The 113,867-nt window shown below is 71.6% G+C and carries 101 protein-coding genes, 2 pseudogenes and 1 riboswitch (2 of these 104 only partly in view); of the genes and pseudogenes, 57 read left to right on the forward strand and 46 right to left on the reverse strand.

The features are described 5' to 3' along the window. From ABZ851_RS10260 to def, 4 genes are all read left to right on the forward strand, one after another. Window positions 1-280 carry the end of an HD-GYP domain-containing protein gene (locus ABZ851_RS10260; RefSeq protein WP_361124578.1) on the forward strand. It extends 1,244 nt beyond the left edge of the window, so the window shows 280 of its 1,524 coding nt (coding positions 1,245-1,524); the start codon falls outside the window, past its left edge; the stop codon is at window positions 278-280. Further along, on the forward strand, window positions 277-1,653 hold the full coding sequence (locus tag ABZ851_RS10265) for an HD domain-containing protein (protein WP_361124580.1): 1,377 nt from the start codon (window positions 277-279) through the stop codon (window positions 1,651-1,653). The genes ABZ851_RS10260 and ABZ851_RS10265 overlap by 4 nt, the downstream gene beginning before the upstream one ends. Before the next feature lie 563 nt (window positions 1,654-2,216). Next, a complete protein-coding gene (locus tag ABZ851_RS10270) occupies window positions 2,217-3,218 on the forward strand; it encodes a hypothetical protein (protein ID WP_129294260.1) in 1,002 nt (333 codons plus the stop codon). Between the two features lie 68 nt (window positions 3,219-3,286). Then, complete coding sequence (gene def, locus ABZ851_RS10275; protein WP_336051161.1) at window positions 3,287-3,931, forward strand: peptide deformylase; 645 nt, start codon at window positions 3,287-3,289, stop codon at window positions 3,929-3,931. A gap of 58 nt (window positions 3,932-3,989) precedes the next feature. Here the strand turns inward: def and ABZ851_RS10280 are convergent, their stop codons facing one another. The 3 genes from ABZ851_RS10280 to ABZ851_RS10290 all read right to left on the reverse strand — a co-directional run bounded on the left by ABZ851_RS10280 (window position 3,990) and on the right by ABZ851_RS10290 (window position 9,517). Then, window positions 3,990-5,948: a transglycosylase domain-containing protein gene (locus ABZ851_RS10280; RefSeq protein ID WP_361124583.1), complete on the reverse strand. Its 1,959-nt coding sequence runs from the start codon at window positions 5,946-5,948 to the stop codon at window positions 3,990-3,992. A 98-nt stretch (window positions 5,949-6,046) separates the two neighbouring features. Further along, complete coding sequence (locus ABZ851_RS10285; RefSeq protein ID WP_336051159.1) at window positions 6,047-7,102, reverse strand: ribonucleotide-diphosphate reductase subunit beta; 1,056 nt, start codon at window positions 7,100-7,102, stop codon at window positions 6,047-6,049. Next, complete coding sequence (locus ABZ851_RS10290; protein ID WP_361124948.1) at window positions 7,103-9,517, reverse strand: ribonucleoside-diphosphate reductase subunit alpha; 2,415 nt, start codon at window positions 9,515-9,517, stop codon at window positions 7,103-7,105. Window positions 9,518-9,742: 225 nt separating this feature from the next. Further along, window positions 9,743-9,842: riboswitch (cobalamin riboswitch) on the reverse strand. 160 nt (window positions 9,843-10,002) lie between these two features. Between ABZ851_RS10290 and ABZ851_RS10295 the strand changes: the two genes are divergently transcribed. Continuing rightward, window positions 10,003-10,593, forward strand: coding sequence for a Uma2 family endonuclease (locus ABZ851_RS10295; protein WP_361124585.1), 591 nt, complete (start codon window positions 10,003-10,005; stop codon window positions 10,591-10,593). A 73-nt stretch (window positions 10,594-10,666) separates the two neighbouring features. Here the strand turns inward: ABZ851_RS10295 and mctP are convergent, their stop codons facing one another. The 3 genes from mctP to ABZ851_RS10310 all read right to left on the reverse strand — a co-directional run bounded on the left by mctP (window position 10,667) and on the right by ABZ851_RS10310 (window position 13,673). Continuing rightward, the gene (gene mctP, locus ABZ851_RS10300; protein WP_361124950.1) at window positions 10,667-12,292 is read right to left on the reverse strand and encodes a monocarboxylate uptake permease MctP; all 1,626 of its coding nucleotides are present in this window, start codon (window positions 12,290-12,292) and stop codon (window positions 10,667-10,669) included. 59 nt (window positions 12,293-12,351) lie between these two features. After that, window positions 12,352-12,612, reverse strand: coding sequence for a DUF3311 domain-containing protein (locus tag ABZ851_RS10305; RefSeq protein WP_336051156.1), 261 nt, complete (start codon window positions 12,610-12,612; stop codon window positions 12,352-12,354). Between the two features lie 299 nt (window positions 12,613-12,911). Continuing rightward, entirely contained in the window at window positions 12,912-13,673 is a 762-nt protein-coding gene (locus ABZ851_RS10310; RefSeq protein ID WP_088799881.1) for a GntR family transcriptional regulator, read from the reverse strand. Between the two features lie 240 nt (window positions 13,674-13,913). Here ABZ851_RS10310 and ABZ851_RS10315 point away from each other — a divergent pair, with 240 nt between their 5' ends. The 4 genes from ABZ851_RS10315 (at window position 13,914) to ABZ851_RS10330 (ending at window position 18,775) form a co-directional block, all read left to right on the forward strand. Beyond that, a complete protein-coding gene (locus ABZ851_RS10315) occupies window positions 13,914-15,182 on the forward strand; it encodes an extracellular solute-binding protein (protein ID WP_361124587.1) in 1,269 nt (422 codons plus the stop codon). A 97-nt stretch (window positions 15,183-15,279) separates the two neighbouring features. Continuing rightward, entirely contained in the window at window positions 15,280-16,368 is a 1,089-nt protein-coding gene (locus ABZ851_RS10320) for a sugar ABC transporter permease (protein ID WP_361124589.1), read from the forward strand. Then, on the forward strand, window positions 16,365-17,204 hold the full coding sequence (locus ABZ851_RS10325; protein ID WP_361124591.1) for a carbohydrate ABC transporter permease: 840 nt from the start codon (window positions 16,365-16,367) through the stop codon (window positions 17,202-17,204). The genes ABZ851_RS10320 and ABZ851_RS10325 overlap by 4 nt, the downstream gene beginning before the upstream one ends. 8 nt (window positions 17,205-17,212) lie before the next feature. Further along, window positions 17,213-18,775, forward strand: a complete 1,563-nt coding sequence (locus ABZ851_RS10330) for a glycoside hydrolase family 3 protein (RefSeq protein WP_361124593.1) — start codon at window positions 17,213-17,215, stop codon at window positions 18,773-18,775. A 27-nt stretch (window positions 18,776-18,802) separates the two neighbouring features. Here the strand turns inward: ABZ851_RS10330 and nagB are convergent, their stop codons facing one another. Further along, window positions 18,803-19,585, reverse strand: a complete 783-nt coding sequence (gene nagB / locus ABZ851_RS10335; RefSeq protein ID WP_361124595.1) for a glucosamine-6-phosphate deaminase — start codon at window positions 19,583-19,585, stop codon at window positions 18,803-18,805. Window positions 19,586-19,763: 178 nt separating this feature from the next. Continuing rightward, window positions 19,764-20,525 carry an SDR family oxidoreductase gene (locus tag ABZ851_RS10340; RefSeq protein WP_361124597.1) on the reverse strand — a complete coding sequence of 254 codons (762 nt, stop codon included), beginning with the start codon at window positions 20,523-20,525 and terminating at the stop codon, window positions 19,764-19,766. Window positions 20,526-20,686: 161 nt separating this feature from the next. Here ABZ851_RS10340 and ABZ851_RS10345 point away from each other — a divergent pair, with 161 nt between their 5' ends. Next, window positions 20,687-21,412, forward strand: a complete 726-nt coding sequence (locus ABZ851_RS10345) for a TetR/AcrR family transcriptional regulator (protein ID WP_361124599.1) — start codon at window positions 20,687-20,689, stop codon at window positions 21,410-21,412. Window positions 21,413-21,795: 383 nt separating this feature from the next. Further along, window positions 21,796-23,268 (forward strand): PAS domain-containing sensor histidine kinase, encoded by a 1,473-nt coding sequence (locus ABZ851_RS10350; protein WP_361124952.1) that lies wholly within the window; start codon window positions 21,796-21,798, stop codon window positions 23,266-23,268. 178 nt (window positions 23,269-23,446) lie between these two features. Here the strand turns inward: ABZ851_RS10350 and ABZ851_RS10355 are convergent, their stop codons facing one another. Further along, on the reverse strand, window positions 23,447-23,704 hold the full coding sequence (locus ABZ851_RS10355) for a WhiB family transcriptional regulator (protein ID WP_003983230.1): 258 nt from the start codon (window positions 23,702-23,704) through the stop codon (window positions 23,447-23,449). A 319-nt stretch (window positions 23,705-24,023) separates the two neighbouring features. Then, window positions 24,024-25,007, reverse strand: a complete 984-nt coding sequence (locus ABZ851_RS10360) for a diacylglycerol kinase family protein (RefSeq protein ID WP_361124601.1) — start codon at window positions 25,005-25,007, stop codon at window positions 24,024-24,026. Between the two features lie 95 nt (window positions 25,008-25,102). Here ABZ851_RS10360 and ABZ851_RS10365 point away from each other — a divergent pair, with 95 nt between their 5' ends. Continuing rightward, on the forward strand, window positions 25,103-25,564 hold the full coding sequence (locus ABZ851_RS10365; protein ID WP_361124603.1) for a hypothetical protein: 462 nt from the start codon (window positions 25,103-25,105) through the stop codon (window positions 25,562-25,564). A gap of 237 nt (window positions 25,565-25,801) precedes the next feature. Here ABZ851_RS10365 and ABZ851_RS10370 read toward each other — a convergent pair whose 3' ends face one another. The 4 genes from ABZ851_RS10370 to ABZ851_RS10385 all read right to left on the reverse strand — a co-directional run bounded on the left by ABZ851_RS10370 (window position 25,802) and on the right by ABZ851_RS10385 (window position 28,289). Beyond that, window positions 25,802-26,761, reverse strand: a complete 960-nt coding sequence (locus ABZ851_RS10370; RefSeq protein ID WP_336051211.1) for an RNA polymerase sigma factor SigF — start codon at window positions 26,759-26,761, stop codon at window positions 25,802-25,804. A 43-nt stretch (window positions 26,762-26,804) separates the two neighbouring features. Further along, window positions 26,805-27,218, reverse strand: a complete 414-nt coding sequence (locus ABZ851_RS10375) for an anti-sigma factor (RefSeq protein ID WP_003985353.1) — start codon at window positions 27,216-27,218, stop codon at window positions 26,805-26,807. Between the two features lie 292 nt (window positions 27,219-27,510). Next, entirely contained in the window at window positions 27,511-27,999 is a 489-nt protein-coding gene (locus ABZ851_RS10380) for a GNAT family N-acetyltransferase (protein WP_336051139.1), read from the reverse strand. A gap of 29 nt (window positions 28,000-28,028) precedes the next feature. Next, window positions 28,029-28,289, reverse strand: coding sequence for a UBP-type zinc finger domain-containing protein (locus ABZ851_RS10385; RefSeq protein WP_336051138.1), 261 nt, complete (start codon window positions 28,287-28,289; stop codon window positions 28,029-28,031). Between the two features lie 59 nt (window positions 28,290-28,348). Here ABZ851_RS10385 and ABZ851_RS10390 point away from each other — a divergent pair, with 59 nt between their 5' ends. After that, a complete protein-coding gene (locus tag ABZ851_RS10390; protein WP_361124606.1) occupies window positions 28,349-29,950 on the forward strand; it encodes a Na+/H+ antiporter in 1,602 nt (533 codons plus the stop codon). Window positions 29,951-30,058: 108 nt separating this feature from the next. Here the strand turns inward: ABZ851_RS10390 and ABZ851_RS10395 are convergent, their stop codons facing one another. Continuing rightward, window positions 30,059-30,991 (reverse strand): pyridoxal-phosphate dependent enzyme, encoded by a 933-nt coding sequence (locus ABZ851_RS10395; protein ID WP_361124608.1) that lies wholly within the window; start codon window positions 30,989-30,991, stop codon window positions 30,059-30,061. A 71-nt stretch (window positions 30,992-31,062) separates the two neighbouring features. Further along, the gene (locus tag ABZ851_RS10400) at window positions 31,063-31,302 is read right to left on the reverse strand and encodes a hypothetical protein (RefSeq protein ID WP_088799906.1); all 240 of its coding nucleotides are present in this window, start codon (window positions 31,300-31,302) and stop codon (window positions 31,063-31,065) included. A gap of 129 nt (window positions 31,303-31,431) precedes the next feature. Here ABZ851_RS10400 and ABZ851_RS10405 point away from each other — a divergent pair. The 3 genes and pseudogenes from ABZ851_RS10405 to ABZ851_RS10415 all read left to right on the forward strand — a co-directional run. Further along, window positions 31,432-31,620, forward strand: a pseudogene (locus tag ABZ851_RS10405) (helix-turn-helix domain-containing protein); the annotation flags it as partial. 10 nt (window positions 31,621-31,630) lie between these two features. Beyond that, a complete protein-coding gene (locus ABZ851_RS10410; protein ID WP_361124611.1) occupies window positions 31,631-32,551 on the forward strand; it encodes a glutaminase in 921 nt (306 codons plus the stop codon). A gap of 85 nt (window positions 32,552-32,636) precedes the next feature. Further along, complete coding sequence (locus ABZ851_RS10415; protein ID WP_088799910.1) at window positions 32,637-32,870, forward strand: hypothetical protein; 234 nt, start codon at window positions 32,637-32,639, stop codon at window positions 32,868-32,870. A 30-nt stretch (window positions 32,871-32,900) separates the two neighbouring features. Here ABZ851_RS10415 and ABZ851_RS10420 read toward each other — a convergent pair whose 3' ends face one another. From ABZ851_RS10420 to ABZ851_RS10430, 3 genes are all read right to left on the reverse strand, one after another. Further along, window positions 32,901-33,353: a VOC family protein gene (locus ABZ851_RS10420; RefSeq protein ID WP_361124613.1), complete on the reverse strand. Its 453-nt coding sequence runs from the start codon at window positions 33,351-33,353 to the stop codon at window positions 32,901-32,903. Window positions 33,354-33,417: 64 nt separating this feature from the next. After that, complete coding sequence (locus tag ABZ851_RS10425) at window positions 33,418-34,356, reverse strand: beta-ketoacyl-ACP synthase III (RefSeq protein WP_361124615.1); 939 nt, start codon at window positions 34,354-34,356, stop codon at window positions 33,418-33,420. 469 nt (window positions 34,357-34,825) lie between these two features. Further along, window positions 34,826-37,207, reverse strand: coding sequence for a heavy metal translocating P-type ATPase (locus tag ABZ851_RS10430; protein WP_361124617.1), 2,382 nt, complete (start codon window positions 37,205-37,207; stop codon window positions 34,826-34,828). 189 nt (window positions 37,208-37,396) lie between these two features. Here ABZ851_RS10430 and ABZ851_RS10435 point away from each other — a divergent pair, with 189 nt between their 5' ends. From ABZ851_RS10435 to crcB (ABZ851_RS10455), 5 genes are all read left to right on the forward strand, one after another. After that, a complete protein-coding gene (locus ABZ851_RS10435; RefSeq protein WP_361124955.1) occupies window positions 37,397-38,482 on the forward strand; it encodes a magnesium and cobalt transport protein CorA in 1,086 nt (361 codons plus the stop codon). Between the two features lie 244 nt (window positions 38,483-38,726). Continuing rightward, window positions 38,727-39,593 carry an isocitrate lyase/PEP mutase family protein gene (locus ABZ851_RS10440; RefSeq protein WP_361124619.1) on the forward strand — a complete coding sequence of 289 codons (867 nt, stop codon included), beginning with the start codon at window positions 38,727-38,729 and terminating at the stop codon, window positions 39,591-39,593. A 123-nt stretch (window positions 39,594-39,716) separates the two neighbouring features. Then, window positions 39,717-40,154, forward strand: coding sequence for a fluoride efflux transporter CrcB (gene crcB / locus ABZ851_RS10445; RefSeq protein WP_361124621.1), 438 nt, complete (start codon window positions 39,717-39,719; stop codon window positions 40,152-40,154). Further along, complete coding sequence (locus tag ABZ851_RS10450; protein ID WP_361124623.1) at window positions 40,151-40,546, forward strand: DUF190 domain-containing protein; 396 nt, start codon at window positions 40,151-40,153, stop codon at window positions 40,544-40,546. The genes crcB (ABZ851_RS10445) and ABZ851_RS10450 overlap by 4 nt, the downstream gene beginning before the upstream one ends. Then, window positions 40,543-40,917 carry a fluoride efflux transporter CrcB gene (crcB, locus tag ABZ851_RS10455; protein WP_361124625.1) on the forward strand — a complete coding sequence of 125 codons (375 nt, stop codon included), beginning with the start codon at window positions 40,543-40,545 and terminating at the stop codon, window positions 40,915-40,917. Before ABZ851_RS10450 ends, crcB (ABZ851_RS10455) begins: the two co-directional genes overlap by 4 nt. Before the next feature lie 221 nt (window positions 40,918-41,138). On the opposite strand, the gene snpA is transcribed toward crcB (ABZ851_RS10455), so the two are convergent. Beyond that, entirely contained in the window at window positions 41,139-41,804 is a 666-nt protein-coding gene (snpA, locus tag ABZ851_RS10460) for a snapalysin (protein WP_361124627.1), read from the reverse strand. A gap of 238 nt (window positions 41,805-42,042) precedes the next feature. On the opposite strand from snpA, the gene ABZ851_RS10465 reads away from it, so the two are divergent. The 5 genes from ABZ851_RS10465 (at window position 42,043) to ABZ851_RS10485 (ending at window position 48,071) form a co-directional block, all read left to right on the forward strand. Further along, window positions 42,043-43,002: a LysR family transcriptional regulator gene (locus ABZ851_RS10465; protein ID WP_361124629.1), complete on the forward strand. Its 960-nt coding sequence runs from the start codon at window positions 42,043-42,045 to the stop codon at window positions 43,000-43,002. Between the two features lie 221 nt (window positions 43,003-43,223). Then, window positions 43,224-44,522 (forward strand): cation:proton antiporter, encoded by a 1,299-nt coding sequence (locus tag ABZ851_RS10470; protein WP_361124631.1) that lies wholly within the window; start codon window positions 43,224-43,226, stop codon window positions 44,520-44,522. Window positions 44,523-44,833: 311 nt separating this feature from the next. Beyond that, entirely contained in the window at window positions 44,834-45,817 is a 984-nt protein-coding gene (locus ABZ851_RS10475) for a helix-turn-helix transcriptional regulator (protein ID WP_361124633.1), read from the forward strand. 256 nt (window positions 45,818-46,073) lie between these two features. Next, a complete protein-coding gene (locus tag ABZ851_RS10480; RefSeq protein WP_361124635.1) occupies window positions 46,074-46,655 on the forward strand; it encodes an HAD family acid phosphatase in 582 nt (193 codons plus the stop codon). Between the two features lie 210 nt (window positions 46,656-46,865). Beyond that, on the forward strand, window positions 46,866-48,071 hold the full coding sequence (locus ABZ851_RS10485; protein ID WP_361124637.1) for a S8 family peptidase: 1,206 nt from the start codon (window positions 46,866-46,868) through the stop codon (window positions 48,069-48,071). A 222-nt stretch (window positions 48,072-48,293) separates the two neighbouring features. On the opposite strand, the gene sodN is transcribed toward ABZ851_RS10485, so the two are convergent. Beyond that, entirely contained in the window at window positions 48,294-48,689 is a 396-nt protein-coding gene (gene sodN / locus ABZ851_RS10490) for a superoxide dismutase, Ni (RefSeq protein WP_030085982.1), read from the reverse strand. 207 nt (window positions 48,690-48,896) lie between these two features. Between sodN and sodX the strand changes: the two genes are divergently transcribed. Next, window positions 48,897-49,367 carry a nickel-type superoxide dismutase maturation protease gene (gene sodX, locus ABZ851_RS10495; RefSeq protein WP_361124640.1) on the forward strand — a complete coding sequence of 157 codons (471 nt, stop codon included), beginning with the start codon at window positions 48,897-48,899 and terminating at the stop codon, window positions 49,365-49,367. Here the strand turns inward: sodX and ABZ851_RS10500 are convergent. After that, a complete protein-coding gene (locus ABZ851_RS10500; protein WP_361124642.1) occupies window positions 49,271-49,900 on the reverse strand; it encodes a CGNR zinc finger domain-containing protein in 630 nt (209 codons plus the stop codon). The two genes, sodX and ABZ851_RS10500, sit on opposite strands and share 97 nt — an antisense overlap. Window positions 49,901-49,995: 95 nt before the next feature. Here ABZ851_RS10500 and ABZ851_RS10505 point away from each other — a divergent pair, with 95 nt between their 5' ends. Further along, window positions 49,996-50,757 carry a class I SAM-dependent methyltransferase gene (locus ABZ851_RS10505; protein WP_336051114.1) on the forward strand — a complete coding sequence of 254 codons (762 nt, stop codon included), beginning with the start codon at window positions 49,996-49,998 and terminating at the stop codon, window positions 50,755-50,757. A 194-nt stretch (window positions 50,758-50,951) separates the two neighbouring features. On the opposite strand, the gene ABZ851_RS10510 is transcribed toward ABZ851_RS10505, so the two are convergent. The 3 genes from ABZ851_RS10510 to ABZ851_RS10520 all read right to left on the reverse strand — a co-directional run bounded on the left by ABZ851_RS10510 (window position 50,952) and on the right by ABZ851_RS10520 (window position 53,733). Next, window positions 50,952-51,704 (reverse strand): amino acid ABC transporter ATP-binding protein, encoded by a 753-nt coding sequence (locus ABZ851_RS10510; RefSeq protein WP_336051209.1) that lies wholly within the window; start codon window positions 51,702-51,704, stop codon window positions 50,952-50,954. Between the two features lie 47 nt (window positions 51,705-51,751). Continuing rightward, window positions 51,752-52,696, reverse strand: coding sequence for an amino acid ABC transporter permease (locus tag ABZ851_RS10515; protein ID WP_336051112.1), 945 nt, complete (start codon window positions 52,694-52,696; stop codon window positions 51,752-51,754). 62 nt (window positions 52,697-52,758) lie between these two features. Next, window positions 52,759-53,733: an ABC transporter substrate-binding protein gene (locus ABZ851_RS10520; protein ID WP_361124645.1), complete on the reverse strand. Its 975-nt coding sequence runs from the start codon at window positions 53,731-53,733 to the stop codon at window positions 52,759-52,761. Window positions 53,734-54,272: 539 nt separating this feature from the next. On the opposite strand from ABZ851_RS10520, the gene ABZ851_RS10525 reads away from it, so the two are divergent. From ABZ851_RS10525 to ABZ851_RS10545, 5 genes are all read left to right on the forward strand, one after another. Then, entirely contained in the window at window positions 54,273-55,496 is a 1,224-nt protein-coding gene (locus ABZ851_RS10525) for an NADP-dependent malic enzyme (protein WP_361124647.1), read from the forward strand. Window positions 55,497-55,757: 261 nt separating this feature from the next. Continuing rightward, the gene (locus tag ABZ851_RS10530; protein ID WP_361124648.1) at window positions 55,758-56,720 is read left to right on the forward strand and encodes a zinc-binding dehydrogenase; all 963 of its coding nucleotides are present in this window, start codon (window positions 55,758-55,760) and stop codon (window positions 56,718-56,720) included. Between the two features lie 188 nt (window positions 56,721-56,908). Continuing rightward, window positions 56,909-57,556: a HutD family protein gene (locus ABZ851_RS10535; RefSeq protein WP_361124650.1), complete on the forward strand. Its 648-nt coding sequence runs from the start codon at window positions 56,909-56,911 to the stop codon at window positions 57,554-57,556. 112 nt (window positions 57,557-57,668) lie between these two features. Then, window positions 57,669-57,878 carry a helix-turn-helix domain-containing protein gene (locus tag ABZ851_RS10540; protein WP_361124652.1) on the forward strand — a complete coding sequence of 70 codons (210 nt, stop codon included), beginning with the start codon at window positions 57,669-57,671 and terminating at the stop codon, window positions 57,876-57,878. After that, window positions 57,878-58,441 carry a Clp protease N-terminal domain-containing protein gene (locus tag ABZ851_RS10545; RefSeq protein WP_361124654.1) on the forward strand — a complete coding sequence of 188 codons (564 nt, stop codon included), beginning with the start codon at window positions 57,878-57,880 and terminating at the stop codon, window positions 58,439-58,441. Before ABZ851_RS10540 ends, ABZ851_RS10545 begins: the two co-directional genes overlap by 1 nt. A 121-nt stretch (window positions 58,442-58,562) precedes the next feature. Here ABZ851_RS10545 and ABZ851_RS10550 read toward each other — a convergent pair whose 3' ends face one another. Next, on the reverse strand, window positions 58,563-59,444 hold the full coding sequence (locus ABZ851_RS10550; protein WP_361124656.1) for a hypothetical protein: 882 nt from the start codon (window positions 59,442-59,444) through the stop codon (window positions 58,563-58,565). 408 nt (window positions 59,445-59,852) lie between these two features. Here ABZ851_RS10550 and ABZ851_RS10555 point away from each other — a divergent pair, with 408 nt between their 5' ends. Next, complete coding sequence (locus ABZ851_RS10555; RefSeq protein ID WP_361124658.1) at window positions 59,853-60,998, forward strand: serine hydrolase domain-containing protein; 1,146 nt, start codon at window positions 59,853-59,855, stop codon at window positions 60,996-60,998. A gap of 226 nt (window positions 60,999-61,224) precedes the next feature. Here ABZ851_RS10555 and ABZ851_RS10560 read toward each other — a convergent pair whose 3' ends face one another. Both ABZ851_RS10560 and ABZ851_RS10565 read right to left on the reverse strand, forming a co-directional pair. Next, the gene (locus ABZ851_RS10560) at window positions 61,225-62,430 is read right to left on the reverse strand and encodes a helix-turn-helix transcriptional regulator (protein ID WP_361124660.1); all 1,206 of its coding nucleotides are present in this window, start codon (window positions 62,428-62,430) and stop codon (window positions 61,225-61,227) included. A gap of 2 nt (window positions 62,431-62,432) precedes the next feature. Beyond that, complete coding sequence (locus ABZ851_RS10565) at window positions 62,433-63,353, reverse strand: DUF4097 family beta strand repeat-containing protein (RefSeq protein ID WP_361124662.1); 921 nt, start codon at window positions 63,351-63,353, stop codon at window positions 62,433-62,435. Window positions 63,354-63,625: 272 nt separating this feature from the next. On the opposite strand from ABZ851_RS10565, the gene ABZ851_RS10570 reads away from it, so the two are divergent. Then, on the forward strand, window positions 63,626-64,057 hold the full coding sequence (locus tag ABZ851_RS10570) for a hypothetical protein (RefSeq protein ID WP_361124664.1): 432 nt from the start codon (window positions 63,626-63,628) through the stop codon (window positions 64,055-64,057). Between the two features lie 150 nt (window positions 64,058-64,207). Here the strand turns inward: ABZ851_RS10570 and ABZ851_RS10575 are convergent, their stop codons facing one another. Continuing rightward, window positions 64,208-64,390, reverse strand: coding sequence for a DUF6104 family protein (locus ABZ851_RS10575; protein ID WP_088799957.1), 183 nt, complete (start codon window positions 64,388-64,390; stop codon window positions 64,208-64,210). A gap of 154 nt (window positions 64,391-64,544) precedes the next feature. Between ABZ851_RS10575 and ABZ851_RS10580 the strand changes: the two genes are divergently transcribed. From ABZ851_RS10580 to fxsT, 7 genes are all read left to right on the forward strand, one after another. Then, complete coding sequence (locus ABZ851_RS10580; RefSeq protein WP_361124666.1) at window positions 64,545-64,973, forward strand: CU044_2847 family protein; 429 nt, start codon at window positions 64,545-64,547, stop codon at window positions 64,971-64,973. Next, window positions 64,973-67,348, forward strand: coding sequence for a trypsin-like peptidase domain-containing protein (locus ABZ851_RS10585; RefSeq protein ID WP_361124668.1), 2,376 nt, complete (start codon window positions 64,973-64,975; stop codon window positions 67,346-67,348). Before ABZ851_RS10580 ends, ABZ851_RS10585 begins: the two co-directional genes overlap by 1 nt. Window positions 67,349-67,718: 370 nt before the next feature. Continuing rightward, entirely contained in the window at window positions 67,719-68,774 is a 1,056-nt protein-coding gene (locus ABZ851_RS10590) for a MoxR family ATPase (protein WP_088799963.1), read from the forward strand. Between the two features lie 5 nt (window positions 68,775-68,779). Beyond that, window positions 68,780-72,190, forward strand: coding sequence for an SAV_2336 N-terminal domain-related protein (locus ABZ851_RS10595; RefSeq protein ID WP_361124670.1), 3,411 nt, complete (start codon window positions 68,780-68,782; stop codon window positions 72,188-72,190). 96 nt (window positions 72,191-72,286) lie between these two features. Next, complete coding sequence (locus tag ABZ851_RS10600) at window positions 72,287-72,505, forward strand: YxD-tail cyclophane-containing RiPP peptide (RefSeq protein WP_088799966.1); 219 nt, start codon at window positions 72,287-72,289, stop codon at window positions 72,503-72,505. A 160-nt stretch (window positions 72,506-72,665) separates the two neighbouring features. Further along, window positions 72,666-73,835 carry an FxsB family cyclophane-forming radical SAM/SPASM peptide maturase gene (locus ABZ851_RS10605; RefSeq protein WP_361124673.1) on the forward strand — a complete coding sequence of 390 codons (1,170 nt, stop codon included), beginning with the start codon at window positions 72,666-72,668 and terminating at the stop codon, window positions 73,833-73,835. 132 nt (window positions 73,836-73,967) lie between these two features. After that, a complete protein-coding gene (gene fxsT, locus ABZ851_RS10610; protein ID WP_361124675.1) occupies window positions 73,968-76,979 on the forward strand; it encodes an FxSxx-COOH system tetratricopeptide repeat protein in 3,012 nt (1,003 codons plus the stop codon). Between the two features lie 98 nt (window positions 76,980-77,077). On the opposite strand, the gene ABZ851_RS10615 is transcribed toward fxsT, so the two are convergent. From ABZ851_RS10615 to ABZ851_RS10630, 4 genes are all read right to left on the reverse strand, one after another. Then, the gene (locus tag ABZ851_RS10615) at window positions 77,078-80,869 is read right to left on the reverse strand and encodes a multifunctional oxoglutarate decarboxylase/oxoglutarate dehydrogenase thiamine pyrophosphate-binding subunit/dihydrolipoyllysine-residue succinyltransferase subunit (RefSeq protein WP_361124677.1); all 3,792 of its coding nucleotides are present in this window, start codon (window positions 80,867-80,869) and stop codon (window positions 77,078-77,080) included. Between the two features lie 237 nt (window positions 80,870-81,106). Then, window positions 81,107-82,243, reverse strand: a complete 1,137-nt coding sequence (locus tag ABZ851_RS10620) for an ATP-binding protein (RefSeq protein WP_361124679.1) — start codon at window positions 82,241-82,243, stop codon at window positions 81,107-81,109. Beyond that, on the reverse strand, window positions 82,240-82,977 hold the full coding sequence (locus ABZ851_RS10625; protein ID WP_336050154.1) for a response regulator transcription factor: 738 nt from the start codon (window positions 82,975-82,977) through the stop codon (window positions 82,240-82,242). The genes ABZ851_RS10620 and ABZ851_RS10625 overlap by 4 nt, the downstream gene beginning before the upstream one ends. Before the next feature lie 72 nt (window positions 82,978-83,049). After that, complete coding sequence (locus ABZ851_RS10630) at window positions 83,050-83,814, reverse strand: spermidine synthase (protein WP_361124681.1); 765 nt, start codon at window positions 83,812-83,814, stop codon at window positions 83,050-83,052. Window positions 83,815-84,073: 259 nt separating this feature from the next. Between ABZ851_RS10630 and ABZ851_RS10635 the strand changes: the two genes are divergently transcribed. Further along, a complete protein-coding gene (locus ABZ851_RS10635) occupies window positions 84,074-84,937 on the forward strand; it encodes a rhomboid-like protein (RefSeq protein ID WP_361124683.1) in 864 nt (287 codons plus the stop codon). Here ABZ851_RS10635 and ABZ851_RS10640 read toward each other — a convergent pair. Both ABZ851_RS10640 and ABZ851_RS10645 read right to left on the reverse strand, forming a co-directional pair. Next, a complete protein-coding gene (locus ABZ851_RS10640; RefSeq protein ID WP_361124685.1) occupies window positions 84,931-85,500 on the reverse strand; it encodes a hypothetical protein in 570 nt (189 codons plus the stop codon). The two genes, ABZ851_RS10635 and ABZ851_RS10640, sit on opposite strands and share 7 nt — an antisense overlap. Window positions 85,501-85,675: 175 nt before the next feature. Beyond that, a complete protein-coding gene (locus ABZ851_RS10645) occupies window positions 85,676-86,191 on the reverse strand; it encodes a YfbM family protein (RefSeq protein ID WP_361124687.1) in 516 nt (171 codons plus the stop codon). Window positions 86,192-86,405: 214 nt separating this feature from the next. Here ABZ851_RS10645 and ABZ851_RS10650 point away from each other — a divergent pair, with 214 nt between their 5' ends. After that, window positions 86,406-87,215: a pentapeptide repeat-containing protein gene (locus ABZ851_RS10650; RefSeq protein WP_361124957.1), complete on the forward strand. Its 810-nt coding sequence runs from the start codon at window positions 86,406-86,408 to the stop codon at window positions 87,213-87,215. Between the two features lie 103 nt (window positions 87,216-87,318). Continuing rightward, the gene (gene lon, locus ABZ851_RS10655; RefSeq protein ID WP_361124689.1) at window positions 87,319-89,778 is read left to right on the forward strand and encodes an endopeptidase La; all 2,460 of its coding nucleotides are present in this window, start codon (window positions 87,319-87,321) and stop codon (window positions 89,776-89,778) included. Window positions 89,779-89,926: 148 nt separating this feature from the next. On the opposite strand, the gene ABZ851_RS10660 is transcribed toward lon, so the two are convergent. After that, entirely contained in the window at window positions 89,927-90,784 is an 858-nt protein-coding gene (locus tag ABZ851_RS10660) for a lysozyme (RefSeq protein WP_361124691.1), read from the reverse strand. 301 nt (window positions 90,785-91,085) lie between these two features. Between ABZ851_RS10660 and ABZ851_RS10665 the strand changes: the two genes are divergently transcribed. Continuing rightward, the gene (locus tag ABZ851_RS10665; RefSeq protein ID WP_093491762.1) at window positions 91,086-91,577 is read left to right on the forward strand and encodes a MarR family transcriptional regulator; all 492 of its coding nucleotides are present in this window, start codon (window positions 91,086-91,088) and stop codon (window positions 91,575-91,577) included. A gap of 262 nt (window positions 91,578-91,839) precedes the next feature. On the opposite strand, the gene ABZ851_RS10670 is transcribed toward ABZ851_RS10665, so the two are convergent. Then, complete coding sequence (locus ABZ851_RS10670) at window positions 91,840-92,685, reverse strand: protein phosphatase 2C domain-containing protein (RefSeq protein ID WP_361124693.1); 846 nt, start codon at window positions 92,683-92,685, stop codon at window positions 91,840-91,842. Between the two features lie 574 nt (window positions 92,686-93,259). Between ABZ851_RS10670 and ABZ851_RS10675 the strand changes: the two genes are divergently transcribed. From ABZ851_RS10675 to ABZ851_RS10695, 5 genes are all read left to right on the forward strand, one after another. Continuing rightward, the gene (locus ABZ851_RS10675) at window positions 93,260-96,229 is read left to right on the forward strand and encodes a nitrate- and nitrite sensing domain-containing protein (protein ID WP_361124695.1); all 2,970 of its coding nucleotides are present in this window, start codon (window positions 93,260-93,262) and stop codon (window positions 96,227-96,229) included. Further along, entirely contained in the window at window positions 96,226-96,720 is a 495-nt protein-coding gene (locus ABZ851_RS10680; protein WP_361124697.1) for a roadblock/LC7 domain-containing protein, read from the forward strand. Before ABZ851_RS10675 ends, ABZ851_RS10680 begins: the two co-directional genes overlap by 4 nt. Window positions 96,721-96,793: 73 nt before the next feature. Then, window positions 96,794-97,195, forward strand: a complete 402-nt coding sequence (locus ABZ851_RS10685; protein ID WP_086720132.1) for a DUF742 domain-containing protein — start codon at window positions 96,794-96,796, stop codon at window positions 97,193-97,195. A gap of 37 nt (window positions 97,196-97,232) precedes the next feature. After that, window positions 97,233-97,850, forward strand: a complete 618-nt coding sequence (locus tag ABZ851_RS10690) for an ATP/GTP-binding protein (RefSeq protein WP_361124700.1) — start codon at window positions 97,233-97,235, stop codon at window positions 97,848-97,850. An 82-nt stretch (window positions 97,851-97,932) separates the two neighbouring features. Further along, window positions 97,933-99,186, forward strand: coding sequence for a styrene monooxygenase/indole monooxygenase family protein (locus tag ABZ851_RS10695; protein ID WP_361124702.1), 1,254 nt, complete (start codon window positions 97,933-97,935; stop codon window positions 99,184-99,186). A 289-nt stretch (window positions 99,187-99,475) separates the two neighbouring features. Here ABZ851_RS10695 and ABZ851_RS10700 read toward each other — a convergent pair whose 3' ends face one another. From ABZ851_RS10700 to ABZ851_RS10710, 3 genes are all read right to left on the reverse strand, one after another. Beyond that, the gene (locus ABZ851_RS10700) at window positions 99,476-99,742 is read right to left on the reverse strand and encodes a hypothetical protein (RefSeq protein WP_336050171.1); all 267 of its coding nucleotides are present in this window, start codon (window positions 99,740-99,742) and stop codon (window positions 99,476-99,478) included. A 36-nt stretch (window positions 99,743-99,778) separates the two neighbouring features. Next, window positions 99,779-100,519 carry a TetR/AcrR family transcriptional regulator gene (locus tag ABZ851_RS10705; protein WP_088802345.1) on the reverse strand — a complete coding sequence of 247 codons (741 nt, stop codon included), beginning with the start codon at window positions 100,517-100,519 and terminating at the stop codon, window positions 99,779-99,781. 74 nt (window positions 100,520-100,593) lie between these two features. Next, window positions 100,594-101,541: a diiron oxygenase gene (locus tag ABZ851_RS10710; protein WP_361124705.1), complete on the reverse strand. Its 948-nt coding sequence runs from the start codon at window positions 101,539-101,541 to the stop codon at window positions 100,594-100,596. A 175-nt stretch (window positions 101,542-101,716) separates the two neighbouring features. Between ABZ851_RS10710 and ABZ851_RS10715 the strand changes: the two genes are divergently transcribed. Beyond that, entirely contained in the window at window positions 101,717-102,826 is a 1,110-nt protein-coding gene (locus ABZ851_RS10715) for a ferritin-like domain-containing protein (RefSeq protein ID WP_361124707.1), read from the forward strand. 165 nt (window positions 102,827-102,991) lie between these two features. Then, complete coding sequence (locus ABZ851_RS10720) at window positions 102,992-103,567, forward strand: SMI1/KNR4 family protein (protein ID WP_361124709.1); 576 nt, start codon at window positions 102,992-102,994, stop codon at window positions 103,565-103,567. A 25-nt stretch (window positions 103,568-103,592) separates the two neighbouring features. On the opposite strand, the gene ABZ851_RS10725 is transcribed toward ABZ851_RS10720, so the two are convergent. Beyond that, the gene (locus ABZ851_RS10725; RefSeq protein ID WP_361124711.1) at window positions 103,593-104,525 is read right to left on the reverse strand and encodes an alpha/beta hydrolase; all 933 of its coding nucleotides are present in this window, start codon (window positions 104,523-104,525) and stop codon (window positions 103,593-103,595) included. A gap of 416 nt (window positions 104,526-104,941) precedes the next feature. Here ABZ851_RS10725 and ABZ851_RS10730 point away from each other — a divergent pair, with 416 nt between their 5' ends. Continuing rightward, window positions 104,942-105,367, forward strand: coding sequence for a helix-turn-helix domain-containing protein (locus ABZ851_RS10730; protein ID WP_361124713.1), 426 nt, complete (start codon window positions 104,942-104,944; stop codon window positions 105,365-105,367). 238 nt (window positions 105,368-105,605) lie between these two features. Continuing rightward, the gene (locus ABZ851_RS10735; RefSeq protein ID WP_361124959.1) at window positions 105,606-105,887 is read left to right on the forward strand and encodes a hypothetical protein; all 282 of its coding nucleotides are present in this window, start codon (window positions 105,606-105,608) and stop codon (window positions 105,885-105,887) included. A 96-nt stretch (window positions 105,888-105,983) separates the two neighbouring features. On the opposite strand, the gene ABZ851_RS10740 is transcribed toward ABZ851_RS10735, so the two are convergent. The 4 genes and pseudogenes from ABZ851_RS10740 to ABZ851_RS10755 form a co-directional block, all read right to left on the reverse strand. Beyond that, a complete protein-coding gene (locus ABZ851_RS10740; RefSeq protein ID WP_336050264.1) occupies window positions 105,984-106,766 on the reverse strand; it encodes an ATP-binding cassette domain-containing protein in 783 nt (260 codons plus the stop codon). Window positions 106,767-107,023: 257 nt separating this feature from the next. After that, complete coding sequence (locus ABZ851_RS10745) at window positions 107,024-107,509, reverse strand: HD domain-containing protein (RefSeq protein ID WP_361124715.1); 486 nt, start codon at window positions 107,507-107,509, stop codon at window positions 107,024-107,026. Window positions 107,510-107,557: 48 nt separating this feature from the next. Beyond that, a complete protein-coding gene (locus ABZ851_RS10750; protein ID WP_361124717.1) occupies window positions 107,558-109,012 on the reverse strand; it encodes a penicillin-binding transpeptidase domain-containing protein in 1,455 nt (484 codons plus the stop codon). A gap of 422 nt (window positions 109,013-109,434) precedes the next feature. Further along, window positions 109,435-110,766 (reverse strand): annotated as a pseudogene (locus tag ABZ851_RS10755) (FtsW/RodA/SpoVE family cell cycle protein); the annotation flags it as partial. A gap of 392 nt (window positions 110,767-111,158) precedes the next feature. Between ABZ851_RS10755 and ABZ851_RS10760 the strand changes: the two are divergent. Then, complete coding sequence (locus ABZ851_RS10760; RefSeq protein ID WP_361124719.1) at window positions 111,159-111,671, forward strand: DUF6624 domain-containing protein; 513 nt, start codon at window positions 111,159-111,161, stop codon at window positions 111,669-111,671. A gap of 33 nt (window positions 111,672-111,704) precedes the next feature. On the opposite strand, the gene ABZ851_RS10765 is transcribed toward ABZ851_RS10760, so the two are convergent. After that, the gene (locus ABZ851_RS10765; RefSeq protein ID WP_361124721.1) at window positions 111,705-112,076 is read right to left on the reverse strand and encodes a hypothetical protein; all 372 of its coding nucleotides are present in this window, start codon (window positions 112,074-112,076) and stop codon (window positions 111,705-111,707) included. A 739-nt stretch (window positions 112,077-112,815) separates the two neighbouring features. Here ABZ851_RS10765 and ABZ851_RS10770 point away from each other — a divergent pair. Further along, window positions 112,816-113,867, forward strand: partial view of a cytochrome P450 gene (locus ABZ851_RS10770; protein ID WP_361124723.1) — the 5' portion only. Its footprint extends 235 nt past the window's final position; 1,052 of the gene's 1,287 nt are visible here — the first part of the coding sequence; its start codon is at window positions 112,816-112,818; the stop codon falls past the right edge of the window.

The following is a 113,867-nucleotide window of genomic DNA, read 5'->3' on the forward strand; positions in this document are numbered from 1 at the left end:
GGTCCGGGCGCTGACGGCGTCGCTCGACCGGTACGGGTGGCACCCGGACCTGGTGACGGCGGCGGACGCGGAGCCCGGGGCGGTGCGGGAGGGGCCGGGAGCCGCCGGCCCGCAACCGGAAGCCGTCACACCGCAAGGGGCCGGTGCGGCGGAGGGGGCCGGTGCGGCGCCGGGTGCGGACGCGGTGCAGGGGGCCGGGGAGCCGGACGACGGTGGGCGGTGCCCGGTCCGGCGGTCCGGGCCGCGCCCCGAAGAGGCCGGCCGGAAGGGCGCGCGATGAGCGGTGCACCGGAGCAAACCCGGCAGAACCGGCAGAACCAGCAGACGCGGCCGCCCCGGCCGCCCGTGGGCCGGGCGGCGGACGGCCGCGCGACCCGTCCCGGGGCGCCGGCCGCACGGGGCGGCGCCGTGATCGCCGCCGTCTACGTCCCGGCCGGTGCGCTGGCGTGCTGGTCGCTCGGCCGAACGCTCTGGGAGGGCCTGGCCGAGCCCGGGATCGCGCTGGCCTTCGGGCTGCTGATAGCGGTGGGCGAGCTGGTGGGCCGGGGGGTGGCACCGGCGGCCGGGGGGCGGGGGCCGGGAGCGCGGGAGGGCGCCCCGCTCGGCGTGGCCGGCGCCCTCGCGTACGCGCTGCTCGGCGAGGCCGGCGGACGGCCGACGACCCATGGCGTGCCGCAGACCGTGGCCGTGGTCCTGGCGGCCGGTCTGGTCGGACTCGTCCCGCAGGTCGCCCGCGGCCGGGGACCGGCCCTCGACCACCTCGCCCGCCGGATACTGACCATCGCCTTCGCCGCCACCTGCTTCCAGCCCCTCTACAACACCGGGACCCTGAGCAGCTGGGTGGCCTCCGGCCCGGTCTATCCGCTGTTCCTGACGGGCCTGATGGCGCTGACCGCGCTGTGCGAAGCGGTGCTGGCGGCCGTGCTGGCCCGCGCCCGCACCGGCTGGCCGTACGGGCCGCTGCTGCGCGACGAGTTGCGGGCGCTGCCCGGCATCGGCTCGGCGATCTGTGCCACCGGAGTGGTGATCTCGCTGGCCACCGCGGTCGTCGGGCTCTGGGCGCTGCCGGTCTTCTGCCTGCCGCTGCTGCTGACCCAGTTCGCCTTCCGCCGGTTCGCGGCCGTGCGCACCACCTACCGCCAGACCATCGCCTCGCTGGCCCGCTCCACCGAGATCGCCGGCTACACCCCGCACGGCCACGCCCGCCGGGTGGCCGCGCTCAGCCGCGCCGTGGGCCGTGAACTCGGTCTGAACGAACCGGACCTGGACGTGCTCGAATACGCCGCGCTGATGCATGACATCGGCCAGCTCTCGCTCGTCGACCCGGTGCCGGACGGCGCCACCGCGCCGCTGCCGCCCGCCCAGCAGCGCCGGATCGCGCTGCTGGGCGGCGCCGTGGTCCGGCAGACCGGGGTTCCCGCGGAGGTCGCGGTGATCGTCGAGCGGCAGGCCGATCCGTACCGGGACCAGCCGGTCACGGCGCGTATCGTCCGCACGGTGAACGCCTACGACGACCTGTCGGGGGAGTCGGCGGGGCCGGGCGGCTCGCTGCGCGCCCTGGAGCGGCTGCGGCTGGCCACCGCGCAGGACCACGAGCCCCGGGTCGTCGAGGCGCTGGCCAGGGTCCTGGCGGGCGGCGGCCGGGCGGCGTGAGACGGCGGTGCGGGGCGAGGGGCGAGGGGCGAGGGGCGAGGGCGAGGGCGAGGGCGAGGGGGCGACAGGGCGCGCGGGTGGTGCGAGGCGGGGGTCGAGAAGCCGGCGTGAGAGCCCGGCGCGCGTGGTCGGTGTGAGATGGCCGACTCCTCCGGGGTGCGGGACGGGCGGTGCCGGTCGTCCGGCGTACGCCACCCCGCCCCGGAGCTGTATGCCCCGGTAAGGCGGGGAACGGTCCCCGGCCGGTCAACAGCCGCCCCGGGGAGCCCGTCACCCCGCTCCCGCCCCCGTAGCGCCGGCGCCCCGCTGCCACAGAGCGCCGGATGTCACGGAACCCATGGGTAATGAGCGCCCTCCGAGATGGGCATGGTTGGATGCGAAGGAAGCCCCTTTCAGGGGGTTCAGGGGGTCGGCGAAGGGCAAGGAGCCGCAGGGGGACCAGCAAACCAGGCTGAGCCCGACGGCAATCTGTGGCAGGTTGTCGAGTGGGCCCCTCAGACGGCCCCGGACGCCGCTCGGCACCCCACCGCAGTGGCACCAAGAGCAACCAGCAGGCGGGAATCGTGAGGATCTTCGGCAAGGTACGGCATCGGCCCTCCGCCTCGTGGCGGCAGGCGACCGACCGCGCTTTCACGCTGATCGGCGACGGCCGTTACGAGGACGCGGGGGCGCTGTTGACCCGCGCCGCCGACATGGAGCCGTGGCTGTCCGAGTCCTGGTTCAACCTCGCCCTGCTGCACAAGTTCCGGCACGACTGGGACCAGGCCAGGGCCGCCGGTCTGCGTGCGGTCGCGCTGCTGGACCGCGAGGCCGGGGCGCCCGACTGGTGGAACGTCGGCATCGCCGCCACCGCCCTGCAGGACTGGCCGCTGGCCCGCCGGGCCTGGCAGGCCTACGGCCTCAAGGTCCCCGGTGAGGGCTCGCCGTCCGGCGAACCGCTCGGTATGGCCCTGGGCAGCGCCGCCGTCCGCCTCTCCCCGGAGGGCGAGGCCGAGGTGGTCTGGGGCCGGCGGCTGGACCCGGCCCGTATCGAGGTGCTCTCCATCCCGCTGCCGTCCTCCGGGCGGCGCTGGGGCGAGGTGGTGCTGCACGACGGCGTCCCGCACGGCGAGCGGACCATCGCGTCGGGCGCCGACGGTGCCACCCGGGCCTATCCGGTCTTCGACGAGATCGAGCTGTGGGCGCCCTCCCCGGTCCCCACCTGGGTGGTGCTCCTGGAGGCCGCCACGGAGGCCGACCGGGACGCCCTGGAGCGGCTGGCGGCCGATGCGGGCTTCGCCGCCGAGGACTGGTCGTCGTCGGTCCGGCTGCTGTGCCGTACGTGCTCGGAGAGCCGGATGCCCAGCGACGAGGGCGACGGTGAGCACCTGGACCCGCACGACCACAGCGAACCGGGTCACCCCGGGCCGCTGGGCCACCGCACGGCGGGCTCGGGCTCGCTGTGGGTGCCGGAGCGCGAGTGCGGCATCGCGGCGCCGTCCGCCCTGGTGCGCGGCCTGCTGGACGGCTGGGTCGCGGACAGCCCGGACACCCGCGAGTGGCGGGATCTGGAAGAGGTCTGCTGAGCGCCGGGGCACGCCCCCGTAGGCTGTAGGGCGACTACTCAGGGTTTTCAGGAAGGCGTACGGCGGAGATGGCCCAGCAGCCTGTTTTTGATCAAGACGGTGACCAGCGCGTGGACGAAGCATTCATCGATGACGTCACGGACGCGGAGGAGCGGGAGACCGCCCACCGCGAACGCGGCACCTCGCGGCCGATCACGGTCGTCGGCAACCCCGTGCTCCACAAGGAGTGCAAGGACGTCACGGAGTTCGACGACCGGCTCGCCCAGCTCATCGACGACATGTTCGCCAGCCAGCGCACCGCCGAGGGCGTGGGCCTGGCCGCGAACCAGATCGGTGTGGACCTGAAGGTCTTCGTCTACGACTGCCCCGACGACCAGGGCGTCCGGCACGTCGGCGCGATCTGCAACCCGGTCCTGGACGAGCTGCCCGCCGAGCGCCGGATCCTGGACGACTCCAACGAGGGCTGCCTGTCCGTGCCCGGCGCCTATGCCTCGCTGGCCCGCCCCGACTACGCCGTGGTCCGTGGCCAGGACGCCAAGGGCAAGCCGGTCGCCATCGAGGGCACCGGCTACTTCGCGCGCTGCCTGCAGCACGAGACCGATCACCTCAACGGCTACCTCTACATCGACCGCCTCAGCAAGCGGGACCGCAAGGACGCCCTGAAGCAGATGGCCGAGCTGGAGCCGCGCTACCCCGTCGTCGCCAACGACTGACGCGAGGGCCTGTCGGGCACCCGGCCGGCGGCCGGGCGCCCGGAAGACGGGAACCCGCTCAGGAACCCTGCTGGTAGGCGCTCCAGACCTTCGGCGGGATGGCCGTCCCCAGCCCGGTGCCGGAACCGCCGACGCCCTGCATCGGCAGCAGATCGGGCGCGCCCGGCTTGTTGCGGAACATGGTGACCGCGGTGGTCGGTTCGTCTTCGTCACCGGCGCCGGGTGCCGGGTCGGGGCGGACACCGCCCCCCTCCTCCGGTCCCGTGCCGGGAACGGATCCGAGGTCCGGGCCGGTGCCCGTGGGGCTGCCGATGAACCACGCGGACTTCATCCGGTCGCCAGGCTCCGTGCGGCCGGCCGCGACCGCCTGCTGCGACGCCGCGTCCGGCTGCCCCACGGTGCGCCAGCCGACTCCCTCCAGAGCGGTGGACACCTGCTGGGCGACCCCGGCGTCGAGGACCTGTACGGGCTCGCGGCGGTGCACGCCGGGCACCTTCTTGCCGTCGTGGGTCATCGAGGTCACCGCGTAGGGGTCGGTGTGCAGCCCGTCGTTGGCGAAGGTGGTGTAGGCGCTCGCCATCCGTATCGCGCTGGGGGCCGAGGTGCCCAGCGGGAAGGTCTGCTCCAGGCGGGCCATGCTCTCCTCGCGCAGGCCCGCGTCCACCGCGAGATCCCGGATCCGTTCCAGCCCGAGCTGCTGCCCGGCCTGGACGAACGGGGGGTTCTGGGCCTTCAGCAGGGCCTCGCTCAGTTTCCCGAACCCGGCCTTTTGCCGGGCCGCCGCCGCTTCCGCGGTGTCCGGCGCTGCGTCGTCCGGCCGCTGGAGCGCGGCCGCCAGCACGAACGGCTTGAAGGCGGAGCCGGCCGGGACCGCGGTGGTGTCCGCGTTGTTGCTGAAGTGCCGGGTGGCGTCCGCGCCGCCGTAGAGCGCGACGAGCGCCCCGTCCTTGGGGCGTACGGAGGCCGCGCCGAATTCCACATAGTTGTCGGCCGCGCGCTTTTTGGGGTCGAGGGTGTCCCGGCGGACGTCCTGCACGGCCTTTTCCAGCCGGCGGGTGCGCTGTTTGTCGAAGGTGGTGTGAATGCGGTAGCCGCCGCGCGCCAATTCCTTGTCGGTCAGGCCGGTGTCGGCCTTGATGAACTTATTGGCGACATCGACGAGATAGCCGGTCTGGCCGGCCTGGCTGGTGGGTTTCGACAACCCCCGGGGTTCCGGGAAAGTGCGGTACTTCGCCCGCTCCTCCTGGCTCATCTTCCCGGTGGCGACCTGCCGGTCGAGTATCCACTTCCACCGGGCCACCGCCCGCCGGTGATTGGCCGCGCTCAGCCCCGGATCGTACTGCTCCGAACCCTTCAGCAGGGCCGCCAGCATGGCACCCTGACTGGGATCCAGGTCCTTGGCGTCAATGCCGTAATACGCATGGGAGGCGGCCTGGATACCGTACGAACCGCGGCCGAACCAGCTGGTGTTGAGGTAACCGCGCAGTATCTCCTGCTTGGACTTCTGGTTGCTCACCTTCAGCGAGATGATGAGTTCCTTCACCTTGCGGGTGACGGTCTGGTCCTGCGAGAGGTAGGTGTTCTTCACATACTGCTGGGTGATGGTGGAGCCGCCCTGGGTCTCCTCGCCGGAGATCATGTTGACCACGGCGCGGCCGATGCCCTGGACGGAAACACCGGAATCGCTGTAGAAAGTGGCGTTCTCCGCCGCGATCACGGAATTCTCGACGGAGTCGGGCACCTTGTCGAGGGTGACGTTCTGCCGGTTCACGGCGCCGACGCTCACCATCTGGCTGCCGTCCGCCCAGTAATAGACGCTGGCCTCCTGACCGGCGAGCGCGTTCTCACTCGGTATGCCGACCTGTGCGTACACCACGGCGAACAGTCCCGCCAGGCCGCCCGCGCAGAGCGCGACGGCGCTCAGCCACTGTCTCCAGGACGGCAGCCAACGGCGCGGGCCTTCCCGTCCCTGACGCGGATAGTCGATGAACCGACGACGCCCCTTCGTGCCCTTCATACCCGAGTAGATGTGGCGGCCCGGACTCCGGTTGCCGAGGTAACAGAACGCTCACAAACGGCGGGTGGGCGGGACGAAGGGGCGTCGCGGTACGTCTTCTAGAACTCGTCGTCGAAGGAGACCGAACCCTCGACGGCAACCTGGTAGGCGGACGCCCGGCGCTCGAAGAAGTTGGTCAGCTCCTGGACGTTCTGCAGCTCCATGAAGGAGAACGGGTTCTCCGAGCCGTAGACCGGCGCGAAGCCGAGCCGCTGCAGCCGCTGGTCGGCGACGCACTGGAGGTATTCGCGCATCGAGTCGGTGTTCATGCCCGGCAGGCCGTCACCGCACAGGTCGCGGCCGAACTGCAGCTCCGCCTCGACGGCTTCCTTGAGCATCTCGGTGACCTGCTGCTCCAGCGCGTCGTCGAAGAGGTCGGGCTCCTCCTCGCGGACGGTGTCCACGACCGAGAACGCGAACTCCATGTGCATGGACTCGTCGCGGAAGACCCAGTTGGTGCCGGTGGCCAGGCCGTGCAGCAGGCCCCGCGAGCGGAACCAGTACACGTACGCGAAGGCGCCGTAGAAGAACAGTCCCTCGATGCAGGCCGCGAAGCAGATCAGGTTCAGCAGGAAGCGGCGCCGGTCGGCCTTGTCCGCCAGCCGGTCGATCTTCTCGACCGAGTCCATCCACCGGAAGCAGAACTGGGCCTTCTCCCGGATGGACGGGATGTTCTCCACGGCCGCGAAGGCGGCGGCGCGGTCGTCCGGGTCGGGGAGGTAGGTGTCCAGCAGCGTCAGGTAGAACTGGACGTGCACGGCCTCCTCGAAGAGCTGCCGGCTCAGGTACAGCCGCGCCTCGGGGGAGTTGATGTGCTTGTAGAGCGTCAGCACCAGGTTGTTGGCGACGATCGAGTCACCGGTCGCGAAGAACGCGACCAGCCGGCCGATCATGTGCTGCTCGCCCGCCGAGAGCTTGGCGAGGTCGGCGACGTCGGAGTGGAGGTCGACCTCCTCCACGGTCCAGGTGTTCTTGATCGCGTCGCGGTAGCGGTCGTAGAACTCCGGGTACCGCATGGGACGCAGCGTCAGCTCGAAGCCCGGGTCGAGGAGGTTCTTCTCGCCGGTGGTGGCGGTGTGCGTGGCCGCCGCGTTAGTGGTCTGGTCGATGGACATTTACTGGCAGGCCTCGCAGGACTCGGGGTTTTCCAGGGAGCAGGCGACCGCCTCGGGGTCGGTGGCCTGCTGCGGGACGGGCGCGGAGACGGGGGCGGCGGCCGAGGTGCCGCGTGCCGACTGGGCGATCCGGGTCGCCGGCCGTGACCGCAGGTAGTACGTCGTCTTGATGCCGCGCTTCCAGGCGTAGGCGTACATCGAGCTGAGCTTGCCGATGGTCGGCGACGCCATGAAGAGGTTCAGCGACTGGCTCTGGTCGAGGTAGGGCGTACGGGCCGCGGCCATGTCGATCAGGGCGCGCTGCGGGATCTCCCAGGCGGTGCGGTACAGCGCCCGGATCTCCTCGGGGATCCAGGCGACGTCCTGCACCGAGCCGTTGGCCTCGCGCAGTGCGTCCCGGGTCCGCGCGTCCCACAGCCCCAGCGCCTTCAGCTCCTCGATGAGGTAGGCGTTGACCTGCAGGAACTCACCGGACAGCGTCTCGCGCTTGAAGAGGTTGGAGACCTGCGGCTCGATGCACTCGTACACGCCCGCGATGGAGGCGATGGTCGCGGTCGGCGCGATCGCCAGCAGCAGGGAGTTGCGCATGCCGGTGGCCGCGATCCGGGTGCGCAGCGCCGCCCAGCGGTCCGCCCAGCGCGGCTCGGCGTTGGGGTAGTGGTCGGGGTGCAGCACCCCGCGGGCGGTGCGGGTCGCGGACCAGGCCGGGTGCGGGCCGTGCCGCTCGGCGAGGTCGGCGGAGGCCTCGTACGCGGCGAGCATGATCCGCTCGGAGATCCGGGTCGACAGCTCCCGCGCCTCGGGCGAGTCGAAGGGCAGCCGCAGCCGGAAGAACACGTCCTGCAGACCCATCAGGCCCAGACCGACCGGGCGCCAGCGGGAGTTGGAGGTCCCGGCCTGCTCGGTCGGGTAGAAGTTGATGTCCACGACGCGGTCGAGGAAGGTGACGGCGGTGCGGACGGTGGCGTCCAGCCGCTCCCAGTCCATCACTTCCTCTCCGTCGCCGACGTCCTTACCCAGGTGCGCTGCGAGGTTGACCGACCCCAGGTTGCAGACCGCGGTCTCCCCGTCGTTGGTCACCTCCAGGATCTCAGTGCACAGGTTGGAGGAGTGCACGACCTGGCCGGGCTCGGCGGTCTGGTTGGCGGTGCGGTTGGCGGCGTCCTTGAACGTCATCCAGCCGTTGCCGGTCTGCGCCAGGGTGCGCATCATCCGGGAGTACAGCACCCGGGCGGGGATCTGCTTGAGCGCCCGGCCCTCGGCCTCCAGCTTGCGGTAAGCGGCGTCGAACTCGTCGCCCCACAGGTCCACCAGCTCGGGGGCGTCCGAGGGCGAGAACAGCGACCAGTCGGCGTCCGCCTCCACCCGGCGCATGAACTCGTCCGGGATCCAGTGCGCGATGTTCAGGTTGTGGGTGCGGCGGGCCTCCTCACCGGTGTTGTCGCGCAGCTCCAGGAACTCCTCGATGTCCGCGTGCCAGGTCTCCAGGTAGACGCAGGCGGCGCCCTTGCGCCGGCCGCCCTGGTTCACGGCCGCGACCGAGGCGTCCAGGGTGCGCAGGAACGGCACGATGCCGTTGGAGTGCCCGTTGGTGCCGCGGATCAGCGAACCGCGGGCGCGGATGCGGGAGTACGACAGGCCGATGCCGCCCGCGTGCTTCGACAGCCGCGCGACCTGGTGGTAGCGGTCGTAGATGGAGTCCAGCTCGTCCAGCGGCGAGTCCAGCAGGTAGCAGGACGACATCTGCGGGTGGCGGGTGCCGGAGTTGAACAGGGTGGGGGAGGAGGGCAGGTACGACAGCGAGCTGGTGAGGCGGTAGAGCTCGGCGACGTCGTCCAGGGCGCGGTCGCTGTGGTCCTCCGCGAGGCCGCAGGCCACCCGCAGCAGGAAGTGCTGCGGGGTCTCGATGACCTGACGGGTGGTGGGGTGACGCAGGAGGTAGCGCGAGTGCAGGGTGCGCAGCCCGAAGTAGCCGAACCGGTCATCGGCGCCGTCGGCCAGCGCCCGTTCGACCAGCGCGTCCAGCCGGGCGGCGTGGCGGCGTACGAACTCCGCGGTCTCGTCGGCGATCAGGCCTTCGCGGTGGCCCACCTCGACGGAGGCGGAGAAGGCGACCGCCCCCTGTCCGGCCGCCTCCTGCGCGATGGCGAGGGTGAGCAGACGTGCGGCGAGCTTGGAGTACTGCGGCTCGTCACCGATCAGTCCGGCCGCGGCATCGATGGCCAGCGCCCGCAGTTCGGCCTCGCCCGCGCCGGGGTGCCGGCCGCGCAGGGCGGCGGCGGCCACCTTGCCGGGGTCGGTCGCGGTCAGGTCCTCGGTCAGCTCGGTCAGGGTGCGCAGCAGGGCGACGCCCGGACCGTCCTCCCCCGCTCCGTCGCCGGCCGGGCCGGCAGGCGTGGCCACCACGGGCGGCACGACCTCGGCGTCTGACGCGGGCTCCGTTGGCGCGATGGTCACGTGATGCTCTCCCTCACTCGGCGGGGGCCGGGAGGGGAGGGACGCGACGGGCGCACGCGGGCATGCGGCACCCCGGAGACGTCAGGGGTGCGCGGGCACACCGCGCGGCGTCCACCGGCCCAACCCTCGGGGCCCGGACGTATCGACACCCGCACCCATGGCGGTGCGGACGTACCATCGGCAGGTCCTCGGACTACACGAGCGCACGCCACAGCCGGTGTCCGGCCGGTCGAGCGCGCTCCCACACCGTTGCGGGACAGTTCCGGATTCCCACCGGATTCCCCTGCGGCGACAGCGAGGACGAGCATACATGTGGGGGTGACCCCTCAAGTGCACCCCCACATCTAGTGTGTCGTGAGTGATCACGCAGTGTCTGTCAGTGGCTTCGGCTAGGGTCGGTGGCACGTTCTCTGTTCCGTCCCGTGGAAGAAGGAGAAGGCCTCATGACCGCGCTCGCCGACCCGCCGCCGCACATTATGGAGACCGAGCATTTCGAAGAGGCCGCCCGGATACTCGCCCGCCTGGAAGAAGGCGCGCGGTTGGAACTCATCGACGGGAAGGTCAAGAGCAAGCCCATGCCGGACGGGGATCACGGTCGGATCATCGAGTGGCTAACACGCGTCTGCATTCAGTCACGCCCTGAGCTGTGGCTCTACCCGGACCAGGGACTCAAGGTGGAGGAGTACCGCAGTGGCCGGGCTCGGCCGGACGGGGCGCTCTCCGTCAGTGGCGCCTTTGTCGGCCAGGGGGAATGGGCAGACCCTGCGCCGGTGTTGATGGTGGTCGAGGTCACGTCCTCCGACTCCGACACGCACCAGCGTGACCGCGTGGAGAAGCCCCGTGCGTACGCGGGAGCCGGTATCCCGCTCTATCTGCTCGTCGACCGGCAGGAATGCCAGGTGTCGCTCTACACCGAACCCGACGGCAGGCGCTACGAGGACGTCCGCACTGTCCCGTACGGCAAGTCCCTCCACCTCCCCGACCCCGTCGGCATCACCCTCGAAACCGAGCAGCTGAAGGACTGGGCGGGCTGAACGGCGAACGCCAACGGGCCGCCGTGCTCCCGGAGGAACACGGCGGCCCGTTGAAGGCGCGGCAGCGGGTGGCTCAGTGCCCGGCCGGTGCCCCTGCGGTGGCCGGCGGCAGTTCGACGGTGACGCCCTTGTCACCGGCGTCCGCCGTGTAGTCGGCGGGGCTGGTCTCGTCGATGCCGTCGGGGGCGCCCGCGGCCTTCAGGGCGAAGGTCAGGACGACCGTGACCACGACGTTCAGGACGAAGGCGGTGAGGCCGATGTAGCCGATCTCGCCGATGCCGGGGATCTCCGTGCTGGAGCCGCCGAAGTGCTTCTGGGTCGGGCTGGCCACGCCGTAGGCGGCGAGCGTGCCGTAGAGCATGCCGACCGCCCAGCCGGTCAGCAGCGCCCAGCGGTGGAACCAGCGGGTGAACAGCCCGCCGACCAGCGACGGCATGGTCTGCAGGATCCAGATCCCGCCCAGCAGCTGGAAGTTGATCGCGACGGTCTTGTCCATGGTGAGGACGAAGACCAGCGCGCCCACCTTCACCAGCAGCGAGACCAGCTTGGCGACCTTGTGCTCCTGCTCGGGCGTGGCGTCCTGCTTGAGGAAGTCCTTGTAGACGTTGCGGGTGAACAGGTTGGCCGCGGCGATGGACATGATGGCCGCGGGCACCAGCGCGCCGATGCCGATCGCGGCGAACGCCACGCCGGTGAACCAGCTCGGGAACATGTCCTCGAAGAGCTGCGGGATGGCCAGCTGCGGGTTGCCCTGGATGTCCGTGCCGGCCTTGACGGCCATGAAGCCGAGCAGCGCCAGCAGGCCCAGCATCAGGGAGTACAGCGGCAGGATGGTGGTGTTGCGCCGGATCACATTGCGGCTGCGCGAGGACAGCGTCGCGGTGATCGAGTGCGGGTACATGAACAGCGCCAGGGCCGAGCCGAGGGCCAATGTCGCATACGCCCATTGGTTGTTGGCGCTGCTGATCAGTTCGCCCCGCGGTTTGCCGGGGACCGGGCCGGGCTGGGCGAGCGCCTTGCCGGCCGAGTCGAAGATCGCGTCGAAGCCGCCGAGCTTGATCGGGATGTAGATGATCGCCACGGCGATCACGAGGTAGATCAGCCCGTCCTTGACGAACGCGATCAGCGCCGGCGCCCGCAGCCCCGAGGAGTAGGTGTACGCGGCCAGCACGGCGAACGCGATCAGCAGCGGCAGGTCCTTGACGAACCAGTTGGTGTGCTCGCCGCCGCCGATGCCCATCACGTCCAGGACGGCCTGGATGCCGACGAGTTGGAGGGCGATGTACGGCATCGTGGCGAGGATGCCGGTGAGCGCCACAGCCAGCGACAGGCCCTTGGATCCGAAGCGGCCGCGCACGAAGTCGGAGGTGGTGACGTAGCCGTGCTTGTGCGAGACCGACCACAGGCGGGGGAGGAAGGTGAAGATGAGGGGGTAGACCAGGATCGTGTACGGGACGGCGAAGAAGCCGGACGCCCCCGCCGCGTAGATCGCCGCCGGGACGGCCACGAAGGTGTACGCGGTGTAGAGGTCACCGCCCAGCAGGAACCACGTCACCCAGGTGCCGAAACTGCGGCCGCCCAGCCCCCATTCGTCGAGGTTGGCGGACTGCTCGGCCTTGCGCCAGCGGGCGGCCAGGAAGCCCATGACCGTCACGGCCAGGAAGAAGAAGACGAAGACGGCGAGTGCCACGCCGTCGATGCCCTTGGCGGAGGAAGCAGCAAGCACCTCGGAGGTGCCCATCGCGGTCGTGGTGACAGTCACTGGGCCGCACCGCCCTTCCGGGCGCGCTGCTCACGCTGCACGAGCTTGTACGCGATCGTGGTGAGCGCCGTCGAGACCAGCACCCACGCCATCTGGTACCAGTAGAAGAACGGGATCCCGATGAGCTTGGGCTCGATTTTGGCGTACGAGCTCACCCACAGCATCGCCACGAACGGAGCGATCAGGCAGACCCCGGCCACCACGCGCGTGGGGGTGACCACCTGTCTGCGATCCGGTGTTTCGGCTGACTGTGTCATGGCCATGGCTCCGTCCCCTGGGCTGTGGCTGTCTCCTGTGAAATGCCTGGAAATCTATGGCAGGGGCGTGGCGCGCGTCACTAGCTGTCCGCATATCGGTATGGAGAATCCACCTGCGGACAGCCGTGTGAGGCGGTTAATGGCCTGGTTCGTACCGGTTGGGGAGGAATCGTCGCAGCGGAGGTGAGGCGTGGCGGCGAGGGGCACGCCGCATCCTCCGGGGTCTCGGGGGTGGCGGACCGGCCATCAGGAGGGCCGGCCCATGGAGCCGCCCATGGAGCGGCCCTCCCGCGCGGCGCTCAGTCCGTGGGGCGGCGCAGCCGGGCGACGAACTTGTAGCGGTCGCCCCGGTAGACCGAGCGCACCCACTCCACCGGCTGCCCCTGGGCGTCGAGCGAGTGCCGGGAGAGCATCAGCATCGGCAGACCGACATCCGTGCCCAGCAGACCGGCCTCGCGCGGTGTGGCCAGCGAGGTCTCGATGGTCTCCTCGGCCTCCGCCAGGCGGACGTCGTACACCTCGGCCAGCGCGGTGTAGAGGGAGGTGTACTTGACGAGGTTGCGGCGCAGCGCCGGAAAGCGCTTCGCCGACAGATGGGTGATCTCGATGGCCATCGGCTCGCCGCTGGCCAGCCGCAGCCGCTCGATGCGCAGCACCCGGCCGCCGGTGGCGATGTCCAGCAGGCCGGCGAGCCGGTCGTCGGCGGTGACATAGCCGATGTCCAGCAGCTGGGAGGCCGGCTCCAGGCCCTGGGCCCGCATGTCCTCCGTATAGGAGGTCAGTTGCAGCGCCTGGGACACCTTGGGCTTGGCGACGAAGGTGCCCTTGCCCTGGATGCGTTCCAGCCGCCCCTCGACGACCAGCTCCTGGAGGGCCTGACGCACCGTCGTGCGCGAGGTGTCGAACTCCGCGGCGAGGGTGCGCTCGGGCGGGACCGGGGTGCCGGGCGGCAGGGTCTCGGTGATCTCCAGCAAGTGTCGCTTCAGGCGGTAGTACTTGGGTACCCGCGCGGTCCGCGTGCCGCCGCCGCTCTCGGCACCGTTGCCCCCGTCCGTCTCCATGACCCGCCTCTCCGACTCCTGTCGCGCTGCCGTCACCGGCTCCTCCGTACGTAGCGGCTCACATCGTGGCACGGGTGGGTTCCCGCGCTCCCGTGCAGGTCCCCGCTCGTCAGGTGTCGGTCCGGTAACGGACCTGACAGCGACTCTTATACACCCTTGACTCCCCAAAAGGTCTAGGCCAAGCTGCGAGCGCTGGTCTAAACCATTAAAGACCACACCCGGTCTTGGGGGGAGAACGCAATGAAGCGTGGGCTCATAGCGGCGACGGCGGTCGTGGGAATGCTGGGGAGCGTTGCCGCCTGTGGGGCCGGTGGCGGCGGCGCGGCGGGTGCCGGGGGCTTCAAGGGGAAGAAGCTGACCGTTTGGGTGATGAGCGGTTCGAATCCGGCGCAGTGGACCGAACAGGTCTCCGAGCAGTTCAAGAAGAAGACCGGCGCCACCGTCGAGTTCAAGGTCCAGCAGTGGAACGGCATTCAGCAGAAGCTGAGCACCGCCCTTTCCGAGGACACCCCGCCCGATGTCGTCGAAATCGGCAACACCCAGACCGCCGCCTATGCCAAGGCCGGAGCCCTGGCCGATCTCGGCGACCTGAAGAAGGAGATCGGCTCCGACTGGAACGACGCCTTCAACAAAGCCTCGCTGGTGGACGGGAAGCAGTACGCGCTGCCGTGGTTCGCCGGAAACCGCGTGGTGATGTACAACAAGAAAATCTGGGCCGAGGCCGGACTCAAGGGAATTCCCAGGACGCGCAAGGAGCTCTTCCGGGCCTTTGCCACCATCAAGGAGAAGACCGGCGCCGAGCCGCTGTACCTCCCCGGCCAGAACTGGTACTTCCTCGACGGCCTGACCCTCGGCACCGGCGCCGAGCTGGTGAAGAAGCAGGGCGGCAAGTGGGTCTCCAACCTCGGCGACCCCAAGGTCTCGCGGGCCATGGACATCTACCGGCAGTACCAGGCCTTCAGCACCGCTCCCAAGAACAAGGACGAGGCCACCCCGCAGCAGGGTGAGATCTTCGCCAAGGGGAAGACCGGCGCCGTCATCGCCATGGGCTACGAGGCCGCCGTTGCCGTCAAGGCCAACCCGGACATCAAGAATGACATCGGATTCTTCACCATCCCGGGTGAGACCGCGGCCAAGCCGGAAGGCGTATTCCTCGGCGGCTCCAACTTCGCCGTCGCCGGAATGGGAAAGAAACAGGAACTCGCCAAGGAATTCCTGAAGGTCGCCCTGTCGAAGCAGAACGACGGACAGATGGTCAAGGAAGCCGGCTGGACCCCGAAGTCCGCCGATCTGGCCGGCGTCGCACGGCAGAATCGGGCCGCCGCGGCCGCGGCGCCCGCCGCGGAGAAGTCCGGCGGCACCACTCCGCTGATTCCCCAGTGGGCCGCGGTGGAGAACCTGCCGAACCCGATCAAGAGCTATATGACGGCCGTGCTCGGCGGTAAGTCCCCGGCCAATGCCGCCAAGGACGTGGAATCCGAGATCAACGCACGGCTCGCCCGGCCGTAACCGGTGGCGGTCCGCGGGCCGCCCTTCCACGGCCCCGCGGGCGCAAGCGCGGCAGCAGGAGCACCGAGGTGTCACGGACGAGGGGGAGCAGGGGCCCATGACAGCGCAGCTCGACGACGCGGCGGGAAGCGCCGTGCCGCCAACCGGCGGGGGAAGCGCCCCGCCCGCACGGCGCGGCCCGGGCATCCGGCGGACGGGAACCGGCACCCCTGGTCCGTCCGCCCGCCGCGCCCCTCGCCCTCCCGCCCGTCCCTCCCGTCGTCCTCCCGCCCGCCCTGCCCCTCGGTCTCCCGCCCGTCCCGCTCCGTATCTCCTGTTGCTGCCCGCCCTCCTCGCCACCGCGGTCTTCCTGGGCTGGCCCATGGTGCGCAACCTTCTGCTCTCCTTCCAGAACCTCAATATGAAGGAGCTGATCCAGCACCTCACCGACTGGCGCGGGACCGGTAACTACCAAGAGATCCTGGGCAGCGAGCAGTTCTGGCGGGTCACCCTGCGCACCCTGGTCTTCACCGCGGTCAATGTCGTCCTGATCATGGTCCTCGGGGTGCTGATCGGACTGCTGCTGGCCCGGCTCGGCAAGAAGATGCGCCTGACGCTGTCCCTCGCGCTGGTGCTGGCCTGGGCCATGCCGGTGATCGCCGCCACCACCGTCTTCCAGTGGCTCTTCGACTCCCGCTACGGCGTCGTCAACTGGCTGCTGGACAAGGCCGGCTGGCACGCCATGGCCCACTACGACTGGGTCGGTACCCAGCTGTCGACCTTCTCCGTGATCACCGTACTGATCGTCTGGCAGTCGCTGCCCTTCGTCGCCCTGAACCTCTACGCCGCCACCACGACCATCCCCAGGGAGCTCTACGAAGCGGCCCGGATGGACGGCGCCGGCACCTGGCAGGTCTTCACCTCCGTCACCTTCCCCTTCCTCCGGCCCTTCTTCCTGGCCACGACGTTCCTGGAGATCATCTGGGTCTTCAAGGCATTCCCGCAGATCTTCGCGATCAACGAGGGCGGCCCCGACCGGCTCACCGAGACGCTGCCGATCTACGCCTTCACCGAGGGCGTCGGCAACCTCCACTTCGGCATGGGCGCCGCGATCTCCCTGCTGACGATCGTGGTGCTGCTGGCCGTGACCGCCCACTACCTGCGTCTGACGCTCCGGCAGGAACGACACGAGGAGAACGCGCTGTGAAGCACACCGCTTCCCTGGCGGTCCGCCGCCTCTGGCCCAACGCCACGGCGCTCGTGCTCGCCCTCGGCTTCGCCTTCCCCGTCTACTGGATGTTCAGCACGGCCTTCAAACCGACCCGCGACATCGTCACCGAAGACCCCGTGTGGTTCCCCTTCCACGGCACCGCCGAGCACTTCGCGGCAGCGGTGAACGCCCCCGACTTCTGGGCGCTGGCCCGGAACTCGGTGGTGGTGACCGTCCTCGCCGTCGGCCTGTCGCTGGTGATCGCGCTCTGCGGGGCGTTCGCCCTCACCCGGATGCGCTTCCGGGGCCGCCGGGGCATCCTGCTGACCTTCATGATCGCCCAGATGGCGCCCTGGGAGGTCATGGTGATCTCCATCTACATGATCGTCCGGGACGCAGACCTGCTCAACAGCCTGCTGCCGCTCACCTGCTTCTACCTGCTGATGGTGCTGCCCTTCACCCTGCTGACGCTCCGTGGCTATGTCGCCGCGGTACCCAAGGAGCTGGAGGAGTCCGCGATGGTCGACGGCTGCTCACGCCGTCAGGCGTTCGGCAAGGTGGTCTTCCCGCTGCTGGCACCCGGCCTGATGGCCACCTCGCTCTTCGGCTTCATCACCGCCTGGAACGAATTCCCGCTCGTGCTGGTCCTCAACAAGGAACCGGCCATGGGCACCCTGCCGTTGTGGCTCTCGCGTTTCCAGAGCCAGTTCGGGGACGACTGGGGTGCCACGATGGCCGCGGCCTCGATCTTCGCCGTCCCGATCCTGGTCCTCTTCCTGTTCCTGCAACGCAAGGCGGTCGGCGGTCTCACCTCCGGCGCAGTGAAGGGATAACGCCGCACATGACCTCTTTTGCGGGCTCCGCACGCCCGGTACGCTCCACCGACACCCTCACCCGCGATGCACTCGCCGTCCTCCAGCCGGGCTTCACCGGCACCACCGCCCCCGACTGGCTGCTGCGCCGGCTCGGCGAGGGGCTGGCCTCGGTCGGCCTCTTCGGCCGCAACGTCGCCGACCCCGCGCAACTCGCCGTCCTGACCGACCGGCTGCGTGCCGAGCGGGAGGACCTTCTCGTCGCGATCGACGAGGAAGGGGGCGATGTCACCCGGCTGGAGGTGCGCGGCGGCTCCTCCTTCCCCGGCAACCATGCGCTCGGCGCCGTCGACGACACCGCCCTGACCCGCGAGGTCGCCCGGGAACTCGGCCGACGGCTGGCCGACTGCGGTGTCAACCTCAACTGGGCCCCCTCCGCCGACGTCAACTCCAACCCCGCCAACCCGGTCATCGGCGTCCGCTCCTTCGGCGCCGACCCGCACCTGGTCGCCCGGCACACCGCCGCCTACGTCGAGGGACTGCAGTCCACCGGGGTCGCCGCCTGCACCAAGCACTTCCCCGGCCACGGCGACACCGCGGTCGACTCCCACCACGATCTGCCGCGCGTCGCCGCCGATCTGGCCACCCTCCGCGGGCGGGAACTGGTGCCGTTCCGCGCCGCCATCGCCGCCGGCACCCGGGCGGTGATGAGCGCCCACATCCTGCTGCCCGCCCTGGACGCCGACCGCCCCGCCACCCTCAGCCGGGCCGCGCTGCACGGTCTGCTGCGCGCCCCCGTCGCCGAGGGCGGCCTCGGCTTCGACGGGCTGATCGTCACCGACGGGATGGAGATGCAGGCCATCTCCGCGGCCTACGGCCTCGAACGCGGCAGTGTGCTGGCCCTCGCGGCCGGTGCCGACGCCCTGTGCGTGGGCGGCGGACTGGCGGACGAGGACACCGTGCTGCGGTTGCGTGACGCCTTGGTGCGGGCGGTGCGCGACGGCGAGCTGCCGGAGAGCCGGCTGGCCGACGCCGCGGCACGGGTACGGGCCCTGGCGTGCTGGACCCGGAGCGCGAGTGCGGGTCAGGGGGCCGCGCCCGCGCCCGGGATCGGTCTCACCGCGGCCCGGCGTGCCCTGCGTCTCACCGCCGACGGCCCGTACGAGCCCCTGACCGCGCCCGCGTATGTCGCCGCCTTCACCCCGCTCGCCAATATCGCCGTGGGGGACGACACCCCCTGGGGCGTCGCCGCCGAACTGACCCGGCTGCTCCCGGGCACCGAGACCACCACCTGCACCGCCGAGTCCGCCGCCGCGGCCGGCCCCGCCGCGCTGATCGGCGGTCTGCTCACGGCGGCCGGGGACCGCCGCGTCGTCGCGGTGGTGCGGGACGTCCACCGCCACCCGTGGATGGCCGACGCGCTGCGCATCCTCCTCGACGCCCGCCCCGACACCGCGGTCGTCGAAATGGGCGTCCCCCAGGCCCCGCCCCGGGGCGCCCCGCACCTCGCCACCCACGGCGCCGCCCGCGTCTGCGGCCGCGCCGCCGCCGAAATCCTCACCGGCCTCCGGGGGCCGTCGAGCGGGGAGTGAGCCTGCCCGCGCCCGCCGGTCCGGCTTCTACAGGCCCTGCCATTCCGGCTTCGCCGCGTAGGTGGCGCGGAAGTAGCCGGCGAGCTTCAGCTCGGTGGCCGCGGCCTCGTCCACGACGACCGTGGCGTGCGGGTGGAGCTGCAGCGCCGAAGCCGGGACCAGCGCGGCGACCGGTCCCTCGACGGCACGTGCCACGGCGTCGGCCTTGCCCTCGCCGGTGGCGAGCAGCACCAGATGGCGGGCCTCCAGGATGGTGCCGATGCCCTGGGTGATGACGTGGTGGGGTACCTCGTCCAGGCTGTCGAAGAACCGGGCATTGTCCGCCCGGGTCTGCTGGGTCAGCGTCTTGATACGGGTGCGCGAAGCGAGCGACGAGCACGGCTCGTTGAAGCCGATGTGCCCGTCCGTGCCGATACCGAGCAGCTGGAGATCGACACCGCCGGCCTCACGCAGCGCACGGTCATACGCCTCGCAGGCCGCCTGGACGTCCTCGGCCGACCCCTCGGGCCCCATGAACGAGTCCTCGCCGAGGCCGAGCGGCCGGACCACCTCGCGCAGGACCACCGAACGGTAGGACTCGGGGTGCCCGGCCGGCAGGCCGACATATTCGTCGAGCTGGCAGATGCGCGCCCGGGACGCGTCCACCGCGCCGGCCCGGACCTGCGCCGCCAGCGCCTCGTAAATGGGCAACGGGGTAGAGCCGGTGGCCACACCGAGCAGCGCGTCGGGCTTACGGCGCAGCAGGGCGGCGAGGGCCCCCGCGATCAGCTCGCCGCCTGCCGTGGCGTCCGGAACGATGACAACTTCCACGCTTGGCCTGCCGTTCTGGAGAATGGTCCATGTGGTATAGACCAATCTAGCAGAGCGGAGACCTCCGGACCCGGCGGCGCTTCCGAAACGAAGGGGCACATTTCCCCGTCGGGGTGATGACGCGCCGGCCGCCTGTCGTCCGTGGCGGGCGGCCGCCGTACGGCCCCGCCGGGTGCCCTCAGAGCAGCGCCCCTCCCGTCGCTTCGATGCACTGGCCCGTCACCCAGCGGCTGTCGTCCGAGGCCAGGAAGGCCACGATGTCGCCGATATCGGTGGCGTCCGCTATCCGGCCCAGCGGGGACATCGCCCGGACCGCCGCCTGCGCCTCGGCGTTCGCCTCGCCGCGCAGCCAGCTCGCGTTCATCTCCGTGTCGACCGCTCCGGGGGCAACGGCGTTGACCGTGATGCCGCGCGGGCCCAGCTCCTTGGCCAGGGTCCGGGTGAAGACATCGATCGCCCCCTTCGACATGGCGTAAGCGATCAGCTCGGTCTTGGCCCTCCCGCGCGTCTGGCCCGTCGAGGTGTTGATGATCCGGCCGCCGTCCCGCAGCCGGTTCAGGCCGAGCTGGGTGAGGAAGAACGGCGCCTTGGTGTTGACCGCGAAGAGATCGTCGAAATCCGTCTCGGTGACCTGGGCTATCCGCTCCCGCCTGCCGGCCGTGCCGACATTGTTGACCAGGATGTCGAGGCCGTCGGCCTGCGGGCCGAAGGCCGCCCACAGCGCCTCGGCCCCGCCGGGCCGGCCCAGCGGCGCCCGGACGGTGAAGGCCTGTCCACCCGCTGCCTCGATGCCCGCCACCGTCTCCTTTGCCGCTGCCTCGTCCCGGCCGTAATGCACCCCGACGCGCGCGCCGTCCCGGGCCAGCCGCTCCGAGATCGCCCGGCCGATCCCCCTGCTGCCGCCCGTCACCAGTGCCGTCCTGCCGCTGAGTGCCGCCATGGCGCTGCCCCTCCCTGATCGCACGCGAAGCTCCGTGGGTGCGCGCACCTGCCGGCCATCTCGCCGGGCAGACGCGGCGCCTTCACGCCGATCCATTTATATATCGGTCGCTACAAAAAAACCGTAGCACGCTTCCGTACCGACCGCTATAGAATTCCGTCATGACGACCGAGGAGCCCCGCACGACGCCGCAGACCCACCCGGCCGAGGCGGTGAAGCGGCGCGGCCGGCCCCGGTCCTTCGACCGGGAGACGGCCCTGGAGCAGGCGGTCCGGTCCTTCTGGGAGCAGGGCTACGAGGCCACCTCGATCTCCGACCTGACCCGCGTCATGGGCATCAGCGCCCCCAGCCTCTACGCCGCCTTCGGCGACAAGCGGGCCCTGTTCGACGAGGTCGTGGCCGAGTACCGGCGGCGCTACGGAGGCTTCCTCAACCGCGCGGTGGCCGAGGAACCGACCGCCCGCCGGGGTGTCGAACGGGCGCTGCGCGAGGCCGCGGTCGAGTACACCCTCCCGGGCCGCCCCCGCGGCTGTCTCGTCGTCAGCGCCGCCCTGAACACCGCGCCCGCGTCCAGTGAAGTCGCCGGTCTGCTGCGGGAGATGCGGCAGTCGAACGTCCGGCAGATCGCCCGCGCCGTCCGGGCGGACATCGCCTCCGGTGAGCTTCCCCCCGGCACCGACGCGGATGCGTTGGCCGCCTACGTCTACGCGGTGATCCAGGGCATGTCCCAGCAGGCGCGCGACGGTGCGGAGCGCACGGAGCTGGAAGCGATCGCCGAGCTGGCGTTGCGGGCGTGGCCGGCGGCGGGACGGGGGTCAGGGACTGGGAAGAAGGAGGGGGAGGGCAAGGGAGCAGGCTCCGGGCCGGCGAGCGGCACCGCCCGCTGAAAGCCCGGCACGGGGCGAGGAGCGAGGGGCGAAGGAGGGCCGACACCGCTCCGGCACGCCCCCGAAAACACCCGCGGGCCGCGGCGCCGGGACAGGACCCTCAACCTGTCCGGCACCGCAGCCCGGAGCTGACATCGGCCGGCCCCGCCTTGCGGGCGGAAGGTGCCCCTGTGTGCGGTAGGGGCACGGCCCCGTCCAGGGACCGGTCGATCGGAGGCCTCGGCGCAGTCAGGGCAGAGAGCGCTTCGGCCTCGTTCCGCCCTCCTGTGCGGGGAGAGCGGAGGCCTTTTGCTGAATTCTGGACTAGACCATTCTCACTTGTCCATGCCCATGCAGAGACAACAGGTACACCGTACGCCGGTAGGCTCCAAGACGTGCCCTCCATGAACGATCTCGTACGCCAGCACACCGCTCTGAGCGACACCGACCTCGAGTGGCTCCATCTGCTGGTCTCGGAGTGGCAGCTGCTCTCCGACCTCTCCTTCGCCGATCTCGTGCTGTGGGTTCCCACCCTCGACGGCACCCGCTACGTATCGGTCGCCCAGATGCGGCCCAATACGGGCCCCACCTCCTACCAGGACGACATGCTCGGCCATCTCGTTCCCCGTGGCCGCCGCCCCATGCTCGATTCCGCCCTGGACGAGGGACGGATCGTGCGGGAGGGCGACCCGGAGTGGCGCGAGGAGGTGCCGGTACGCGTCGAGTCCATCCCGGTGCGCCGCGAGGGCCGGGTCCTCGGTGTGATCGCCCGCAACACCAATCTGCTGACCGTGCGCACCCCCAGCCGGCTGGAGCTCACCTACCTGCAGAGCGCGTCCGACCTCGCCCAGATGATCGCTGCTGGAACGTTTCCCTTCCCCGGCCAGCAGGTCGACATGGACGCCTCGCCACGGGCCGGCGATGGACTGATCCGGCTCGACGCGGACGGCGTCGTCCAGTACGCCAGCCCCAATGCGCTCTCCGCCTACCACCGGCTCGGCCTCGCGGCCGACCTCGTGGGCCACCACCTCGGCCAGACCACCGCCGAACTGGCGCCCGCCCGCGGCCCGGTGGACGAGGCGCTGGTCAAGCTCGCCAGTGGCTGGGCCCCCAGGGAATTCGAGGTCGAAGGGGACGAAGGCGTCATTCAATTGCGCGCCATTCCGCTCAAACCCAAGGGAACGCACAGTGGTTCTCTGGTTTTGCTGCGTGATGTGACCGAACTGAGACGTCGCGAACGGGAACTGATCACCAAGGACGCCACCATCCGGGAAATCCACCACCGGGTGAAGAACAATTTGCAGACGGTCGCCGCGCTCTTGCGGCTGCAGTCGCGCCGGATGGATTCCGCGCAGGGCCGCGACGCCCTCAACGAGGCCGTGCGCAGGGTCGGTTCGATCGCGATCGTGCACGAGACGCTGTCCCAGACCCTCGACGAGCGGGTCGAGTTCGACGAGATCGCGGACCGGGTGCTGGCCATGGTCGCGGAGATCTCCCCGGGCAAGGTGACCACCCGCCGCACCGGGCGCTTCGGCATCCTGGACGCCGAGGTGGCCACCCCGCTGTCGATGGTGCTCACCGAGGTGCTGCAGAACGCCCTGGAGCACGCCTTCGACCAGGTGGAGCACGGCACGGTCGAGGTCGGCGCGGTGCGCGGCGGCAGCCGGACCGAGCCCCGGCTGCTGGTCACCGTCCAGGACAACGGCCGCGGCCTGCCCGAGGGCTTCGATCCGCATCGCGCCGGAAACCTGGGGCTGCAGATCGTACGGACCCTGGTGGAAGGGGAGTTGGGCGGAAAGTTCGACATGGTGCGGGCGCCCGAGCGCGGTACCCAGGTCATCCTCGACGTACCGGTACGCGCCGAGAAGCAGCACTGAGACCGGGTGGCGGCCGACGGGTTCGCTGCCGCCGCCCGGCCCCGGACAGCAGCAAGCCCCGGACCCATCCGGTCCGGGGCTCAAAGCTATTGCGATGCGATTACGACCGGGCCGGTGAGCTCCGGAGGTGCATCGGGGGTACTGCGCGCTGCGGCTCGGGGGCCACGGGGCTACTGGCTCAGGCGCTGGCGTTGCGCGCCCGGTTACGAGCGGCACGGCGCTTCATGGCGCGGCGCTCGTCCTCGCTCAGACCACCCCAGACGCCGGAGTCCTGGCCGGACTCGAGCGCCCACTGCAGGCACTGCTCCATGACGGGGCAGCGGCGGCAGACGGCCTTGGCTTCCTCGATCTGCAGGAGCGCAGGACCGGTGTTGCCGATGGGGAAGAAGAGCTCGGGGTCTTCTTCGCGGCAAACGGCGCGGTGACGCCAGTCCATGGCTGCTCCATCTCCTCGTGTGACGGGATTGTGCTTGTGAATGTGAACGCTTTCACGAATCCCTCCGCAAGCAAAGGGCCGAACTCCAGTTGCGCACTGGTGCGGTCCTGTGGAATGAGGAGGGGGATTCGGGCTCTCAAGGGGGCCGGTAAAGCGGCCGTCCCGATCGCCATGAAGAGACTCGCAAACCTCGGCTGCGGATACAACCCCTTCCGGAAACTTTTTTTTGATTCCTTGGTGTCGCCTAGCTCACAGCCGTCATTCCAGGGGGTGGAAACCAGTCTAAACGTTCGAGTGAAAGGACTTTAGGCCCTACTGCTCACACAATCACACGCAGTGCACGGCGAACGCCTGTGAACGTCACACTCGTACGCAGTCCCAGGTGGTCACCGTCCATCTGGAACGGCAGGGGGACCTGCGAATGCAAGGTGAAGTTCGTGAGGTCGTGAAGTGAGAGTGCGTGCTTGCCCCGGGGGCCGCGCTCGGGTGTGGACGCCAGCAACTGGGTGACATATCGGGTCACAGCGGGCGGGGAGAGCTTGCTCAGTGCGAACAGATCCAGGCCCGCATCGAACGACGCGTCCGGGGACGGGTAGATCGGCCGGTTGCCCAGGTAGGACCACGGAGCGGTGTTGCAGATTATGGCCAGTGCCAGGTTCTCGTCGCGCTCCACGGTGCCCTCGGTGCCGCCAGGACGTTCGAGGGTGATGATGCCTCGCCGGCGGTTCGCCTCGCCCAGGAACTGCCGTACGACCTGTCGCACGTACAGGGCGTGGGTCGAACGCTTGCCGCGTTCGCGCTGCTGCTCGACCCGGCCGACGACGCCCGCGTCGAAACCGAAGCCGGCGCAGAAGGTGAACCAGCGCTCCGGCACGCCCTCGTCCTCGGTCCCCGGTGTGCCCGCGGCCAGCCCCAGGCCGATGGTGCGCTCGGTGCCGTCGCGCAGCGCGTCCAGCAGCGCGCCGGTTGCCTCCACGACGTCATTGGGCAGCCCCAGCGCGCGGGCGAAGACATTGGTGGAGCCGCCGGGGACGACGGCCAGCCGGGGATGGGAGTCCGGATCGGGGCCGTTGGCCAGCAGGCCGTTGACGACCTCGTTGACCGTGCCGTCGCCGCCGAGCGCCACCACCAGGTCGATCTGCCCGCTCTCGGTGGCCTGCCGGGCGAGATCACGGGCGTGCCCGCGGTACTGCGTCTGCGCGACCTCCAGCTTGAGGTCGCTGGCGAGCGCGTGGGCGAGCACCTCACGGGTGCGGGCACTGGTGGTGGTTGCTGCCGGATTGACCACGAGGAGTGCGCGCATATGGAGCAGCGTACCTACCTGCTGGTACCGGCCATGCGTCCCGTCCGGCTCCGGGGCCGCCCCGGCGGCCGGGGCGCCGGCGCTACCCTGCTGGGGTGAGCAGTCAGCAGAAGCAGTCCGTGTCCCGAGCCGCCGGCGCCCCCACCGCGCCCGAGCCGACCGGCCCGCGGCCCGCCCGGCTGAGCGCCGCGGCGGCGCTCACCGCGGTCGAAGGGCTCGCGCTGGCGGCCCTCGGCGGGTACATGCTGTTCATGGGTCTCGCCGGTTCGCCGGACAGTCCGCAGCAGGCGGAAATGGGCGGGCTGACGGTCCTGGCGCTCGCGGTCCTGCCGCTGGTGGCCGCGCGGGGGCTGTGGCTGCGCCGCCGCTGGAGCCGGGGCCCCTCACTGATCACTCAGATCGTGGCGCTGCCGGTGGCCTGGACGCTGGTCCACGGCGGGGGTGCGCTGATCGCGGCCGGTATCGGACTGGCCGTGGCCGCGGTGGTGGTGCTCGTCCTGCTGGTCAATCCGACGGCCACCGAGGCACTGGGCATCGGGCCGCGGGAGACGCCCTGAGGATCATCCCGTGTGCCGCCCGTCCGGACGGGCGGGCCTGGCGTGGGTGGGACCGGGCCTGACGCGGGGGTCGCCGGCCTGATGCGAGGGCCATAGGCCTGATGCGAGGCTGCCGGGCCTGACACGGGAGTCCGGGGCCCGACGGGAAGAACCGGCGGGAAGAACCGGGCCCGGACGCACGGCGGGCGGAGCCCGTGAGAGCCCCGCCCGTCCCGATCGGTCCTTCGCAGACCCCGTTCACTCCTCGACGAGCAGCTTGTCGCGCAGCTGGGCGAGGGTGCGGGCCAGAAGGCGGGAGACGTGCATCTGGGAGATGCCGACCTCCTGGGCGATCTGCGACTGGGTCATATTGCCGAAGAAGCGCAGCAGCAGGATCTTCTTCTCGCGCGGGGGCAGGTCCTCCAGCAGCGGCTTGAGGGATTCGCGGTACTCCACGCCCTCCAGCGCCTCGTCCTCCGCGCCGAGGGTGTCGGCGACGGCCGGGGACTCGTCGTCGGTGTCCGGGACGTCCAGGGAGAGAGTGCTGTAGGCGTTCGCCGACTCCAGCCCTTCCAGGACCTCCTCCTCGGAGATCGCCAGATGCTCGGCCAGCTCGTGGACGGTGGGCGCGCGGCCGTGCCGCTGGGACAGCTCGGCGGTCGCGGTGGTCAGCGACAGCCGCAGCTCCTGGAGGCGGCGCGGGACGCGGACCGCCCAGCCCTTGTCGCGGAAGTGCCGTTTGATCTCGCCGACGACGGTGGGGGTGGCGTACGTGGAGAACTCCACGCCGCGGTCCGGGTCGAAGCGGTCCACGGACTTGATCAGGCCGATGGTGGCGACCTGGGTCAGATCGTCCAGCGGCTCACCACGGTTGCGGAAGCGCCGGGCCAGATGCTCGACGAGCGGGAGGTGCATCCGCACGAGGGTGTTGCGCAGCTCGGCGCGCTCCGGGGAGCCGTCGGGCAGCGTGCGCAGCTCGTAGAACAGCGCCCGGGCGCCGCTGCGGTCGTGCGGCTCCTGCGCATGCTGGTGATCCTGCAGCTGGTGTTCGGGGGCCGGCGCATCGTGCTGATGCGCCTGCTGCCCCGGCTGCTCGCTCTGCTCCATGTGGTCCGCCCGCTCTGCCTGCTCCGCCGCATCCAACCGGCCGCCGTGGTCGTCCACTCCCACCGGATGCGGCCGGGCCTGCTGCTCGGGGATGGTCGCACTGGACGCCATCCGCCCGCCGCGTTCGAGATCTTTCACGGGGCCCCCTGTTCGGTCATGACGGTCCGGGACCGGCGCCGCGCTCCTTGTACAGACTGATGGTGACCGTTCGGTCCTCGGCGACCGTGGAATCGACCTTGCCGGCCAGTGCGGAGAGCACCGTCCAGGCGAACGTGTCGCGCTCGGGGGCGCGACCGTCGGTTGTCGGGGCCGACACGGTCACCTGCAGTGCGTCGTCGATGAGGCGGAAGACGCAGCTCAGCACACTGCCGGGGACGGCCTGTTGCAGCAGGATCGCGCACGCCTCGTCGACCGCGATGCGCAGATCCTCGATCTCGTCGAGGGTGAAGTCCAAGCGGGCTGCGAGTCCGGCCGTGGCCGTACGCAGCACGGACAGGTAGGCACCCGCAGCGGGCAGACGGACTTCCACGAAGTCCTGAGTCCCGGGCTCGCCTGCGATCTGGGACACCCTCACCTCCAAGGTGGCACAAGCTGGTTGAGCTGGAAATGCGCGATATTCGCGTTGTTCGGGATATTTCCTGCCGGGTCTTTCTCCCCTCGGGTGAAAGGAGAACGATCCGGTGCAGCACATGGTTCGGCTGTGACGCTATCGCGATCCGCGGGCCGGTGTCGCCCGGAAGGTGCGCGGCTGCCGTCCGGCGCGATCCGGCCCCGGTCCGCCCGGCGCCCTCACTGTCACTGATTGTAAAGCCACGGGTACGGACAGTGGCTAGGGGTGTGCACTGTCAAATCGATGCCGATTACGCTCCGTTGACACGCGAGGTGCCCGCAAGGTTGTGCAGTGCCTCTCCAGTGAGCCGGAAGACCGTCCATTCGTCCATGGGCTGAGCACCGATCGACCGGTAAAAACCGATGGACGGTTCATTCCAATCCAGGACTGACCACTCGAAACGCTCGTATCCGCGGGCCACGCAGATCTCCGCGAGGGCCGCGAGCAGTGCCTTGCCGTGCCCGCCGCCGCGCGCCTCGGGGCGGACGTACAGGTCCTCCAGGTAGACACCGTGCGTGCCCGTCCACGTCGAGAAGTTCCGGAACCACAGGGCGAAGCCGACCGGGGCGCCGCCGTCCTCCGCGATCAGCGCGAAGGCGGCCGGCTGCGGCCCGAACAGGGCCTCCTTCAGCTGGGGCTCGGTGGCCTGCGCGGCCTCGGGCTCGCGCTCGTACGCCGCCAGCTCGCCGATCATGGCCAGGATGACGGGGACGTCGTCGGGGGTCGCTTCGCGGATCATGGGTGAAGGCTAAGGGGTCCTTGGACGCTTCACACCAGCGTCTGGTCGGCGAAGCACCAGCGCCAGGACTCGCCCGGTTCGAGCGTCCGCATCACGGGGTGACCGGTCTCCTCGAAGTGCCGGGTGGCGTGCCGGTACGGCGACGAATCGCAGCAGCCGACATGGCCGCAGACCAGGCACTTCCGCAGCTGTACGGGATGGCTGCCGGCGGCCAGGCACTCCAGGCAGGTGGCGCTCAGCGCGGACGGTCCGGGGCGCGGCAGTTCGGGAACATGCGTGCACTCGCTCATGATGGCCAGGTTAGATCGCCGGGACGGGTGGCGAAGGGTTCGGGGACGGGACGGGTCCGATGGCAGTGATGCCGCTGTTTTTGCTGGTCGCGGGGAGCGCGGCGGTCGCCGGGCTGGCACGCCGTACCCCTGTCCCCGCGCCGCTGCTGCTGGTCACCGCGGGGCTCGCGGCGTCCTACATCCCGGGCATCCCGGACTACACCCTCGATCCGCACATCGTGCTGCCGCTGGTGCTGCCCCCGCTGCTGCACACCGCGGCGCTGGAGAGTTCGTACCTGGATCTGCGGGCCAATCTGCGGCCGGTGGCGCTGCTGTCGGTCGGCTATGTCCTGTTCGCGACGCTGGTGGTCGGCTCTGTGGCGTACCTCGTCATCCCGGGACTGCCGCTGACCGCCGCGCTCGTGCTGGGGGCGGTCGTCGCCCCGCCGGACGCCGTCGCGGCCACCGCCATCGCCCGCAGGCTCGGGCTGCCGCACCGGATCACCACGATCCTGCAGGGCGAATCGCTGTTCAACGACGCCACCGCGATCACCGCCTACAAGGTGCTGCTGGCCGCGGCCCTCGGGGCCGGCGCGACCTGGGGCGACGGGATCAAGGAGTTCGCCGTCGCCTCACTGGGCGGCATCGGGACCGGCGTCGTCCTGATGGTGCCGCTGCACTGGCTGCGCGTCCGGCTGCGCGAGTCGGCGCTGCTGGAGAACACCCTCTCGCTGCTCATCCCGTTCTTCGCCTACGCGGCGGCCGAGCAGCTGCACGCCTCCGGGGTGCTCGCCGTCGTCGTGGTCGGCCTCTACCTGGGGCACCGCTCCTGGCAGGTCGACTTCGAGACCCGGCTCCAGGAGGCCGCCGTGTGGAAGATGGTCTCCTTCCTCCTGGAGTCCGCAGTCTTCGCACTGATCGGGCTGCAACTGCGGGTCGTGCTGCGCGGGCTGGGGGAGTTCAGCGCGGCGCAGGCGCTCTGGTACGCGGCCGTGATGTTCCTCGTCGTGGTCCTGGCACGCTTCGTGTGGGTCTTTCCCGGGACCTATCTGCCGCGCGCCCTGTCGGCCCGGATCCGGGCCCGGGAGCCGGAGACCAACTGGAAGTCGCCGGTCGTGGTCGGCTGGGCGGGGATGCGCGGCGTGGTGTCGCTGGCCATTGCGTTCTCCCTCCCCGCCACCGTGCCCGGCGGCGGGTCCTTCCCGGCCCGCAACCTCGTGCTCTTCCTGACCTTCACCACCGTCATCGCCACCCTGGTCGTCCAGGGGCTGACGCTGCCCCCGCTGATCCGCGCGCTGAAGCTGCCGGGACCGGACCCCCAGAGGGAGACGCTTGCCGAGGCGCAGGCGCAGAACGAGGCCTCGCGGGCCGCCGAGGAGCGGCTGGATGAGCTCCTGCGGGACGAGCGCAACGCCCTGCCCGGACCGCTTGCCGACCGATTGCGCACGATCATGGAGCGGCGCCGCAACTCCGTGTGGGAGCGGCTGGGCGCGGTCAACGAGGTGACCGGGGAGTCCGTCGATGAGACCTACCGGCGGCTGGCCCGCGAGATGATCGACACCGAGCGGCGGGTGTTCGTCCAGCTGCGGGACGCCGGCCGGATCGATGACGAGATGCTGCGGACGCTGCTGCGCAGGCTGGACCTGGAGGAGGCGACGGCCTACCGGGAGGAGGCCTCGTAGGCGGGGTGGGGACCGGGCCCCTTACGCGGTCGCCGGGCCCGCTGCTGTGGCCTGGCTCCGGTCCGTGCTCCTGTGCCGTGGCCTGACCGGCGGCTCGGCGGGGGCGGCTCAGGGCGTGCCGGTGATCACTGCGGCCACCGTGCTGCCGGGGGAGAAGGCGCCCTCCTCGGCCAGTGTCGTCAGCCCGTACAGCAGCTTGGCGACGTAGATCCGCTCCAGGGGGAGGCCGTGCCGGTCCTCGAAGGCGTCCGCGAACGCCTCCAGTTCCGGGGTGCGGCGGGCGTATCCGCCGCAGTGGAAGCGGCCGTCCAGCCGCCAGTCGCCGCGCGGTCCGCCGAACGCCGCGCGCTGCAGTTCCGCGACCGTCTCCTGGAGGAAGTGCGGGTCGCCGCCCTTGAGTACGGGCACCCCCAGGGCGTGCTGCCCCGGCGCCAGCCCCGCGGCGAGCCCGGCCAGGGTGCCGCCCGTTCCGCAGGCCACCGCGACGGTGCCGGCGGCGCCGTGCAGCTCCCGGCCCAGCTCCGTACAGCCTTGTGCGGCAAGGGAGTTGCTGCCGCCCTCGGGTATGACGCGGAACGCGCCGAAGCGGTCGTGCAGAGCGGCGAGCACGTCCGGGTCACCGGGGCGGCGGTAGCGGGCCCGGTCGAGGAAGTACAGCTGCATACCGTCGGCGGCGCAGCGGGCCAGCGACCAATTGAGCGGGGCGCCGGCGAGCTCGTCGCCCCGGACCACACCGATGGTGGCGAAGCCGAGCAGCCGGCCCGCCGCGGCGGTGGCCCGCAGATGGTTGGAGTACGCGCCGCCGAAGGTCAGCAGCGCGCGGTCACCGGCGGCGGCCGCGGCCCGCAGGTTCGGCGCCAGCTTGCGCCATTTGTTGCCCGCCAGATCCGGGTGGATCAGATCGTCCCGCTTGAGCAGCAGCCGTACGCCGCGCCGCGTGAACGGCTCGTCCTCGATCTCCTGGAGGGGCGAGGGCAGGCGCGGGCGCAGGGCGTGCGGATCCGGCAGCGGGCCGGGGGCGGTGCTGGTCACACTGCTCATTGTCCCGGGTGCCGGCGGCGTCCCGGGTGCCGGCGGTGCGGGCCGCGCCCTGCCGCCTGACGGGATGGGCGCTACCCGCTCGTGTGCAGGAACGCGTCCCCGTGCGCGTTGACATGCGCCTCGAGGGTGTTGAGTGCGTCCTGGGTCGCCTCGGGGGAGCCGCTGCCCCGGCGCTCGGCGAAGTACGCGGCGCCCAGCTTTCTCAGCAGTTCGTTGCCGGCGCGGTTCTGCTGCACCTCGTCGACCTTCTGCTTGCCCTGGTTCAGCGCGCTCTGGGCCTGTTCCTTCGCGCGGTCGAGAAACCCTGACATGTGCCACCTCCGTGAGGTCCGTGTCGTAAGGGATCAACGGCGCGGACGGCCGTGGGGTTCCCGTGCCAGGCTGGGGGATATGGGCGAGGAGCGCTACTCGGATGAGCCATCCGGCGTATCCGGCGGATCGCGTTCGGGTACGGCCCCAAGACCCTGACCCGGGTGCTCCGGTTCGTCCGCGCGCTCGATCTGGCGCGCTCCGGGATGCCCCGCGCACAGGTCGCGGCCCGCGCCGGATACGCGGATCAGGCGCATCTCGCCCGCGAGGTGAAGGCGCTGGCGGGGGCCCCGATGGGGGTGCTGCTCGCCCCGGGTTAGCGTGTCCGTCATGGACTACCAGGCCGTTCTCGAGGAGGTAGCGGCCCACGCCAGGCCGTATGTGCGACAGGGCAGGGTCGCCGACTACATACCGGCCCTGGAACGGGTGTCGGCGGACCGTTTCGGGATCGCGGTGGCCGATATCCACGGCGACGTGTACGGCGTCGGGGACTGGGAGACCCCGTTCTCCGTCCAGTCCATCTCCAAGGCGTTCTCGCTGGCGCTGGTGATGTCGCAGAGCCATGACGGCCACGACGACATCTGGAAGCGGGTGGGCCGCGAGCCGTCCGGTACGCCGTTCAACTCGCTGGTCCAGCTGGAGGCGGAGGAGGGCATCCCGCGCAACCCGTTCATCAACGCGGGCGCGCTGGTGGTCACCGACCGGCTGCAGACCCTCACCGGCGATGCCAGCACCTCGATGCTGCACTTCCTGCGCGAGGAGAGCGGCAACCCGGACCTCGCCTTCGACCAGGCGGTGGCCGACTCCGAGGCCGAACACGGCGACCGCAATGCCGCGCTGGCGCATTTCATGGCGTCCTTCGGCAACCTGGAGAACCCCGTCCCCAGCGTCATCGAGCACTACTTCTGGCAGTGCTCGATCGAGATGAGCTGCCGGGACCTGGCCGTCGCCGGCGGATTCCTCGCCCGTCACGGGCTGCGCGCCGACGGCAGCCGCCTGCTGGAGGCCCGCGAGGCCAAGCGGATCAATGCGGTGATGCTGACCTGCGGGACGTATGACGCGGCGGGGGAGTTCGCCTACCGCGTCGGGCTGCCCGCCAAGAGCGGTGTCGGCGGCGGCATCATCGCCGTGATCCCGGGGCGCTGCACGCTGTGCGTATGGAGCCCCGGACTCGACGCCCGCGGAAACTCGGTGGCGGGCGCCGCGGCGCTGGACCACTTCACGACGCTGACGGGATGGTCGGTGTTCTGACGGGCGGACGGGCGGAAGACCGGTGCCCCTTGCCGTTGTGGCCGCCCGGCGGCTGGCGCATCGTGGGCGTAGGAGGTGCACGGCCATGGAGCACGAGATGCGCGCCGAGTACGAGGAAGGCGTCCTGCCGCACGCGGACACGCCGGTGAAGATCTGGCACATGGTGCGGCTGGACGGCACCCTCGCGATGTGCGGGCGGGAGCTGGCGCCGGCCGCCGCCACCCAGACGGCCGACGTCTGGGGCACGCCCAAGGGAGAGCCCTTCTGCCACACCTGCGGCGCGCTGTACCTGCGCGAGCACCCCGGGGACATCGGCTAGGACGGACACGCCCCGGGGCGGACAGGCTCCCTACGGCAGCGGCGCGAACAGATCGACCCCGTGGCCGTCCGGGTCCTGTACGACGGCGTAGCGCTGCCCCCAGAAGGCGTCCCACGGCGGCTTCTCGCCCGTATAGCCGGCGGCGGTGAGTTCCGCGTAGACCGCGTCGACGCCGTCGGGGCCCGCGCACTCGAACGCCAGCCCCGTCGGGGTGCCGCCCCGCGGCGGCGTCCAGTCCGGGTCGACGGCCCGCGCGGTCTCGTGGGTGTCCCACATCAGCCGCAGCCCTCCGGGGAGCTGTGCCTCGGCGTGCGGGGCGCGGTCCGCGTCGGCGGGGACGTCCAGGCCGAGGCGGCGGTAGAAGGCGAGGGCCGCGGCCATGTCGGCCACGACGATGCCGATGGCGGCGAACCGCGGGGTGGACGGTGTGGTGGAGGCCGGCGTGCCGGCGGGAGGAGTACGGGGGCAAGGAGTGCTGGTCATGCGGCGAGCGTAGGGTGCCCGCCGGGCCGCGGTCTTGAACGAATCGGACGTGACGGTGCCCGTCTCAGGGGCAGCGGATGACCTGTCCCGCATACGAGAGGTTGCCGCCGAAGGCGAACAGCAGCACCGGAGCGCCGGAGCTGATCTCACGGCGTTCGACCAGCTTGGACAGGGCGAGCGGCACGGAGGCCGCCGAGGTGTTCCCGGAGTCGACGACGTCCTTGGCGACCACCGCGTTGACCGCGCCGATCCGTTCCGCGACCGGTTCGATGATCCGCAGGTTGGCCTGGTGCAGCACCACGCCGGCAAGATCGGCGGGCGTGATCCCGGAGCGTTCGCACACCGTGCGGGCGATGGCCGGCAGCTGGGTGGTCGCCCAGCGGTAGACGGTCTGGCCCTCCTGGGAGAACCGGGCCGGCTCGCCCTCGATGCGCACCGCACCGCCCATCTGCGGCACCGAGCCCCACAGCACGGGACCGATCTCCGGCTCGGGCGAGGCGCTGACCACCGCGGCCCCCGCACCGTCGCCGACCAGCACACAGGTCGAGCGGTCCGTCCAGTCCACGACCTCGGTGAACTTCTCCGCCCCGATGACCAGCGCATGGGTCGAGGAGCCGGCCCGGATGGCGTGGTCGGCGGTGGCCAGCGCATGAGTGAAGCCGGAGCAGACGACGTTGAGGTCCATCGTGGCGGGTGCGTCCAGCCCGAGCCGGGCGGCGACCCGGGCCGCGGTGTTCGGGCTGCGGTCGGTGGCCGTGCAGGTGGCGACCAGCACCAGATCGATGTCCTGCGGGGCCAGGCCACTGGCGGCCAGGGCCTTGGCCGCGGCGGCGGACGCCATGGCGTCCACGGTCTCGTCCGGGGCGGCGACATGGCGGGTGCGGATGCCGACGCGGCTGCGGATCCAGGCGTCGTCGGTGTCGACCATCGAGGCGAGGTCGTCGTTGGTGAGCACGCCGGAGGGCTGGTAATGGCCGAGAGCCAGGACGCGTGACCCGGTCATGGAATCCCCTGTACGTGGGTGGGCGGTACGTCACCAGTCTCACCTCTCGCTGTCGCCCGGCGGCTGCGTGAACTGCCAATGTTCCGTCGCCAGAACTGGAGACACCTGTCAGAACCGCGGAGATCCGCCCTGGAGATCCATCCTGGAGATCCGCCCCCGGGGATCCACCTCTGGGGAGCCACCTCTGGGGTCCGGCCTGCACCCGGTCCGCGTGGCCCTGCGTCCAGCCTGCACCCGGCCCGCGGGCGGCCCGCAGGGAACGGGGCGCCCGCGGGTGGCGGGGCGGAATCCCGCAGGGGCAGCAGCCCGCCCGATCCAACGGCAGGGCTACCGGGCCCGGGGCGTATTGCTCCGCTCGCGGGCGCGTCCCGTAAGCCTTCGGGGCCGGTGCGCGGGGCCGCATCCCGGGGCCGCATCCCGGGGTCACTGCGCGGCAGCCCCCGGCGCCCGGCCGGCGTCCGCCGGCCCGCTACCCGGCCAGTGCCCGGAAGCGGCGCAGTCGCAGGCTGTTCCCGACGACGAAGACCGAGGAGAACGCCATCGCGGCCCCGGCGATCATCGGGTTGAGGAGGCCGGCGGCGGCCAGCGGCAGCGCCGCGACGTTGTAGCCGAACGCCCAGAACAGGTTGGTACGGATGGTGCCGAGGGTCGCCCGGGCCAGCCGGATGGCGTCCGCCGCGGTGCGCAGATCGCCCCGCACGAGGGTGAGGTCACCGGCCTCGATGGCGGCATCGGTGCCGGTGCCCATCGCCAGCCCCAGGTCGGCGCGGGCCAGCGCGGCCGCGTCATTGACGCCGTCGCCGACCATCGCGACCGAGCGGCCCTCGGACTGCAGCCGTTCGACGACCGCCACCTTGTCCTCGGGCAGCACCTCGGCGATCACCTCGTCGATCCCGACCTCGGCGGCGACCGCCGTCGCGACGGCGCGGTTGTCGCCGGTCAGCAGGACCGGCGTCAGCCCCAGCGCCCGCAGCCGGCGCACCGCCTCGGCGCTGGTGGGCTTCACCGCGTCGGACACCACCAGCACCGCGCGCGCTGCGCCGTCCCAGCCGACGGCGACCGCGGTACGCCCCTCGGCCTCGGCCGCGGCCTTGGCGGCCGCCAGCTCGGGCGTCAGGAACTGGGACGCCTGGTTCAGCAACTGCTCGCGGCCCACCAGAACGGTGTGTCCCTCGATCACTCCCCGGACGCCCAGGCCGGGGACGTTCGCGAAGTCCTCGGGGGTGGGGAGGGCGTCCTCGGGGGCCGGCCGGGGGGCCGGGGCCGCCCCCGGGACGGCGTCCGCGGTCCGCTGCCCGGCGCCGGCGGCGATGGCACGGGCGACGGGGTGCTCGGAGGCGTGCTCCAGCGCGCCGGCCAGCCGCAGTACCTCCGCCTCCGTGACGCCCTCGGCGAGGTGCACCCCGGTGAGCGTCATCACGCCGGTGGTGACCGTGCCGGTCTTGTCCAGGACGACGGTGTCCACCCGCCGGGTCGACTCCAGTACCTCGGGCCCCTTGAGCAGGATGCCGAGCTGGGCGCCGCGTCCGGTGCCGACCATCAGCGCGGTGGGCGTGGCCAGTCCGAGGGCGCACGGGCAGGCGATGATCAGGACGGCGACGGCGGCGGTGAAGGCGGCCACCGCGCCGGCGCCGGCGGCGAGCCAGCAGCCGAGGGTGCCGAGGGCGAGCGCGATCACGGCCGGGACGAAGACCGCGGAGATCTTGTCCGCCAGCCGCTGGGCCGCGGCCTTGCCGTTCTGCGCTTCCTCGACCAGCCGCGCCATCCGGGCGAGCTGGGTGTCCGCGCCGACCCGGGTGGCCTCGACGACCAGCCGGCCGCCCGCGTTGACGGTGGCCCCGATGACGGTGTCGCCGGGGGAGACCTCGACGGGGACGGACTCACCGGTGAGCATCGAGGCATCCACGGCGGAGGCGCCCTCCAGCACCGTTCCGTCGGTGGCGATCTTCTCCCCGGGCCGTACGGTGAAACGGTCGCCGGCCCGCAATGCCGTGGTGGGGATCCGGACTTCACGGCCGTCCCGGATCACGGTGACGTCCTTGGCGCCCAGCTCCAGCAGCGCCCGCAGCGCCGCTCCCGCCTTCCGCTTCGCGCGCGCCTCGAAGTAACGTCCGGCCAGGATGAAGGTGGTGACACCGGCCGCGGCCTCCAGATAGATGCTGCCGCTGCCGTCGGTGCGGGCGATGGTCAGCTCGAAGGGGTGCGTCATCCCGGGCATGCCCGCGGTGCCGAAGAACAGCGCCCAGAGGGACCAGCCCAGTGCCGCGAGGGTGCCCATGGAGATGAGGGTGTCCATGGTGGCCGTGCCGTGCCGCAGGTTGGTCCAGGCGGCCCGGTGGAACGGCCAGGCGCCGTACGCCACCACCGGCGCGGCCAGGGTCAGCGAGAGCCACTGCCAGTTGGTGAACTGCAGGGGCGGCACCATCGCCAGCAGCACCACCGGGACGGAGAGGGCGAAGGAGATCAGCAGGCGCTGACGGAGCGCGGCGAGCCCGTCGCCGTCGGGCCGGCCGCCCACCGCTCGGCCCTCCGCCCGGCCGTCCGGCTGCCCGGCCGTCCGGCCGTGGGCCTCGTCACCGTCGGGTCCGGTGGTGGCCGGCGCCGGGTCCGGGGCCGGCGGTGGTGGGACGGCCGCGGTGTAGCCGGTGCGCTCCACGGTGGCGATCAGGTCGGCGGTCCCGACGCCGCTGCCCTGCGCGACGGTCACCCTGGCCTTCTCGGTCGCGTAGTTGACCGTGGCGGTGACCCCCTCCATGCGATTGAGCTTCTTCTCGATGCGGGCGGCGCACGAAGCGCAGGTCATCCCGCCGATCTCCAATTCGACTCCGTGCTCTCCGACCGCGGTCGTCATGGCTGCTCCTCGGTGTGCTGCGCGTGCCCTTGCCGTCCCCTGAGAACGATATACCCCCCTAGGGTATTCCCCGGGGGTGCCACCGTGTCGTCGTCCACTCCCCAGCGTCTTCGCCCCGCCGCGCTGGGTGAAACAGCCGCTGCGCCGTACCGCTCATGCGCTCCCGCGGGCCATACTGGCCCGGTGTCGATGATCAGCAACCTCCGCAAGGCCGTCCGGCTGCCGCAGCCGCGCACCCGGGGTGTCGACCTCAGTCACCCGGCTCGTTCGCCGCTCGGCACCGCCGTGGTGAACTGCGCGGTGTACGTGGACGGCGTGCGGCAGGACGGCGACCATCCGGCCGAGGCGGCGATCCGTAAGGTCCGTAAATCCGGCAGTGGATTCGTGTGGATCGGGCTGCATGAGCCGTCCGAGAAGGAATTCGCCGGAATTGTCGAATTGTTCGGGCTGCACCCCCTCGCCGTCGAGGATGCGGTCTACGCGCACCAGCGGCCCAAGCTGGAGCGCTACGACGATTCGCTGTTCACAGTCTTCAAGACGGTCCGCTATGTCGAGCACGACCGGCTCACCGACACCAGCGAGGTCGTCGAGACCGGCGAGATCATGGTCTTCACCGGCACCGACTTCGTGATCACGGTACGGCACGGCGGGCACGGCTCGCTGGGCCCGCTGCGCGAGCAACTGGAGTCCGTGCCCGAGCAGTTGGCGCTCGGCCCGTCCGCCGTGCTGCACGCCGTCGCCGACCTGGTGGTGGACGACTACCTCGATGTCGCCGCCGCCGTCTCGATCGATATCGACGACGTCGAGAGCGAGGTCTTCTCCGTGCGCGGCAGCGGCGGGGCCGGCCGGATCTACCAGCTCAAGCGCGAGCTGCTGGAACTCAAGCGCGCGGTGGCTCCCTTGGACCGGCCGATGCAGGAGCTGGCGACGCAGCCGATGGCGCAGGTCGAACCCCGGATCAAGACCTACTTCCGGGACGTCGCCGACCATCTCGACCGGGTCACCGAGCAGATCACCGCATTCGACGAACTGCTCAACTCCATACTCCAGGCCCATCTCGCCCAGGTCACCGTGGCCCAGAACGAGGACATGCGCCGGATCAGTGCCTGGGTCGCGATCCTGGCGGTGCCGACCATGGTCTGCGGTGTGTACGGCATGAATTTCGACCATATGCCGGAAAAGCACTGGACGTTCGGCTATCCGCTGGTCATGGGGCTGATCGTGACCCTCTGCCGGGTGATCCACCGCGGCTTCAAGCGCAACGGCTGGCTCTGACCTTCCTCGTCCGCGGCCCGGCCCCGGCCCCGGAAGCCCGCCGGGTGCGCACGCGGGGATGAAGCAAAGAGAAAGTCAGTGAAGGTCATGGCGTGTTAAAGGCGCGCCGCCGATGCGCCGGATAGACATGCTCTGACCAGTTCCCCCGTGGGCGGGTGCGCGCGGCGGCGGTACCTTCCGCGCGTCCGCGAACGCGTCCCGGACGCCGGACCGCGGCCCCCGCCGGTTCTGTGAGGAGAGCACATTGCGGTACGGACAAGCACTGCGTGACGAGATCGCCGCCGAGGGGACGACACCGCTGATCGGCGTCCACGACATGCACTCGGCCTCGATCGCCGCCGCGCACTACAACGGCTTCTTCGTGTCCGGCTTCGGCTTCGCCGCGTCGTACTACGGACTTCCGGACATCGGGTTCATCGCCTGGCCCGACATGGTCGCCTTCGTGGAGCGGCTGCGCGGCGCGTTCCCGCGCCACCATCTGCTGGTGGACATCGACGACGGCTACGTCGACCCCGAAGTGGCCTGCCATGTGGTGCAGCGCCTGGAGCGGACCGGCGCGAGCGGGGTGATCCTGGAGGACCAGAAGCGGCCCCGCCGTTGCGGCCACGCGGACGGCAAGCTGCTGCTGCCGCTGGAGGAGTACCTGGAGAAGCTGAACCTGGTGCTGGCCAGCCGTACCGATCTGCTCGTCGTGGCCCGTACGGACGCCACGGAGGAGGACGAGATGCTGCGGCGGGCGGCGGCGCTGGCCGGGACCGACGCGGATGTGGTGCTCGTCGACGGGGTGCGCAGCGTCGAGGGGATCCGCCGGATCCGCGCGGTCCTCGGCACCAAGCCGTTGCTGTTCAACCAGATCGCGGGCGGGAAGTCCCCACGGCTCTCGCTGACCGAACTGACCGGGCTCGGCGTCGATGTGGCCATCTACAGCACCCCCTGTCTGTTCGCCGCGCACCGGGCGATGGAGACCGCGATGGCCGAGCTGAAGTACGCGGACGGACGGCTGCCCGCCACCGGGGGCAGCGGCGGCGAGATCGGGGTCAAGGAAGCCACCGAACTGCTGGCCCGCAACATCAGCCGGCACCACCCCGTGCGGGAGACCGTCCCGGCATGACCCGCGGTGCGGGGTGCCCCGGGCGCGGCCACCCCGCCCCACCCCCGGGGGCCACCGGTCCCCCGGTCAGCGGTGTCCCGCACGCAGGGTTAGCCTGAGGGCGGCGTTGATCTCGGGAGAGACATGGATGAGCGAGGCCGGCCGGCGGCGCCCTGGCAGGGGCAGTGGCCGGTGATCGGGGTAGTGGCGGTGGGCGGCGCGATCGGCGCCTCGGCCCGTTACGGCGCCGCGCTGCTGTGGCCCACGGCCAACGGCACCTTCCCCCTGACCACGTTCACCGTCAACGCCGTCGGCTGTGCGCTGATGGGCGTCCTGATGGTGGTCATCACCGAGGTCCGCGCGGCCCACCGGCTGGTGCGCCCCTTCCTCGGCACCGGCATCCTCGGCGGCTTCACCACCTTCTCCACCTACGCCGTCGACATCCAGCGGCTGGTCACCGCCGGTCGGGCGGCCGCGGCCCTGGCCACTCTCGTCGGTACCGTGCTGGTCACGCTCGCGGCCGTGTGGGCCGGGGTGACCGGCACCCGGGCACTTCTCCAACTGAGGCGGCGGACGGCATGACACACGGCACGGCACATCCGGGCGGCGCCCCCGCGCTGCGGCTCACGGTCCTCGTCGGAGAAGAGGACGTATGGCACCGCAAACCGCTCTACGCGGAGGTCGTGCACCGCGCGCGCCATGCGGGGCTGGCCGGGGCCAGTGTCTTCCGGGGGATCGAGGGCTTCGGCTCCTCCGGCATCGTCCACACCCAGCGCCTGCTGTCCCTGAGCGAGGAAATGCCGGTGGCGGTCGTCATCGTCGACGCGGAGGAGCGGGTGCGGGCCTTCCTGCCGCAGCTGGACGAACTCCTCGCGGGAGGCGGGCTGGTGACCCTCGACCCGTGCGAGATGTTCTCCTGCCGGCGTACGGGCGGAAAGGGCGGCGCGGGCGCCGGGGAGGGCGGACGCGGGTGAACTGGCTGCTGGTGGTGGCCGGTGCCATGGTCGGGGCACCGCTGCGCTTCCTCACCGACCGCTATGTGCAGTCCCGCCACGACACCGTCTTCCCCTGGGGCACCTTCACCGTCAACGTCGCCGGCTCCCTGATCCTCGGCCTGCTGACCGGCGCGGCCTGCGCGGGAGCCGCCTCCTCGCACGTCCAACTGCTGCTCGGCACGGGGCTGTGCGGTGCCCTGACGACATACTCGACCTTCTCCTACGAGACGCTCCGGCTGGCCGCGGACCGGGCCCGGGCGAGTGCGGTGGCCAATGTCGTGGTGACCGTGGCGGCCGGACTGGCGGCGGCGTTCGCCGGGGTGGCCGCCGGACAGGCGGTCTGGGGCTGACGCCCCCCGTTCGTCTTAGCGGACAGACGAAAACGGCGGGGCTCCGGAGAGCCCCACCGCACGGGCGGTGCAGGAGCTGCGAGGGCTGGTGGGGTACGAGTGCCGGCCGCCAGGTCCCGGCTCTCGACAGCCCCGGCCGTGCGGATCCGACCACCATCCAGCTCGGTCGCATCCGCCGGCCACCGCCGAACTTCGTTACGTCACAAGGCCCGTGGCGTGCGTCAGGAGGCCTTGCCGAAGTGGACGCCCGCCAGGCCGTTGGCCCAGAGCTGGTCCACCTTGGCGCTCTCGTTCGCGTCCGGCTTGGTGTTCTGGCAGGACGTGCCGGGGCCGCCGCCGGACATCAGCTCGCTGCAGGGGCCCTCGTAGTGGTCCGGCAGGCCCAGCACATGGCCGGTCTCGTGCGCGGCCACGCGGGTGGAGTTGTACTCCTTGTTCTGCTGGTAGTCCAGGAAGACATAGCCCTTGCCGTGGCCGTCGGTGCTGGCGTACGAGCCGCGGGCGTCGTTGCCCTCGCGGTACTGGAAGTCGCCGCCGCTGCCCGCCTGCAGCTTCACGTTCGACACGGCGCTGTTCCAGATCGACGCGCTCTCGGCTATCTGCTTCGCGAAGGTCGGGGCGGCGCCGGCGTCATAGGTGACGGTCACCGAGGCGGCGCCGGGGTGGGCCTTCATCTTGGCCTTCGCCGACTTCACCACGGCCTCGAAGAACGCCTTGGTGTCGGCCTTCTCGGCCGCCGAGCCGTTGTAGGCCGCGATCGAAGCGGGGGTGCTGTGGGAGGAGTTGGTGGGGGAGGGGGAAGCTGCCGAAACGGGCGCCGCGGCTGCGAGCGCGGCGACGAGGCCCAGTCCGAGCGCCGCCGACAGCGCCGTCTTGGGAGATCTCATGTGGGGGCTCCTTTGACTCCGAGGGCCGTACGGTCGCCGTGTGGGGCGGCGACCGGGGCCCTGCGGATTTCTTGGTGCCCTTGAGTCTGAACCGAGTTCACCCGGACGACAGAGATGCCAGGTGGCGATAGCACCGGCCAATACCCCGGAGCGCCGGCCAATACCCCGGAAAAAAGAGCGCGTTCCGGCAGGTTTGAGAGTCTGGTGTGACGTATGCCTACGTCGTTATGCTCCGGACGTGGAGCTCGAGGTAAGGCATCTTCGCGCATTGTGCGCCATCGCGGACTCCGGCAGCGTACGCAAGGCGGCCCGGCAGCTCGGCATGACCCAGCCTTCCCTGACGACCCAGCTCCACCGCATCGAGAAAGCCCTGGGCGGCCAGCTCTTCTTCCGTGAACCGACCGGCAGCCGGCCCACGCCCCTGGGGCATGCGGTGCTGTGCCGGGCCCGGCCGATAGTGGCCGAAATGCGCGCACTTATTGACGAGGTTGCCTCGGCCTCGCACCGTGACCAGGGCACGCGGCTGCACATCGGCAGCACCAACAGCCCCGCGGTCGCCGGGTGGCTGCGCCGGCTCCGGGTGCGGCTGCCGGACACCGACACCACGATAAGAACCGATGTGTCCGCCAACGCGCTGCTCCACATGGTCGCGACGGGACAGCTCGACGCCGCCTTCGTCCACGAGGTCGAAGGCGCGCCGCTGCGGGTCCCGGACGGCCTGGTCGAGCATGAACTCATCGCCAGGGAACCGCAGTTCATCGCCGTGGGGGCCACCCATCCCGCGGCCGGGCGGACGGTCATCCGGGTGTCGGACCTCGCCGACGACCAGTGGATGGTCGACCCGACCGTGGACGGCGAATGGGCGGGACTGCGCCGCATCTGGGCCGCGGCCGGCATCAACCCCCGTGTCGTGCACGGCGACTACCTCACCACGGTTGATCTGGTCACCGCCGGCGAGGTGGTCACCCCCTGCCAGCCGACCGCGCGCTCCCGGCACGGCATGGCGATCCGCCCCCTGTACGGCGACCCGCTGGCCGTCCGCCTCTTCATGGCCTGCCGCCAGGAAGGCACCCCCGCCGCCTCCGCCGACGACCTGTTCGCCGACCTGACCGCCTCGTACATGGAGACCGCCTGGGCGAGCGAGGCCTACCGGACCTGGCTGGTGCAGCACAACGGGCCGCTGCCGGTGGGGCGGTAGGGCACTGGACGGCCACGGCCGCCTGCCCTTGCCCTGTGCCGACGCCCGCTCCCGGGTGCGCCAAAGGCCTGGATGCCCCACGCACCCGGCCCCGCCGGCCGGGCCTGTCCACCAACCGTGTGAAAGCCGCGGTCCCGGCCGCCGGGGGCCCACCGGCCCGTGCGGCGATGGCCGAGAGTGGGGGTGCCGAAGGCCGGCGCGGCCAAGCCCTGGAGGCCCGTGTGGATGGCACCTTTTCCCTGGTCCTGCTCCTGCTGTTCCTGTGGTGTCTGTGTTCGCGGCGGATGGAACGCTACGAGCTGACCGCTCCCGCCGCCTTCGTCCTGCTGGGCCTGCTGCTGGGCGAGGGCACCGGCGTCCTCCACCTCGCCCTCCCGCACGAGACGGTCAAGCTGCTCGCGGAGGTCACCCTGGTCTGGGTGCTCTTCACCGACGCCGCCCGGCTCTCCTTCCGTGCCCTGCGCCCGGAGCTCGGCCTCTACGGACGGCTGCTGGGGATCGGGCTGCCGCTGTGCGTGGCCCTCGGCACGGTGCTGGCGGCCGCCCTGCTCCCCGGCGTCTCCTGGTGGGCCGCCCTGTACGTCGGGGCCGCGCTCGCCCCGACGGACGCCGCGCTCGGCGCCACGATGATGGTCAACCCCGTCGTCCCCGCGAAGATCCGCCGGCTCATCAATGTCGAGAGCGGTCTCAACGACGGCATCGTCACGCCCCTGGTGGTGCTCGCCCTGGCCGGGGTCTCCGCGGCCGGGCACACCGCCCCGCCGGATGCCACCGGCCATGCCGTGGTGCAGCTCGTCGTCGGCGCGGCGTACGGCGCGGTGGTCGGACTGGCCGCCGGATGGCTGCTGCGGACCACGCTCCGCAACGGCTGGGCGGGCGAGGACTTCGCCGGCGCGGGCGTCCTGGCCCTGGCCCTCCTCGGCTACACCTCCGCGCTGGCGCTCGGCGGCAACGGGTTCATCGCCGCCTTCGTCGCGGGCCTGGCCGTCGGGTCGACGCACGGTGCGCCGCAGCGGGTGCTTCTGTACGTCGAGCAGTCCGCCGCACTGGTCTCCGTGCTGGTCTGGCTGGTGTTCGGCGCCCTCCTGCTGCCGGAGGTGTTCGACCACCTCACCTGGCAGAGCGCGGTCTACGCCGTACTGAGCCTCACGGTGATCCGGATGCTGCCCGTGGCCCTGTCCCTGATCGGGAGCGGACTGGACCTCAAGACGGTCCTGTTCGTCGGCTGGTTCGGCCCCCGCGGACTGGCCTCGATCATCTTCGGCCTGCTGGCGGTCGAGGAGCTGGCGGCCCCCGACACCCGAGCGGTGGTCCCGGTCGTCACCCTCACCGTCCTGCTCAGCGTCCTCGCCCACGGCCTCACCTCCGCACCCCTGGCGAACCGCTACGGCCGAGCAGCAGCGGCCAAGGGCATCGGCCCGGCCGGCACCACGGCGGACGAACTCCCGGTCAGGGGCATGGCAGCGGGCGGCCTGCACCACGGCCTGGGCCGGCGCCGGGGCGGCTCCACGCCGTCGTGACCGTCTCCTGCTGACGGCCCCTGCTCCTCCTCCGTTGCCGGTAAGGCCTTGCCCTTGATCAGGCACTGCCGGGCCCCGGCACGTCGACGGCATTACGGGCCTTTGCAGCATTCAGGTCGCGATCGAGATCTTTGGGTCCGTGCCTGAAATGCAAGCGCTTTCTCCCTTTCCGCTAAGGGCGTGCGCATTTAACTTCACGTTCGACCTTCCCGTGACACGATGTCGGCCGTCATGGCGATCTGCCATTGACCCGAACGACGTGGTCTTCTTCCTGCTCGCTGCTGCAGGGCACCCGAACCGAGAGGACTCATGTGACAGACAGGGATCTGGTGGAATATCTGGGGGATCTCGGCGTGGCTCCGCGGGAGGCCGAGGCATTCCAGGTGCTGCTGCAGTCCGGCCAGCGCACCGTCGGGCAACTGGGGGCATACCTGGGATGGGACTGTGAAGAGGCGAAGAAAACCGTCCGCCACCTGATGGACCTGGGACTGGTCACCGTCGGCGGCTCCCACCGGTCCACCGTCTCCCCGGCCGAACCGAGTATCGCTCTCGACCGTCTCGCCCACGCGCGGTCGGCCGAGGTGCAGCAAGCGCACCTGGCAGCCCTGCATGCGTACCGGGAATACCGGCGCTGTACGGGCTCACAAAGCACCGATGAACTGGTCGAAGTGGTGACGGGACCGCAGATCGTCGACCGCATATGGCAGTTCGAGAGAGCCGCGGAATCGGAAGTGGCCCGCTTCGATTCGCCGCCCTATCATACGGACGGTGGCGCCAATCCCATAGAGGTGGACAACCTCGAACGGGGCGTGAAATACCGGGTGGTTTATTCCAGTTCGGCCGTACAGAACAGTGCCTACTATGCGGTCAATATCCAGCCGTGCATTGCTGCCGGTGAAGAAGCCCGGGTGCTCACGGCGGTGCCGGTCAAACTCACCGTTTTCGACCGGCGGCTGGCGATCGTGTCGATGTCATCCGTCGAAGCGGAATCCAATGAGTCGCTGCTCCTCGTGCGGCCGTCAAGTCTGCTGACCGCGCTCCTCGGACTCTTCGAGACCGCTTGGAGTTCCGGTTATCCCATGCACCTGAGCGCGCAAGTACCACCCGCTCTGCGTCCCTTACAGCGCCGCATTCTGGAGCTGCTGGGGACGGGGGTCACCGACGACACCATCGCGCAGCTGCTGGGTATCAGCCGCCGCACGCTCTCTCGCCACATGGAACATCTCTACCTTCTGGCCGGGGCCGCCAACCGGTTCCAGCTCGCGCTGTACGCGGCGCGTAAGAAGTGGATCTGAGGCCTTGCTTGCGGAACAGGGGGATTGTCGACGGCGAGTGGGTCCGCCAGGTGCGCGCCCAACCCGGCCACTGGCGCACTTGTGACACCACGCGGCCGCTGAGGGGAGTACTCATATCGGCGTGCGGGTCACGGAGGAAGCGGCATCGCACACCGGTGACGGCATCGGGAGATGTCCCAGCGGCCCCTGCCCGTCTCCCTCCGTGACATGCCCGACTCCCCGCAAAGCATCGTGAGTGCACGCAAAGGAGCAAAGAATGTCCCACGGTACGAAGGCCGCGTTCATGGCCGGCACGGCGATATGCGCCCTGGCGGTACTTCCCACCGCAGCACAGGCCGCACCTCATCCGGACTCGCTGCCGACGAAGAGCGCTTGGCTTCAGGACGTCGCACCTGTGGCGGCCGACCTTCAGCACCATCTGGAACAGCGCCTGGCCCATGTCCCGCGCGGTGAAAAGCCCGCGGTTGTCCTGGACATCGACAATACGTCCCTGGCCACTCATTACGACAAGGGCAAGCCCATCGAGGCGATCCTCAGCGCCACGAAGTACGCACACGCGCACGGCGCGGCCGTACTGTTCGCTTCCTACCGCAGCCCCGACTCCAGGAACTCCACGACCAAGCAGCTCACCTCGGCCGGCTACACCGTTGACGGACTCTGCCTGAAGCCCGAGGGGCACAGTCCCGGAAAGGCCCAGGTGAAACTCGGCTGCCGTAAGCAGTACGAGCAGCAGGGGTACACGCTCATCGCCAACGTGGGTAATCGCAGCACCGACTTCGAGGGCGGGCACTACGAAAAGGGATTCAAGCTGCCGGACTATGACGGTCAATTGAGCTGACGGTCACACCCCGCTGTGGGCCCGCCACTTTCCGTGGCGGGCCCACCCGTGTTTTTCCGAGGTGTACCCCAACGCCACATCGCCCTGGAGAAAGCCCGGTTGCGCATCTGTGCCACTGGCAAAGCTGCGCCGCCAACGCGGCCGGACAGCCGGTACACCAAAGGGGCCCGGTGATTTCCGGGTCTCACCCTCTCCCTCTCAGGAGCAGCCATGCCCACAGGCATACGAAGGCTCACCGCGGTCGTCGTGCTCGCGGTGGCCGTCCCCCTCCTCACCGGACAGGTGTCCCGGGCGCAGGAGCCGCAGCCCGCACCGGCCGTCCGTACCGCTGCCCACGCCATCCCCGGGAGGTACATCGTCACCCTCAAGGACCGCGCGCTGTCGGCCCATTCGGTGAAGGCCGAGGGAGCCCGCCTCGTGACGGCACACGGCGGCACCGTCCGGCGGTCCTTCGGGACGGCCCTCAAGGGATACGCGGCGACGATGACCGACGAGCAGGCCCGCCGGGTCGCGGCCGATCCCCGGGTCGCGTACGTGGAGCAGGATTCCGAGATCAGCGGCTCCGCCGTCCAGAGCAACCCCCCGTCCTGGGGGCTCGACCGGATCGACCAGCACACCCTGCCCCTGGACAAGAGCTACCGCTATCCGGGCACGGGCGGCAAGGTCACGGCCTATGTCGTCGACACCGGCCTGCGCACCTCCCACGCCCAGTTCCAGGGCCGCGCCGCGCTCGGCGTCGACGAGGTGGGCGACGGTCACGACGGCCAGGACTGTGCCGGGCACGGCACCCACGTCGCGGGAACCATAGGCGGCAAGGACTACGGCGTGGCCAAGGGGGTCAAGCTGGTGTCCGTCCGCGTGCTGAACTGCCGCGGCAAGGGCTCGGCCTCGTCGATCATCGCGGCCGCCGACTGGATCACCGCGCACGCCGTCAAGCCCGCCGTGGTCAACATGAGCATCAACGGTCCGAAGAGCAGCAGCGAGGACAGCGCGATCAAGAAGTCCATCGCTTCCGGGGTCACCTGGGTCGTGTCCTCGGGCAACGACGGCACGAACGCCTGCGGCAACTCACCCGGCGACATAGCTCCCGCGCTCGTGGTGAACAACGCCACGGCCGACGACAAGCGCCGCCAGGACTCGGACTACGGTCCCTGCACCGACCTGTTCGCCCCGGGAACGGGCATCAACTCGGCCTGGAACACGGGCGACACGGCCACCCACTCCCTCACCGGGACGTCGATGGCCGCACCGCATGTGACCGGCGCCGCCGCCCTCTACCTCTCCGCGCACCCCAATGCCTCCCCCTCCGAGGTCCACGACGCGCTCCTCGGTGCCGCCACGCCCGACCGGATCTCCGACACCGGCAGCGGCACCCCCAACCGGCTCCTCTACACCGGCGGCCCGGACGCCCGGTAACACCGCGCCCTCCACCACCGGAAGCCCGGCCCCGGCCCGGACCGGCGCTGACCCGGGTACCGGCACGTCGGCTGGGCCGGGGCCATCCCCACGGACCGTCCGGGTGAAACGCAGACCGCACCCGCTCCGTCACGGACGCCCTGCTGGGGCGGCGTGCGGAGCGGGTGCGGACAGTGCGGCGAGGTGACCTGCGGAAACGCGGGTCGGACGCCCGGCCTGAGGTCAGGCCTTCTTGGTCTCCCAGAAGATCTTGTCGATCTGGGCGATGTAGTCCAGGGCCTTCTGGCCGGTGGCCGGGTCGTTGGAACCCTTGGCCGCGCTGAGGGCCTTGAGGGTGTCGTTGACCAGCTGGTGCAGCTCCGGGTACTTCTCGAAGTGCGGGGGCTTGAAGTAGTCGCTCCACAGCACCGAGACGTGGTGCTTGGCCAGCTCGGCGCGCTGCTCCTTGATCAGGACGGCGCGAGTGCGGAAGTCCGCGTCCTCGTTGGCCTGGTACTTCTCCTGGACGGCCTTGACCGACTCGGCCTCGATGCGGGCCTGGGCGGGGTCGTACACGCCGCAGGGCAGGTCGCAGTGGGCGCTGACCTTCACCTTGGGGGCGAACAGGCGCGAAAGCATGTTCAGTCCTTCCTCGTGATCGTCTTCTCAGGTGCGAGATTACTCGGTGCGGGAAGGCTTTTCTTGGCCGGGCCGGGGGTCTTAGGGCAAAAGTCCGGTAGCGGAGTGGGGCTGATGGAGGATGGACCGGTGAGCGAAGCGAGATGGGGGTGCCCCCGGACGGAGTCCGGGGGAGGGACGGACCGGGGCCAGGCCGGGAGGTACGGGATGCCGGAGCGGGTGCACGAGCGTGGGCCGGAGCAGGGCGGGGACGCGGACGCGGGGAGCGGGCGGGGCGGGCTCCTCCGCGCCTTCGGGCTGGCCGAGGTCTACAACCCGTCGATGGTGCCGACGCTGCGGCCCGGGGACCAGCTGGTGGTGCGGTACGGGGCGGCGGTGCGGCCCGGTGACGTCGTAGTGCTGCGGCACCCGTTCCGGCAGGATCTGCTGATCGTCAAGCGGGCCGTGCGGCGGCGCGACGGCGGCTGGTGGGTACAGGGGGACAATCCGTTCGTCGAGAACGACAGCCGGGAATTCGGGGTCGTTCCCGACGAACTGGTCATCGCCCGCGCCTGGGTGCGGGTGCGGCCCCCGCGGGGGATTCAGCGCTCGGTCGCCGGGGTGCTCTCCTGGGTGGTCTCGGCGGTCCGGCCGGTGCGGCCCGAGCGCTCGCTCTCCAGGCGCTTGCGGGCGCGGTAGGCGGCGACATTGGCGCGGGTGGCACAGCGGTCGGAGCAGTAGCGCCGGGAGCGGTTGGTCGAGGTGTCCAGGTAGACGTTGCGGCAGGGCTGCGCCTCGCAGATGCCGAGCCGGTCCACGCCCAGGTCGGTGAGGTGGAAGGCCAGGCCCATGCAGGCGGTCGCGGTGTAGCCCGCGGTGGCGTTCGCCGCGTGGTCGGCGATGTGCATGTGCCAGTCGGGGCGGCGGTTGTCATCGCGGTACTCGTGGCCGGAGATCTGCGGGCTGACCGGGAACTCCATCATCAGGGCGTTGAGGAGGTCCACGGCGCGCACCTCGTCGCCGCCGGCCGCGGCCTCGAAGACGGCGCGCAGGCGGGCGCGGACCGCGCGCAGCCGGGTCACGTCGCTCTCGGTCGCGCGCCGGGCGGCCTGCTGGGCGGGGCCGAAGAGGTCGCGTACGGCTTCGACCGTGGTGAGGCTGTCGGTGCCGCGCTCGGGCTGCTCGGTGTTGACCAGTCGCACGGCATAGTCCGAGTAATAGGCCAGTTCCACTTGTAGTCCTTACGGGCTGGGGCTAAGGTGCGGAATGCTTGCGTGAGGTAATAGGTGTTGTTGCTACGAGGGTATTACGTTTTGAAGGGGAAGCGATGACCGAGACCGTTGCCGGCGCCGATTGGGCGGCGTGGCAGAACAGTTGGGACCGTCAGCAGGAGTGGTACCTCCCCGACCGCGAGGAGCGGTTCCGGGTGATGCTGGACATGGTCGAGGCCCTGGTGGGCCCCGCGCCCCGGGTGCTGGATCTCGCCTGCGGCACGGGAAGTATCTCCGACCGGCTGCTGAAGCGGTTCCCCGAGGCCGAGAGCGTGGGCGTCGATCTGGATCCTGCGCTGCTGGCCATCGCGGAAGGGTACTTCGCCGGCGAGCGCCGGGTCCGCTTCGTGCGCGCCGATCTCAAGGACCCGGCCTGGACGGACCGGCTGCCGCACGACGCGTACGACGCGGTGCTCACCGCCACCGCGCTGCACTGGCTGCACACCGAAGACCTCCGGGGCCTGTACGGGCAGCTCGGCACCCTGGTGCGGGACGGCGGGGTCTTCCTGAACGCCGACCGCATGCCCGAGGAGGCCACCCCGCGGATCAACGCCGCCGAGCGGGCCTTCCGGCATGCGCGGATGGACGCGGCGAAGGCGGCCGGGGCCGTCGACTGGGCCGAGTGGTGGCAGCTGGCGGCCGCCGACCCGCGGCTGGCCGGGCCGACCGCCGAGCGCTTCGAGATCTACGGCGAGCACGCGGACGGCGACACCCCCTCGGCGGCATGGCATGCGGCCGTGCTGCGCGAATCGGGGTTCGCTGAGGCGCGGCCGGTATGGTCCTCGCCCACGGACGCGCTGGTGCTGGGCCTGAAGTAGGGGCATGGCGCACCGCCGCACCGGCCGGTGACGGGGGAAGGGCGGGGCAGGGGCGGAGGCGGGACGGAGGCGAAGGGCGGCGACGGAGGAAGGGCCGCGGCGGGCCTCCTCCCGGGGGAGCAGGTCTCGCCGCGGCCCGGGGAGCCCGGCACGGGCTCCTGCCGCTGCAGCACCGCCGACTACAGCACCTTCGGCTACAGCACCTTCGACAGGAACGACTTCGTCCGCTCGTGCTGCGGGTTGCCGAGCACTTCGCGCGGGTGGCCGGATTCGACCACCACCCCGTCGTCCATGAAGACCAGCGAGTCGCCGACCTCGCGGGCGAAGCCCATCTCATGGGTCACGACGACCATCGTCATCCCGTCCGCCGCCAGGTCCTTCATGACGTCCAGGACGTCACCGACCAGCTCCGGGTCCAGGGCCGAGGTCGGCTCGTCGAAGAGCATCAGCTTGGGCTCCATCGCCAGCGCGCGGGCGATGGCGACGCGCTGCTGCTGGCCGCCGGAGAGCTGCGAGGGGTAGTTCCCGGCCTTGTCGGACAGTCCGACGCGGTCCAGGAGCTTGACCGCCCGCTCCCGCGCCGCGGACTTCGACTCGCCCTTGACCTGGATCGGCGCCTCCATGATGTTCTCCACCGCGGTCATGTGCGGGAAGAGGTTGAAGCGCTGGAAGACCATGCCGATGTCGCGGCGGCGGGCGGCGACCTCCTTGTCGCGCAGCTCGTAGAGCTTGCCGTTGTGCTCGCGGTAGCCGACCAGTTCGCCGTCGACGGACAGCCGGCCGGCGTTGACCTTCTCCAGGTGGTTGATGCAGCGCAGGAACGTCGACTTGCCGGAGCCGGACGGGCCGATCAGGCAGAAGACCTCCCGGGGCGCGACCTCCAGGTCGATGCCCTTGAGGATGTGGGCCGCGCCGAAGGACTTGTGGACGCCCTCGGCCAGCACCATGGGGGCGCCGCTGGTGCCCGCGGCCTTGTTCGTGGTCAGCTTGCTGGTCATGCCGCACCTCCGGCGGAGCGGTTGAAGCCGCCGGACAGCTTCGCCTTGGCGCGCTGGAGCGGAGTGAGCGGCAGTTGGCGGCTGGCGCCGCGGGCGTAGTAACGCTCGAGGTAGTACTGGCCGATGCTCAGCACCGTGGTGGCGATCAGGTACCAGGCGGCGGCGAGGATCAGCATCTCCACGACGACGCCCGAGTCCCGGCCGACGTTCTGGGCGGCCTGGAGGAGGTCGTAGTACTGGACGGCGATCACCAGCGAGGAGGTCTTGAGCATGTTGATGACCTCGTTGCCGGTCGGCGGCACGATCACCCGCATCGCCTGCGGCACGATGATCCGGCGCAGCGTCTTGGCGTGGCTCATGCCCAGCGCGTGCGCCGCCTCGGTCTGGCCCTCGTCGACGGCGTTGAGGCCGGCCCGGCAGATCTCCGCCATGTACGCCGCCTCGTTGAGCCCGAGGCCCAGCAGCGCGCACAGGAACGGGGTCATGAAGTCCGACCACTCGTCCTTGTAGATCGGCATGATGTCGATGTACTGGAAGACGAGGCCCAGGTTGAACCAGAGGAACAGCTGGACGTAGACCGGCGTACCGCGGAAGAACCAGACGTAGAACCACGCCACCGTCGAGGTGACCGGGTTCTTGGACTGGCGCATCACGGCCAGGATCACGCCGCCCACGATGCCGATGATCATCGAGAGCACGGTGATCAGCAGGGTGTTGCGCAGGCCCTTGAGGATGTCCGCGTTGAACATGTACTGGGGGATGGCGTCCCAGTTGACGTTCCCGGCGGCGAAGGCCCGGCCGAGCAGGGCGATCAGTCCGAGGACGACGACCGCCGCCACCCAGCGGCCGTAGTGGCGGACCGGGATGGCTTTGATCGGCTCGGGCTGGGGCGGCGGAGCGTCCGCCGGCGGCTGGGCCGACTTGTCGACGTCAACTGACACGGGTGTTGCCTTTCAGCATTCGGCGGGAGGTGCGCGGAGCGGAGGGGTGGGCGTGCGGCGGCTCAGGAGCCGCCATTGAGCTGCACCTTCTTGACCGCGGCATCCTTGACGTCCCACTTGTCCAGGACCTTGGCGTACGAGCCGTTCTTGATCGCGAGTTCCAGCGCGGCCCGCAGCGCGTCACGCAGCTGCTCCTTGCCCTTGGGGACCGCGATGCCGTACGGGGCCGCCTTGAGCGGCGCGCCGCCGACCATCTGGAAATCCTTGCCGTGACCCGAGACCTTCACCGCATACGCCGCGACCGGGTAGTCGCTGGAGACGGCGTCCACACCGGCGGTGCGCAGCCGGGTCTGGGCCTCGGAGTCGTTGTCGAAGGCCTCGATCGAGATCGGCTGCTCGCCGTTCTTCTCACAGGCCTTCGACTTGTCCTTGGCCAGGTCGTGCGAGACCGTGCCGCGCTGCACCGCGAGCTTCTTGCCGCACAGCGTCTCCCAGCCGTCGATGCCCTTGGTCTTGCCCTTCTGGGTGTAGAGCGACACACCGACGTTGAGGTAGTCGATGAAGTCGACACCCTGGCCGATCTTCTTGCCGGTGTTGCTGTCGATGCCCTCCTGGCGCTCCTTGGTGTCCGTCATCGCCGACATCGCGATGTCGTAGCGCTTGGACTTCAGGCCGCCCATGAGGGTGTCGAAGGTGGCGTTGTTGAAGTTGAGCTTGATGCCCAGCTCCTTGCTCATCGCCTCCGCGAGATCCGGGTCGATGCCCTCGATCGCGCCGTTGGAGCGGAACTCCACCGGCTTGTACGTGATGTCCGAGCCCACCTGGAGCATGGCCTTTTCCTGAACATCCTTGGGCAGCTTCTTGAACAGCGGCGCATTGACGTCGCGGTTCTTCTTCGCCTCGCGCTTGGCGATGGCCGCGTCCGTCTGGTCGCCGCAGGCGCTGAGCAGCAGCAGCGAGGCGGCGACCGCGGCCGCCGCGGCCACGGCCGTGCGAGACCTGCCGGCGGCCGTGCGACGGGTGGTGCTTGCGGTCATGCTGAGCCTCCTGCGAATGGAGAAGCCGACGGGGAAGCCGACGTGACAAAGGGCCGGGGGCACACCGTCGAGCGTCGCGACCTCGGTTGGTGACGGAATCCTGCCATCCGTGCTCCGCTATTCGGACTGTCGTGATGGTCAAAATCGGATAACGGACGGGGAAGGCAAGGTGACGCCCTTGTGGCGCAAGGGGAACCGCCGCTTCCGCTGAGGGCGGGCCTCCCCGCCCCGTTCCCGGCGTCTCGGGATCCGGACCGGAGGGGGATGACTCTTCTGCGTTTTTTGTGTATTTCGCGGTTATTGTCGGAACTCTGAACTCGAGGGTAAGGAATCTGACTCGTCGGGGCCCGCGCCCGTCGGGTAGAAAGGTTGGTTACACCCCTCATCCGGGGCTCAGGGCGCGTGTGCGGCGCGCCCGGCGTCCGAAAACCTCCCCGCGCGGCGGTCATCCGCCGTGCAGGGCGCGGACGCGGTGCCCGCCCACCCCTCAACCAGGGGTGGCCACCCTCAACAGAATTTCGATTAAAGGGGTACGACAAGTGGCAGCGGAGATCGTCAATCCTCGCAGCGACAGCAATACCGGCGCGGGCGCGGGCAGTGCGCCCGACGATGCTTTCGACCCGGCCTTCGCCCTGCATCGCGGCGGCAAGATGGCCATCCAGGCGACCGTGCCGGTCCGCGACAAGGACGACCTGTCCCTCGCGTACACGCCGGGCGTCGCCAAGGTGTGCAGCGCCATCGCCGACCAGCCCGAGCTCGTCCACGACTACACCTGGAAGTCCCAGGTCGTCGCCGTGGTCACGGACGGCACCGCGGTGCTGGGACTGGGCGACATCGGCCCGGAGGCCTCGCTCCCCGTGATGGAGGGCAAGGCCATCCTCTTCAAGCAGTTCGGCGGCGTCGACGCGGTGCCGATCGCGCTCGGCACCACGGACACCGACGAGATCATCGAGACCGTCGTCCGGATGGCCCCGTCCTTCGGCGGGGTCAACCTGGAGGACATCTCGGCGCCGCGGTGCTTCGAGATCGAGCGCCGGCTCCAGGAGCGGCTGGACATCCCGGTCTTCCACGACGACCAGCACGGCACCGCCGTGGTCACGCTGGCCGCGCTGCGCAACGCCGCCAAGCTCACCGACCGCTCGCTCGGCCAGCTGCGGGCGGTCATCTCGGGCGCCGGTGCGGCAGGCGTCGCCATCGCCAAGATCCTCATCGAGGCGGGCATCGGCGACGTCGCGGTCTGCGACCGCAAGGGCGTGGTCGCAACCGGCCGCGGCGACCTCACGGACGTCAAGCGCGAGGTGGCCGGCTTCACCAACAAGGGCCGGCTGACCGGGTCGCTGGAGGACGCGCTGGACGGCGCCGATGTCTTCATCGGGGTCTCCGGTGGCACGGTGCCGGAGGAGGCGGTGGCCAAGATGGCGAAGGACTCGTTGATCTTCGCGATGGCCAACCCGACCCCGGAGATCCACCCGGAGGTCGCGCACAAGTACGCGGCCGTGGTCGCCACCGGCCGCAGCGACTACCCCAACCAGATCAACAACGTGCTGGCCTTCCCGGGCATCTTCGCCGGAGCCATGCAGGTGCGGGCCACCCGGATCACCGAGGGCATGAAGCTCGCCGCCGCCGAGGCCCTGGCCGCCGTCGTCGCCGACGAGCTCAGCGCCGAGCGGGTCATCCCCTCGCCGTTCGACGAGCGGGTCGCACCGGCCGTCAGCGCCGCCGTCGCGGCCGCCGCCCGCGCCGAGGGCGTGGCCCGTCGCTGACCGCGCCGCCACCGGAGTCATCCGCCCACGGGCCGGGCCCGCACCTGTATGAGGTGCGGGCCCGGCCCGTTGTGGTGACGCGGCACGGGAGGCGCGGCGTAACACGGGGGACGCCCCCTCGACTCGACTTGACTCGACTCGGCACGGCGCCGCGGCGAGGCACGGGCGGCGCGGCGCGACCCGGGGGAGGGGACGGCGGCGCGGCGCGTGTCACACCCCTGTGCGGTACCGCAGCGACCTGCCGCGGCCTACGTTGGGATCATGTTTGCTGCCTATGCCGCCCGCATCGACCGTGACCAGCCGCTGAACGGCCTCGAATTGGGGGAGCGGCCGGCCCCTGACGTACGCCCCGGCTGGACGACCGTCAACGTCAAGGCCGCCTCCCTCAACCACCACGACCTGTGGTCGCTGCGCGGGGTGGGGATCACCGAGGACAGCCTGCCGATGATCCTCGGCTGCGACGCCGCCGGAGTGGACGCGGACGGCAACGAGGTCGTCCTGCACTCCGTCATCGGGCAGACCGGCCACGGAGTCGGCGCCAAGGAGAAGCCCTCCATCCTCACCGAGCGCTACCAGGGCACCTTCGCCGAGCAGGTCACCGTCCCCTCCTGGAACGTGCTGCCCAAGCCGAAGGAGCTGTCCTTCGAGGAGGCGGCCTGTCTGCCGACCGCCTGGCTGACCGCGTACCGGATGCTGTTCACCAACGCGGGCGTACGGCCCGGGGACAGCGTCCTGGTGCAGGGCGCGGGCGGCGGCGTGGCGACCGCCGCCATCGTGCTGGGCGCCGCCGCGGGGCTGCGGGTCTTCGCCACCAGCCGGGACGAGGGCAAGCGCAAGCGCGCGCTGGAGCTGGGCGCCGAGGCGGTGTTCGCGTCCGGCGAGCGGCTGCCGCAGCGGGTGGACGCGGTGATCGAGACGGTCGGCGCCGCCACCTGGTCGCACTCCGTCAAGTCGCTGCGCCCCGGCGGCAGTCTGGTCATCTCGGGCGCCACCAGCGGCTTCACCCCCAAGAGCGGCGAGCTCAACCGGATCTTCTTCCTGGAGCTGAAGATCGTCGGCTCCACGATGGGCAGCAAGGAGGAGCTGGCATCGCTGCTCAGCTTCTGCGCGGCCAAGGGCATCCGGCCGGTCATCGATTCGACGCTGCCGCTGGACCGGGCGCGTGAGGGGTTCACGAAGATGGCGGAGGGCGAGCTGTTCGGCAAGATCGTGCTGACGGTGTGACGTCTGGCGCGCGGTCCCTTCGCCGGCCGACGTGAGGTCGACGGTTTTTCGGCCGCCCACGTGATGCCGACGATTTTGGTGGCCGACGTGATGCCGACGTCCCTTCGGTGCGTGGCGTGAGGTCGTGCCGTCGTGCCGTCGTGAAGTCGTGAAGTCGTGAAGTCCCTTCGGCGAGGAGGCCGGGAAGAGTGCGGATCCTGCGGGCGGAGGGGCGCGCCGCCGCGCCGTGGAGCAACGGCGGCGGGGTGACCCGGGAGGTCGCCGTCCAGCCGCCGGGCTCCGGCTGGGACACCTTCGCCTGGCGGGTCAGCCTGGCGGACGTCACCCGGGACGGTCCGTACTCGCCGCTGCCCGGTGTCCGGCGGGTCCTCACCGTCGTCGACGGCGCCGGGCTGGAACTGACGGTGGACGGCACCACGCACCTCCTCCCGGAGCGCTACCGCCCGTTCGCCTTCCCCGGCGGTGCCGCCACCGACTCCCGGCTGCTGGACGGCCACCCCGTCGTCAACCTCAATGTGATGCTCCGGGAGGGGCGGGCGGCGGCGACGGTGGAGATGGTGCGGGGGAGCCGGAGGGTGTGGCCGGCCGGCGACGGCGCCGCCGACGGCGGCCGTGACCCCGACCATGACCCCGACCATGACCGGGGTCCCGACGAGGTCATGGTGGTGGCGGTCGAGGGGCGCACCCGGCTCGGGCCACCCGGCGCCCATGAGGCGCGGCTGGAGCGGTTCGACGCGGCGCTGCTGACGGCACCGGACGCGGCCGCCGCGGCGCTGTGGACGGACGGGACCGCGGCGGTGATCGCCTTGTCCGTGACCGCACCTGGTCGCTCTTAGCGCTTTCACGCCCCTGGGGCTGCCCGTTCCTTGCCGGCCGCCCGGCGTCAGTGCTTTCCGTACGTGTCAACGAAGGTTGACACTCCCCTCGTGTCAACGTAAATTGACAGCCATGACCGATGCAACGGACCTTGCCGAGCGGGCCGGTGACCGGGATCCCCGGGTCGGGCTCCGCGCCGTGGCCACGCTCCGCCGGCTGCTGGAACAGCTCGAAGCCGTGCAGGTGCGCAGCGCCCGCGCGAAGGGCTGGTCGTGGCAGGAGATCGCGGCGGAGCTGGGTGTCAGCAGGCAGGCAGTGCACAAGAAGCACGGGAGGCGCTGATGTTCGAGAAATTCACGGCCGACGCACGCGCGGTGGTGCGCGGCGCCGCGGAACAGGCGGACCGTACGGGCAGCGGCACGGTCGGCGAACCGGAGCTGCTGCTCGCGCTGCTGGAGCGCACGGACTCGCCGGCCGCCGGGGTGCTCGCGGCGCTCGGTGTCCACGCGCGGCGGGAGTCGGTGGTGGACGCCCTCGCGGCGGTACGCCGGCGCGGAGGGGTCTCCCCGGCCGACGCGGCGGCGCTGGCCGGGCTCGGGATCGATATCGACGAGGTCGTGACGCGGGTGGAACAGGCACACGGGGTGGGCGCACTGGCCGGAGGCGGGCGGGCCGGGCGCCGGAAGCGGACGCGCCGGCCGTTCACCGCGGAGGCGAAGTCCGTGCTGGAGCGTGCCCTGCGGATCGCCGTCGGACGCGGCGAGCGGTACCTCGGTGACGAGCATCTGCTGATGGCGCTGACCGCCAGGCCCGGACCGGCCGCGGCGGTGCTCGCCGATCACGGGGCGACCTACGGTGCGGTGCTGCGGGCGCTGGAGGAGGAGCGGGGACGGCGCGCGAGTTGAGGGAGCACGCGCGCTACGGGCCACTCGCATGTCACGGGCCATACGCGTGTCACGGGCTACACGGGTTTCACGGGCTACACGCGTGCCACGGGCCGCGCACGTGCCACGGCCGGCCCCCGCCCTACGGGTAGCCCACCTTCACCGTCCCGATGCCCAGCGTGCCGTGCCGGGGCAGGTAGCCGGCCTCGGACAGTGCGCCCAGGACGGGGTGGAGCAGCTGGGCCAGTCGTTCGGCGCGGGAGTGGCCCAGCGCCCGCCACGGGCCGGCCGCCAGGCGGTCCGTGGTGCGCTCGATCGCCTCGCGTTCCTTGCGGGCGCGCTCGGTCGCGGTGCCGTCCGGTGCGATCCAGCCGCGGGCGGCGAGGCGGTGCCGGGCATCGCTCCACTCCTGTGCGCTCCAGCCGCGGCCCGTGAAGCCGGCGGTCGGCGCGGCGCCGATCGCGGCGAACGACACCAGGGCCTCGCAGGGGTCGAGTCCGCAGGTCAGCAGGGCCGCCAGATGGCCGTCGCCGCGGTGTTCGCGCAGTACCGTCGCGGCCTGCCAGAGCGCCAGATGTGGTGCGTCCGGCCACGGCAGATCGCGGTTGGCGGCGGCCAGCGGGCGGGCGGCGCAGCCGGCGTTCTCGGCGGCCTGGCGGGCGAGCCGGGCCGCCTCGGCGAGCTGTGCGGTGCTCAGCCGGCCGTCGGTCAGCGCCGTCAGCGCACGGTCCATGGCCAGCAGCCGCGCGTCCAGCACCTTGGCCGGGTCCGCGACGGTCCAGATCCGCGGGAGGTACCGGGCGATCATCCGCGGGCTGAAGGTGTAGTACGTCGCCGCCACCAGCTCGGGCCCGGCGGCGCCCAGCGGAGCCGTGCGCCAGGCGAAATAGCTGGGCCAGCGGGAGGACATGTCATGGCCGAGGTCGGCGGCGACCTGGCGGGCCTCGGGGGCGAAGTACAGCGTGGCGTGCAGGGGCTCCAGCAGGTGCCACATCCGGCGGGCGACCGAAAGGTATTCCGACATCGCTTTACCTCATGGCCTTCACGATGCGTGCGCAGACAGGGAGTGGTCCGTGGTCGGGAACACGGCCACCGGTCCGCGGAAGCGGGCAGCTGGGGCTCCCTGGAGCCCGGCACCGGACGGAAAGCCGTGCGAAGTAGTGAGTTCCCCGATTACGTGGCGTGAATCCAGAGCGTGGATGGCAACTGTGTGTAGTTGATGGTTGGTTGGGGGCTTCGGTTTCGGCCGCCTCCCGGTCCTCGCCTGGCCGCCCGGCCGCCGCCCGGTCCTTGCCCGGCCGCCGTGGCACTTGCGCCGGCCGGGTGCCCCCGTGCGCCGGATATTCGATCGAGTCCGGGCGGCGCCCATGCGTAGGGTGACCCGGCCGACGGCCCGCGGGGGGTCGCTGCGCTTGGGGAGAGGGAGCGCGGGATGCCGTACCGAGGATGGGCCGACGAGGGATACGGGGCCTTCGCGGACGAATTCGCCCGGAACTTCGCCGAGCGCGGTGAACTCGGCGCCGCCGCTGCCGTGTTCGTGGGCGGGCGCAAGGTCGTGGACCTGTGGGGCGGTGTCGCCGATGACCGGACCGGGCGGGAGTGGCAGGAGGACACCGTCCTTCCCGTCATGTCCCTCGCCAAGTCCGTCGTCAGCTTCCTGGCCCATCTGCTGTCGCAGGAAGGGAAGCTGGATCTCGACGCCCCGGTGGCCGCCTACTGGCCGGAGTTCGCCCGCCACGGCAAGGAGGGGATCACCACCCGGATGGTGCTCGCCCACACCGCCGGAATCCCCCTCGCCGAGCGGGAGTTGACGTTCGAGGAGCTGGCCGCCTGGACGCCGGTGATCCGTGCCCTGGAGGAACAGAAGCCGCTCTGGGAGCCCGGTACCGCGTTCGAGTACCACGCCCATGCCTTCGGCTTCGTCGTCGGCGAGGTGATCCGGCGCCTCACCGGCCGTACGCCCGGCCGCTACTTCCGGGCGGTCATCGGTGACCCCCTGGGGCTGCGTACCTGGATCGGTATGCCGCAGGAAGAGGTTCCGCGGCTGGCCCGCCTCGCCGAGGCGGAGGGGCGGGCCCCGTTGCCGAGCGCCGATCTGCTGCCCATGCGGGCCGTAACGATGAACGGCGCCCTGCCCTTCCCCGGGCTCGACGATCCGCACGGCTACAACTCGCCGGCCCTGCTGACCGCCGAATTCCCCGGTGCGGGCGCGGTGTCGTCGGCGCGCGGTCTGGCGGCCCTGTACGCGGCGGTCGCCACCGGCCTGGACGGCGGGCCGCGGCTGTTGTCCGAAGGAACGGTCACCGACGCGGTCACCCAGATGTCGGGCGGGCCTTCGTTCTCCGGCTTCCCGGACCTCGGCGCACGCTGGGGGACCGGCGTCCTCCTCGACTCGGCGTTCCGCCGGCTGCTCGGTCCGCGCTCCTTCGCCCACAGCGGGGCGGGCGGCCAATTCGCCTTCGGGGACGACGAGTTCGGGGTCGGCTTCGCCTACACCGCCAACCGGATGGGCGGCCCTGGTGACGAGCGGGCCGAACGGCTCATCGGGGCGCTGCGGGGGTGCGTCGGGGCTGAGTGAAGGGCCGCCCCGCCGCGTGCCGGGGCCCCGGGCCCCCGGCCGCCCGGCCCCGTGGACGTGGTGGGGCGGGCGCGCACCGGATGTGCGCCCGCCCCGGCCGCTCGGTGTCCCGGCTCGGTGTCCCGGGCTCGGTGTCCCCAGCCGTTCGGTGACCCCGGCCGCCGAGTCATCCCGGCGGTGACGTCCCGATGCGGCCGTGGGCCGGCCCGGTCCTGACCGGCCCGTCTCAGTCGTCCCGGTCCGTCGGGGAGCCGTACTGCTCCGGATGACGCAGGAGCGCGCCGATGTGGGCGGCGGCCGTCGACAGCCGGCGGCGGGACTCCTTCAGCTGTCCGGCCGTCACGCCGTGATCGCGCGCCGCGTCCCGCAGATCGTCGCGGAAACGGTCCAGCAGCCGGTCGAAGTCGCGGGCGGGGTCGTCGCCGGCCGGTTCCTTCGCCCACTCCGGGGCTTCCGGGGCCGGCGGAGCCCCGGCCGCCGGGCCCTCCTCGGGTTTCTCCTCGGGCCTCTCCTCGGGCAGGTCGACGCGCTCGACCGTCACCCGGGTCCCGCTGTCCGCGTCCGCCCGTCCGTTCCCGTGCGGCTCGCCGCCCGGGCCGGCCTCGCGTGGCTCCTCGCCCCGCCCGGCGCCCGACTGGGCGCCGGTGAAGCGCCCGACCTCGCGGGAGACCTCGGACAGCGCCTCGCGCAGCGCCCCCGACCAGTCGCCGGACCGCACCGCCTCCTGGGCCTGGTCCTGTACGCGCTTGATGACCCGCTGGACCTCCTCGCGCGCGAACACCTGGGCGTCCCTGGCTTGCTTACGGGCCCGCTGGGCGTCCTGCCTGGCGCGCCGGCTCTCCTCCTTGGCCCGCCGGGCCTGCTCCTTCCACTCCTCCTTGGCGCGCCGGAACTCCTCCTTCGCCTGCCGCCAGGACTCCTTGTCGCCGAACGCGGCGTCGAAGTAGTCGGCGGCCTCCGGGAAGGGGCGGCCGGCCGTGCCCTGCGTGGCGTCCGCCGCCCCGCCGCCGTTCCGTCCGGCCTTCCCCGCGCCTCCCGCGTCCTTGCGGGCCTGCTGGGCGGCCTCCCGGATCTCGCGGCGCAGATCCCGCGCCGAACCGCTGACGTCCTCCCGGATGTCGGAGGCCAGGGCGGCGACCGACTCCCGTATCTCCAGTTCGAGATCGGCCAACTCGCCGCCGCGGTCGGCGAGTTCGGCGCGTCCGGCATCGGTGATCGAGTAGACCTTGCGGCCGCCCTCGGTCGCATGGATCACCAAACCCTCGGCCTCCAGCTTGGCCAGCCGCGGGTAGACCGTGCCGGCGGAGGGGGCGTAGAGGCCCTGGAAGCGCTCCTCCAGAAGGCGGATGATCTCGTAGCCGTGCCGCGGCGCCTCGTCGAGCAGCTTGAGGAGGTAGAGGCGCAGGCGGCCATGGGCAAAGACGGGGGGCATGCTCAGAGCACCTTCTTCCCGGCGGGCGGGCCGGTGGGGGAATCGTCGTGCGAACGGGGGGAGGGGGCGCCGGGCCGGCTGTCCTCGTCCGCCGGGGAGGGGCGGCGCAGCAGGGCCAGACCGCCGGAGACGGTGGTGACCTTGAGTGTGCCGGTGCCCGCGCCGAGCGAGCCGGTGACCTTCTTCGCGCCCCACTGGCCGCTGACCCGCAGGCCGTCGAAGGCGTTGGAGACGGTGCCGCTCGTGGTGTTGGCCTCGACCTTGGCGTCGGCCGGGTCGGGCAGCCGGATGGCGACCTCCCCGGAGACCGTCGTCAAGGCGATGTCGGCGCCCTGCCCGGGGTCCAGATCGAGGACCATGTCACCGCTGACGGAGTCGGCGTGCACCGCCCCGCCCGCCCCGTCGATGACCGTCAGATCCCCCGAGACGGAGTGGAAACGCAGATCGCCGGTGACCGACTGCGCCTCGACATTGCCGGAGACCGTGTCGGCCCGCACCCCGCCGGTCAGCCCGACGAGGGTGCTGTCGCCGCAGACGCCGCGGACGTCCGTGCGTCCCGAGATGCCGGAAACCACCGCGCAGGCGCCGACCGTGCCGACCTCGACGCGGGTGCCGGCCGGCACGGTCACCGAGACCACCGCGCTGCGGTTCCACCCCTTGCGGTCGAGGAACTTCAAGAAGCCCTTCCAGGGGAGGTCCTCGTAGGCGACCGACAGGGTGCCGCTTCGGTACGAGACGGTCAGGGGCGGGCCGTGCACCTCGCCGATCTCCACGCGGGCCGGGCCGTCGTCGGTGGTGCCGACGACGTTGACGGTGCCGTTGACCACGCGCACGGTCAAGGCGTCGACGGGTTCGGTGACCTCCAGCGTGCGTGGTGAGGTCACCTGCGTCGGTTGGTGCGACCACTCGGTCCCGGCTGACATGCCTGCCTCCCCTTGATCCGTGGCAACGCAACATATCGCGTCTACGCAAGACACGATATATCGCGGCCGGGGGAAGTCAAGTGCCTCGTTCGAGGGCGACGTCCGGAGGCGTCCGGAGGATGTCCGGAGAGCGTCGGGAGGCGTCCGGAGCGGCCCCCTTCGTGGCGTCCTTGATCATCAAGGTGCGGAAGAGGGGAACCGCGTGGTGCCGTGGCGGAGTCCTCAGTGGTGTCACTTGATGTCGTGGCGTATGCCATGAAGGAGTCGAACACGTGCGTAAAACAACGGGGTTGCTCTCGGTTCTGGTGCTCGGTGCCGCGGTGGCCGGGCCGGTCGCGTCGGCACACGCCGCGCCCGCCGCCGCTTCCGTCACCGCCGCCGCGAGCTGCCACAGCCTGGTCGTCAAGGCGAACTCGGCGAACAACAAGGCGCTGTCGGCCGACGGTGCCCACAGCTACAAGAGGGCCATCGGCTACAACCAGGCGACCCAGGGGTACGCCGTCCAGGGGCAGGGGGCCTGCCGGCACGCCCGGCACGCGGAGCAGATCCGGGACGCGCTCCGCGGCGCCCAGCAAGGGGCGAGGAGGGCCGAGCTGAACAACAAGAGGGCCTACTACGAGCACGACCCGCGGGCCGGGCGGGCGGCGTTCAACGATGAGGAAGACGTGAAGGTGCGGATGCGCGACGCGCTCCGCTACGTCTGATCCAGGCCCGTTCGTCCACGGCCCGCCGCCCGCGCGGCGGTGGGCCGTACGCGGCGCGCGGGAGCCCCGCACCAAGGGGCGGCACCCGCCGCGTGGGCCGGTGCCGGTGCCGGCCCCTGCCACGCCGTCCGCGGGGCAGGGACCGGCCCGCTACTCGTCCTCGTCCTCGTCGTCCAGCCGGGCCAGCCACGTGGCCAGCCGCTCCACCGGCACCTCGAAGTCCGGGTTCAGGTCGACGAACGTCCGCAGCTGGTCGGCCACCCACCCGAGGGAGACCTCCTCCTCGCCGCGCCGGCTCTCCAGCTCTTCGATGCCACGGTCAGTGAAATACACGCGCTCTCCACCAGGGGTCATGGGTCATTCCCGGCCAGGATAGGCAGGCTCATGGACCTCTCGCGCCACAGGCGCCCGAAGGCTAGCCTGATCACCTTGTCAACGGTCCCGCGGTGATCGGGGAATTGCCGCCCACGGGGAGCAGGAGGCCGTGATGCACGAGCGCGCGCAGCGCATCGAACTGCCCGACGGTACGGCAGTCTGGGCCCGGGTCTCCCGGCTCGATGCCCCGGGGCTCGACGGGCCGGACGACCTGGACGGGGCCGACGGCGAATTCGAGGACGTCGGCGCCTGGGACGCCCTCGGCGCCCGCGTCGAGGGACTGCGCGAGGTGGTCGGCGGGGTCGCCGCCAGCGTCCGCCAGGCCACCGAACGGGTCGCGCCGCACGAGACCAGTGTGACCTTCGGCGTGGAGCTGTCGGCCAAGCCGGGCAAGGCCGTCGCCCTGCTCGCGGACGGCGAGGCGAAGGCCAACCTCTCGGTCACGCTCACCTGGCGCCGCGCGGACGAGGCGCCGCCGGCGGCACAGCCGCACGGGGGGCCCGCGGCCGGCCGCCGGGAGCCGGATGATGCGAGCCGCTGATGACGACTTCCGAGGGCCAGGCCGCCGGCCGCGGTGACCGTGCCCACTACGCACAGCTCCTCGGCCACGCCGGACGCGCCACCGTCGCCCTGCGCCCCGCCCCGGGCGCGACCGCGGGACGGCCGTGGGGCAGCGGGGTGCTGATCGCCCCGGGATGGGTGCTGACCTGTGCCCATGTGCTCGCGGCGGGCGACGGGCGGCGCCGTTGCACGGGCCCGGACGGCGTCTTCGGGGTCGCGTTCGGCGGCCGGGTGGTGCCCGCGCGGCTGGCGTACGACCTGAGCCGGCCCGACCCGGCGGCCGGGCCCGCCGCCGCCCGCGCCGATCTCGCGCTGGTCCGGCTGCTCGACCCGGAGACCGAGCACCCCTGCGCCTGGCTCAGCGATCAGCCGGCGACGCTCCTGGAGGACGCCTATATCTTCCGCGGCCACGACGCGTCGGGCGCGGGTGCCGACGGAGGCACCGACGGAGGCACCGGCGTCGACGGAGGGGCCGTCGCCGACCGTGGCCCCGTCGCCGGCCGAGGCCGCGGTACGGGCGCAGGCCCCGGCGCGGGCGGGGGCGCACGGGCGCGCGGGGGAGACGCCGCGCGGGACGGATGCGGCACACGGGGGAGGGCAGCGGAAGACGGCCACGGCGGGCGGGAGCCGGGCGGGGATCGTGCCCCCCGCGCCCCCCGGGTGCCGCGGGCCGGGCGCCGTGCGCCCGCCGATCCCGCGACCCCGCACGCCCCCCGTGTCCCCGCCGCACCGACCACCCCCGTCGACCCCTTCATCGCCGTCCGCTTCGGTGCCCGGGACGCCCGGGGGCTGCAGTTCGGCAGCGATGTACGGGTCACCCCCGGCGCCTCCGGCGGGCCGCTGATCGACTGTGACCGCGGCGAGGTGGTCGGCATCGTCAAGGGCCGCCACCAGCAGGACCACGTCGGGCTCGCGGTGCCGGTCACCGCGCTGCGCGGGCTCGGGCCCGAACACCTGGTCCCGGGTGCCGAGGGCCTGGGACCCGACCCGTACCACGCGCTGATGAGCCTGCACGACCGCTGGCACTGGGCCGGTCAGGAACTCGGCCGCGCCGCCGGACCGACCTGGTTCGACGCCCAGCACGCGATCATGTCGGGCCGGGGCCGCCTGTGGGGCGTACAGGAGCGGCTGCAGGCGCTGGACCTGCTCGCCCGGCTCCCCGCGCCGCGCGATCCGCTGCTCGTGGAGGCCGCGGTCGGCGAGGTGCTGGACCGCGGGGACCGGCCCGGGGCCTGGGCGCTGCGTACCTGGCGGGACGGCCACGGCGCGCTCTACCAGGGCAGCGACCCGTACACGGAGCTGCGCGCCTTTGTGCACTACCTGCGGATCGTGGCCCAGTTGACCGCCGACGAGGTGCGGGACGTACCGGGCGAACAGGCCGCCGAGGTACGCGGACAGGCGCTCCGCCTCGCGGAGTTCGTCCAGGCAAAGGCGGTGGTGCTGCAGCCCCAGGACCGCCGCAGGATAGGGCCGGTACGCCGCCGCCCGCGCTCCGTACTCGTCGAGTTCGAGCCGCTGTTCTACGACGAGGGCGGACCGGAGCTCTTCAACTGGTCGGTCAGCGAGGGCTACGGCCAGGGGCAGTGGCTGCGGGTGGACGTCCAGGAGCCGGCCGGCGGGGTGCCGTTCGAGCAGGCGCGGGAGCAGGTGCTGCGGCGGCTCGGCGGGCGGCTGCTGCGGGCCGACGGGGACGCCGGGCCGGGCGCCCGGGTACGCCTGGAGGTCGCCGTCCCCGAGGGCCACTGGCACACCGCCGCCGGTCAGTGGGAGGTCGCCGCCTCGACCCGGCGCACCGCCCGGCTGCGGCCGGTGGGCCCGGGGCGCGCCGTGATCCTGCGGGACCAGGGGCGGCGCGAGCAGGTCGACCCGGCCTGGCTGCGCCGCTGGCAGGGCCTGGCCGCCGCCCCTGAACTGCAGGCGCTGCGCGTTGCGCCGCACCAGGGCGGCGGCGGGGCGCGCGGCTCCGAGGAGGCGGTCTGGCGGCTGCTGGAGACGGCCGCCGAGGGGGCGCTGCCCGCCCTGTGCCATACGGTCGCCGACGGCTTCGGGCGCGACGCGGTCGGCGCCGTCCTGGACACCGGCTTCCCGGCCGGGCTGTGGCCGGCCGGCGGCCACGGCGAGGAGCGGGGCTGCGATGCCGGATGCGAGGAATTCCACCGCGGAGTACGGGAGTTGCTGCAGGGTTCGGGCGGGCTGGCCCGGCTCCCCGAGCTGGTCAGGCAACTGCGCGCCAAGGCCGCCGGCGCCGCCGAGGAGGGCATGCACTGGGCCGGCGACCTGGTGCTCCTCTACGACGACCCGGAGGACCCGATCCCGCCGCTCTTCACGGACCGCCCCCAGCTGTCCCCGCAATGAACGGGGTACGGAGCCGCCCTCCCCCACGGAGCCGCCCCCTCGCTCGTCCGGGCGCCGCGCACGCCCCCCTGCGCCTCGCACGCGCCCGGTGCCCGCCTCTGCCGCGTCCGCCCCTCCCGAGGCAAGTGGCGCCCCGTGCACGGCACTTGGGCGCCCGCGATGCCCCTGCGGGAGACCGGAAACCGCCCCGCGCGCTTCCGTCCGGCTGAGTACTGTCATAGCGTCGTGGAAGACTTGTCCGTGAGGCGCACCTGCGTGATGGCGGGTGGCGGACGTGGGGGAGGCCGGGGTGGATGATGCCGACGTCTCCGGCGCTCCGCCATGACCATCGCTCCTGACCGAGGCCTGGCCGGCGACGAGGAGTTCCGACGTGAGCGACTGGCTCATCTACCGTGGCGCGGGGGCACCGCACGACGGAATTGAGCACCTTCCGCCGCCACCCCCATGGCGCGATTTCGACGGTGGCCCTCTGGTGGCGCCGCCCGCCGCCCTCGACCCCTCCTCCGAGCGCAGGCTCGGCGTGCAGCACCGCGAAGCCAGCCACCACCGCCCCGGCGAGACCGAGCGCGAGCTGGTCAACGCCGCCCTCTACCTGCGCCGTCCGCTGCTGGTGACCGGCGCGCCGGGCAGCGGCAAGAGCACCCTGGCGCATTCGGTCGCCTACGAACTCGGCCTCGGCCGGGTGCTCGGCTGGCCGGTCGTCAGCCGCAGCACCCTGCGCGACGGCCTGTACGACTACGACGCCATCGGCCGCCTCCAGGACCTCCAGATCGCCCGCGCGGCCCCGGCCGCCGCGGACGACGAGGTGGCGGCCGGCCCGGACCCCACCGACGAACCCGGCGGCGGCATCGGCCGCTACATCCGCCTCGGCCCGCTGGGCACGGCCCTGCTGCCCGCCGCCCGGCCCCGCGTCCTGCTCGTCGACGAGCTCGACAAGAGCGATATCGACCTGCCCAACGACCTCCTCAATGTGCTGGAGGAAGGGGAGTTCCGGATTCCGGAGCTGGAGCGGCTGGCCGGATCCGCCCCCGAGGTGGAGGTGCTGAGCGACGACGGCGCGCGGGTGACGGTGCGCGACGGCCGGGTGCGCTGCCACGCCTTCCCCTTCATCGTCCTCACCAGCAACGGCGAACGCGACTTCCCGGCGCCCCTGCTGCGCCGCTGTATCCACCTCCACATCCCGGTGCCCGACAAGGAGCGGCTGGCCGCCATGGTGCGGGCCCACTTCGGCGAGGGCGCGGCCGAGCGCTACGAAGCGGTGATCGACGGCTTCCTGGACCGCGAGCCCGGCGATGTCCGCGCCGTCGACCAGCTCTTCAACGCCATCCACCTCACGCAGAAGGCCGGCTGGACGGACGAGGACGAGGAGGAGACCCGGCGGCGTCTGACGGCGGAGCTGATGCGGCCTCTCGATCGGACGAGGTGAGTGCGGTGCACCACGGGGAGCCCGGCCCGGGCCCCCTCGACGAACTCGTCGCCCGGCTGACCGCGGCGGGGGTGCCCGCGGACGCCCGCGGAATGGCCGACGCCCTCTGGCTCGCCCAGTGGATCACCCCGGACGCCACCCGGGCCGACGGCTCCGTGCAGGCCGGGCCCGCCCGCCCCCAGGAGCCCGGTGGTCCGGATCCGGCCACTTTCCGGGTGGGACCGGCCGTCTCCCTCGATCCCGCAAACGCCCGCGGAACACCGCCGGACGGCAGCGACAGCGGCGACGGCCCCGGCTCCGCGGACGCGGACCCGTCCTCGTCCGTCCTCCGGGACGGCGCCCGGCGCCGGGTCGCGGAGCTGCTGCCCACCCGGGACGAACGGCTGCCCGACCCCGACCGGCAGCGCCTGGGCGAGGTCGCGGTCCCGATCGCCTCCGCGTTCCCCGGGCTGCTGCCGCTGCAGCGGGCGCTGCGGCCCATCCAGCGCTACCGCCCGCCGGTCGCCCCGGCCCGCCGCAAGCTGGACGAGCCCGCCACCGCCGAACTCTCCGCCCACGCAGAAATGATCATCCCGGTGCTGCGCGGGGTGCACCGCCGGGCGGCCGCGCTGCGGCTGCTGATGGACGGCTCGTCCTCGATGGCCGTCTGGGAGCAGATGCTGCACGACCTGCGCCAGGTCTGCGAACGGGTCGGCGCCTTCCGTGATGTGACGGTGCACTACCTCCATCCGCACGGCCAGGACGTCGGCGTCGCCGCGGCCCCGGGCCCCGGCCGCCCGCTGCGCCCCGCCGACCAGCTGCACGACCCGACGGGCCACCACCTCACCCTCGTGGTCAGCGACTGCGCGGGCCCGCTGTGGGGGGACGGCCGGATGCAGCGGCTGCTCTACCGCTGGGCGGCCGACGCCCCGCTCGCCGTGGTCCAGCCGCTGCCGCAGCGGATGTGGGCGCGTACCCTCCTGCCCGCCGTGGCCGGCATCCTCGTCCGCCGCCAGGGCCCCTACCAAGCCCTCGGCTTCCGCCCGTCCCGCCGTCGCCGGCGCCCCGCCGCGGCACCGGGCGCCGCGCACGCAACGCCCCGCGAACGCGCCATCCCGGTCCTCTCCGCCACCCCCTCCGCCCTCGGTTCCTGGGCCCGGCTGGCCGCCGCCGACGCCGGTCTCTCGCTGCGCGGCGCGGCCTGTGTCGTACGGGCCGACCACGGCGCCGGCCGGCCGGCCCCGCCGCTGCCCGAGCCCGAGCGCGCCGCACCCGCCCGTATGGTCCGCGCGTTCGACCAGCAGGCCTCGCCCGCCGCCCGGCTGCTCGCCGTCCACCTCTCGGCCGTCCCGCTCGCGCTGCCCGTCATCCAGCTCGTCCAGCGCGCGATGCTGCCCCAGACCGGCCCGGCCGAGCTGGCGGAGGTGCTGCTCAGCGGCCTGGTCACGCAACTTCCCGCCGAGGAGGGGACAGCGGGGGAGCAGGGCGGGGTGAGCGGTCCGTGGTACGACTTCGTACCCGGTGTACGCGACGAACTCCTCGGCCGGCTCAGTGCGGGCGAGGCCGCCCTGGTGCTCAAGCACTGCTCGCTCTACATCGAGCGCACCTTCGGCCGCAGCGCCCGCAACTTCCCGGCCGTCGCGGTCGCCATGCTCTCCGGCAGCGGCCGTGAGCCCGAGACCGGCCAGCGGGCCGTCCCCGAACCCTTCGCCCGGGTCTCCGAGCGCGTGCTGCGCCGCTTCGAACCGGCCCTGCGCCCGCCCGCCCGGCCGCCGTACGCGCCCGACGGCCCCGCAGCGGAAGGCGCCGCCCTCCTGGAGCGCTACGAACAGGGCCGCGCCGTCCGGGACCTGATCGAGGCCGTCCGGCTGCTGCGCGCCGCCACCGAACGGCTGCCCGTGGCCGGCACCGACCTCGCCCGCGCCCTGCTGCACGCCTGGGCGAAGTGGCGCCAGCCGGACGCCCTGGAGGAGGCGGAGCGCGCGGCACTCGCCGCCGAGCGGGCCACGGCCGAGGGGACCGCCGGCGACCAGGAGGCCGTCACCGCCGCCCGCGAGGCCGAGCGCACCCGGGCGCTGATCGTGCTCGGCCGGGTCGGCCACGCCCGCGCCCGCGAACGCCACAGCGCCGGCACACCGGACGAGGAACGCAGCGCGCTCGCCGACGCCGCCCGCCGGCTGCACGCAGCCTGCGGGCTGATGAGCCTGCTCGACCCCCGCGTCCTGGAGTGCATGGTGCTGCGCACCGAGGTCCTGCGCCGCCTCGCTGCCCTGCCCGCCCCCGACGGTGCGCCGGGGACCGACGAGCTCCCGGGGGACGGCGACCTGGCCGCCGACGACCCCCTCGACGAGGCGGAACGCTGCCTGTCCACCCTGCTCGACCAGTGGCCCAGCGGCGAGCAGGTACCCGGCGAGGTCTACGCCGCCCGGGGCGGTGTCCTGCTCGACCAGGCCCGCCGGGCCGCCCGCGGCCGCGCGCAAGGGCCGCAGTTTGCCCAGGCGCTCGCGGTGCGGGCCGCCGACGACCTCGACGCCGCCACCGTCCTGCTGCGCCGCCGCGGCAGCGCCGCCGACCGGCTGGTGTGCGAGACGCTGCTGGAGCTGGCGGCGGCCCGCCAGCTGCACGACGGCGCGGGCCTGCCGTCCGTGCTGCCGCTCCTCGAACGCGCCCGGGAGATGGCCCGCGTCCTCGACGACCCGGCGCTGGAAGCGGCCGCCCTGCGCCGTACGGCCGCCGTCCAGCGCGCCGTGCACACCCGCACCGGCGACCTGACCGCCCTCGACGCCGCCCTCGCCGCACTGGCCGCCGCGCTCCGCCTGGCCACCCCCGATTCACCCGAGCACAGCGCGCTGCTGGCCGAGCGGGGCGCGGCGCTGCTGCTGCGCGCCCGTCTGGAGCCGGCCGGCGGGCCGGGCAAACGGCTGGCCAACGAGGCGGTGCACGTCCTGCGCGAGGCGCTGGGCCGGGCCGGGCCGCAGGACCCCGACCTCGGCCACCACCGTCTGCTGTTCGGCCGCGCCCTGCGGCTGCGCTACGAACGCCAGCCCTCCCTCGCCGATCTGCACGAGGCCGACTGGATCCTGGAGCTGGCCGCCCGCGGCGTGGACGTACCGGACGCGGTGTCGGCCGAGGCCTGGCTCGAAGTGGGCGACATCCAGCTGCTGCTGGACCGCCGCTTCGACTCCCGCGAGCGCCACGACCGGGCCGCCGCCTGCTTCCGCCGCGCCGCCGCGGCCGCCCGGCGGGCCGGCAGTCCCCTGCTGGCCGCCCGCGCCCACCACCGCCGCGGCGAGGTCCTGGAGGTCACCGCCGGTCCCCGTTCGGCGCTGCACGCCTACCGCGAGAGCTGGGAGCAGTGGCAGCACGCCGCGGAGGAGACCGGCGCCGAGGCCCAGCGCACCCGCGCCCGGATGCGCGCCCTGGAATCCACCGCCTGAGCGCCCGTCCGGCTGCCTGGCCGTCCGCACCGGAACGTGTTTCCGTGGACGGGAGTTCGGGAACACACCCGTCCAGCCGGCCCAGAGGAGAGCAGCGTGGCGACTACCCCCCGCACCGAACCGGCGGTGGCCGCCCGGCCGGGGCCGTCGGCCGAGCGGCTGCCGGATTTCGCCGGGGTTGACGTGGGCGTTCTGGCGGCGCGGACGGATCATGCGGTGCTGGGAGAGGTGGCGGCACTGCTGCTGCGCAACTGGCCCTCGGCGGACGAGGCCGTGGCGTACTACGAGGACGGCCCGGAAATAGCCTTGCATTGACAGGCAAGAACGACGGTTTTTGGGCAAACGTGCAAGGGAACCGGCCAGTTGCCGAGGGAATCCGGTTCCCCGACCGCGGGCCGAGCCAAGTACCAGACAGCGGGCGGGAGCTGTCGATCCCGTACCTCGACGCAGGCGGACGAGTGCAGGGGGCGGTGCCGTGGCGGGGGAGAAGACCGGCCGGACGACCGTCGTGCCCTTCCGGCAGTTCGTCCTGAAGGTCCACAGCCGCTGCAACCTCGCCTGCACCTACTGCTACATCTACACCGGCCCCGACCGCAGCTGGCGCACCCGCCCGCCGACGGTCCCGGCCGCCACCGTCCGGCAGACCGCCCTGCGCATCGCCGAACACGCCCGCACCCACCGGCTGCGCGAGGTCCGGATCGACCTGCACGGCGGCGAGCCGCTGCTCACCGGCCCCGGCCCGCTCCTGGAACAGGCCGCCGCGATCCGCGCCGCGCTGCCCGACGGCTGCACCGCCGAATTCGGTCTGCAGACCAACGGCACGCTCCTCACCCGGGAGCGGATCGACACCCTCGCGGCCGCGGGGTTCCGGCTCGGCCTCAGCCTGGACGGCGGCACGCCCGGCCTCAACCGCCGCCGGACCGACCACGCCGGGCGGCCCTCCTGGCCCGCGGTCTCCCGCGCCGTACGCCTGCTCCGTGACCGGCCCGACGCCTTCGCCGGCATCCTGTGCACCATCGACATCACCGCCGACCCTGCCGAGGTCCACGACTCACTGCGCGCCCTGGACCCCCCGATGGTCGACTTCCTCCTCCCGCACGCCAACTGGTCCAGCCCTCCCCCCGCCAACGCCGGGAGGGGCGCCGGGCCCGCGGCCGGCCGCACCCCGTACGGCGACTGGCTGTGCACCGTCTTCGACCTGTGGTGGGACGGCGGCCCCGGACCCCGGGTGCGGGTGTTCACCGAAATCCTCGGCCTCCTCCTGGGCCGCCCCAGCTCCAGCGAGGCGGTCGGTCTCTCGCCCGTCGTCGCCCTGGTCGTCGACACCGACGGCGCCATCGAACAGGTGGACTCGCTCAAATCCACCTACGAGGGCGCCGCCGCCACCGGCCTCGACGTCTTCCGCCACACCTTCGACGAGGCCCTGGACCACCCCGGGATGGCCGCCCGCCGCAGCGGCCGGGACGGCCTCGGGGCACAGTGCCGCGGCTGCGCCCTGGTGGAGGTGTGCGGCGGCGGCAATTACGCGCACCGCTACCGCGCGGACACCGGCGGATTCGCCCACCCGTCCGTCTACTGCGCCGACCTGGAACGCCTGATACGGCATATCGCGGCCCGGCTGGACGCCACCATCGCGCTCAACTGACCTGGCGTCCACATGTCCTGACGCACTGTCGTCATATCGGGGGACACTTGGGCTATCGTGCCGAACAGCCAGGGCGTGCCGGACGAGACAGCCTCTGCAGCGCGCACCATCGCATCCCAGGGAGACGGTCGCATGGTCGAGCAGACCACCTTTTCCGGTCCCACCGGCTCGGGCGAGCACATCACCATCAGCTATGCGGGCTTCACCCGGCCCTGGGCGGCATGGATCTCCCACCAGCTGGAAGCGCAGGGCCACGGCACCACCCTGCTGCGCTGGGACCCCCGGGCGGACACCGCGCTGGTGGCGGAGCTGTCGGGGCTGCTGGAGGCCGAGGGCCGGCTGCTGATCGTGCTCGACGACTGGTACTTCCGGCTGGGCCCCAAGACGCAGGAGGAGTGGACGGCCGCGCTGCGCGAGGTGGTCTCCCCGCACGCCGACCGGTTCGCCGCGGTGAGCGTGGCCACCCAGTCGCTGCCCGCCACCGCGTCCCTGCTGCGCCCCGCCGACCTGCGTGACCTTGACGCCCGCGAGGCCAACCGCCGGGTGCTGCAACGGCTCGGCATCGCCGGGCAGGGCCGGGCCGTGGACGAGGAGGCGCCCGGCGCGCCCCGCTTCCCGAACAACCCGCCCGAGGTGTGGAACATCCCGCGCCGCAACAACCGCTTCACCGGCCGCGACAACGTCCTCGAAGAGCTGCACGGCAAGCTGGCCGGCTCCGGGGCCGGCGCGGGCCCGCCGCTGGAGACCCGTATCGCGCTCTACGGCACCTCCGGCGTCGGCAAGAGCCAGATCGCCGCCGAATACGCCCACCGCTTCGGCAACGACTACGACGTGGTGTGGTGGATCAGCGCCACCAACCGCGGCGCCGCCCGCGAACAGCTCGCCGAACTCGCCACCCGGCTCGGCCTGCCCGTCGGCCGGGAGCTGGGCGACCGCATCCGCGCCGTCCACGAAGCGCTCCGCGTCGGCCGCCCCTACCGCCGCTGGCTGCTGGTCTTCGACAGCGCCGACGACATGGAGCAGATCGAGGACCTGGTCCCCGACGGCCGGGGCCATGTCCTGATCACCACCCTCACCCGCGACTGGTCGGGCTCCGGCAGCGCCCAGGAGATCGAGGTCCTGCCCTTCCGGCGCGTCGAGAGCGTCGCCTACGCGCGGCGGCGGGCACCACGGCTGACGCCGATGGAGGCCGACCTGCTCTCCGACGCCGTCCAGGACCTGCCGCTGCTGCTCGCCCAGACCGCCGCCTGGCTCGACGCCAACCCGATGTCCCCCAAGGAGTACATCGAACTGATCCGCCGCGGAGAGCCCAGCCTCGTCGGCATCCGGATCTCGTCCGACTACCCCATGGCCTTCCAGACCAGCTGGGCCATAACCCTCAACACCCTGCGCGAACGCAGCCCCGCCGCGGTCGAACTGCTCAAGCTGTTCGCGTTCTTCGCCCCGGACACCATCCCCGTCCCGATGCTCGCCCAGGCCCGCCGCGGCGACCTGCCCGAACACCTCGCGGACCTGGCCGCCGAGCCGATCAGCTGGAACACCGCCCTGCGCCGGCTGACCGAATCCACCGCCGTACGCCTCGACTACCAGGTCTCCGAAGACGCCGACCCGGCCGTGGAAACCGCGCTGATGCACCGGCTCTACCACCGGTTCCTGCGCAGTGACATGACCGAGGACGAGCGCGACCTGATGGCGGCGACGGCCTGCCGGGTGCTGGTCACCGCCGACCCGCAGAACCCCGCCGACACCCGCTGCTGGGAGCGCTACGCCGAACTCATCCCGCATCTGGAGCCGGCCGGCGTCCTCGACAGCCCCGAGCCCGCGGTCCAGCAGCTGCTGCTCAACTGCGTCGAATACCTCAGGGTCCGCGGCGAGTACCGCATGGGCCTGCGCCTGTGCGAACAGTTCATGTCCCGCTGGCGCACCCGGCTCGCGGCCACCCAGCGCACCATGCTCGTACTCACCCACCAGCACGCCAACATGCTGCGCAGGCTCGGCCGCTACCGCGAGGCCGAAGCAGTCGGCAGCGCCGTCGTCGACCAGCTCGCCGCCGAGCGGGACGCGGCCGACGCCGACCTGCTGCGGGCGCAGGACGGCCTGGCCGGCACCCTGATCGCGCTGGGCTCGTACGCCCAGGCCTATGACCTCTTCGACGCCGTCTGGCGGGCCTACACCGACCTGCTCGGCCCGGAGGCACCCCGCACCCTCTCCTCGCGGCACAACCTCGGCACGGTCCTGGCGCTGCTCGGCCGCTACGAGGAAGCGCTGGTCACCCACCGCGAGGTGCTGGCCTTCCGGGAGCGCGAGCTGCGCGCCCGGCACCACCTCACGCTCAACGCGGGCACCGCCTACGCCCGTACGCTGCGCCTGCTCGGCCGCTACCGCGACGCCACCTCCGCCCAGGAGCTCAACGCCCGGCTGCATCTGCAGGTGATGGGCCCGCACACCCCGCAGACGCTGCGCGCCGAGCACAACCTCGCGCTGTGCCTGCGCCGCTCCGGCGAGACCGCCCGCGCCGCCACACTGCTGGCCGACCTCGTCGAGCGCTCCCGCCGGGTCCAGGGGCCCCGCCACCCCGAGACGCTGATGGTGCGCGCGGACCACGCCACCTTCCTGCGGGAGCACGGCGACCTCGGGCACGCCCGCGATCTCGCCGAGGAGGTCGCCGAGCGCTACCGGGCACTTGCCGGCGAGCGCCACCCGTACACCGTCGGCGCCCTGGGAAACGTCGGGCTGGTCCGCGCCGAGTTCGGCGATCCGGCACAGGCGCTGGAGCTCGCGGACCGGGCGCTCGGCGGGATGACCGAGGCGATGGGCCCCGACCATCCCTGGACGCTGGGCTGTGCGCTGAACGCCGGTGCCGCCCGAAACCGGGTGGACGACGAGGAGGGCGCGGTGGAGCTGGGCCGCGCCACACTGGAGCGCGCCAGGGCGACGCTGGGCGACACCCACCCGCTGACCCTCTCCGCGAAGACCGCACTGGCCGAGGACCTGCGGGCACTGCGCCGTGGCCAGGAGGCGGCGAAGCTGGAGCAGGAGGCGATCGGGCAGCTCTCCGGGACGCTGGGCGCCGAGCACCCGCACACCCTGTCCGCCCGGCGCCGCCGCCGCCCGTACTGGGACTTCGAACCGCAGCCCGTCTGAGAACCTGCGTCAGCACCGCGGCATGCGGAAGGGCCCGCCCCCACCGGGGACGGGCCCTTCCGCTGTTTCACCACCGGTCACCCCGGCGGCCTGACGCCTCAGGCGTCGAAGGCCTCCGCGACCAGCTGTGCCTGCTCGGCCTGGTGGCGCTTGGCGGAGCCGACGGCCGGCGACGAGGAGTGCGGCCGCGAGATGCGGCGCAGGCGCTCGCCGTGCGGGACATCGGCACCGACGGCCAGGTCGAGGTGGTCGATCAGGTTGAGGCCGAGGAACGGCCAGGCACCCTGGTTCGCCGGCTCTTCCTGCGTCCACAGGTACTTCTCGGCGTTCGGGAACTTGGCGATCTCCGCCTGGAGCTCCTTGCCGGGAAGCGGGTAGAGACGCTCGATGCGGACGATCGCGGTGTCGTTCGCGCCGCGCTTCTCGCGCTCGGCCTCCAGGTCGTAGTAGACCTTGCCGGAGCAGAAGATGACCTTGCGGACATCCTCGGCCTTGACCGTGGAGTCACCGATGACGGGGCGGAAGCCGCCCGTCGTGAACTCTTCCGTCTTCGACGCCGCGGCCTTCAGACGCAGCATCGACTTCGGGGTGAAGACGACCAGCGGCTTGTGGTGCGGGTTGTGGACCTGCCAGCGCAGCAGGTGGAAGTAGTTCGACGGCAGGGTCGGCGCGGCGACCGTCATGTTGTTCTGCGCGCACAGCTGGAGGAAGCGCTCGATCCGGGCCGAGGAGTGGTCCGGGCCCTGGCCCTCGTAGCCGTGCGGCAGCAGCAGGGTGACGCCGGACGTCTGGCCCCACTTCTGCTCCGCCGAGGAGATGAACTCGTCGACGACGGTCTGGGCGCCGTTGACGAAGTCACCGAACTGCGCCTCCCACATGACCAGCGCCTCCGGGCGGGCCAGGGAGTAGCCGTACTCGAAGCCCATCGCCGCGTACTCGCTCAGCAGCGAGTCGTAGACGTTGAAGCGGGCCTGGTCCTCGGCGAGGTAGAGCAGCGGGGTGAAGTCGTCACCGGTCGCGCGGTCGATCAGCACCGCGTGGCGCTGGCCGAAGGTGCCGCGGCGGGAGTCCTGGCCGGCGAGCCGGACCGGGGTGCCCTCCATCAGCAGCGAACCGATGGCCAGGGTCTCGCCCATGCCCCAGTCGATGGTGTCGTCCTCGACCTGGGCCGCGCGGCGCTGCAGCTGGGGCAGCAGACGCGGGTGGACGGTGACCCGCTCGGGGATGTTGACCTGCGACTCGGCGATCCGCTTGACGACCTCCTGGGAGATCGCGGTGTCGACGTAGACCGGGAACTCGGCCTTCGGCTGCGGCACCTCGGGGGCGGTCGGCGTCGTCGTGGCGTCGCGGACCTCGGTGAAGACCTTCTCCAGCTGGCCCTGGAAGTCCTGCAGCGCCTGCTCGGCCTCTTCCAGCGTGATGTCGCCGCGACCGATCAGGGACTCGGTGTAGAGCTTGCGCACCGAGCGCTTCTTGTCGATCAGGTCGTACATCAGCGGCTGGGTGAAGGCCGGGTTGTCCGACTCGTTGTGACCGCGGCGGCGGTAGCAGATCAGGTCGATGACGACGTCCTTGTTGAACGCCTGGCGGAACTCGAAGGCCAGACGGGCAACGCGGACGACGGCCTCGGGGTCGTCGCCGTTGACGTGGAAGATCGGCGCCTCGATCATGCGGGCCACGTCGGTGGCGTACATGGACGAACGCGACGACTCCGGAGCGGCGGTGAAGCCGACCTGGTTGTTGATGACCACGTGCACCGTGCCGCCGGTGCGGTAGCCGCGCAGCTGGGACATGTTCAGCGTCTCCGCGACCACGCCCTGGCCCGCGAAGGCCGCGTCACCGTGCAGCTGGATCGGCAGGACCGTGAAGTCCGTGCCGCCCTTGTTGATGATGTCCTGCTTGGCGCGCGCCACACCCTCGACGACCGGGTCGACGGCCTCCAGGTGGGAGGGGTTGGCGGTCAGCGAGACCTTGATCTGTTCACCGTCGAGGCCCGTGAAGGTGCCCTCGGCGCCCAGGTGGTACTTCACGTCGCCGGAGCCGTGCATCGACTTCGGGTCGAGGTTGCCCTCGAACTCACGGAAGATCTGCGCGTAGGACTTGCCGACGATGTTGGCGAGGACGTTCAGGCGGCCGCGGTGGGCCATGCCGATGACGCACTCGTCCAGCCGCGATTCGGCCGCGGAGTCGATGACCGCGTCCAGCAGCGGGATGACGGACTCGCCGCCCTCCAGCGAGAAGCGCTTCTGGCCGACGTACTTCGTCTGCAGGAACGTCTCGAACGCCTCGGCGGAGTTCAGCCGGCGCAGGATGCGCAGCTGCTCCTCGCGCTCGGGCGACTTGTGCGAGCGCTCGACCCGGTCCTGGATCCACTGGCGCTGCTTGGGGTCCTGGATGTGCATGAACTCGATGCCGGTGGTGCGGCAGTACGAGTCGCGCAGCACGCCCAGGATGTCGCGCAGCTTCATCATGGACTTGCCGGAGAAGCCGCCGACCGCGAACTCGCGCTCCAGGTCCCACAGGGTGAGGCCGTGCTCGGTGATGTCGAGGTCGGGGTGCTTGCGCTGGTGGTACTCCAGCGGGTCGGTGTCGGCCATGACGTGGCCGCGGACCCGGTAGGAGTGGATCAGCTCGAAGACCCGCGCGGCCTTGGTGACGTCGTCGTCGTGCGAGACGTCGATGTCCCGCAGCCAGCGCACCGGCTCGTACGGGATCCGCAGCGACTTGAAGATGTCGTCGAAGAAGCCGTTCTCGCCGAGCAGCAGCTGGCTCATGACGCGCAGGAATTCGCCGGAGGCGGCGCCCTGGATCACCCGGTGGTCATAGGTGCTGGTCAGCGTCATGACCTTGGAGACGCCCAGCTTGTTCAGGGCGTCCTGGGAGGTGCCCTGGAACTCCGCGGGGTAGTCCATCGCGCCGACGCCCATGATCATGGACTGGCCGGGCATCAGACGCGGCACGGAGTGCACGGTGCCGATGCCGCCCGGGTTCGTCAGCGACGCGGTGACTCCGGTGAAGTCGTCCATCGTCAGCTTGTTGTCGCGGGCCCGGCGGACGATGTCCTCATAGGCCTGCCAGAACTCGAAGAAGGTCAGCGTCTCGGCCTTCTTGATGGCGGCGACGACGAGCTGGCGGTCGCCGTTCGGCTTCACCAGGTCGATGGCCAGACCGAGGTTGACGTGCTCGGGCTTGACCAGCGTCGGCTTGCCGTCCTTCTCCGCGAAGGAGTGGTTCATCGACGGCATGGCCTTGAGGGCCTGCACCATCGCGTACCCGATGAGGTGGGTGAAGGAGACCTTCCCACCGCGGGCGCGCTTGAGGTGGTTGTTGATCACGATGCGGTTGTCGAAGAGCAGCTTCACCGGGACCGCGCGGACGGACGTGGCCGTCGGCAGCTCCAGGGAGGCGTTCATGTTCTTCGCGACGGCGGCCGACGGGCCACGCAGCGTGACGAACTCGGGACCGGCAGTGACCTCGCCGTCGCCCTTCTGGGCGGCGTCCTTGGCGGCCGGCTTGGCCGGCGCGGACTTCGCCGGCGCGGCCTTGGCCGGGGCCGGCGCGCTCGCGGCCGGCTTCGCCGGGGTGGCCGGCGCGGCGGCAGCGGGCTTGGGCTCGGCGGCGGCGGGCGCCGCCGGGGACGACTGCGCCGGGGCGGCCGGAGCGGGGGCGGAGCCCTCTGCCGGCTGGGCCGGCGCGGTGGCGCCGCCGCCCGGCTTGTAGTCGGCGAAGAAGTCCCACCAGGCTCGGTCTACCGAGTTCGGGTCCTGGAGGTACTGCTGGTAGATCTCGTCGACGAGCCACTCATTGGGACCGAACGCAGCGGCAGGGTTCTTACCCTGCCCCTCCTGGTCGGTCGAGATGCTCGAGCTGTTGGGGGACTGTAGCGACACGGCGGCAACCGCCCTCTTCCGCTTCCTAAGGTGGTGGACAGCGGGAATAAAGGCTACGCCTGTTGGGACCCTGGATGCAGGCTGGGAGGGTCACTCGTCGCGTACGTCACATTCCCGGACGGGTTTCGGGGCAGGACCTGACGGGAAACACACGAGGTTTGCCTGTATACGGGTAGGGCTGATCACCGCGGGACCCGTGCAGGAGTGCTCCCACCCACGACCCTACGTCAGCGGCCGTCAGCTTCGAGCTGACTCCAACCCCGGAAGAGTGACCCGGATCCGGCAACCGCGGGAGGATTCGGCCACGCCGATGCGCCCGCCGTGCAGGTCGACGGCCCAGCGCGCGATGGCCAGGCCCAGGCCCGTTCCCCCGTCGGAGCCGGGGCCCGAGGGGGCGGGGCCGCCGCGGTTGAAGCGCTCGAAGACCCGGTAGCGCTCCGACTCGGGGATGCCGGGGCCCTCGTCCTGCACGTCCAGCTCCAGGCTCTCGGGGCCCTCGCCGCGGCGCGCGTGCACCGTGACCCGGCCGTGCCGCGGGCTGTGCTTGATCGCGTTGTCGATGAGATTGGCCACGACCTGGTGCAGCCGCTCGGCGTCCGCGTGCGCGGTCAGCTCGGGCGGCGAGACGTCGAGGTGGAGATGGACGTCCGTACGGGTGTGGGTGCCGGAGCCGGCGACCCCCGACAGTCCCGAGAGGGTGGAGGCGCCGCGGCTCATATTGGCCTCCTTGAGCACCCCGGACAGATACGGCCAGACCTCGAAGCGACGGGCGTGCAGCGGCACCACCCCGTTGTCCAGCCGGGACAGGTCGAGAAGGTGCTCGACGAGGCGGCCCAGCCGCTCGGTCTGCTTCAGTGCCGTCCGCATGGTCTCCGGGTCCGGCTCGCTGACCCCGTCGACGACGTTCTCCAGGACGGCACGGAGCGCGGCGATCGGGGTGCGCAGCTCGTGCGAGACATTCGCCACCAGCTCCTTGCGGTGGGTGTCCACCGCCTCCAGATCGGCCGCCATCCGGTTGAAGGCGTTCGCCAGATCGCCGAACTCGTCGCGGCGCTCCGAGCGGACCCGGCGGCTGTAGTTACCGTGCGCCATCGACCGGGTGACGTCCGTCATCTCGTCGAGCGGAGCGGTCAGGCTGTTGGCCACGAACTGGGTGATCAGCAGCGAGGCGATCACCGAGAAGATCGTGATCACCCGCAGCTCGGTCGCCGAGTGCATCGCGACGAAGACCAGCAGCGTGGTGATGATCACCGACACGCTGACCAGCGCGCCGAGCGCGGCCTTCACCGAGCGGTACGGGTCGAGCGGGCGCAGGCCCTCCCAGACCCGCCGCCCCAGCTCGCGTACGGGCGTGTGCCACCAGCGCCGCGTCATGCGGCCGGGGTCTCCAGGGCGTAGCCGACGCCGTGGACCGTACGGATGCGCTCGGCGCCGATCTTGCGGCGCAGCGCCTTGATGTGGCTGTCGACCGTACGGGTCCCGGAGGCGTCCGCCCAGTCCCACACCTCGGCCAGCAGCTGCTCACGGGAGAGCACCGCGCGCGGGGTGTTCGCCAGGCAGACCAGCAGATCGAACTCGGTGGGCGTCAGATGGACGTCCGCGCCGCGCACCCGCACCCGGCGCTGGGCGTGGTCGATCTCCAGCTCGCCCAGCCGGAGGATGCCGGTGCGCGGGGTGTGCGCGGCCAGCGCCGCGCGCTCGACCCGCCGCAGCAGGACGTGCACCCGGGCGGCCAGCTCCCGCATCGAGAACGGCTTGGTCATGTAGTCGTCGGCGCCGACACCGAGGCCGACGAGCATGTCGGTCTCGTCGTCCCGGGCGGTGAGCATCATCACGGGCACCGGCCGCTGCGCCTGGACCCGGCGGCACACCTCCAGGCCGTCGAAGCCCGGGAGCATCACATCGAGGACCAGCAGATCCGGCTGCCAGGCCTCCGCGGTCTCCACCGCGGCCGGGCCGTCGGTCGCCGTCTGCACCTGGAAGCCCTCGGCGCGCAGCCGGGCCGCGATGGCCTCGACGATCGTCGGGTCGTCCTCCACGACCAGTACCCGGCGCTGGGCGCCCGGCGTGGCGGCGGTGCCGCCCTGCGTTGTCTGAGTCTGGTCCATCGCCCGCCCCTGCATCCCCTGCGTGGTCGCGTATTGCTGGGCAGCAGCGTACGGGCATGGTGTGAGTGTCGGCTACGCGCCCTTCCGCGCGAGATGGACCACGTCAGGGACGCCTCGGACAACGGGGATCTCTTCCGTATGTACCCCGCGGAATCCGGCATTTCGCAAGGCTTCCTCGAAGGCCGGCGAGGGCTGCGCGGACCAGACGGCGAGCACGCCACCCGGTGTCAGACGGTCCCGGCAGGCGGCGAGCCCGCCGGGGGAGTAGAGGCTGTCGTTGTCCTCGGTGACGGTCCAGTCGGGGCCGTTGTCGATGTCCAAACACAGGGCGTCGTAGGTGTCTTGGCCCGCTGGGGTCCGCAGGTGGGCGACCAGGTCGGTGTGCAGGATCTCGCTGCGCGGATCGGCCAGCGCGGCCGCCGAGACCGCCGAGAGCGGGCCCGTGCGGTGCCAGTCGATGACCGCCTCCTCGCGCTCGACGACCACGATCCGGCCCCAGCGCGGCTCTTCTGCCGCCCTGGCCAGGGAGAACCCGACGCCGAGGCCGCCGATCAGTACGGAAGGCCGGGCGCGGTCGGCCGGCAGCGCGGCCAGTGCGGCGTCGATCAGCAGCCGCTCGGACCGGCCGTCGGAGGTGTCCATCAGGAAGCAGCCGTTGGCGATGATCTCGTAGACCGCGGGCTCCGCGGCGGCGCCGGAGGCCTCGATTCCGGGGCCTGTGGGGGGTCCGCCCCGCTGTCGCAGCACCACTTCGCCGTACGGGCCCTCGCGGCGGTCGAGGGTGCGCGGGGCCTCGGGGAGGCCGGTCGTTGCCTGCGTCGGAGTAACGGGAGCCATGGCGCCATGGTGGCCAATACGGGCCGCGCCGGTCCAACGCCGGGGGCAGGTGTTCCGCCGCAAACGGCACGGACGTGACGCCCCGTTCGAGGGTTGCTTTGTGTGAGGGATGTCACTCACACAGCTTCTTCATGGGTTGAGCATGCAGGCTGTTCCGCGACGTAGGACACGGCAGACGCAGGGCAAGGCAGGGGAACCACGGCCGGGGGGACGGGTGTGCCTGACCGGATGCGCCAGGGACGGAAGGGGCCGCGGACAAGTGAGCTGGCTGGGAACCGCAGCAAGAGTGCGGGCCGATCGCGCGCCGTCCGCCGTACCGGGGACGGGGGACGGGCCGGGCGCCGCACCGGCCGTCCCACCGGGCCTGCTGCCGGGCGTCCCCCGGCAGCGCGCCTCCCGGCCGGCCCTCGTGGAGGCGGACCCGGCAGCGCTTCCCCGGCCCCCGCGACGACGGCCGTGGCGGCTGCTGCCCACGCCCGCCGGCACCCCTTTCACCTTCGGCTACGCCCTCCTCCTCGTGGCCACCTCGCTCTTCGCCGAGTACGCCGACCCGGTGCTGGTCTCCGACCTGCTCCAGGGCTCCAGTACGGACGTCGTCCACCTGGCCCAGGCCCCGCTGCTGGTGCTCGTCGCCAGCGCGCTGTGGATCGCGGGCGGTATGACCTCCGCGTACGCCATCGGCTTCCTCTTCGTCCTGACGGCGCTGGAGCGGCGGATCGGGGGGCTGCGCACCGCCGCCGTCTTCTTCGGCGGCCATGCGCTGGCCACCCTCGCCACCGAGCTGCCCGTCGCCTTCTCGGTCGCCGCCGGCGGGCTGCCGGAGAGCTCGCTGCACCGCCTCGACTACGGCATCAGCTTCGGCGTGATGACCAGCATCGGAGCCCTCGCCGGCCTGCTGCCCGCCTGGTTGCGCTGGCCCGTGCTGGCAGGTGTCGGCTATGTGGCCGTGACCGATCTGCTCGCCGCTCTCGACCCGATGACCGACTGGGGCCATCTGCTCTCGCTCACCCTGGGGATCGCGAGCTGGCCGCTGCTGCGCCGCTGGCGCACCCGGCACGCCCGGCCCGCGCCGCTCCTGGGCGACCTGGGGCATCCGGCGCTGCGGGGAGTGCGGACCTACTGAGCGGCCGGCGGCCGCGGGTTCACGGCCGAGCGGTACGTATGGGTGATGGCGTAGGCGCAGCCGCCCAGCAGCGCCACGCCGGACAGCACACCGCTGACGAACGGCACCCAGGCCACGGCCGAGGTCGCCGCCATGACCAGCCCGGCCGCCCCGAGCGCGGTCAGCGCGACACCGGGGACGGCGATGCTGCGCCGCTTCCAGACCGCCGACAGCGCCACGAAGTGCAGCCCGACGATCAGCGCGGTCCAGGCCACCGCGGCCGGCCCGGGGGCGCCCGCGGCGCGCAGCGCGAGATTGCCGCCGATCAGCAGCACCGCCTCGGCCCCCACGACGAACGCGAACCGTCCCTGGAACCAGTCCGCCCGGGGACTCCCGGCGCCGTCGGCGGGCCGCCCGAGGCGCCCGGCCCGCAGCGCCAGCGTCAGCAGCCCGGCGAAGGTGAGCACCGCGAGCACCCGCAGGGCGAGACCGAGCGCGGGATTCAGCGGGGCGTGTGCGTTGGCGACCACGAAGACCGTGCCGAAGAATGCGCCGATGAAGACTCCGGACATCCGCTGCAACATGCGGTGAAGGTAGCAGTCATGACGGGGTGTGAGGACGCAGGCGCCGGGCTTTTCCGCGCGGTCCGCCCGGCCCCGGCGGGCCGGCCTGCCCGAGCCGTCTCCGGCCCCGGCCGACCCCCTGCCCGAGCCGGACCCGGACCCGGCCGGACCCGCTGTCTCCGCGACACCCCACCCGTTATCCCAGCCACAGAAGCATGCCGTCCCCCTGGTCCGCCGCCGTGCGGAAGAACGGCCGCAGCTGCTCGTAGTGCTCGCGCACATACTCCAGGGACTCGCCCCGCTCCCAGACGATCGCCGGGTACACCTGAGCCGCGGCCAGATCCTCCGGGCCGACGCCGGCCGTCAGCCGCTCGCCGGATATCTCCGCCAGCGCCCCGGCGGCGGTCCGCACCCGCTCGGGGGTGAGGTAACGGGGCGGGCCGTAGCCCCAGTCGTCGGCATCCGGGACGGCCTCCTCGCCATGGACGATGTCCACCGGGAAGGCCGCCCGGCGCAGCAGGAATCCGAGCGCGTCCCAGGCCTTGTCGACATCCATGCAGCGCGCCGGCGCGGACCGCGCGGACCCGTCCGCTTCCGCCGCTGCCTCCGTCTCCATCCACCCGCCGATCAGCTCCAGCGCCCACTCGGGATCGCCGAGGGCGAGGTCGAGTTCGGCAGGGGTGACACGTGCGTACTCTCCGATCATGCTCATGGTTCCGAGGCTAGGGGCGACCACTGACAACGCCGGTCCGCGAAGGGGCCGTTGCCCTCCCGCGGCGAGCGCCTCCCGCCAGGCGCGGTCGCCGTGGCGGCCTGGGAGAATGGCGGCCCCTTCCGAGCGCGGCCCCGTGCGGCGCTCGCCGTCCCGCAGGAGTGCACCCGCCTTGACCCCGGACCGCAGGCCCTCGGCCGACCACGAGCAACCGATTCCGGACACCGCCGACCTCGGCCTGCGGTCCGACTGCGGCAGCTGCTTCGGGCTGTGCTGTGTGGCGCTGCCGTTCGCGGCGTCGGCGGACTTCGCGATCGACAAGGACGCCGGCCGGCCCTGCCCGAACCTGCGGACGGACTTCCGCTGCGGCATCCACACCGACCTTCGCCGGCGCGGCTTCCCCGGCTGCACGGTTTTCGACTGCTTCGGCGCCGGACAGAAGGTCTCCCAGGTCACCTTCGGCGGACGGGACTGGCGGCAGGCCCCGGAGACCGCCCGGCAGATGTTCGACGTCTTCCCCGTCATGCGGCAGTTGCACGAACTCCTCTGGTACCTGACCGAGGCGCTGTCCCGGCCCGCGGCCCGTCCGGTGCACGCCGAGCTGCGGGCCGCGCGGGAGAAGACCGAAGGCCTCACCCGGGCCGGCGCCCAGGAGCTCCTGGCGCTCGATGTGCCGGCTCACCGGGGTGAGGTCAACACCCTGCTGCTGCGCACCAGCGAACTCATACGGGCCGGGGTGCCGGGCCGCAAGAAGGAGCGGCGGGGGGCCGATCTCCTGGGGGCCCGCCTCAAGGGGGCGTCTCTCCGGGGCGCCAATCTCCGCGGCGCCTGCCTCATCGCGGCCGACCTCAAGGGCGCCGATCTGCGCACGGCGGACCTGATCGGCGCCGATCTGCGGGATGCCGATCTCAGCGGTGCCGATCTCACCGATGCCCTCTTCCTGACACAGTCGCAGCTCAACGCGGCCAAGGGCGACGCGGCGGCCAAGCTGCCGCAGGGCCTGTCCCGCCCCGTCCACTGGTAGCGCGCCGCGTCCGATCGCTCACAGCGAACGCACAGCGGGGAACATCTCCCGCCCCGGCTGCATTGAGTGGGTAAAGCTCAACTTGCTTGCCGAAGGGGAGATCATGGCTTCGACGTCCACACCGCTCACTCTGCCCGTACTGCCCCTCGATGACGAGGTCGTGCTCCCCGGCATGGTGGTGCCCCTGGACCTGTCCGACGCGGACGTCCGGGCAGCGGTGGAGGCCGCGCAGGCCGCCGCCAGCCCGGGTAACAAGCCGCGGGTGCTGCTCGTTCCCCGCGTCGACGGGACCTACGCCGGTATCGGCACGCTCGGGCGGATCGAGCAGGTCGGGCGGCTGTCCGACGGCGACCCCGGCGCGCTGATCCGGGGCCTGGGCCGGGTACGGATCGGTTCCGGCACGACCGGGCCCGGAGCCGCGCTCTGGGTGGAGGGCACGACCGTCGAGGAGACGGTCCCCGACCCCCTGCCCGGCGCGGTGACCGAACTCGTCACGGAGTACAAGGCGCTGGCCACCAGCTGGCTGCGCAAGCGCGGTGCCTGGCAGGTCGTCGACCGCGTCCAGCAGATCGAGGACGTCCCGACGCTGGCCGACAACTCCGGCTACTCGCCGTTCCTGACCACCGAACAGAAGGTCCACCTGCTGGAGACCGCCGATCCGGTCGCCCGGCTGAAGTACGCCACCGAGACGCTGCGCGAGCACCTGGCCGAGCAGGACGTCGCCGAATCCATCGCCAAGGACGTCCAGGAAGGCGTCGACAAGCAGCAGCGGGAGTTCCTGCTGCGGCGGCAGCTGGAGGCGGTCCGCAAGGAACTCGCCGGGCTGAACGGCGATCCGGAGGACGAGGGCGACGACTACCGCGCCCGGGTCGAGGCCGCCGACCTGCCCGAGGACGTCCGCAAGGCCGCCCTCAAGGAGGTCGACAAGCTGGAGCGGTCCAGCGACCAGAGCCCCGAGGGCTCCTGGATCCGCACCTGGCTGGACACCGTCCTGGAACTGCCCTGGAACGAACGCACCGAGGACGCCTACGACATCACCGGCGCCAGGGAGGTGCTGGACGCCGACCACTTCGGCCTGGACGACGTCAAGGAGCGGATCACTGAATACCTGGCCGTCCGCAAGCGACGGTCCGAGCGGGGCCTCGGGCCGGCCGGCGGGCCGTCGGAGGGGGCATCGCGCGGCGCCTTGGGCCAGGGCAGCGGCGGGCGGCGGGCGGGCGGCGCCGTGCTGGCGCTCGTCGGGCCGCCCGGGGTCGGCAAGACCTCGCTCGGTGAGTCCGTCGCGCGGGCCATGGGCCGGAAGTTCGTCCGGGTCGCGCTCGGCGGCGTCCGGGACGAGGCGGAGATCCGCGGCCACCGCCGCACCTACGTCGGCGCACTGCCCGGCCGGATCGTCCGCGCGATCAAGGAGGCCGGGTCGATGAACCCGGTGGTGCTGCTCGACGAGATCGACAAGGTGGGCTCCGACTTCCGGGGCGACCCGGCCGCCGCCCTCCTGGAGGTCCTGGACCCGGCGCAGAACCACACCTTCCGCGATCACTACCTGGAGGTCGAACTCGACCTCAGCGATGTGGTCTTCCTTGCCACCGCCAATGTCCTCGAAGCCATCCCCGAGCCGCTGCTCGACCGGATGGAGCTGGTGCGCCTGGACGGCTACACCGAGGACGAGAAGGTCGTCATCGCCCGGGACCACCTGCTGCCGCGCCAGCTGGAGCGGGCCGGTCTGGAGACCGGCGAGGTGACCCTGGAGGACGACGCGCTGCGCAAGCTGGCGGGGGAGTACACCCGCGAGGCGGGCGTGCGCAACCTGGAGCGCGCCGTCGCCAGGCTGCTGCGGAAGGTCACCGCACAGCACGAACTGGGCGAGCGGGAGCTGCCGTTCACGGTCGGCGTGGACCAGCTGCGCCCGCTGATCGGGCGGCCGCACCACACCCCCGAGGCGGCCCAGGACCCGGCCGAGCGGCGCACCGCGGTCCCCGGAGTGGTCACCGGACTCGCGGTCACCGGCGCCGGCGGCGACGTCCTCTATGTGGAGGCCTCGCTCGCCGATCCGGAGACCGGCGCCTCCGGGCTCCAGCTGACCGGCCAGCTCGGTGACGTGATGAAGGAGTCCGCGCACATCGCGCTGTCGTTCCTGCGCTCCCACGGCGCCGAACTGGAGCTGCCGGTCGCCGACCTGAAGGAGCGCGGTGTGCATCTGCACGTACCGGCGGGCGCCGTCCCCAAGGACGGGCCGAGCGCGGGCGTGACGATGACGACGGCGCTGGCCTCGCTGCTGTCGGGCCGGCAGGTCCGGCCGGATGTGGCGATGACCGGTGAGGTCTCGCTGACCGGGCGGGTGCTGCCGATCGGCGGCGTCAAGCAGAAGCTGCTGGCGGCGCACCGGGCCGGGATCACCACCGTCATCATTCCCCGGCGCAACGAACCGGACCTGGACGACGTACCGGCCGAGATCCTGGACTCCCTGGAGGTCCATCCGGTCGCCGATGTCCGCCAGGTGCTGGAACTGGCGCTGACCCCGGCCGCGAACGGGGCCGCCCCGGAGATGCAGGTCGCGGCCTGAGGGCCGTGGCTTGACGGCCGTGACCTGACGGACGCGGCGGCCTGAGGGACGCGGGCGGAAACGGTACGGGCCCCTGTCGCACCCGGTGTGCGGCAGGGGCCCGCTCCTGCGTACGGCCCGGGCGTGGAGAGGGCCGCACGCCCGCGTATCAGCCGTTGGCGAGGGCCTTGAGACGGTCCAGCGCGCCGTTGAAGCGGTTGTGGTCCCCGACCGTCGCGCCGGACGAGGTGTACTGCCAGATGGTGTGGAAGCCCCAGCCGGCCGGGAGTTCGCCGACCGACGAGCCGTAGCGCGGTATCCACAGCGGGTTGACGGCACCGAAGGCGGCGGAGTTGCCGGTGCACTGCTTCCACCAGCTGGTGGAGGTGTAGATGACGGCGTCCCGGCCGGTACGCGCCTTGTAGGTGGCGAACCAGTCCTTCATCCAGTTCACCAGGCCGGCCGCGCTCAGCCCGTAACAGGTGGTGCCGTAGGGGTTGTACTCCATGTCGAGCGCGCCGGGCAGCGTCTTGCCGTCCCTGGACCAGCCGCCGCCGTGGTTGACGAAGTAGGTGGCCTGGGCGGCGCCGCTGGAGGTGTCCGGTGTGGCGAAGTGGTACGCGCCCCGGATCATGCCGGTGTTGTAGGAGCCGTTGTACTGCTGCGCGAAGGACGGGTTGGTGTAGCTGGTGGACTCCGTCGCCTTGACATAGGCGAAGCGGACGCCGCTGTTCCAGAGCGTCGACCAGGCGACACTGCCGTTGTGGCTGCTGACGTCCACGCCCTCGACGGACGCGAGCGACGACGCCGGCGGTGCGGTGCCGGCCGCGGTGCCCTCGTGCCGGGCGATCTGGGAACCGGCCCAGTCCTGGCCGGGGTGGCGTGGCTCCGGCGCGCGCCGGGTGGCCGTGGCGCCGGCGGTGCCCGGCAGTCCGAGGAGGAGGGAGAGGACCGCGAGAAGGACCCCGGCCAGGGTCGTGAGGGAACGTGCGGGTCGGTGGGGGAAGCCGGATCTGAGCACGGACATACGTGCCTCCGAAGATCTCGGGGGTGACCTGAGGGGGGGAGGAGCTGAGGGGGGAGGAACTGACGGCATGGCGCCGACGTGCGGGCGCGGCGGTGCGACGGGCAGGACGCGCGGCGGACCGTTGACAGCCCGGGACTTTGTTATGCCCATGCCAGAAGCAACGTACGCGCGTAGAACGACGTGACAAAAGAGGGGCACCGTGCTGCCGTTGGTCTACTCCTGCGAAATACTGGCCGAGCTGCGGCTTCGGCCGCCGATGGCGGAAACTTTCAGGGCAGGGAAAGCGAGAAGGGGCGCTGACGTGCACAACACCGGAGCCGACGGTACGACGGCGGACGGCGAACCGATTGGTGTGGACCACGTATTTCTGGCCCTGGAACGTGAATTGGCGGTATTTCTCCGCCGGGCCCGTGCCTCGTCCGGCGAATTGGCACGAGAGGTACATCCCGACCTGGAGCCCTCCGCGTACGGCCTGCTCATGCGGCTGGCCGATGCCGGCACCCAGCGGGCCACCGGCCTCGCCGGCTTCTTCGGCGTCGGCAAGGCCACGATGAGCCGCCAGCTGCACGCCCTGGAAAAGCTCGGACTCATCGCCCGCGAGCCGGATCCGGCCGACGGCCGTGCCGTCCTGGTCCGCCTCACCGACGAGGGCCGCGACCGCTTCACCCGCGTCCGCACCGGCCGCCGCGCCCAGTACGCCCGCCGCCTCGCCTCCTGGGACCGCACCGAGGTCGCCGAACTCGCCCGTCTGCTGCACCGGCTGAACGCGGAGCAGGAGGGGGACGAGGTCTAGCTCCTCTGGGGTATCGCCTTGCGCGGCGGGGGAGCGGCCTCGCATCCCCCGGACCCGCGTCGCCGTGCTGCCGTTCCCCGGCGCCAGGAGAAATTTCCCGCCCGCCGGTGATTGTCACGGCGCCACAAAAAATCCGGCGCCGCAAAAGGCCCGGCAACTCCCAAAGCCGGGCGCCGGAAACCTCACCGCACCACCACAATCACGGCATCACGGCATCACGGCATCACGGCATCACGGCATCACGGCGCCACGTGTCATGGCGTCACGGCGCCACAAAGATGACCGCCGCGTCATCCCGGGCCTTGCCGCGCGGAAACGCCGCGCCCTCCGGGTCCGCCGCCTCCGCCGCCCGGACCCGGTCGATCAGCGACTGCGGGCCCTGCCCGGTCACCAGCGCCACGCAGTCGGCCCAGGAGCCCTCGTGGAAGACCTCCGTCCAGCGGCTCGCACCGTCGCTGAGCGCGGTCAGCGAACGCAGCCCGGAGCGCGGCACGCTGCCGCACACCGCACGGGCGGCCACCGCCGGATCGGCGGCCGCGGTGAAGAAGCCCCCCTCCGCGTTGCGCAGCGCCTCGACCGCCCGGGCGTACTTCCGGCCCGCCGCGGCCCGTTCCGCCGAGCCGCGGGGGAGTGCCCGTACGGCCGCGCGCCGGTCCCGGACCGCGGGCGGCAGCTCGTCCAGCCGCGGGTCGAGCACCGGCTGCACCGAGCCGTCCGCCCGCTCCAGGAGCAGCACCGAGTCGGACAGGACGAGGTATTCGACGGTGTCCCCTGACCACCGTGCGGCGATCACGGTTGCCTGTGGAGTGCGGGCGTGAGAAAGGTCACAGGTCGCCCGATGGGTATCGGCCGTCCGGGAGATGGCTGCGGAGAGAACCTCAGCGAGCGTCATATCCCGGTGTGAAACCGACAGTTCGAGCATTGCGCCACCGAGGCGCGCGGTGAACCACGGCACCGTGTGGCGGCATCCGTAGTCCTCCTCGGGGGGTGTCACCCCGTCCAGGAGGACGAGAGCTCCGCCCTGGCCGGCGGCCGGCAGGGCGACCGATGCGTAGTCCTCGTTTGGGCGTTGGGGGTCACCCGGCTCGGTGGCGAGTTCGATGCGCATGCCCGCCAGTCTGCCGGAGGCACCGGCTCCGCCCCTGGTGGCAGGAGCTGACAGCAGCGGGGGAGGGCGGTCGGGCGGCGGCGTACCGGAGGTAAGGACCGCCGGTCCGGCGGCGTGCGGGCGCGCATCCTTCCAGGAGCCGGACGCATCTCCAAACCCGTTCGGGGGTGGGCCGGGGTTGCGGCCGAAAACGTCGGCGCACGGAAGTTGATGGTCAAACTGCGATTGATGTTCACTCCTTCAGGTGGCCGGGCATGTGTTGCCGAGCCACTGCGCGGCGCCGGTGGAATGGTCGTTGCCCGGTCATGGGGTGGGGCCAGGACGTTCGTCGCGACGCGCAGAGCCGGGCTGTTTCCCCTCGCGGAAGTGTGTGCTGCTGCGTCTTCGCGCAGGTCCGCCCCCGTGAGCGGAGAGCGAGCCGGGTCCGCGACGCCATATGGCGTGGACAGGCGAGACAGGAATGCGAGCAGCGGTGCGGAAGATGCGGCTTCGAGGCGGCGCAAGGAAGCCGGGATCACCGGCCGGTTCGGTCTCGGGACCGAATACGGGCTCGGGTCCTGGTAAGGGGCCGGGCATGACGGACGGTGACGAGGACCGTGCGGGACGGCGTCCCGCACGCGTGCGCAACCGGCTCGTCGGGGCGGTGGCCGTGGTGGCCGCGGCCGTCCTCGGCGCCGGCGTCCCCGGGTTGACGGCCACGGCCGACGACGCCACCCACAGTCAGCAACTGGTCGATCTGGCCGGGCTGAACGCGCAGGCCGTCGCGCTGGCGCACTCCCTCGCCGACGAACGTGACGGCATGACCGCATACGTCGCCGCCGGGCACGGCAGCCGGACGGCCGCGGGAACGGTCAACTCCACGGTCAACGGTGCCCGGGCCGCCCGGACGAGCGACGCCGCGGCCCTGCGGGCCCAGCGTGCCCGCGTGGACCGGCAGATCGGCGAACTGCGCTCCGAGGCCCAGAATGCCTCGGGCGACACCGCGGTGTACAAGGCCGCCGCCAAGCTGCTGGGGACGCTGCCGCAAATCCGTCAAAAGGCGCTGTCCGCGGGTGGATCGGCCGAGCAGATCTATAACGCCTACACCCAGACGATCCAGGCGCTCGGTGCGATCGGCGACGACATCGCCCGTGAACTGCCCGCCCGCGCCAACGCCGCCGACGCCGACCTCCACGCGCTGCCCGCCCTCGGCCGCGCCACCGAACAGGCCGCGGGCACCCGGGCCCTGCTGCTCGCCGCGCTCAAGGCGGGCGGCAGCCAGCCCCGGCTGACGAACCTCGCCCAGGTCGCGCACCTGCGCGAACAGGGCGCGCTCGGCGACTTCCAGCAGGCCGCGAGCCAGGGCGCCAGGGACCGCTACGTCCGCACCGTCAACGGCGAGGACGTCAACACCGCCGAGCGCTATCTGGCCCGGCTGACCGACCAGCCCCGGCTGGACGCCCTCGATCTGCGGCTGAGCCGCCAGCGGGTCCAGGCCACGCTCACCAGCCGTATCGGTCTGATGCGCGGCGTCGAGTCCGCCATGGCCACCGCCGACATCCAGCACCTCGGCACGCTGCGCGACGACGACGTCACGGAGCTGGAGATCCGCCTCGGCCTGGAAGGGCTGTGCCTGCTGCTGGCCGTCGGCGCCGGCGTCTGGGCCGCCCGCTCCCTGACCCAGCCGCTGGCCGCGCTGCGGATCGGCGCCAAGCGGCTGGCCGCCGACCCCGCGCACGAGGACCCCCTCACCTACAAGGGCCGCAACGACGAATTCGCCACCACCGTGCGGTCCGTCAACGCGCTGCACGCCCAGGTCGCCGAGCTGGCGCGGCGCACCGCCGAGATGGAGAGCGAGCGCAAGCGGCTGATCAGCGGCCGGCAGCGGCTGGTCGCCGAGCGCGAGGTGCTGCAGGAGCAGGGCGAGGGCCTGAAGGAGGAGATCGCCGATCTCACCGAGCGGCTGGCGGCCCTGCGCTCCGGTGTGCACGGCCGGTTCGTCAACCTCTCGCTGCGCACCCTCGGCCTCGTGGAGCGCCAGCTCGGCGTCATCGAGTCGCTGGAGGAGAGCGAGCAGGACCCGGAACGGCTGGAAACCCTCTTCAAGCTGGACCACTTCGCCGCGCGGATGCGCCGCAACAGCGAGAACCTTCTCGTGCTGGCGGGCGCCGAGCAGTACAGCAACAACCACCCGGGCCCGGTACCGCTGCTGGACGTGATGCGAGCCTCGATCAGTGAGATCGAGCGCTACGAGCGGGTGCGTATCCAGTCGCTGCCGCCGCACTCCCAGGTCGCCGGATTCGCCGCGGACGACCTCAGCCACCTGATCGCCGAACTCCTGGAGAACGCCACCGCCTTCTCGCCGCCGGACGCCCATGTCGAGCTCTCCGGCTGGCTGCTGGAGAGCGGCGAGGTCATGCTCTCCGTCCAGGACGAGGGCATAGGGATGACCTCGGAGCGGATGGCCGAGCTCAACGAGCGGCTGACCGACGCCGAAGCCGCCTCGTCCTCCGAGACCGTCGACGAGGCGCTGGGCCTGGGCCTGTACGTCGTGGTGCGGCTGGCCGCCCGGCACGGTGTCCGGGTCCAGCTGCGGGACGCGAAGCACGGCGGCGTCACAGCCGTCGTCGTCCTGCCCGGCTCGATCCTGCCGACCCGGCCCGCCCCGTCGGCCTCCCCGGCGAGTGCGCACCAGGACGTGGCGCACACCCCGGGCCTGCCCGGCTCGGTCGCCGAGGCGAACTCCAACGCGCTGCCGACCCGGGGGGCCCGCCGGGATCCGGCAGCCGTGGCCGGCCCGCCGGCCGCCGCGGCCCATCGGCCCGGCCAGGGCCCGGACCGGGACACCCCGGCGCCCGGCCACGACGGCACCCCGGGCGCGGCCCCCGCGCCTGCCCCCGCCACCGACCCGCTCGTCGCCGCCGCGGAGCGCGCGATCGACGCGGCCGGACTCGGCGTGCAGCCCGGACCGGCACCCACCGAACCGCGGCCCGCGGGCTCCACCACGTACGCCGGTTCCGAGAAGAGCCCGTACGGCCCGCAGTCGCCCGGCCCCTACGCCGCCACCACCAGCGGCGCCGGCAAACACCGTCGGCCCGAGGACGACGCCGCCCCGGACCACGAGCCCGCCGGAGCCGGCGCGCCCTCGTCCGGCCCCTACGCCACCGGCCCCGACCCGCACACGGGCCCCGGGACGGACGCGGCACCCACGGACGCCGACGCGGCACCCGCCGACGTGTCCCCGGCCGGTACGCCGGCCGACCCACAGACCGCCGCCGCCCCGGCCGCGGAGGAGCGGCGGACGACCTCCATGGGGCTGCCCAAGCGCACCCCCAAGGTCGTGGCGCAGCAACAGGCGCCGACCGCACCGCGCAAGAGCGGTACGGCCAATGCCGAGGCGCTGCGGCGCCGCCTCGGCGGATTTCAGGCGGGAGCGCGAAGCGGCCGGCGTGACGTCGAAGCCGAGATCGCGGAACGTACAGCGGAGCTGACCACCCCACAGACGGACACCGACGGAGCGGGGGCCCCGGGAGAAAGCCACGTTGTCGAGGAGGCACGCGATTGAAGGCGCAAGCACCCACTGCTTACGGACAAGGTCTGAGCAGTCAGGCAAGGAATCTGCATTGGCTGCTGACCAACCTGGTCGACGAGGTACCGGGCATCCACTCGGTCGCGGTGGTCTCCTCCGATGGCCTGTTGCTGCTGTCGTCCGACCCGGGCCGGGCGGAAGAGGCGGCCCGGCCGGGCGGGGGTGACGGTCCGCGCGGATCCAGCGCGGATCTGGCCACCATCGTGTCCGGGCTGGGCAGCCTCACCCAGGGGGCCGCGAAGCTGATGGACGCCGGGACGGTCAAGCAGACGATGGTCACGATGGACGAGGGCAGCCTGTTCGTCATGTCGATCAGCGACGGCTCGCTGCTCGGGGTGCACACCACCCCGGACTGCGACATGAGCGGCATCGCCTACCACATGGCGTTGTTCGTCGGCCGGGCCGGTCATGTCCTCACCCCCGAACTCCGCAGTGAATTGCGTAAGTCGATGGAGAGCCCCCAGTGAGCGAACGTAGCGAGCGAATCATGGAGAGGTGCGCCCCGAGCGAGTGCGAGGGCGGACGAAGCGAGGTTTCGGCATGAGCAGTTCCCGCAAGCTCCCCGTACGCGGTGGGGAGCGGAAACCCTCGCGCGTGCGGCCGTACTCGCTCACCGGCGGCCGGACCCGGTTCGGCCATGTCCTGCTCGTCGAGACGTTCGTGGCCGCGCTGGAGGCGCCCGAGGAGCGGCGCGAGCTGACCTCCGGCGGCTGGGGCGACCGGGTGATGCCGGAGATGCGCGCGATCGTCGAGCTGTGCCGCCGGATGCGCTCGGTCGCGGAGATCTCCGCGCTCCTCAAGATGCCGCTGGGCGTGGTGCGTGTACTGCTCAGCGACCTCGCCGACCAGGGAAAGATTCGCGTCTACGGCACCGGGCACGGCTCCGGCCGGCCCGACCGCGCGCTGCTCGAAAGGGTGCTGAGTGGACTTCACAGGCTCTGACACGATATCGGCCGGGCCGACGGCGACCCCCGGTTCCGTGAGCCCGTCCGACCCGGCGGCCACGGCCGCCGACGCGGGGCTGCAGAGCTGGCAGACCGACCGTTCGCGGGCGCCGATCTCCACCAAGATCGTGGTGGCGGGCGGCTTCGGCGTCGGCAAGACCACGTTCGTCGGCTCGGTCTCGGAGATCACCCCGCTCCAGACCGAGGCGGTGATGACCCAGGCCAGCGCGGAAACGGACGATCTGACCGCCACCCCGGACAAGACCACGACCACGGTCGCGATGGACTTCGGGCGGATCACCCTCGACCAGGAGCTGGTGCTGTACCTGTTCGGCACGCCCGGACAGCAGCGCTTCTGGTTCATGTGGGACGACCTGGTGCGCGGTGCGATCGGTGCGATCGTGATGGCCGACACCCGGCGTCTGGAGGACTGTTTCCCGGCACTGGACTACTTCGAGAGCTGCGGACTGCCGTATGTCGTCGCGGTCAACCACTTCGAGGGGACCGAGGCGTTCGCCGTCGAGCACGTGCGTGAGGCGCTGACCGTGCCGTCGCACGTGCCTGTCGTGATCATGGACGCGCGGAAGCGGGTCACGGTGATCGAGTCGCTGCTCGCGCTGGTCGGCCATGCCCTGGAGACCGCGCCCGAGTAACCGGCCCCCGTACGGGGCCACGGCCCCGTACGGGCCACCCTCCCTCCCCGATCAACCAGCAGTAGCAGAGAAGAGTGCCGCCATGCGGAAAATACTCGTCGTCGGAGCCGGCCAGTCCGGTCTTCAGCTCGCCCTCGGCCTCCAGACCCGGGGTTACGAGGTCACCCTCATGTCCAACCGCACCGCCGACGAGATCCGCGCCGGCCGGGTCATGTCGACGCAGTGCATGTTCCACACCGCCCTCCAGCACGAGCGCGACCTCCAGATCAACTTCTGGGAGAGCCAGGCCCCGCGTATCGAGGGCCTTGGCGTCTCGGTCGCCGCCCCCGGCAGCCATGAGTCGCCCGAGGGCTCGCAGCGCGCCATCGACTGGGTCGGCAAGCTGGACGGCTACGCCCAGTCCGTCGACCAGCGGGTGAAGATGGCCGGCTGGATGGAGACCTTCGCGCAGCGCGGCGGCCAGCTCGTCATCCACGGCGCTGCCGTCTCCGACCTGGACTTCTTCGCGAGCCGCTACGACCTGACGCTGGTCTCGGCCGGCAAGGGCGAGCTGGTGTCCATGTTCGGCCGGGACGCCTCCCGCTCGCCGTACGACACCCCGCAGCGCGCGCTCGCCGTCTCCTACGTCCACGGCATGGGCCCGCGCCCCGAGCACCCCGAGTTCGAAGCGGTGCGCTGCAACCTGGTGCCCGGCGTCGGCGAGCTGTTCGTCATGCCGACGTACACCACCTCCGGCCGCGCCGACATCCTCTTCTGGGAGGGCATACCCGGCGGTCCGCTGGACGCCTTCCAGGGCGTCAAGGACCCCAACGAGCACCTTGCCCTGACGCTGGAGCTGATGGAGAAGTTCCTGCCCTGGGAGTACGCCCGCGCCACCGAGGTCGAACTGACCGACGCCAACGGCACGCTGGCCGGCCGCTACGCCCCCTCCGTGCGCAACCCCATCGGCCGGCTGCCCTCCGGCGGCCTGGTGCTCGGTGTCGCGGACGTCGTGGTCGCCAACGACCCGATCACCGGCCAGGGCTCCAACTCGGCCTCCAAGTGCGCCGCCTCCTACCTGGCCTCCATCGTCGAGCGCGGTGACCGGCCGTTCGACGGGGAGTGGATGCAGAGCACCTTCGAGCGCTACTGGGACACCGCCCAGCACGTCACCAAGTGGACCAACGCGATGCTGGCCCCGCCGCCGGAGCACATCCTGAACCTCATCGGCGCGGCCGGCCAGCTGCAGCCCGTCGCCGACCGCTTCGCCAACGGGTTCAACGACCCGTCCGACTTCGAGAACTTCTTCTACGAGCCGGAGAAGACGAATGCGTATCTTGCGTCGTTGACTGGCTGAGAACCGCCTGCGGCGGGGGCTTGTCCTCCCACGTGGTGAGGTGCGGCGCCGTGCCGGTCCTCCCCGCCTCCGGCGGGGAGGGGGTGGGTTTTCGGGCTGTCGCCGCGGCGCGTGGTGTGTCGTGGTGGCGGTGACGAGCCTCCGGCGGTGGGGGCGGGACTGCTTCGCTTTACGCTCCGCTGCGCTCCGCCTTTGCTCTTTCTCGGAGCCTGCGGAAGCAAAGCCCCGCACCCCACCGCCTCCGGCCCGTCACCTCAGGTGGGTGCGGTGGCCGGCCGTGGGGTAGTGGTCAACGCGGCTTGCGCCAGGGCCACTTCGGTCCGTCGTCCGGCGCCTTGCCCTCCGGGGCGTACTCGTACTTCCATCCGCTGGGCAGGCCCAGGCGGCCCACCCGTGCCGGGACACGGCGGTAGACGTGCACCGTCGGCGGCCGGTCGTCGTCGTGCGGTACGGGGACCTCGTACGTCTTCGGCGGCTGGCCGGTCGCGCCGACCAGGACGGGCAGTACCCGGCCGTCCAGCGGGCCGCCGACGAAGAGGGTGTTCTCGCTTCTCACGCCCTCAGTGTCACACCGCCAGGGCCGGGTGGCTGATCACAGCAGATGCGCGGCGTCGCTCACGACGGGCAGGATGCGGCGGGCCAGGTCGCCGGCCGGGCCGTCGGTGGTCTCCAGCTTCAGCGCCGCCCGGGTCACCCGGGCGGTCTGCGGGTCCGTGGCCGCGGTGGCGGTCAGCAGCGCGACGAAGTGGTCGACCAGCCAGTCCCGCAGCTCGTCGAGGGCCGGCTGCTTGTCCTCGTCCAGCCAGATCAGCGAGGCGGCCTCGACGGCGGTGATCCACATGCGGACGGTCATCCGCAGCCGCAGGCCCGGCTCCGGCTCGCCCAGATGCCGCAGGATCTGGTCGGCGGCGGCGCGCCGCACCTCGTCCACGATCGCGGACGTACGGGTGGTCTCGACGACGCTGCCGCCCTGCAGCAGCGCGCTGAACCCCGCGTCGTGCTCGTCGACGAAGGCCAGATAGCGGTCCAGTGCGCGCGAGAGCCGACGGGTCAGCGGTCCGGTCTCCGGCTCGGCGAAGCAGCGCTCCAGGACGTCCGCCGCGCTGCGCAGCGCGGCCTCGTACAACTGCTGCTTGCCGCCGGGGAAGTAGCGGTAGACCAGCGGGCGCGAGACCTCGGCGGCGGTGGCGACATCGTCCAGCGAGACGTCCTCGGGCGCGCGGTGCGCGAACAGGCCCAGCGCGGCGGTGAGCAGTTGGCTGCGGCGCTGCTCCACGCTCAGCCTGCGGTATGCGGGTCGGGGTACTGCTGGGGCGGTGCCGCTGCCGTTCATGAACAGCAGCGTAGCCGCCCCGGGTTCCGGCTCGCACAGGTGCTCGGGGTGAACGGGGTCCATGGCCGGGGGCCTCAGGCCAGCAGTCCCGAGCTCCGCCACAGCCTGCGGCCCACACCGCGCAGTACCCCGATCTCGTCCAGGAAATCGGTCAGCCGCCGGGCACCGGACTGCATCACCTCGCGACGGTGCCCACTGGCCTTGACCTGGGCGACGGCCTCGCGCCGGTCCAGGCCCACGTGGGTGTAGACGGCCGGGTTGACGAAGGCGACCGAGAAGACCCGGGCCGCCTCGCCGGAGCTGACGCGGGTCAACTCCCGCTCCCAGCGCGGCGCGGTGACCATCTGGCGGCGCAGCTCCTCACGGGCGTAGCGCACATGCCGGGCCTCCTCGACGACATGGATGCGGGTCACCCCGCGCACGATCGTCTGCACCCGCTCGTCCGGGAACGTCAGCCGCTGCATCCAGTCCAGGATCTCCTCGCCGAGCAGGGTGCAGGCGAACGAGCCCGGGGTGGTGGAGACGGTCTTGAGGACGCGGGCGAGCTGGTGGTTGAGCCGGGAGACCGGGTACGCCGGCGCGCCGCCCTTCTGGATCAGGCGCGCGAACATCTTGGAGTGCCGGCACTCGTCGGCGATCTCGGTCAGGGCGTAGCGGACGTGCGCGCTGGTCACCGGCTTGTCGTAGATGTGCCGGACGAGCAGCTGCATCAGGATGATCTCGAACCAGATGCCCAGCGAGGCGAGCGAGGCGGCCTCGTGCCGGGAGAGTTCCTGCTGCTGTTCGAGCGACATCCGCTTCCACAGCGGGGTGTCGTAGAGCGAGACCAGCTCCGGCGGCCAGAACCACTTGCCCTCTTCGAGGGGGGCGTCCCAGTCGAGTGCGGTGTCGGGGTCGAAGGAGTGCTTGGCGGAGGAGTCGAGCAGCCGCTCGGCGACCTGCTCACGGTCCTTGAGCAGGCCGAGGGCGTCCCGCAGGAGCCCGGTGTCCTTCGCGGTCATCTCGGTGGGTGCGCTCGTCATGGCTGTGGCTACCTCGCTGGTGGATCAGGGCCGGCCCGCGGTCACCTCTTATGAGACTGCGTGTCAGCAAGGGCGTCAATCCCCTGCGCACGACTTATTGACCCGTCGGTAAGAAACGTGTGAGCCTGCCAACGACCGCCCGTGACAAGGCGTTTGGCGAGCCGAGGAGGCGTCCGTGTCGACCCGAGATCTCTACGTACAGGACCCTGGCGACCCCGTGTGGAAGGTGCCCGCCTCCGGCGCGGCACGCTTCAGCTGGGACTACGACGACGGACGCGACCGGCTGCTGGCCCTCTATCAGAAGGGCAAGGACAAGCAGTGGGACGCCACCTTGCGGATCGACTGGGACCAGGAGGTCGACCCCTGTGACCCGCTCGGCACCCCGGACGAGTCCATGTCCCTGTACGGCACCAGGTACTGGGACAAAATGACCGAGAAGGACCGCGGCGAACTGCGTCAGCACTACACCTCCTGGCAGTTCAGCCAGTTCCTGCACGGCGAACAGGGCGCCATGGTCTGCGCGGCACGGATCGTGGAATCCGTCCCGGATCTCGACGCGAAGTTCTACTCCGCCACCCAGACCATGGACGAGGCGCGGCACGCCGAGATCTACAGCCGCTTCCTCCAGGAGAAGATCGGGATGCTCTACCCGATCAACGACAACCTCCAGGCGCTGCTCTCCGACACCCTCAAGGACTCCCGCTGGGACATGCCGTACCTCGGTATGCAGGTGCTGATCGAGGGCCTGGCGCTGGCCGCCTTCGGCATGATCCGCGACACCACCACCAAGCCCCTGCCCCGGCAGATCCTCGCCTACGTCATGCAGGACGAGGCGCGCCACGTCGCCTTCGGCCGCATGGCGCTGCGCGACTACTACAAGCAGCTCACCGACGCCGAACTGCGCGAACGCGAGGAGTTCGTCATCGAGGGCTGCTACCTGATGCGCGACCGCCTGCGCGGCCTGGAAGTCCTCGAGAACTTCGGCATTCCGCACGACGAAGCCGCCGAATTCACCGAGAACTCCGAATTCCTGCACCTCTTCCGCAAGCTGCTCTTCAGCCGGATCGTGCCCTGTGTGAAGGACATCGGCCTGTGGGGCGAACGCCTCCAGCGCGCTTATGTGGACATGGGAGTCTTCGAGATGGGCGACTCCAACCTCGATCTGCTCATGGCCGAGGACGAGGAGATCGCCGAAAAGCTCGACGCGGAGCGTTTTGCAGCGGAGGAGGAGGCTCGTACGGCGGAGGTCGCGGCGGCCATCGCGGAGGGCGCGGACGAGGGCTGAGCGGGGGGATGTCAGATCCGGGTGGTGGATGTCAGATCCGGGTGGTGGATGTCGGGCCCGGGTGGTGGATGTCAGACCGGGGCGGTGGATGTCAGACCCCTGTGCTGTCGTTGACGCAGTGACGTTCGGCGATCTCCGGCGACGTCCGACGCGAAAGGGCAGCGCATGAACCGCGAGCAGTGGCGGCCGTTCCTCAAACGCTGGAGTGAGGAGTGGATCCTCGGGCACGACCCCGAGCGGGACGCGCCCCTGGATGACGAAGTCATACGGGACGGGTGGCTCGGGTTCGCCCCGGCGAGCGCCGATGAGGTCGCGGCAGCCGAGGCCCGCCTGGGCCGGGCGCTGCCGCCGTCGCTGCGCGAGTTCCTGCTGACCACCAACGGGTGGCGGGACGCCGGGACCTTCATCTACCGGCTCGCGGGCACCTCCGAGCTCGCCTGGCTGGCCGACAGCGACGAGAACTCCGGCTGGATCGACGCGTACGGCGAGACCGAGTTCGCCGACGAGGACGAGGGCGAAGAGCCCGAGGGCGAAATCCTTGCCCGTGCCCTGCGCCTCTCCCTCGACGGCGACGCCGCGGTCATGCTCCTCGATCCCGCGGACGCCGACGCGCGCGGCGAATGGGCCGGCTACTGGCTCGCCTCGTGGTCGGGGAGGGGGCCGCAGCGCTTCGACTCCTTCCATGACCTGATGTGCGGCCAGTACGACTCGTTCCACCGCCTCCGGGACCGGAGGGCGTAAGGCGGAGGCGGAGCGGGAGCCACGGTTATCGGGCCGTGCCGTCCGGGAGCCCGTCCTGCAAGAAGTCCCGTACCCGGCGGACCAGTTCGGCGGCCCGGCCGTACGGCATGGAGTGGTGGCCCACGCCCGCCACGGTCCCGATCCGTACGCCCGGCGTCCGTGCGGCCCGTGCGGCGACCCGGCGCAGGGCGTGCGCCCGGCTCCGCTCCGCGAGCAGTACCAGGGTCGGCACCGGCGCTCCGCCCGGCCCGGCGACGTCCGGGCGCGGCCCCGTGATCACCTTCGCGGTGCGGAACTCGGCGCCGCCCAGGCCCATCAGCCGCACCAGTTCCGGCGCGGGCGGCGCACCCTGCGTCTCCCACTCCAGGAACCGCCGGGTGCTCCGCTCCCCGGGCCGCACGAACAGCGGCAGCGCATGCAGCAGATACGACGGCCGGAACCCGGCGAAACACTGGGTGGGATCGAGCAGCACCACCCGCTCCACCCTGTTCGGCGTCCTGGGGGAGGGGGAGTGCTGCTTCCCGGCGGCGTGCACCGCGTAACTCAGCGCGAGCCAGCCGCCGTACGAGTGCCCGAGCAGCGCCGCCGACTCCAGGCCGAGTCCGCTGAGCACACCGTCGAGCCAGGCGAACAGATCCTCCGGCCGCCGCAGCGCCCGCCCGGAGTGCACGCTGAGTCCCGGCGCGCCGATCTGGTCCACGGCATACATCCGGTGCGTACGGGCGAGCTCGGCGGCCTGGGCGTACCAGATGGCCGAGGTGGTGCCGCCGCCGTGCAGCAGGACCAGCGGCGGGGCATCGGCCGGCCCGCAGGCATGGACCCGGGTGCTGCCGAACTCCGAGGGCAGGTCGATCCGTTCCACCGGGACCGGCCAGAGCGCCATGGCCTGCTCGTAGGCGGCGTGAAAAGCGGCGGAGGGGGAGTGCGCGGGGGAGTGCGTGTCGGGGGCTGCTGTCATGGGGCACCTCCGGGGCAGGGGGAGCGGCGAACGAGGAGCCTCGCCAACGCCTCGTTCGGCAAGTATCTCGCTGAACGAGGTAATAATGCAGGAGTCCGGCACCGGACGTCAGGAGTGCGGCGAAAGCCGTGGTGGGTTCGGGGAGGACACCGTGAGCCCGGGGGGACGCCGTGAGCCCGGACAGGGCGCCGTGGGCCCGGGGCACGTGCGAGGGGCCAGGGGAGGGTGCCATCAGGCCGGATAGGACACCATGAGCCCGGAAAGCGAGGCGATGACGCATGACGAGGCGGCAAGCCCCCGACGGGCCGGTGGAACCCGGTGAAGCGGTGGCACCCGATGATGAACCGGCTGACCGAAAGGAACCGGCTGAACCGGCTGAACCGGTCGAACCGGCTGAACCGGCCGAACCGGCCGGGATGGACCTGGTCCATCTGCTCCGTGAGGTGACGCTGCGACTCGACCTTGCGGGAGCGCGGTTCGCCGGCGACAACGGCCTGCACCCCACCGATCTCCGGGCCCTGATCAGCCTGCTGGACGCGGCCCGCAACGGAGCCGAGTCCACCCCCGGCCGGCTCGGCGAGCGGCTGGGCCTGAACTCCGCCGGCACCACGGCGCTGATCGACCGCCTCGAACGGCTCGGCCTGATCCGCCGGGTCCGCGACACCCGCGACCGGCGCCGGGTCCTGCTGGAGGTCGATGAGCGCGCGGTCACCCTGGGCCGCTCGTTCTTCGGCCCGCTGATCGACCGCACGATCGCCCTGCTGGCCACCTTCGAGGCCGGGGAACAGGCGGCGATCCGGCGGTTCCTGAGCGGGGTGCGGGACGCGGTCGGGGAGGGGTAGGGGGCGGGCTTGGCCGGGTCGCGGGGGCCGAGGGCATCCGTGTCGGACCGTGCGCTGAGCCTTCGTCGTCCTGGTGGGCGGCGGTACGGCGGCCTCATGGCGCGGTCGGTCTTCAGACCGCGGGCAGGAGCCCCTGGGGCCGTTCGGCCCGGCACCGGGAGCCATTCGTCCGATGTCCACCGAAGCCGTTCCCTGTCCACGCTGGGAGGGAGGAATCCGGCCGAGGGAAGTGATCGGCATGATGTGGTACGGCGGCTGGGGCTGGGGCTGGGGCGGCTGGTTCGTCATGACCGTGGTCATGGTGCTGTTCTTCGCGCTGGTGATCGTCGGCATCGTGGCCCTGCTCCGTTACCTGACCGGCGCCCACCGTGGCTCCCGGCCCCCTTCGCCCCCTCCGGCCGGCGAGTACGGATGGGGCGGCAGCCGAGCGGAGGACCTGCTCGCCGAGCGATTCGCCCGCGGGGAAATCGACGAGGACGAGTACAAGCGTCGCCTGGCGCTGCTGCGGGAACAGCGGTGAACGCGGACCGCCGGCGCCGGATGCGGCTGCTGCCGGGCGGTCCACCGTGCCCGGCTCCCGGCGCGGGGTGATGCCGTGCGCGCGGTGAGGCGGCGCCTACCGCTTACCGGACCGTGCCAGCCACCGCCCCTCGTGCCGGGACACCTCGATCGGACGGCCGAAGCACGCGGTCATCCGCTCTCCCGTCAGAACCTCGTCCACCGGGCCGCGCGCCTGCACCCGGCCCTCGCGCAGCAGCAGGGCGTGGCCGATGGACGGCGACAGCTCCTCCAGATGGTGGGTGACCGTCACGGTCGCCAACTCCGGCCGTGCCAGGGCCAGCCGGTGCAGCGCATCGATCAGATCCTCGCGGGAGGGCAGATCGAGCGCGTTGAACGGCTCGTCGAGCAGCAGCAGCCGGGGGTCGGCCATCAGGGCGCGGGCGATCAGGATCCTGGCGCGCTGGCCGCCCGAGCAGACGCCGAACGGCCGCTCCGCCAGCTCCTTGCAGTCCAGCTCGGCAAGCAGCTCATGGGCGCGCTCACGGGTCGCCTCGTCGTACTTGCGCCACAACGGCTGCACGGTGCCGGTCGCCCCGGTCAGGACGACCGTGTGGCCCGTCGCGTCCTGCGGAACCTTCTGCGCGCCGGAGGCCAGTCCGATGACGGCGCGCAGCTCGCGGACGTCCACGGACCCGAGCCGGTGCCCCAGCACCTCGACGCTGCCGACGGTCGGGAACATCAGCGCCCCGACGAGACGCAGGATGGTGGTCTTGCCCGCGCCGTTCGCACCGAGCAGCGCCCAGTGCTCACCGGACCGTACGCTCCAGTCGACGGCGTCGAGGATGATCTGGCCGGTGGCGTACCGCTGGACGCCGACGCCCTCCAGGGCGGCGATCACACGGGCTTCTCCGGGTGCCGGCTGCGGGGCGGGCCGCAACGGGGACGGCACGGACTCCCGGGGCTGCGACGGCTGCGACGGCTGTGTCGAAGGCTGCGTAGAGCTCATCCGCCGCAGACTAGCTGTGTACGACACCTTTCTGCGGAGGTGTCCGATGCATGGACCCCCACCGCGACAACGGAAGCCGGCAGCGGAAACCGGCAACGGAAACCGGCAACGGAAACCGGCAAAGGACGTAGCCCGGAGCCCGGCGCCCGCTACCGCTGGGTCAGCCCCAACAGCTCCCGCACCCGCGCGTACTTCGCCGTCAGCCGCTCCCGGGTCGGCGCGTCCAGCGCGGCCAGCCGCTCCGGACCGGCGTTGTGCGCGAGGTCGGACTCCTTGACCAGCAGCGCCCCGGGCGTGGCCAGGATGCGCGCGGTGTACTCCTCGACCGGTTCGTCCGCCCGCTTGGTGACGGCCTCGATCATCGCCTTGGTCGTCTCGCCCAGCGCCGCACCGGCCAGCCACTCCCGGCTCAGGGCCCCGTCCTCGACCGCGTCGTGCAGCCAGGCGGCGGCGATCTGCTCATCGCTGCCGCCCCGCTCACGTACCCCCGCCGCGACCGCGGCCAGGTGTTCGGCATACGGACGGCCCGCCTTGTCGGTCTGACCCGAGTGCGCGCGCCGGGCCAGCGCCTCCACTTCGGCCAGGGACAACAGCGGGGGCGGAGCAGGTTCCATGGAAGGGATCGCATCAGCCATGCGGCCATTGTGACGCCGGCCCGGCCAACCGGTCACACCCGAAGGGCCTCAGCCCAGAGCGGCCGCCATCACCGCCCGTGCGATCGGCGCGGCGCTCCCCCCGCCGCTGATGTCCGCACGGTCGGCGGCCGCGTCCTCGACCACCACGGCCACGGCCACGGCCGGCTCGTAACCGTCCTTCTGCCGCGCCCAGGAGATGAACCAGGCATACGGCGTGCCCTCGTTGCGCACACCGTGCTGCGCGGTGCCGGTCTTGCCGCCGACCGTGACGCCCTTGATCGCGGCGAGCCGCCCGCTGCCGTGCTCGACGACGTCGACCATCATGTCCTGGAGCTGCTGCGCCGTGACCGGATTGGTCACCTGGCGGGTGGGGCGGTGCGGATCGCCGGCGACCACCACACCCCGGGCATCGGTCACCTTGTCGACGAGCGAAGGCGCCGTCAGCTGGCCCCCGTCGGCGACCGCCGCCGCGACCATCGCCATCTGGAGCGGTGTGGCGGCGGTGTCGTACTGCCCGATGGCGGAGAGCGCGACCTGCGAGGTGTCCATCCGCGTATCGAAGTTGCTCGGCGCGACGGGCGAGGGGATGGCCAGCCGCCGGTCGTTGAAGCCGAACCGCCGGGCCGTATCGGCCATGCGGCGCAGTCCGATCTGCGCGCCCAGCCGCGCGAAGACGGTGTTGCACGAGGCCCGGAAGGCGTCCTTGAGCGAGGCGTCCTCGCAGCCCTTCGCGGCATTGCCGAGCCGGGTGTCGGTGCCGGGCAGCGGGTAGGGGTCGGGCGAATCGGTGGGCGCGTCGATATCGGTGACCCTGCCGCTCTCCAGGGCCGCCGCGGCGGTGACGACCTTGAACGTGGAGCCGGGCGGATAGGTCTGGCGCAGCGCCCGGTTGAGCATCGGCTGCTGCTCGGCGCCGTTCAGCCGGTGCCAGGCCTCGGTGACCTCGGCGCCGTTGCCGGACAGCTCGCCCGGGTCGTACGACGGCGTACTGACCAGGGCCAGGACCCGTCCCGTACGCGGCTCGATCGCGGCCACCGCGCCCTTCTTGTCCCCCAGCCCGTCGAACGCGGCGCGCTGCATCCGCGGGTTGATGGTGGTGTGGACACTGCCGCCCGGCCGGTGGGCGTGGGTCAGCCGGTCCCACCAGGGGAAGGGGGCCAGCCGGTCGTCGGCCCCGGAGAGGACGCCGTCCTCGGCGCTCTCCAGCAGGGAGGTCCCGTACGTCTGCGAGGAGTAGCCGGTGACCGGTGCGTACAGCGGCCCGTCGGTATAGGTGCGCTCGTAGCGCAGCCGCCCCCCGCTGTCCCGGGAACCGGTGACCGCGCGGCCGGCGACGAGCACGGCACCGCGCGGCTGTGCGTAACGGACGATCGGCCCCCGGCGGTTGGCCGGGCTGGCGCTGAAGCGTTCCGCGTCGACGACCTGCACCCGGGCGGCGTTGAGCAGCAGCGCCACGAGGAGGAGGAAGGAGAAGGCCGCGGTGAGGCGAATACAGCGGATCAACGGCCGGATCCCCTCTGCTCCCCGGAGTCCGTGGCCGCCCTCTGCTCCGTGGCCCTGCTCTGCTCCGTGGCCGCCCTCTGCTCCGTGGCCCTGCTCTGCTCCGTGGACCCGCTCACCGCCTCCGGCACCTGCGCCTTGGCCGGCTTCAGAAAACCGACCACCCAACTCCCGGCCCCGAGCCCCGCGCCACTCCCGGGAAGACTCGCCGCACTGCTCCTGCCGCCATGCGGGCCCGCGCTCGTGCCGTCACACCTGCCCCTGCCGTCACACATGCCCGTGCTCGTGCCGTCGCGCACACCCCCGCTCCTGCCGTCGCCGGCGCCCACGGTCCTGTCAGCACGCGCCACACCGCTCCGGTTCCTCCTCCCACGCCTCCCCCCACGGCCGGTCCCCTTTCCCTCCCCCTCCGCACCCGCCGGCATCCGCGCCCGATTACTGATCCGCAGCAGCAGCGCGATGATGATCCAGTTCGTGACGACGGACGACCCGCCCTGCGCGAGGAACGGCATCGCCATCCCCGTCAGCGGAATCAGCCCCATCACCCCGCCCGCGATCACAAAGACCTGGATGGCGGGCAGCGCCGCGAGGCCAACCGCCAGCAGGCTGCCGAACGGGTCCCGCACGGCGACCGCGGCACGGTAACCGCACGCCACCAGCAGCGCGTACAGCAGAAACAGCGCGGTCAGCCCGGCCAGCCCCAGCTCCTCGCCATAGGTCGCCAGGATGAAATCGGACTTCATGGCGAAGCCGATCAGATACGAGTGGCCCTGCCCGAGACCGGTGCCGAACATCCCGCCGGCGGCGAACGCGAACAGCGACTGGGCGAGCTGACCGGGCCCCTTGCCCGCCGCGATACCGGCGAACGGGTGCTGCCAGTCCTCGACCCGGCTGTGCACATGCGGCTCCAGCGTGCCGACGGCAGCCGCCCCGATGCCCGCCAGGAACAGCCCGATCGCGATCCAGCCGGTCCGCCCGGTGGCCACGTACAGCAGGACGACAAAGATCCCGAAGAACAGCAGCGAGGTCCCCAGATCGCGTTCGAGCACCAGCACGGCGACGCTGATCAGCCAGATCGCGACGATCGGCCCGAGCACCCGGCCGGTCGGGAGCCGTAGCCGCCACATCCGGCGCCCGGTGTGCGCCAGCGCGCCGCGGTTGGCGGCGAGGTAGCCCGCGAAGAAGACGGTGATCAACACCTTGGCGAACTCGCCCGGCTGCAGGGAAAATCCGGCGAAACGGATCCAGATCTTCGCTCCGTTGACGGCGGGAAAGAGAATCGGTGCCGCCATGAGCACCAGCGCCAGCGCCGCGCACACATAGGCGTACCGCTGCAGCATGCGGTGGTCCCGCAGCAGCACCACCACCGCCGTGAACAACGCGACGCCGACGGTCGACCACAGCAGCTGGGTGGGTGCGGCGTGGTTGCGGGGCGTCTCCTGGTCGAGCCGGAAGATCAGCACCAGCCCGACGCCGTTGAGCAGCACGGCGGTGGGAAGCAGCAGCGGATCGGCGTACGGGGCGCGGAAGCGTACGGCGAGGTGCGCGAGCAGCGCGAGCCCGCCGAGCCCCGCGCCATAGCGGATCGCACCGCCCGGCAGGGCATGCCACCGGGCCAGCCCCACCGCCACATATCCGCAGACGCTGATGAGGACGGCGCCTAAGAGGAGGGCCAGTTCGACGCCCCGCCGTTTGGGAAGTGACGGCAAGGGTGGGGGAGTGTCCGCCGGGCGCGCGGCGGCCGTCGCCCTTGCCATTGCCGTCATGCCTGGCAACGTAGCAAGCGACAGCCGCTATTTCCGTTATGTCGGATACGACGTTCGGGCGTCCGCGCGAAGGGGCGTCTCCGTGGATGCGCGCGTCTCCGTGGGCGCTGACGTCTTCGTGTCACTGAGTCTTCGTGTCACTGCGGCTGCGGGCCACCTCACCGCACCGGACCCGGCGGAACTCTCTTCCGGACTCCTCCGGCAACCTCTCCGACGTAGATCCAGTATCCCCCGATCCGGCCCTCCCCGTCACCGTTCTCCGGAATGATCTTCGCGCCGCGATAGGCCCCTAGCGTGGTGGACCGGAACAGGCGCAGACCACAGGCGCCCACCTCAGGCGCAGACCGCGCACGCAGACCGCGTGCCCAGGCCATGGAGCGAACGTGACGAACGACAACAGCACGGCGGCCCTGTCGGCGGAACTCATCCGCATGGCGCAGGCGGACCAGCGTGCTTCAACCGGCGCGAACAGCGAGAACCCAGCGGAACAACTGGCCTGGCGCCGCCTCACCGCGCAGCACGGCGACCGGCTCCACCAGATCATGGACGAGTACGGCTGGCCGACGGCGGAGTTGGTCGGCGACGCTGCCGCTCGCGGCGCCTGGCTGGTGGCGCAGCATGCCGACCGTCAACTCGATGTGCAGCGGCGTGCGCTCCGGCTCATGGAACAGGCGGTGGAGGCGGGCTCGGCAAGCCCGCGCGAGCTGGCCTTCCTGCGCGACCGCACGCTGGTGAACGAGGGCCGCGAGCAGATCTACGGCACGCAGATCGCGGGCATCGTCGGGGGCGCCCCCGTCCCGTGGCCCTGCGAAGACCCCGGGCGGATGGACGCCCTGCGGGGCGAGGTGGGCATCGAGCCTTTCGACGAGTACGTCGCCCGGTTCGCCATGAGCTGAGGCGCTGCCAGGGGTACGGCGGCCCGGCCGGCCTCAACACCAGCGAGGGGCCTCCCCGTCGCTCACGATGTCCCGCCGGGAGGACCAGGCGTACGAGGCATCGGAGAGCTTGTACCAGACCGGGTTCCCCTCGATGCGCTCCGCCTTGACCCGGCAGACGATCCCCACCTTGGACCCGTACTCCTTCGAACCGACCACGCGGTAGCGGGTGCTCGGGCCGATGCGCACCACCAGCCCGTCCTCGGCGACGACATGGCCCTCGTACACGGCGAAGTTGTCCCCCTCGCTCCCGTCGGACGCCAGGGCCGGGCCGGCCGCGACGGCTCCGGCCAGCACACCGGAAAGAGCGCACAGGGCGGACAGACCGAACAGGCCGCACTTGCCGGACTTCGACTGCGGAAACATGCGCTTCCTCCTGCGAAGGGGGCCCCAGGGGGTGGGTTCCCTGCGGGGCGGGATGAGCGAAGCTGCCGGGCGTCACCTGACGGACGGGTCGGGGCCTGCGCGCCGCCGGTGCGGTTCCTGTCGCACCCTTCCCCGGCTGTGAGTGCGGCTTCCCGCTACCGCGCCGCTCTCTCGCACCACGCCGGGCCCGCCGCTCACTTTCGTTCCCTTCTCACGCTAAGGAGACCCCGGAGAGTCCGCAACTCATCACCATCCGTGATGAGGTGAGTTGGCAGGCGTCGCCCACCCGGCTCCGCTCGCCCTCCCCGGGCATCGGAATTGCCGCCGGCCGCGGGAGGCTACGGGCGGAGGAGGCGCGTCCAAGGAGGGGCCAAGGGTGCCTCAAGGGCATCGCAAGGACGCCTCAAGGGCACTCCGGGGGCACCTCGGGGGTATGTCAGGGGTGCCTCGGGGTCCACTCGGGGTCATTCCGGGTTGTTCCGTGAACGCGCCCAATGGCACTTTGTAAACTCGTCCGGACCGAATAGAAGAAGAAGGCCGAGGCCGAGCTCGTCACGCTGATGCGGACGGCCGAAGACATCGGTCGATGGCATGGACCAGTGCCATGACCACCGTAAGCGAGGGGCTATGGCGTACGTCACACCGATGCGCGCCGAGTGGAGGTTCCGTGCCGCTCCGGCCGCCTTGGGTCGCGGAGCGCGGGGGACCGTCCCCCTCGACGAAAGGCAGTATTAGCGTCATGACGACTCTCCGTTCCCGGATCATCGCCTGGGCCGGCCGTATGTATCTGGCGAGAACCCGGAAGAAAGGGTTCGACCTGTCTCGAATGTCTTTCTTGCCCGAGTCCGTCCTGATGCCCTTGCGACGCGATGGGCTCGACCCCGTGGGCGATCTGGCCGCCGTCCGGGAGCGGGAGCCGGTCAGTAAGCTCCCCGTGCCGATAGCCGCCAACGTCTGGCTGGTCACCGGCTACGACGAGGTCAAGGCGGTCCTGGGGAAGGCCAATGCCTTCAGTTCGGACTTCACCAACCTCGTCGGCAAGGCCGGCGCCGGCGCCGAACAGAACCCCGGTGGACTCGGATTCGCCGACCCGCCGGTGCACACCCGGCTCCGTCGTCTCCTGACCCCCGAATTCACCATGCGCCGCCTCAGCCGGCTCACCCCCCGTATCCACGAGATCGTCGAGGAACGCCTCGACGCCATGGAAAAGGAGGGGAAAAACGGAGACCCGGTCGACATCGTCCACTCTTTCGCCCTCCCCATCCCTTCCCTCGTTATTTGTGAACTCCTCGGCGTCCCTTATGAAGACCGCGCCGACTTCGAACGACTCAGCGCCGCCCGCTTCGACCTTTTCAGTGGCGCAAATGCCTCCTTCGGTGCCATATCCGAATCCCTTTCCTATTTCCGGGACATCGTCAAAAAGCAGCGCGAAAATCCGGGTGACGGCCTGCTCGGGATGATCGTGAAGGAACACGGCGACTCGGTCAGCGACGAAGAGCTCGCGGGCCTCGCCGACGGCGTCCTCACCGGCGGCTTCGAAACCACCGCCAGCATGCTGGCCCTCGGCGCCCTGGTCCTCCTCCAGGACCCCAAGCATTTCGCGGCCCTTCACGACGGCGACGACGTCGTCGACGGCTACGTCGAGGAACTTCTCCGCCACCTGACCGTCGTCCAGGTCGCTTTCCCGCGCTTCGCCCGTGAGGACCTGGAAATCGGCGGCGTCAAGATCTCCTCCGGAGACGTGGTGCTGTGCTCCCTGAGCGGCGCGGACCGGGACGGCAAACTGGGCCC

Source organism: Streptomyces sp. NPDC047049 (genome assembly GCF_040643995.1).
Taxonomy (GTDB): Bacteria; Actinomycetota; Actinomycetes; order Streptomycetales; family Streptomycetaceae; genus Streptomyces; species Streptomyces mooreae.

Bases quoted from the DNA above. Each gene is read 5' to 3' on its own strand.
- ABZ851_RS10560 (WP_361124660.1), bottom strand. From the start codon at position 62,430: ATGCCCCCCGTCTTTGCCCATGGCCGCCTGCGCCTCTACCTCCTCAAG.
- ABZ851_RS10545 (WP_361124654.1), top strand. From the start codon at position 57,878: ATGTTCGAGAAATTCACGGCCGACGCACGCGCGGTGGTGCGCGGCGCC.
- ABZ851_RS10285 (WP_336051159.1), bottom strand. From the start codon at position 7,102: ATGTCCATCGACCAGACCACTAACGCGGCGGCCACGCACACCGCCACC.
- ABZ851_RS10585 (WP_361124668.1), top strand. From the start codon at position 64,973: ATGACGACTTCCGAGGGCCAGGCCGCCGGCCGCGGTGACCGTGCCCAC.
- ABZ851_RS10625 (WP_336050154.1), bottom strand. From the start codon at position 82,977: ATGGACCAGACTCAGACAACGCAGGGCGGCACCGCCGCCACGCCGGGC.
- ABZ851_RS10505 (WP_336051114.1), top strand. From the start codon at position 49,996: ATGACCGAGACCGTTGCCGGCGCCGATTGGGCGGCGTGGCAGAACAGT.
- ABZ851_RS10415 (WP_088799910.1), top strand. From the start codon at position 32,637: ATGGAGCACGAGATGCGCGCCGAGTACGAGGAAGGCGTCCTGCCGCAC.
- ABZ851_RS10395 (WP_361124608.1), bottom strand. From the start codon at position 30,991: ATGAGCAGTGTGACCAGCACCGCCCCCGGCCCGCTGCCGGATCCGCAC.
- ABZ851_RS10745 (WP_361124715.1), bottom strand. From the start codon at position 107,509: ATGGCTGATGCGATCCCTTCCATGGAACCTGCTCCGCCCCCGCTGTTG.
- ABZ851_RS10280 (WP_361124583.1), bottom strand. From the start codon at position 5,948: ATGAAGGGCACGAAGGGGCGTCGTCGGTTCATCGACTATCCGCGTCAG.
- ABZ851_RS10355 (WP_003983230.1), bottom strand. From the start codon at position 23,704: ATGGACTGGCGTCACCGCGCCGTTTGCCGCGAAGAAGACCCCGAGCTC.
- ABZ851_RS10725 (WP_361124711.1), bottom strand. From the start codon at position 104,525: ATGACAGCAGCCCCCGACACGCACTCCCCCGCGCACTCCCCCTCCGCC.
- ABZ851_RS10580 (WP_361124666.1), top strand. From the start codon at position 64,545: ATGCACGAGCGCGCGCAGCGCATCGAACTGCCCGACGGTACGGCAGTC.
- ABZ851_RS10310 (WP_088799881.1), bottom strand. From the start codon at position 13,673: ATGGAGACGGACGGGGGCAACGGTGCCGAGAGCGGCGGCGGCACGCGG.
- ABZ851_RS10630 (WP_361124681.1), bottom strand. From the start codon at position 83,814: ATGGCTCCCGTTACTCCGACGCAGGCAACGACCGGCCTCCCCGAGGCC.
- ABZ851_RS10735 (WP_361124959.1), top strand. From the start codon at position 105,606: ATGATGTGGTACGGCGGCTGGGGCTGGGGCTGGGGCGGCTGGTTCGTC.
- ABZ851_RS10430 (WP_361124617.1), bottom strand. From the start codon at position 37,207: ATGACGACCGCGGTCGGAGAGCACGGAGTCGAATTGGAGATCGGCGGG.
- ABZ851_RS10385 (WP_336051138.1), bottom strand. From the start codon at position 28,289: ATGAGCGAGTGCACGCATGTTCCCGAACTGCCGCGCCCCGGACCGTCC.
- ABZ851_RS10360 (WP_361124601.1), bottom strand. From the start codon at position 25,007: ATGCGCGCACTCCTCGTGGTCAATCCGGCAGCAACCACCACCAGTGCC.
- ABZ851_RS10485 (WP_361124637.1), top strand. From the start codon at position 46,866: ATGCCCACAGGCATACGAAGGCTCACCGCGGTCGTCGTGCTCGCGGTG.
- ABZ851_RS10645 (WP_361124687.1), bottom strand. From the start codon at position 86,191: ATGAGCATGATCGGAGAGTACGCACGTGTCACCCCTGCCGAACTCGAC.
- ABZ851_RS10390 (WP_361124606.1), top strand. From the start codon at position 28,349: ATGGCAGTGATGCCGCTGTTTTTGCTGGTCGCGGGGAGCGCGGCGGTC.
- ABZ851_RS10555 (WP_361124658.1), top strand. From the start codon at position 59,853: ATGCCGTACCGAGGATGGGCCGACGAGGGATACGGGGCCTTCGCGGAC.
- ABZ851_RS10520 (WP_361124645.1), bottom strand. From the start codon at position 53,733: ATGACCGCAAGCACCACCCGTCGCACGGCCGCCGGCAGGTCTCGCACG.
- ABZ851_RS10315 (WP_361124587.1), top strand. From the start codon at position 13,914: ATGAAGCGTGGGCTCATAGCGGCGACGGCGGTCGTGGGAATGCTGGGG.
- snpA (WP_361124627.1), bottom strand. From the start codon at position 41,804: ATGAGATCTCCCAAGACGGCGCTGTCGGCGGCGCTCGGACTGGGCCTC.
- ABZ851_RS10410 (WP_361124611.1), top strand. From the start codon at position 31,631: ATGGACTACCAGGCCGTTCTCGAGGAGGTAGCGGCCCACGCCAGGCCG.
- ABZ851_RS10320 (WP_361124589.1), top strand. From the start codon at position 15,280: ATGACAGCGCAGCTCGACGACGCGGCGGGAAGCGCCGTGCCGCCAACC.
- crcB (WP_361124621.1), top strand. From the start codon at position 39,717: ATGGATGAGCGAGGCCGGCCGGCGGCGCCCTGGCAGGGGCAGTGGCCG.
- ABZ851_RS10730 (WP_361124713.1), top strand. From the start codon at position 104,942: ATGGACCTGGTCCATCTGCTCCGTGAGGTGACGCTGCGACTCGACCTT.
- ABZ851_RS10425 (WP_361124615.1), bottom strand. From the start codon at position 34,356: ATGACCGGGTCACGCGTCCTGGCTCTCGGCCATTACCAGCCCTCCGGC.
- ABZ851_RS10670 (WP_361124693.1), bottom strand. From the start codon at position 92,685: ATGCGCATCGAACTCGCCACCGAGCCGGGTGACCCCCAACGCCCAAAC.
- def (WP_336051161.1), top strand. From the start codon at position 3,287: ATGGCCCAGCAGCCTGTTTTTGATCAAGACGGTGACCAGCGCGTGGAC.
- ABZ851_RS10660 (WP_361124691.1), bottom strand. From the start codon at position 90,784: ATGTCCGTGCTCAGATCCGGCTTCCCCCACCGACCCGCACGTTCCCTC.
- lon (WP_361124689.1), top strand. From the start codon at position 87,319: ATGGCTTCGACGTCCACACCGCTCACTCTGCCCGTACTGCCCCTCGAT.
- ABZ851_RS10705 (WP_088802345.1), bottom strand. From the start codon at position 100,519: ATGAACGGCAGCGGCACCGCCCCAGCAGTACCCCGACCCGCATACCGC.
- sodX (WP_361124640.1), top strand. From the start codon at position 48,897: ATGCCGGAGCGGGTGCACGAGCGTGGGCCGGAGCAGGGCGGGGACGCG.
- ABZ851_RS10710 (WP_361124705.1), bottom strand. From the start codon at position 101,541: ATGACGAGCGCACCCACCGAGATGACCGCGAAGGACACCGGGCTCCTG.
- ABZ851_RS10400 (WP_088799906.1), bottom strand. From the start codon at position 31,302: ATGTCAGGGTTTCTCGACCGCGCGAAGGAACAGGCCCAGAGCGCGCTG.
- ABZ851_RS10540 (WP_361124652.1), top strand. From the start codon at position 57,669: ATGACCGATGCAACGGACCTTGCCGAGCGGGCCGGTGACCGGGATCCC.
- fxsT (WP_361124675.1), top strand. From the start codon at position 73,968: ATGGTCGAGCAGACCACCTTTTCCGGTCCCACCGGCTCGGGCGAGCAC.
- ABZ851_RS10685 (WP_086720132.1), top strand. From the start codon at position 96,794: ATGAGCAGTTCCCGCAAGCTCCCCGTACGCGGTGGGGAGCGGAAACCC.
- sodN (WP_030085982.1), bottom strand. From the start codon at position 48,689: ATGCTTTCGCGCCTGTTCGCCCCCAAGGTGAAGGTCAGCGCCCACTGC.
- ABZ851_RS10305 (WP_336051156.1), bottom strand. From the start codon at position 12,612: ATGACACAGTCAGCCGAAACACCGGATCGCAGACAGGTGGTCACCCCC.
- ABZ851_RS10480 (WP_361124635.1), top strand. From the start codon at position 46,074: ATGTCCCACGGTACGAAGGCCGCGTTCATGGCCGGCACGGCGATATGC.
- ABZ851_RS10450 (WP_361124623.1), top strand. From the start codon at position 40,151: ATGACACACGGCACGGCACATCCGGGCGGCGCCCCCGCGCTGCGGCTC.
- ABZ851_RS10550 (WP_361124656.1), bottom strand. From the start codon at position 59,444: ATGTCGGAATACCTTTCGGTCGCCCGCCGGATGTGGCACCTGCTGGAG.
- ABZ851_RS10345 (WP_361124599.1), top strand. From the start codon at position 20,687: ATGACGACCGAGGAGCCCCGCACGACGCCGCAGACCCACCCGGCCGAG.
- ABZ851_RS10695 (WP_361124702.1), top strand. From the start codon at position 97,933: ATGCGGAAAATACTCGTCGTCGGAGCCGGCCAGTCCGGTCTTCAGCTC.
- ABZ851_RS10295 (WP_361124585.1), top strand. From the start codon at position 10,003: ATGACCGCGCTCGCCGACCCGCCGCCGCACATTATGGAGACCGAGCAT.
- ABZ851_RS10265 (WP_361124580.1), top strand. From the start codon at position 277: ATGAGCGGTGCACCGGAGCAAACCCGGCAGAACCGGCAGAACCAGCAG.
- ABZ851_RS10565 (WP_361124662.1), bottom strand. From the start codon at position 63,353: ATGTCAGCCGGGACCGAGTGGTCGCACCAACCGACGCAGGTGACCTCA.
- ABZ851_RS10640 (WP_361124685.1), bottom strand. From the start codon at position 85,500: ATGTTGCAGCGGATGTCCGGAGTCTTCATCGGCGCATTCTTCGGCACG.
- ABZ851_RS10675 (WP_361124695.1), top strand. From the start codon at position 93,260: ATGACGGACGGTGACGAGGACCGTGCGGGACGGCGTCCCGCACGCGTG.
- ABZ851_RS10435 (WP_361124955.1), top strand. From the start codon at position 37,397: ATGATCAGCAACCTCCGCAAGGCCGTCCGGCTGCCGCAGCCGCGCACC.
- ABZ851_RS10370 (WP_336051211.1), bottom strand. From the start codon at position 26,761: ATGGCGTCCAGTGCGACCATCCCCGAGCAGCAGGCCCGGCCGCATCCG.
- ABZ851_RS10530 (WP_361124648.1), top strand. From the start codon at position 55,758: ATGTTTGCTGCCTATGCCGCCCGCATCGACCGTGACCAGCCGCTGAAC.
- ABZ851_RS10620 (WP_361124679.1), bottom strand. From the start codon at position 82,243: ATGACGCGGCGCTGGTGGCACACGCCCGTACGCGAGCTGGGGCGGCGG.
- ABZ851_RS10380 (WP_336051139.1), bottom strand. From the start codon at position 27,999: ATGATCCGCGAAGCGACCCCCGACGACGTCCCCGTCATCCTGGCCATG.
- ABZ851_RS10765 (WP_361124721.1), bottom strand. From the start codon at position 112,076: ATGTTTCCGCAGTCGAAGTCCGGCAAGTGCGGCCTGTTCGGTCTGTCC.
- ABZ851_RS10340 (WP_361124597.1), bottom strand. From the start codon at position 20,525: ATGGCGGCACTCAGCGGCAGGACGGCACTGGTGACGGGCGGCAGCAGG.
- ABZ851_RS10420 (WP_361124613.1), bottom strand. From the start codon at position 33,353: ATGACCAGCACTCCTTGCCCCCGTACTCCTCCCGCCGGCACGCCGGCC.
- ABZ851_RS10330 (WP_361124593.1), top strand. From the start codon at position 17,213: ATGACCTCTTTTGCGGGCTCCGCACGCCCGGTACGCTCCACCGACACC.
- ABZ851_RS10350 (WP_361124952.1), top strand. From the start codon at position 21,796: ATGAACGATCTCGTACGCCAGCACACCGCTCTGAGCGACACCGACCTC.
- ABZ851_RS10510 (WP_336051209.1), bottom strand. From the start codon at position 51,704: ATGGTGCTGGCCGAGGGCGTCCACAAGTCCTTCGGCGCGGCCCACATC.
- ABZ851_RS10720 (WP_361124709.1), top strand. From the start codon at position 102,992: ATGAACCGCGAGCAGTGGCGGCCGTTCCTCAAACGCTGGAGTGAGGAG.